We start from the raw sequence: 115,343 nt of genomic DNA on the forward strand, positions 1-115,343 counted from the left end.
ATGAAAAAAATTGCGATTGTTAGTCGAAAAGGGGGCGTCGGCAAGTCCACATTAACGATGAATTTGGCTGTGGTGGCTGGGCCATCAACGATCATTGATACCGACCCCCAGGCGAGTTGTGCCGATTGGGGCGATCGCCGCGCCGATGATCCGCCGTTAGTTCATACCGTCCCCGCAGGTCGCGTCCAAGTTTCCCTCAAGCGTTGTCAGACCGATTGGCTGTTTGTGGATACCCAACCCAGTGCCGAAGCAAGTTTAATTGAAATTGCCCAAATTGCCGATCTCTGTGTGGTGGTGTTACGACCTGGCCAACTCGAACTCGATGCCCTAGGAGCGACCCTCGCGGCAATCCGGGCGGCCCAAGCCCAAGCCGTTTTTTGCATTAACCAAGCCCATCCCCAGGCCAATTTGACGGAATTGATCGAGGGACTCGCCGTCTACTACCCTGTCGGGCCATTGATTCGCAGTCGTGCCGATTTTCCTGCTTCTGTTGCCGAGGGGCGTGCTGTTACAGAATGGAATCCGGATGGCAAAGCAGCAACGGAAATTAAAAATTATTGGTTGTGGCTCCAGGAGTATTTAAACTAATGGCCCGTAAAAAAGCGACCCTGAATCTTGATCGACTCAACCAACGGGCGACGGCAGAATTCACCGCCGAAAAAGCCTATGAAAATGAAGTTAACCAAAATCTAAAGCTCCTGTTGTTTGAGGATATTTTGGATCGTCCGGGGGGAGATGCCCGTCCCCTCAATGATAAACACGTCCAAGAATTGGTCGATTCGATTCTGGTGCTGGGTTTAATTACTCCTTTGACGGTGGATCGCCATGGTCATCTGCTAGCTGGGGGACATCGCCGGGAGGCCCTCTATCAGATTAAGCTGGCCCACCCCGATCAATATGCGAGTGTATTTCCCGAAGGAATCCCGGTGCGGGTGGTGGATATTGACGCGGCGGCGGATGCTGTGGATGCTCTGCAAATTGAAATCGAAGAAAATACCCAACGGAAAAATTTTACGGTGACAGAAATTCGGGCGGCGGCAAAAAAGCTAGAAACTGCTGGCTATAAACGCTTACGGGGCCGACCCAAGACGGGAGAAAAATCCTTGAAACGGGAACTGGCTAAGGTTTTTCGGCTTTCTGAGGATCGGATTCAGCGCATTTTAAATGATTCTGCCCCAAAAGGTAGGCGTACACCTACCTTTTCGCCGGAGTCGGCGATCGCCACCGTCGAGAAATGGTCAAAACAACTGGCAGACAGTGAGGATCCGACCTTGGGGCCAGTCCAAGGGCAATTGGAAAAACTCCTCGGAGAACTGCGCAAACTACCACCGTCGAATCCTTAAAAAAGGTATGTTTTAAAAGGTAGGTGCGCACCTACCTTTTTTCCTAACTTTCCGAAGACCCAATGAAATTAACCCAAGACATGGAGTAAAAAACCCAATGTATTATCAACCGCTAGAAATTTGTTTTCGTTTACCCCAATGGCTGCAGGAATATAGCGCTCAATATCAACCGACTCCAGGCGATCGCCAAAAAATGCGCTTTGTGGTGGAGGCTGCCCGGGAAAATATTATTCAAAAAACAGGTGGGCCTTTTGGGGCCGGGATTTTTAACATCGAAACCGGGGAGCTGATCGCCCTGGGAGTGAACCTGGTGACCAGCGAAAATTTGTTCTTTCTCCACGCAGAGATGGTGGCGATCGCGATCGCCCAACACAAATTTAACCAAGACAATCTCAGCACTGCCAATTTGCCTGCCTTGGAACTGATCGCTAGTACTGAACCCTGTGGAATGTGTTTGGGGGGAATCCATTGGTCAAACTTAAAGCGGGTGGTCAGTGGGGCTAGGGGCGCTGATGCGGAGGCCATTGGTTTCGACGAAGGGCCAAAACCCTCAAATTGGCAAATAGCCCTCGAACAGCGCGGCATCATCGTGAAAACAGAAGTGGAGCTGGCTTTTGCCCAAGAGGTCTTACAATTTTATCAAGCGCAACAGGGGCCAATTTATAATACCTAGGCCAGGGTATGAAACGGAAAATTTGCCCGGACTTGCCAATGGCGGCCATTGTGTTGCAGCAAACTCAAACCCCCAGCGGTAAAACAATGGTGTAGAGGACGCTCCCGAAAAAAGGCCCAGGCCCGGTCAAAATTAGCGCGGCTTAAATCTTTAAAAGCGATGGTTACATGGGGACAAAAAGGGCGATCGCCATCGCGTTGCGCCTGAATATTTAACCATGTCCTCAAGGCCGTTGTTAACTGAGCTTGGCATTCCCGGAGTGGGGGAGTCAGTTGGACATCGATATAGATCACGCGCGGCGCAAAGCAATTAAAACCCGTCAACTGTACCGGGAAACTCATTTGGTTCTGGGCAAAGATTTGGAGAACGTTTTCGAGGTGATCAATGTCTTCGACTGGAAATTTAAAGGGCGGTTGCAGGGTGATGTGGGGCGGCGAATTGAGAGCCTTTTTAGTTTGGAATCGCTCAACACAATAGTATTGCCAGCCAGAGGCGATCGCTCCGAGATCCGGCGGTAACGACAACGCTACAAAAAATAACTGTCGATTGGCAGTGCCGATAATCTTACCTAGGATTAACCATCAAAAAAAACAAATCCCAAAACCTGCGTCAAGAGTACTAGACCTTTACAGAAATCTTGAACCCTACTGATTAGCCAAGCGGAATAGCAAAATACACAATCAAGTTTCTTGCACTACTCTTGTTCGAGTAAATAATAAAACAAATCATCCACCACAGCATTCGCGGCGATCAAACTAGGGACATTCCAATAGGCATCAATCTCATAAACCTTATTGTTCTGCACAGCCTGGAGTTGTAACCATAAAGGATCTTGCTTAAACGTTTCTAAAGCCGCTTGGGCCGAACGACTAATTTCTGGCGTTGCGCCAAACGTCCAAACAAACAATACATCCCCATCGGCCCGTTGCAACTCTTCTTTACTGATCACCTCTTGAAAGGGATGTTCACCAAAAACACCTCGATCTTGATAGTCAGGACGTGCTAAACCTGCATCTTGTAAAATTGTGCCCGCAAAGGAATTTTTGAGATAAACACTAATCCGATCAGGATAAATACGAACCAACGAGACTTCCAGATTCGTCAGTCGTTCTCCCATTTTCTCCCGGAAAAGATCAAGGCGCCGTTGATATTCTGCCAAGAGAGCTTGGGCGCGATCTTGTTTCCCCAAAGCCTCAGCATTCAATAACAAAATATCTTGCCATTCGCCATTGGTTTCTGCTCCCTCCAAAACCGTAGGGGCAATTTGGGACAATTGTTCATAAATTGCCCCATCACTGTATGCGGCTCCTAAAATTAAATCTGGCTGCAACGACAATATTTTTTCAAGATTTGCAGATCCCTCCATACCCACAATTTCAGCCCCCTGTACCCTTTGTCGTAAAAGCTCAGGGGTATTACTAATCGTCCCAACAGGTTGCATCTCCAAAACAAGAACACTGTCTAGAGCCGCATTGCTCAAAGTAATAATTCTTTCAGGTGCCAGGGGGACGCAGGTTTCTCCCAGAGCATGTTCAATAGGACGACATTCCTGGGTCTCTCCAACCCTAGTGACCCCGTCAGAATAACAGCCTATAACTAAGCTACAACTCAAAAATAAGAGTAAAGAAAAGCGCCAGTAATAGGACTTTGATTGGTGCTTGAAGGCTCTATACAGAAATTCCATAGTTTCTAAAACGTTAAAGAGTAACGAAGACTGAGGGTCCGACCACTGCCAGCGCTGTTAAAGGTGTCAGAAAAACCAGCACTACGTTGGGCATAGGCCGGAAAATACAAAGTATCAAACAGATTTTTAACACCAATCTGGAGAGTACCTTGACCGAGCTTGACACTACTGAGCCAATCCACCAGAAAATAACTATCAATCTCTCGAGGATCAATATCTTCTTGGAAAGCACGGTCTCGACTGCCGACATATAGCGCTTGTAGACGATTCGTCCAACCCGGCAGTGTTTCATTTTCTACATAAGCCGTCAGCTTTAAGGGTTGGATTCTTGCGCTACTCAAGGGAAGATAAGTGCCATTGTCTTCGAGATCTGCTTCGCCTTCTGACCAACTGATCGTTCCCCCTAGGTTCCAAGTGTCATTGAGCTGAGCATCGACCGTTGCTTCAATGCCATAAACACGTTCAGGAGCCCGTAAGATATCAAAAAATCCAGTGCTCGGATTAAATTCAAAGGTAGAGCCTAGATCTGATTGATTATAAAAACCAGCAATAGAGGCTTGAATATTACGCCAATTACCCCGAATACCAAGTTCAAACTCGTCAACTTTTTGCGGTTGGTTAACTGTCACATCTGATGCCACAGAAAATCCAGGGTCTGGAAAGCCTAAAACCAAGCCAAAATCAGGTACAGAAAAACCCTGGGCAAAATTCGCAAACAAATTGATATGATCACTGGCATCATAAACAAGACCTGCGTTGAAAAGTACAGTGTCAAAGTCCTTACGCCCTCCTTCGATAAAGTCTCCGAAGAACGTTGTGTAATCTCCAACCGCAAGATCGATCTTTTCGTAGCGGATGCCTCCCACCAGTTGTAAACGTTCTGTTGCCTCCCATTGCACCTGGGTAAATAAGCCAAGGCTATTGAGATCAAAGGGAGGCACTAAAGCGCGTTGTTCAGTGAGTACATTAACTTGGCCATTGCTAGCATCAAATGCATTGGGGTCAAAAAGATTAAATGTATTTGAGGTGGTTTCTTGATCGTAGTCTGCCCCCCAGAGTAGGCTCAATTTGGGTGTCAGCGGAGTTTGTACGCCAAGACGTCCGCCCCAATTTTCAGAATTGAGCTCCCCTTGAAAAATGCCAAAAGGACGAGGGCGACGGTCACGGGGATCAGTGCGGCTCAGGTTGTCTCGATAATAGACTTGGGCAGAAACGTTGCTACCCCATAGATCTGCGTGATTGTAGCTCACATTAAAAACTGTGTTGCGATCCGTTTGGGGGCCTCCTCCTGCGGGGAATTGGAGTTCTCCGACTTCTAGGGCTTGGGCTTTTTGGACACCGGGTATCGCATCTACGATGGGATCAGAAATGACATCTGTGGTTCGTTTACTGTTGTAGTGATTAGCCGAAAACTGGAGCCGTTGTTGTTCTCCGAGGGCAATCCCCACTTTGCCTAAGATATTGAATGTCTCACTCTCATCGTTCCCTTGGATGACGGGGATGCGATCGCCTTCCGCATCAAAAATGGCTCCACTACTGGTGCGGGATAAATCGACTAAATAATCAACATTGTTTTCCTGGCCAGATAAGCCATAACGAAGAAAATTACCAAAGCTTTCCCCCTCAAAATTCCCTAGAGCAGCATCAACACCCAATTCAACCTGCGTGACCAGTCTCTCTTCCCCTGCCCTGCGGGTAATAATATTGATAATGCCCCCAGTCGCCTCACCGCCATAGAGAGCAGAAGGGCCTCGTACCACTTCAATCCGCTCAATAGCATTTGGGGCAATCGTTTTTAATTCCCGGTCAAAATCACGGTTATTCACATTGAGAGGAACGCCATCTACCAAGATTGAAGCTGTACGACCCCGCAAAGATGCAGCCGTAAACGCCCGGTCTGAGGTGGGGCCAAAACCCGGTACTAGCTGCCCTAAAATATCACCTAAATTTTGATTGAGGGCAGCTTGGGTGGCAATTTGGTCACGTGTAATAATTGTGACAGAGCGGGAAATATCCTCTGGATCTTCTGGTGTACGAGTTGCCGTAACCACCAACTCAAGGGTTTCCGTTCCATCGTCCGTTACCCAATTAGACTCAGAGCCTTGTGCCCGGAGAAACAAACCGTCTATCGTTAAATCTGTGCTGATTTCCGGCAATGCATCCATGCCTGTGATCTGAATTTGGACGCTATTTTCTGTGGCCTGAAGGACTTCTACACTTTCGATTGTGTTGCTAAAGCTAGTGGATTGCAGAGGCTGCCCTTCTGGCAAACGCAATTGGGCATTGGTAACCTCAGTGATCAGGGTATTGTCTGATTGAGTTGTCGATATCTCCAATAATTGAGCCGTCGTCGTCTGTAAAAATACTTCAGCCCCTGTCAATGTTTCAATAATTTCAATGCCTGTAATGGCTGATGTTTGTGCCTGGGCGGGCTGGGTGGCAATTAATACTGGCATCATACTTCCCACCGCCAGGGCAAAAGAATCGCGTGCTTGTTGCTTCATGTCTCACACCATCTACTTTACTAAAAATAATTCTCAAATACCTGGGTATAGGCTTTGGATAGTAAAGGATTTAGCAGATTCTTTTTTGCCCGAAACGGAGTTTATTTTGCCCCGGAGGGATCCGTTTTATATCCATGGAGTTGTTTTTGATAGGCTCTGGGCGTCATGCCAAATTGCCGTTTAAAAGCATCACAAAATCGACTGGGGCTGTTGTAACCGATGGATTGGGCTACCCCTGCTAGAGTCAAATGTGATTCGGCAATTAATTGTTTTGCTTGTTCCATGCGATAGGTACGCAAATATCCAAATACAGTTGTCCCAAAACAGTGACGAAAGCCTCGCTTTAGTTTGTGATCGTTTAAACCCACCTGTCGAGCCAGATCTAGTAGAGAAGGCGGATTATCAAAATTATTGATTAAAATTTCTTTGGCATGGTGAATACGATCAATATCTGCCCTGGGTAAAGGGGGGCAGTTAGCCGTAGATTTAGTTGTGAACTGCTCCAATTGAAGGACAAATAATTCTAAGACTTTACTCTCTAAGTACATCTGGGCCATCAATCCTTGGTAAGGACAACTCAAGATCTGTTTGAGGATGACTTGCATATTAGAAGTTGTAATGCCTGTGGTAAGAAATGGCGCTACTGTTTTTTGATCGATCCATCTTTGAAGCGGCGAAGGTAATTGGTATGTTGGCTGATTGCTAAAACTCTGAAGGAAGCAGGGCTCAATTTGCAATTTGATCGAAATAATTTGTTCCTGGCCTGGGATTTCATCAATTTCTTTGGTATCTGCCATCAAAAACATTTGATTTGACTTAATATTCAAATGACGATGATTGCTCATACCCGGCACAATTGATTGATAATTACCTGCTAAGTAAAAGCTAGAGACAAAGTGCGGTGACGCTTCAGTTTGTCCATATTCAATGATTGAGTCATGGCAAGTGTAGTCTTGAATCAATAAATTAATACCCGAACGTAACTGAATATCACGCCAATAGCCTTTTCCTAATTGTTTCGGAAATTCAGTGAAGGTAGCTAGTGCATCGGAATATTGAACAATTGTCCCTGTTTCTAAGCTATCATTCCAAATTTGATACAGATCATTTGTGGACAGCGTAATAGTCATCGTCGGTGTAGAAGCTAATTAGTAGGGGAGTAAATGAGAATTATTAGCATCATACTGTAATTGACGAACTTAATGTTCATTGTTATGGTATTTTTCATTGAAACAAACGCTTTAATGTGGGGAAATCTTAGCGTCCATGGGTCATTTTGAAACTATTGCCATTATGGAAAATTGATCCCAACAAAATAATTTTGTTGGTTTTAAGTTGTTTGCAAATAGGTTCTCAACGGAAAATTTTATAATTTTACGGACGGTAGATATTTTTTGCAAAAAGATGTTTGCCCATAAAGTGATTGATCGATTAGAAAATTATCTACTGTGTTTCAAAATCACCCCTTGAGGTGAAGGCGATCGCCGGGATAAATTTAAAAAGACGACCAAGCCCGTTGAAAGACTTCGTAAGGCAAAGTTTTTGACCAGTCCCAGAGCAATTTATAACAGTAGCGCCGATTGGGAGAATGGGGGGTGACCGTCTGATAAATGTGTTTCACCTGGGGCAAAACTAGGGGTAATTGTTTCGTCTCAATTAATTGACCGAGGGTGTCAACGGCCAACTTGAGGGTACTTTTTCGGCGAGCCTGACGGAGAGCTGTGAGTAGATTGGGAATAATCTCTGGATGGTCAGGCAGATAACTACTGAGACGGGCAACTAGCCTTGTGCGTTGATCGAGGTTGCTTTCTAGGCTTAATTTTTTTAAAAGACTTTGGCTAGCTAGGGCCTGTTCACGGGGCGATCTCTCCGAGATCCGCTTTGCGGTGCGCCGTCGGGTGGGCCGAGTTTGACTAACAGTATCTGTTTGCACCAAAGGATGATCCGGACAAATTTCCTGGAGGGTGGCGATCGCCTGGGGAGACGTTGCCGCAAGCTCTAACAAAGTGGCGATCGCCTGGGGATGATGGGGCTGGAGTTTACCGAGACGCAGGGCGGCTTTACGACGGATAGTTGCTTTTTGATCCGCTGCCAACAGGCGGGTAAGACTGGCAATGACGAGGGCATTATCGGGAGCGATGGCCCCTAAACTGCGGCAGAGATTAAGTTGAAAATTCGGATCTGCGGTTTCTGTCAGCAGATCTTCGAGGTTGGCGATCGCCGTTGGATTGCCGAAATCATGGTTTTTGCCGAGGCTATGGGCCGCTAACCAACGGTCAAAGGCATCGGGATGGGTCGCTAAAAATTGCTCGAGGGTAGTCACCACCCGCTGGCGATCGCTTCTGGAGAGCGCAATGCCTGCCTCTTCAACTAGGGGCGATGGTAACTTGGGTTGTCTCTGGGCGGTGACAAAGCGCCATTGCACCAGTTGATCGATCACTGCTTGCCCTTGGGAAAATTCCGGGAATTCGGCTAAAGCTTTGCCAACAAAACAGGTGGCGCGTACTTCGTAGAAACCACCACAATGGTCTTGCCAGTGTAAAAGCGCTTGCAGAAAATTTTCTTTTTCGCCTGCGGCAATTTCTTCGCGTCCCAGCCATAGCAAAATCGTTTCCTGCCAACCCAACGAAAATATCGGATATTCGCCGCCTTCGTCGATAAAAATCTCCCAGTGGGCGATCGCCGTTGCCGCAAAGTATTCTTGAAACGTTAAATGATGGAAAGCGTAGACATTTTCCCCCGTTGTTGCAGAGCGACTGACCCGCTTTAACCATCCCAATTGGAGCGCGAGGGTAAAAAAATCAGGATCAACGGCATCGAAAAACGGTTGAATTTCAGCCTGACGAAACCGGGCTTTTGCGGGATTTTTTTGGAGCACCTTGAGAGCGCACTGCCCCAAAATTTGATTCAGTTGCTGGCGTTGGGTTTGGGTCGTGGGAAAAGTATCTTGTTTCCAGTCATAGAAAGCTTCCACAAACTGGCGATACAAAATGGCTTTTGTCCCCGGTAATTTGCCTTGGGTGAGCTGCCAGGTGCGACACAGTAACGTCAAATACAGCGGCTGGCGCGCAACCCCACGGATGCGACTGTGGATACTGCGGTTTAGTTCACCATAGAGGCGATCGCCGAGTTGAGGTTGTCCTTGAAACCATTTTTGGATAAAGCATTGCACTTGTTTACGCTGGGCATCATCACTAAAGCCTTGGCAACGGTGGATCACAAAATCAGTGAGGGCATTTTTCCCTGTGTCCCACACCGCACTGCGACAACTCAAAACGACGGAAGCATTGCCTAACCAGCCCTGGAGTTCCCGGTCGAGTTTGAATGACGCTTGGCTGAGATTATCTCCCATTTCATCAAGGGCATCTAAAAATAACCAGACCCGTTTGTTTTGAATCAGTTCAGCAAATTCAGTCTGGATTTTTGGCGCGATGGTAAATTGCTTAAAAAGCTGCTTTAGCCAAACTTCAAGCAAATAATTTTCTAGCGATCGCCCCCCCACATCGGCCAGGGGGATCCAAACAGGAAGATCTTCGGTTGCCGACAAAGCCAGGGCCAACTGTTGCAAAAAAGTCGTTTTTCCGGCCCCTGGCTCCCCAATGATCGCCAGTCGATTATGGGAGAGATGGCGATATTGCGCCAAAAAATCCTGGGGATCATCGCTGGGAGAATCTTCCTCTGCATGGGTGGCAGTCACCCCCAAGGGCACGTACAAATCCGCTAATTCAAAGGCCATGCCATCCCCCGCCGTTAGGGGATTACTGGTTAAGTGGGTATCCAGCGCTTGCCGACACAGGCTTTGCCAGTCCGGGTGAGTTGGGTCATGATCCGTTTGAGAATTCTCCTGAAAATTATTTTGCTTCTTCTCGGATATCCCCAAGCGACGCGCGGCCCAAGTGTGATTAAACTGTTGTATATTTTCTGCCCGTGCCCAGCGATCGCCCCAGAAATTTAAGGAAAAATGCCAAGTATCAGACCCCCGGATCGTGGTGCGGTGATCCTCTAAAATCCCCAAAAAACTTTCTAAATCCCTAAGGGCCGTTTTCAGTTGAGGTACGGTTAGGGGAGCATCAATGAGTTCTGTTAAAGCTTGCAAATGGCGTAATTTTGTCTGCACCACCAGTCGCCTGGGGGCCTGCCAATGGACTTTTACCGTTGTCCGTAGTCGGTCTAGTTGGAGTTCATCTGCATCGAGGGCATCATTCGCAAAATCAAGCAAGCCAAACAGTAGCGTTTGCGATCGCCCCTGGGGAATTTTTCCGTAACTTTGCTTTGGCATACCCTCTAGTGTCCCATAAGGATCACCTACCAAAACAACCACAACCCATTGGCGATCGCCTTAACCCTTCAAATCCTAAGATTCGACTTTAACGCCGCGCCAAAACGCCACATAACCTTTAATATTCGCGGCTTTTTCCTTGGGTTCTGGGTAATACCAAGCCGCATCTTTATTTTCTTCCCCGGCTACGGACAGGGTGTAATAGCTGGCCTGACCCTTCCACGAACAGGTAGTGTGGGTTTTACTCGGCTTAAAATATTCCGTTTTAATGGCATCGGGGGGGAAATAATAATTTCCTTCTACCACTTCACAGCGATCGCTTTCTGCCACCACTGCACCATTCCAAATTGCCTGGGCCATCGATATAATCTCCTAATTTTTGCCGTAAAATTATTACGTTTAGAGTTTAACGCACCTGCCTATCTGCTGTGGTGAAAACCGGAGTCAATTAAGCTTCACAAATTGCTTTGAATTGTGGGCCTGATCTCCAAGCTTTAATCAGGATTAATTCTGTCAGAAATTATTCTAGGGATAGTCAGCTTAGTGACGAATTCAAAAAATTAAATGAACAGTCACAATATTATTGGAATTTATAAAATCAAACACTATATTTTAGGTTGCTACAGTGCAAAGAACCCACGTAATAAAATAGATGAACTGCTATTATTTGCCTTTGGATTCTGCCTTAAGCGCAAAAAAAATTCGCCCCAATTGCCTAGATCGGGACGAATATAGCTTGATGGAGGAAACTTGTAAAAAACTATGGACGACACCCGGTTGTCATGGGTCAGGTAACTGTGGCGAGCATCGGGGGCGTAGTTGGGCATTCAGTCAAGGGTCGCAATAAGCAAAAAATCAGAATGTTTGTATTGGTACATAGTTTCTTTTTGTAATGCTGTAATTGACTGAGATGTTAGAGGACAAGGGAATTTTGAGGTAAAAGGCAAAACCCCATAGAACTTTGCCTTTAGGGTTGGTGATATAAGTTTGACAATAGTATTTAAACTATGAACTTAAGATTTAGTATAGCTATTATTCAATGAAATGTAAACAGGTTCAGCCTTAGTATTCCGAGGAAAAATATAAGCTAAACTTATGATAATGCTGTTTTTTAGGGTGGCGATCGCCTTCAAAGTAGCTACAGTGATGCTGAAATGCCCCAAGCTACCGGAGATTGAGGGGAGTTTTGGTTTAAATTTCTAGAAAATTTTTTCCAATGTTTAGAACAAGGAGGTTTTTTGAAGTGAGAGAAAAGAATTAATTATTCAAGAGTTGTATAGATAAGAGAAAAACTTCTACACGTAAAACCCTCTCCAGGAATAGCCTCAATGGACAAACGGCGAGAATCAACTGAGTAAAGCATTGTCGGGTTTTGCAATTCAGCGAGAATTCCATCCATTGCATTGGGAGATTGGGCTTCAATAATTGCCCTTTCTTCTGCATTTAAAAACGCAATAATTTCTGATGTTTCATTAATACTCTCTGAACAACGTAGTAAGACTGCATCAGCGGGTATCTCTACGGCATCTAAGATGCGATTGTAAGCTCTGCCATCGTCAAAATTAGAGATTGAATCAAAGAATAAAAAATATTGCTGCTCAAATTGAAAAATATTGACACCCAAAGAACTAGGCGCAAACACATCATTACTCGGAATATCCAACAACCAACCCCCTTGATTGCTCCCTTGCTGAGGCAGACCGATGAAAATACCAGGGCGATTAATGGGCATTCCCCTCGTATTTGGGTCTTGGTAATAAACCAAACCCTGGAAATCTTCGGCTTGTAATAAGGGAGTAGCACTAATTTGGGAACTTGCCCCAGGAATAACGGCTATGGAACCTAAAAGTACAAACGCGATCGCCGCACTATTTTTGATTAAAGTTTTGAACATGATTTATGAAGGTAAAAAATATTAAAGGGTAATATATTCACCACCCCCGACAACGGAAATACTTTATCAATACTATCAGCCGCAACAAAAACACTCATAAGTTTCTACTAAGTAAAATGGTGATCAGTTAGTTCTAGAAGGTATAAGTCGTACGCAACGCAAAAACGCTGGTTGTTTCATTTTGGGCATCTCCTTCTGGATTGAAAATCACAAATGCCCCCGGCGTAATGCTGATGTGATCATTGATTTGATGGCGATAAAAGGCTTCCAGTTGGTAGGGGGTTTGGCGATCGCCAATGTTTGCTGGACTTAAACTCGCCCCATTACCCGCATCTACCCGATAAAGTGGTTGACCAAACAAAATCCCTGCCGCATTGCCCTTCGCGAATGCATCTGGAAAATACAGACCCGCCATCCAACTGCTTAGATTTGTATAGGCAGAGCCACTATTCGCTTGATCTGTCATGATGTATGCCCCATAACCTGTCAGGTTAACTTTTGGACTGACGCGCCAGTTTACTGTTGCCCCAAAGGAGTTAAATCGTACTGGGGTGGTCAGTGGTAGATCGCCAAGAATACGCGTCTCAGCTCCTGTTAAACCCGTACCCGCAATATTGATCTGGTGGTAGCTGTAGGCATAGTTCAGACCTAGATCAAGCTTGTCATTAGGATGAAGCGTCAATTGTGTTGCGGCGATAAAACTGCCATTGAACAAGCCAGCCCCCAACGGCGTCCCCGGAAAACCTTCATTACCAGGGATTGCCGCATTCACTGACCCATAGAGTGCCCGCCAATCGATGACATCATTGGGTTTATAGATAAAGCCAGCTGCGGAAGCGAGTCCTGTACCACTGGTTCCCCCAGACATCCGCAATACTGGATTCAAAGTTGCAAAGCGAGAAAGTGCTCCCTGGCCTTCACTAGCAAAGGGAAGAATCGCCGGAAAGGCATCGGTAACTTCCGCCTTCGGGCCAATAAATGCCGTTAATTTATCTGTGATCGGTCTAACATAGAGCAACTTGTACAGACAAAGGCTATTGTTACCGCAACTAGGTTGTAGATTTTGTGGATTCAAACCAGCAAATTGTGGTTCCCAGGCGAGGTTAGTCATGCTATCCCCAAGGATAGAGGCATCATTGGGAAAGAGAGTTTCGGCAACGTTACCTGTACCTGTAATAGATTTACCCGCCGAAAAATTGTAGGCTTGTAAGCCAGTAATCAGGGCATCTTTTCCGGTAAAACTGGTGGTCAAATTCAGCCGCAGACGATTATTGAAGGTAATCTGAGCATCGTTGCCCTCTGGTTCACCACCCGTTGCCCCACTGATAGAGAAAATAGCTTCTCCATTCAGTTTTGTGGTCGTTGAAAATTGTTGGTTTTCGAGTTCACTGGTGCGGGCTTCGAGATCATCAACCCTTGTGCCGAGGGTGGCTAATTCCGCCTGAAACTCGTTGGTCAATCGCCGGAGGGTTGCAAGATCGCTGGAGGATACATCGGCATTATTGCCTTGGATCTGCCGTTCTAGGGCATTGAGGCAAGCATTTAGTCCGGCGGCAAATTCATAACGGCTCAGGGGGCGATCGCCGCGGAATGTTTGATCTGGATAACCAACAATGCAACCATACCGTTCCACCAGACTTTGTAGTGCTTCATAAGCCCAATCCGTCGGCTTCACGTCCCGTAATCTAGATACTGAGGCCATTTGTCCCATGGAGGCCGAGGCTAGATAGCGAGAATCCTGTAGTGTTGGTGAACTCAGCGATGTTGTCAAATTAATTTCCTGGGCCTGTAGTGGCGTAGCAGCCTGAAAAATATTGCCCCCAACGATCAAAGTAGTCAGCCAAAAAAGTTGCTGTTGTCTCATAACAGTAGATTCCTCCTCGATAAATATAAAATTGTTTAAAATGCCCAAGAAAGTTCCAATTGTTTCTGTGCTAAAACTCTAATTACTACAAAGAAAATATGGATAAGCTGCCCGCTGCCACGCCAGTGGTGATCAAAAATTTACGATGACTGTATTGATTCATATATTTGTGTTTGCTTTAACTAGGTGCTGTACTCAATTGATCGAAGAATCAATGATGAAAAACTGAGAGAAAGGGCAGAATCCTCAAGGACATTGCCCTTAAACTTGGCCTGTTGATAGTCTTTCGACTATGGATGTGAGATTTAATATAGTCCTAAGGCCATGACATGTAAATAAGCTGGACTTAAGTCTTTTTGGATAAAAAAATAACTAAAACTTATCTAAAATTGGTTTAAAAAAAGGCTTTCGGGTACTGGATCGTGAATTTTTTCTGGGATTGTGGCTATGGCAACTGCAATCTTAATGCTGCGATGTGAGCAAGTCGCGCCGATGGATGATGATGTAAAGAATCGTTGATGCTTACGGAGGAAGATGTTTGTTTTAGCATGGGTTGTGACAGCATCAAATTAATTGTGTTTTCTGGTGGGTCGCAGTAATGGAATCAAGCCATATTTGGACGTTTGCTCCGGAAGATGTTTATGCTGTCCTGGAATCTCAACCTGACGGCTTATCGGCCCAGGCAGCGCAGCAACGTTTAGAAAAATTTGGGCCAAATGCGCTACCGGAACCGCCCCAACGGCCCCTATGGTTGCGTTTTTTAGATCAAGTCACTCACTTTATGGCCCTGTTACTCTGGGTGGCGGGAATTTTGGCATTTGTATCGGGGACGCCGGAACTGGGTTGGGCGATTTGGGCTGTGATCTGGGTGAATGGCATTTTTAGCTTTTGGCAGGAATTCCAGGCAGAAAAATCCCTAGCAGCTTTGAAAAAGGTGTTGCCCGCACAGGTGAAAGTGTACCGAGATGGTGCGCTCCAATCGATTCCGGCGGTGGAACTGGTACCGGGGGATGTGATGCAACTGGAAGAAGGCGATCGCCTCTCTGCGGATGCGCGGTTGGTCGCTTCAGAAAGTTTATATCTTGATCTTTCGGTGATGACGGGGGAATCTTTGCCTGTGGCGCGGAATGCCTATCCGGTACGGGTGCGAGAAACGGCGTCCGTGCGTGATGGCCAGCCCCTCCGCCGGGGAGAACAACCCACCCGAGAAAAAACAAATCCTGCAGAAATTGCCAATTTACTCTTGGCGGGGGCGACAGTTTCGTCGGGGCGGGGGGTGGCGGTGGTCTATGGCACTGGTGCCCAAACGGAATTTGGTCATGTGGCTCATCTAACAACCAATGTGAAACGGGAACCCAGTAGCCTCGAAATTCAGGTGGGTAAGATTGTCCGCGTTATTACGGCGATCGCCTTGACGATGGGCGTGATTGTTTTTCTGTTGACGGAATTTTTAGTGGGGATGGAACTGCGGGAAAGTTTCGTCTTTGCCATTGGCATTATCGTTGCCCTGGTGCCAGAAGGATTGCTGCCGACTGTTACCCTCGCCCTTGCCATGGGTGTCCGGCGGATGGTGCGCAAAAATGCCCTTGTTCGCCGTCTTTCTGCGGTGGAAACCCTCAGCGCCACCACGGTGATCTGCACGGATAAAACGGGCACCCTCACGAAAAATGAAATGACCGTCCATTACCTCTGGTTGCCCTGGTTAACCGAAGCAGAATTGCCTGTTCAACCGCCTTTACAAACCCCTAATCACGGCCAACCCGGAGAAATTCAACCCTTTTTAATTGAAGTCACTGGTGCCGGTTATGACCCTGGATCGGGCACCGTGAATTTAGCCGGAGACTTCACCGCCCGCTGGAAAATTGACCTGCTATTGACGGGGGCTGCCCTTTGTTCTAATGCCCAGCTCGTCCACCTCGACACACCGAGCCGCTGGCAGGAAATTGGCGATCCCACCGAAGCTGCGCTGATTGTTGTCGCGGTTAAGGCCGGCTTAAATATTGAACACTTACAACAACAATATCCCCGGTTACGGGAGATTCCCTTTGATTCTCGCCGGCGACTGATGACTGTGGTCTTAGATTGGCAGGAGTCAGATATTTGGCAGAGCGAACTGCCCTGTATGGCCTTTACAAAAGGGGCACCGCTGGAGGTGTTGCGCCATTGTCAGGCGGTGTTGCGCAATGGGGCGATCCAAACTTTGGGCCATGAACAGTGGGAAGAAGTGGTACAAGCCAATGATCGCCTTGCAGCCCAGGGGTTTCGGGTGTTGGGGGTGGCGGCGCGACGAGGGCAACGGGATTTGGTTAATCTGCGCGCCCAGGATCTTGAGCGGGATTTGATTTTTATTGGTTTAATTGCGATGTTTGATCCGCCCCGGCCGGAGGTGAAGCAGGCGATCGCCCAATGTCATACCGCTGGCATTAAGGTGACGATGGTGACGGGGGACTATGGCCTCACGGCCCAGGCGATCGCCCAACAAATTGGCATTGTCAATCAGCAAGTCCGGGTTGCCACCGGAGAAGGCATGGGCCATCTGTCTGATGCTCAACTGCGGCAAATCCTGAAATATCGTTCGGGCCTCGTGTTTGCGCGGATGTCTCCCGAACAAAAATTACGTCTCGTGCAAGCCTACAAAGATATTGGGGAAGTGGTGGCAGTGACGGGGGATGGGGTGAATGATGCTCCGGCTTTACGGGCGGCCCACATTGGTATTGCCATGGGCTTAAATGGCACCGATGTCGCCAGGGAAGCGGCGGATATTGTCCTCACCGATGACAACTTTGCGACGATCATTAGCGCTGTAGAACAGGGGCGCGCCGTTTACCAAAATATCCGCAAATTTATCACCTATATCTTGGCTTCTAATGTGGCGGAGGTGGTGCCCTTTCTGTTGATGGTTGCCCTCAAAATTCCCCCAGCTTTGGTCATTATGCAAATTTTAGCGGTGGATTTGGGCACGGATATGATCCCGGCTTTGGCATTGGGCACCGAAGCAGCAGAAGTGGGCATTATGACCCAACCCCCCCGTAAGAAATCCCAAAATCTCCTGGGGCGATCGCTCTTTTTTCGTGCCTACTGTTTTTTGGGCCTCATTGAAGCTGCTTTAGGTATGATTGGCTTTTTCATTGTCTGGTGGAGCTATGGCTATAGTCTGGCTGATCTCCAGGCCATTACCCCTAACCTTTTGCAGCACAGCGCTGATGCGGCTACCACTGCCATCTATGCCCAAGCCACCACTATGACCCTTGCCGTGATTGTCGCCTGCCAAGATGGTAATGTCTTTGCCTGTCGTTCTGAAAATATCTCGATTTTTCGCCTGGGATTTTTTTCCAATCCATTAATTTGGGTAGGTATTGCTACTGAGTGGATGTTGGTGATTATGATTACCAAAAGTGCGTTTTTTCAGAATATTTTCCAGACCGCGCCTCTGGCCCCTTGGCAGTGGCTTTTGTTAATTATTTGCCCGCCGCTAATCTTGGGTATCGATGAGCTACGCAAAGTATTTTTTACCCCACGTTGATGCTGATGCCGGGTGCAATTTTATCGAAAAATGACTTGAAAAAGATTGCTCCCCGTCCACAGCAGGCCAATGATCACCCCAAGAAAAACCAAGGCGATCGCCATGCCGAGCAAGCTTAAAACCCCATCATCTTCCTGGAGGCCGAGGGCCGCAAAAAAAATGGCGATCGCCGGCACCGTATTCGCCCCAGGAATCGGTAAAACCACCAATAAGGCCATGGCCGACAAAATAATTCCCAAAATAATTCGTCCCGGCAGACTGTGACAAATGGGTGTCAGACGGGGTTTCGTGATTTTCTCGACCCTTTTTAACCAGGGAATCAGATAACCCATAAACCGCTGAATTTGCGGTAGGGAAAAAGACGTTTGGAGAACTTTGCGGGGCACCCAAGGTTTAGACTGCCCCAGACATAGTTGCAGGGTGATCGACAGCATCGCCATGCCAAAAATAAAGGAAGTGCCGGGGATCGCAAAAATACTCAAAAAAGCAATGAGCGCCAGGGGAAAACCAAATAATCTTTCCTCGGTGAGGGCAAAAACATTGGCCAGGCTCACCTTTTCCGGACGTTCCTCCTCAAAAAAATAGTGGTGTAGTTTTTCAGAAAGTTTTTTCATGCTGACTGGGCGAGCCAAAAAACGGCTTATTTACTGATAGCGTTCGAGAAAATCCAGGGCCTCATTGCGCAAATCATAGTATTTTTGGGTTTCCCGTAGTTCGTGGATATGTCGGGGTCGAGGGAGATCCACCGTTAAAACTTGCCCAATTGTAGCCTGGGGGCCATTGGTCAACATCACGATTTTGTCAGACATAAACAGGGCTTCGTCAACGTCATGGGTAATCATCATCACGGCTTGACGGTGGTTTTCCCAAATATCGAGGACTTGGGTTTGCAGTTTCGGTCGGGTCAGGGCATCGAGGGCACCAAAGGGTTCATCGAGGAGGAGCATTTTTGGCCGAGTCGCCAAGGCTCTCGCAACCCCTACCCGCTGTTTCATGCCACCGGAAAGTTCGTGGGGATATTTGTCGGCGGCGGCGGTGAGATTGACCATGTGGATATGTTCGTTAACAAGGTGGCGGCGATCGCCTTTAGAAAGATGCTTGTGAACTTCATCCACGGCTAGGCGGATATTGTCCCGAACCGTTAACCAGGGTAAGAGCGCGTAGCCTTGGAAAACCATCATCCGGTCAGCACCGGGGCGGCGAATCAGTTTCCCCTCTAGGGTGACATGGCCGGCGCTGGGTTTTTCTAAACCCGCAACGATCCGCAGCAGGGTCGATTTACCGCAACCAGAATGGCCAATCACAGACACATATTCCTGGGCGCCAATGGTGAGATTGATATCTTCGAGGACAACAAACTGGCTTCCATCGGCCTTGGGATATTGTTTGTGAATATGCTCAATGGCTAAAAAAGTATCGTTGGGAGATTCCATGGCGGCAGGGGAGGGGAAAGATTGGGGTCTAGTCATAGATTTGGGATGCTAATTTTGTTTAGCTAACGGGATAAATTTGGGGACGTTTGGCCCGCAGTTCAAAACTATTGAGGTAACCGACTGGATCGCTTGGATCAAAGGCTTTTTGGTCGATAAAGGCAGTGGCTGGTTCTACCTTGTAATCTTCGCTGGGACTGGTAATCCCCATTTCGGCGGCAATGTCCCGGTAAAGATCGGTGCGCCAGGCTCGCTTGGCGATCGCCTCTAGATCGGTTGGTAATGTTTCAATTTGGCCCCAGCGGGCTGCTTGGGTCATTAACCAAATCCCCTGGGACTGCCAGAGAAACGTGGAGTGATCATGGGGCACCGTCGAAGTTTCGGGGTGCAATTCAAAAAAGGTCGTCGTATCTAAACTGCTCTCTAGCCGTTGCTGGGCATCAAAACCACCGTAGTCGTAATCCCCGACAATGGCCGGACGAGTGTAGTTTATATTGGCCCCTGTAAAGGCCCGTTCGGCGATAATGCTTGCCACTTCTTGCCGATGATTGGGGTCGCCACAATACTGACAAGCTTCGATCAAGGCTTTGACGAGGGAGCGGTAGGTTTTGGGGTATTGTTCAATGAAAGATTCCGCCACCGCCAGCACCCGATCCGGATGGCCCCGCCACACATCTCGCCCTTGGATGAACGTAAACCCAATGCCTTCATTTTTGGCGATCGCCCTAGTATTCCAAGGTTCTGCCACCATGTAGGCTTGCATCGCCCCGATCCGCATATTGCTCACCATCTGGGGCGGCGGCGTAATCACCAATCGCAACTCTCGCATCGGATCAAGGCCAATGGCGGCGACTAAATAACGGGCAAAATATTCATAAATTGAAGAACTTAAGGGAATTCCCCAAGCGCGGTCATCAAGGGGAGATTTTTGCCAAAAACTGCGGAGATCTCGGCCAAATTTAGCTAAATCACCTTGGTAATCTGGCCACGGTTTTATGCCAGCCTCCCAAAGCTGTCGGTTCATGGTCAAGGCATTGCCATGGCGGTGGAGGGTCATTGCTGCCACCAACGGAAAAGCCCTAGCTCCTTCGGCACCAATTCGCGCATTGGTTACGGCCCCAGAAACCACCGGCGACGCATCCAATCGACCGAAGATCAACCCATCACGGGCATTGGCCCAACTGGCTTCGCGACTGAGTTGGACATTCAAACCGTATTTCTGGAACAAACCTTTTCTGTAGGCGATCGCCAGGGGCGCACAATCATTCACCGGCACGAAGCCTACCGTTAAATTCGGTTTTTCCAAACTTTCTGGCCGTACCAAGGGCTCAACCGCTAAAGCATGGGGCAAACGACCCTGAATCTTTTTACCCGTTGGGGCAGTACAAGCACCATAAACTAATGCCGAAGCCGTTGCCCCCATCCCAAATACAAAGGAGCGTCTACTTATTTTATTCATTGCAGTGATGCTCCTAATGCTGGGCCGGACGATGGGTAATCGCCGTTTGCAGATAAGCGAGGGCCGAATCTAGGATCAAGCCTGTGATGCCGATGACAAAGACCGCCAAAAATACCGAACTCACATTGAGGCGGTTCCATTCGTCCCACACAAAAAAACCAATGCCAATGCCCCCGGTGAGCATTTCCACCGCGACAATGACGAGCCAAGCGACCCCCATGCTGATCCGCAATCCCGTAAAAATGTAGGGTAAACTCGCTGGCAAAATAACCCGCCATAGTTGTTTCCAGCGGGGCATTTCTAACATTCGCGCCACTTCGAGATAATCCCTCGGTACTTGGGCCACACCTTCTGCGGTGTTGATAATCGTTGACCAGAGGGAGGTGATAAAAATGACAAAAATCGCCGAGGGTTCTGCTCCATTAAAAATCGACAAGGCGATCGGTAGCCAAACTAAGGGCGATACAGGTTTGAGAATTTGAATAATCGGGTTAATCGCGAGCCAGGCATTACGGGAGAGGCCAATCCAGATTCCCACTGGGATCGCCACCAAAGCCCCCAAAATAAAACCAATAATTACCCGGCGCAAACTGGCCAGAAGCAACCAACCTAAACCCAAATCTCCAGGGCCACGCCGATAAAAGGGATGCAGAATAAAATCCAGGTTATTGACCAATGCTTCTAGGGGCGTCGGCATCATTTCGCCCCGCACTAAGGCGATCGCCCACCAGAGCAGTAACAATCCCCCAAAACCATAGAGGGGTAGCCAAATTTCTTTGCGGAGACGATTTTGCCAAAAAGACGGTACCAAAAACCTTCTGGCCCCACGGGCCAAACTCGATAATAAAACCATGCAAAATTACCTACCCTTTTTCAGTAAATAGAGGGAAGTGATTGGTAACTGACAGTCGTTGTCTGGGAATTCTGATTTACGGTGCGATCGCCGTGCTTCAGTCTTCTTCCGATGCTGACGAGGTTAGCTGACGGGCTAGGACTGGAAGATGTCCCTTTTCTGCATATCTCAGAAAATAAGCCCCGGTGTCTTCCCGGTTGGGTTGACGGGTGGTTCCCCCGCTTCAAGGCTTTGTAACCTTGAACTAAGCTGACTTACTCAGTTGGCCTATAAGCTAGCATTTCTCCAAGGACTTTGTAAATTACCGTAGGGATCAAAAAATCAAAAATCCAATCAAGCCCAGGGGACTGAACTCCCTTTGCCTCTGCCAGGAGATATCCCATTGGGGGGCGATCGCCGGGAGATTTTCGGCCCAGCGCTTCAGATCCGCCGTCCACACAATTCCATCAAGCACAGGCTTCCCAGTGAGCAGATCCCACCGGGCGTTTCCTGGGCTTGCTTCAAAACTCCCAAAATCCCTATTTTTGAATCATGGGTTGACCCTATTGCCGCAACAGTCACCACAAGATTTATCTTTGAGATTTCCTTAAAATTAGCAACTCTTTTTGGCACTTTTAATTTTCACTAATTCTCAGCATAAATTTATGATTCGCCTGAAAAATATTCGCCTCTAGCACTAAGAATATGAATTCAATGATGTTATAGAATCTACTCCCAGTTCTATTGGGGATCAGCCACTGGAGGAAACGGGGAAAGAGCAGTGAAAATTTGCCGCTGTCCCGCAGTTGTAAGTCAGTTGATACTAGGGCGTGTCATTAATTAAGGCCATAAAATTGCTTTTTTAAACTATCTGCAATTTCGTGGCAAGCTATTTTCGCTGCTTGCACCACATGAATTGAGCGAATAAAACTATGGATTAGGGTCGGGTATCGAAGAATTTTGACCGGAACTCCAAATGACCGGAGGCGATCGCCATACATTAACCCATCATCCAGGAGGGGATCCTGTTCCGCAACTGCAATAATTGCGGGTGGTAGTTGACTGGCATCCTGAACCCTCAGTGGGGACACTTGCCATGTTTCCGCTTGGGAAAAGTCTTCTAAATACTGTTGCCAGAACCAAGCCATTGTTTCTTTTGATAACCCAAGCTGATGACCTGCTTGATAGGAGTTTGTCTCAAAGCCGTACTGGGTAACGGGAGTAATCAGTAATTGGGCAATGGGCGAAATTTTCCTCTCATTGCGTAACTGGATTGCTGCCACCGCCGCTAAATTACCCCCTGCACTTTCTCCACCAAGGGCTAATCGTTGGCGATCGCCTCCCAAACTAGCTGCTTGTTGATCCGCCCAATAAATCGCATCAAGGGCATCATGGACGGCTGCGGGATACTTATGTTCTGGAGAGCGTCGATAATCTACAGAGATCACAATACATTGCCCATATTTAGCTAAAAAAGAACAAGTATCGTCTGCACTATCCAAGGAACCAAAAACCCAACCACCCCCCTGAAAATAGACAAGTATTGGTAAAGATAAGTCAATACCTTTATCACAAATAGGACGATAGATTCTAATTGGAATTGCTGGTGAATGAGGACGTTTAATTAATTGATTCTCAAATTTTACGCCAGCTTCTAACCTGAGATCGTAGAGTTTAATGGCTTCTTGAAAAAAAAATCGCCCCTGCTCTGCTGTTAGTTGCGTGATCGGAGGATGTCCTAGTATTGTCATTCGCTTTTTGATTTTTTCAATGATTTTAAGAACCTCTAGATCGATTTTACTTTGAGTGATCATATTTATTTCTACGAGTAAAAGCTATCAATTATTTTTGTTTAAGAAATATATTAATCCCCTAAAAAATATAGGGAATTAATTGAATTTTTCAGAATTAAAATACATTAATGCCGGACAAACTTATGGCTTGTTTGAATTTTGGAAAACTCTGAAAAAAAGGTGTGTTTTTCTAAAATCATCAAAGTTGCTTTTTTGTGGGGTAGCTTAACTGTGTCATGGATTTTAAAACCCATATTAGTTAAAAGAGGGATTAAAATTCGATTTTTGGCGTCAGGTTCAATAATAATTCGCTCCGTATCATAGGCTTTAAAAGCAAACTGAAACGATGCCCGAAAGATCGGTATAAGATATTCAGGGGTCAAATGACGTCTCTCACCTATGGCAATGTGTCCACCAATATCAGATTTTTGATAGGGATAAAAATGGCGAATGTTATCTGCTGCAACCTGATAAAAAATACCATAACAAGCAGGTTCTCCTTCCAAAGAGGCAATTACCAAATCCTTTTGGATTGCTGTAAGAGATTTTCTCAGGAACTTCTGAAATTCTGTAAATGAAAGATTAAGCTTCCAAAAAGGAACCAAATGTCTTTGGTGCATCCAGTTAAAAATACGTTCTAAATCTTGCCCATAATCAACAGTACGGATAGAGGCTGTCTTGTTATATTGCGCATCATAGTAATCAAAAGGAGTTGTTAAGGCCGCTTGAAACTTTTTTTTTCGAGCAATTAACTGATCATAATCTGCATCGTGCAATACGGTATGCAAAGCGTTATTGACCTTTCCATAGGCAGCAGCGTGGGGGCGATCGCTGTCGTCGTTATAGCCGTAGGTAATTAAACGATTACGGTTTAAACAGAGCTTTGTAAATTTTGGAGCCAAAAGATTAAACAACTCAAAACGATCTTGAAGCTGTGGAAATTTCTCTTGGTAATTCAGAATGGCTTGTCGTACTTGCCGCCAGAATTTTACTTCGGGATAGCAAATATGTTGATCTAAAAGGTCAGAAAGATAACGATGGTGACAAATAAATAAGCCTGCAAAAATAAACTGACATAAGCCTTCGGGGGGTTCAGTAAGCAAGACTTCTTTAAGATCTGCAGAAAGATTGAGTAGTTCCGGTAGCGGCTGATCACTGATATTAACATCATCCACAAAATCCTTCATCGCAAGGCGACTGGGAATATTATTTTTGAGGACAAGAATTGTATTTTCACCGTGGGGTGAGAACACCGTGCCATATTGATAGAGGTAGTGAAGTAACGGTGGTAAAACAGTATTGAAAAGACGATCTAACCAATCTTCAAGGGTTAAACCGGACACCTCAACTAACTTAAAAATCAGGGGATAACCATCAGCATCGAGGTGCACTAAAGACGCGAGGGTAACGGGTCTTTCGTCGGGGTCGGTATAGCTCAGAACACTTTCTCGCCAGAGACAACCCAACATTTCTTTGTATTGGTAAGGGGCACTGGAAAGTTGCTTGTAGTAATTGTGATTGTAATTTAGACTTGCCACTTCACCGGGCAGAATCATCCGGCATTCTTCACTCAAAAAAGGATCGTTGGCATGGATAGATTTGATGTACTCGGTAACCTTCGGGGCAATTTGGGTACGCTCATTGGGCAAACCACGATAAACCAACGTATTCAGAATGCTGAGAGGCAACTTCACATGGCGTTTCTGGCTGTGGCTGGTATTCACAAATGTCCGGATGGATTGCTGCGGTAGATAGAGATCTTCGCTCTTACCGAGGTAAACAATCAACTGCAATGCCACCGCTTCACCAAAGATCGGCACAACGATGTTTTTCCACTGCCAATCATGGACGGGCATGAAGTAATACTTAGCTGGCTCTAAACCACGCTCCTGCAACAGACCACTGAATCTGGCAACCGCTTCAGGAGATAATTCTTCTTCGATTAAACGCTCATACTCAAGATCGGTAACGCCGTTGTAGCTAGACTGCTCGCGGGCGATCGCCAACCAAGTCATCTGGATAGGTTGCTTGCTTTCGGGGGCATGTTCTAAATAATCGTCATAACCAAAACCAATGCGACCCTTATTAAAAGTAATCCAAGGGTGACCTTCCATTTCCCCTTCCAGCTCGGCATAGTTGAGGTTGAGGAGATCAACATTTTTGCTTTGTTTGCGCTGATAAATGTGGGCATCGGCAATCAAAGTATTGGTGAGTTCTTTCAACAAATGGGCGGTTGTTTCACCGGTCATCCCCACTGTTTCATGGATATCTAATGCAAACTGAAAGGGGTTAGTTGCAGGTGTCCATTCATCATTTTCGCCGCGATAAATCGACTTTGGATCAACGCGATAACTATCAAACACTCGCAGCTTGGCAGTAAAGCGATAACCTAATCCATCAGGCAAGTTCAGTTGATAGGTAACAATGTCTTCTTTGTCATCAATAACATCTGGTTTAATGATCTCCTCATACATAAACTCCGAGAGCATTTTTGTTAGGAGATTGAGACTAACGGTTTTCCAGATTTCAGGAGTTAAGGCGGCATTCAAAGCTTGAATATTATTCATGATCATTAGGTAAATAAGTTAATTAATAGAAGAAAAAATCTGCTTTTTCAAGCATCATGTTGATGTCGAGTTATCGTTTTTGCTAACACTGGATGTAATCCGAGTGACCAAGTATAGGCTAATGTAAATACTGACAAAATACCGGCTAGAATTAAAGGAAAAGCAAAATTATATTGCTCGACGGCATAAGAGGCTGTTAAGGGAGATAAAACCATACCAATATTAGCAAAAGCAAACATTAAAGTGTAATTAAGAGGAATTTTTTTCGGGTCACTATTATTAAATAAATAGAGTTCTAAAGCCGCTTGGGTAACAGCAAGAAAGAAACCATAAACTACTCTCGAAAATACAAATAGCGATAAAGAATTTGTTGACCCTTGGATTAATAATGTCACTGCCAACAGCAAAGATCCCATGGTATAAAGCAATAGAATGCGATGAGGTTTAGCGTAACTGCGGATAAAAGGCAATGCGGCGATCGCCATTAAACTGGGAATGGCAAATAGAATACCGCCAGTCGTTAAAGTTGTGCCAAAATAATCCGCCCCAGTGACATAGCTAACAAAATAGGGCCGCACGAGATTGTGAATAAATTGAAACAATAAACAAATCACGCCAATAGCTGGGATAAATGTCCAATGGGTTTGCAGAATATCTATCGGTGAATTATCTGATTTGACTTTTTTAATTGACTGTTTATTTTCAGGTAATGCTTCTAAGAAAAACCAACATAGAGCGAATTGCAATATATCTAATAAAGCCACAATAAAAAATGCATTAAGGGGATTTTGAAGCTGAATAATCCAGACTCCAGCGATACTAGAAACAACAATTCCTGTGTGAAAAACAGCCTGGTAAGTTCCGGCCATCATCTCCCGTCTTTCTTCACCACCTAACTGAATAATTAGGGGATAAAGAATCACAAAGCTGCTTCGAAACATTAACAAAATTACTGTGGCGATCGTAAACTGCGTCACATTTTGACTCAAGGTTATGGCTATGCAAACTAACGCAGAACAAATTTGCCCAAAATAAAGTAAAATTTTGATATTTAATCTATTCGAAAAAAATCCCCAAAACGGTGCAGTCAACACTACTGTCACCCGACAAATAAAAATATAGAAGCCAGTGTAGCTTAAATCTTCAACACCGAATACTTTTTCAAAGAAAACAGGATAAAAAGGTGCGAGTAATACTTCTGAAAAAATATAAGTAAAGGCACAAACAAATAAGACTGAAATTGAACGATTTAAAGTGTGATTCATATCAGCTTACACCGAAGTTTTGGAAGACATTTTTCTGGTCTATCGGATAAACTTCTTGACCAAGTAGGGTATTAATAATTACCGAGCTGCGATGGGCACCTAAACCAAGATCTGGGGCACCAATGCCGTGGGTGTGAAGTTCGCCATTCTGTACAAAAATTGAATTAGGAATAGATTTTTTGAGAGTAATGCGATAGTTAAAGTCGATGCAGAAGCGGTCTTTATAATCCCACTCGATTAGATCGTGGATGGGTTCGATAAATTCTGGGACTCGATGCTCATAGCCTGTGGCAAGGACAATGCAATCGGTGTTGTGTTCAAAATAATGATTTTGCTGTACCTGGCGATAACCGAGACGATAGCCGTTCTCTGTAACTTCTGCCTCCTTTACCTCCAGAGAGGAGCATAGTTTCACATCTAACTCAGTGCCACCAATAGTTAATTCGTAGAAGCGATTGTAAATTTGGGCAATTAATTCTGCAGCCATGCCTTTGTACAAAAGATTTTGACCGGAACGAATTTCATCACGTTTTTCGATAGGTAAATTGTAAAAATATTCGATGTAATCAGGGGAAAAATATTCGAGACCTAGTTTAGAGTATTCCATGGGAAAAAACCCTGATGAACGAGTATGCCATTCGAGGTGATAACCGCATTCTGCTTGAGTATTTAACAGCTCATAAAATGTTTCACCAGCGCTTTGTCCAGAGCCAATTACAGTCACAGACTTTGCATTTTGCCATTGTTCTTTGCGGTGGAGAAATTCACTAGAATGGAAGATATTATCTTGCTTCCCAAGTTTCTTTAGGCAATCGGGAATACCTGCGGTACTACCGACCCCAATCGCTAAATGTTTCGCGTGATAGGCGACGGTCTTATTAGTAAGATTATCGTGAGCTGTCACGGTGAAGTAACCTGCTTCGTTCCAGGCGATCGCCTCGACGTTTTTCCCGAACTGACAGGTATCGCCCAACTGCTCGGAAACCCATTGACAATAGTGGTTATATTCTCGGCGATAAATCTTAAATTCCTCAAGGAAATAGAAATTATAAAGACGAGAATGTTCGCGGAGATAATTTAAAAAGGTAAAGCGACTACGGGGATCTGCCATCGTGACCAAATCCGCCATAAAAGGCACTTGAATAGTTGCGGTTTCGAGCAACAGACCAGAATGCCAATCAAATTGAAGCTTTCGTTCGAGAAAGACTGCATTAACTTCAGAAATTGGATCTAGTAAGGCTGCCAAACTTAAATTAAATGGCCCGATACCAATTCCGAGTAAATCGTAAACTTGATTATTCATTGCTACACTCACTGATTTTTATTGGTATAGGTCAGTCGGCGACCACATATTTTTAAACTTTTGGCGATCGCAGAACATTAAAGCGCCTGTTTTACCGGGAAGATCAACATTCTTTTGGAACTCAAAACCACACTTTTTAAAAATGTGGATCATCTTGGCATTACGGGCATCTGGTTCTGTCACCGTTTTTGTGGTCGGAGTATGTTGAAACTGAAACATTGTCATTGCTCGTAGGAAGGGTAAGGCTAAACCTTTACCAAGAAAATATGGCTCACCAATTAATAAATGAATACCTTGATCTGCTCTCTCTGCTGGATAATATTTACCAAGGATGTCATCAATTACCCAGTAACATTCCCAATAACTCATTGGTTCATTATCTATACAACCAATGTAAGCAGTTTGATGAGAATCTGCTAGAACTTTCTTTAGGTAAGCTTCAATTTTTTCAATAGGCCAGGCCATTTGCCAAAAGGGAATAACATGCTGGTGATTCATCCAGCGGTGGATACGCTCTAAGTCCTTTTCTAACGTCATCGGATGAAAAGAAAGGTATGCTGAAATAGTTTTGTCATAGACTTTATAAACAGGCTGAATTTGAGTCTCTAAACTAGGCATAGACTTTCTCCTTTACACTTGCTTTCAAGAGATACAAAGGATTTTGGATGTTGATGTAAACTGATTGAGTTGCTACAGAACCAACTAGTTCATCCATGTTGTTAAAGCGCGTTAAAAGATTGGCTTTAGTACGGAAGGTTTTTCCTTGCAAATTATTAAGAAGCTGAGAACCTGCTAAATCAAAATCAGCAAATTCAACGATGACATTATTCAGTTCTTGAAGGAGAAGATTTTCGTCAACGAGTTCAGCAACACCTAAAGCATTAACGATGCCAAAGACATTGTTAATAAAGACGTAATAAACAAGTCGTTCATCAATTACATCATCAGGGCAAAAAGTTTCACTTTTTTGACTAATTCCTTCAAGGATACCATCTAATTTATCTGTAAAAGATTCGCGGTAATAGTAACCTTGGTTGTCGCGGTAATAAAAATACTTGGGATAGCCATTCTTAAGCTCTAAAACACTGTTTTGTTGGTGCGCTTCTAGGGCAATGCCATAGGTGAAGTACATCCACAATATTGGTCTCACTGAGAGAGCGAGATACTGCTTAAACCAATCAATGCTGACTGCTTCCGTAGAGCGATTTTCCTGGTTAGCTAAGGTACGAATAATATTTGCAAGGCGAGAACTGCTGCCATCAATCGCATCCTGACAAAGACCAATTAAGCAACTGGCATCGGTGTTAGCATCAGTGGAATAATTATCTACTTGTTTCGCTTTGGTTTGAAAGGGATTAGCCCGTAAAATTGTGGCAAAACCTGATTCTTTGCCATCCAGAGGAATCGTGATATAAGCCGGATCACGAATCACTTCAAAATGAGGGAAATGGGCGCGTAAATCTTCACCGATGGTGCTAGAAAAGATTTTATTCACTTCTAAGCCTCGCTCTAATTCTTTAAAGAGGTTTGCCCGCACTGAATTAGTGATTTTAATATTAAGAGAAAGTTTCACCATAAAGCGAGCATCTTCGTTGTAGACAGTCCGCACGGAGGATGTAGGTTTAAATTTACGACCCTGCTGTCCCAAATCTTCCAGCAAACCCTGACTAATGAAATCCTGAACTTTCTCAGAGCGCAGTAACCAGCGACCTTGCCAAGGATGAACAGGCACTAACGCATATTCGTCGTCGCCACAGTAAGCGGCTTTAAAGTCTTCGGGAACAGTCTCATCATTGCGTAATTCTGTTTTGATTAGCTCGGTGGCGCTGGCTTCTAAGGTAGAGCCTTCAACGACGATGGATTTGTGGGCGCGGAAATAATGGAGGGCAAATTTCCCTTCTGTTTCTGGAGAATAATCATTCATCTCCTCAGGTAAAAACCCTTGTCTACTTTTTGGTGTGGGATGCAAGTGATGTCCTAGGATTAAGGATTGCTCTGTTTCACCGAAGTTGCGTTTGAAGTTGTATAGTTCAGAGACATTGGGCTGTCTGGCTTCGACAAATTGCTGAATGTTGTTGCAGCTTTGGATCATCCTTTCAATTAGCTCGTCATAGGGTTCTGTTGATCCCGTGTTGAGGCTAAGTTCCTTGAGGAGTAGGGTACTCAGGGTTAAATAATCTAGTTCGAGCAGCTGGTCGCGGGCGGCGCATTTATAGAAGAGCGGAAAGGTAAAGAGGTGGCGATCGCTGGGAGACCAGTATTTTACACCCACCAGAATCTCGATATTTTGCTGAGGGAGGGGACAAATAATCGCGGATTTTGCGTCAGTGCGCTCTTTCACTTGGAAGGTGAGGGGATCATCGGTGGCGAGGGAGTTAAAATTCCCTGTTTCACGTAAATAACAGTTTAAAAAGCTCTGAATTGTTGCTGCTTCGGCAATTTGTCTACTATTCATTTTTTTTGATAGTCTTGCTCTAATTTTTGACCTAATACTTTGATTTCTGCCAGTAGGGACTGGAGATGTTCAACTTGAGTTAGGGGATTTAGGAGGGTGAATTTTAACTGGGTTTTTTGGTGGACTTGGGTTTGGGCAATGACGGCTTTTCCCATCAGCATGAGCTGCTTTGGAATTTGCTGATTAATTGCTTCTAAGTTCACTGCGTTTGGGCGATCGCCAACATACCGGAACACCACGGCATTAATGGCAGGATTTTTGGTAACCAACTCAAAATGGCGATCGCCGTCAATCAATTTCGCGGTAGACTGGGCGAGGTCGATGGTGGTATTAACCATTGCGTCAAAGGCCTCGACCCCAAGTACTTGTAGAGATAGCCATAATTTCAACGCATCAAATCGCCGCGTCGTTTGAATCGATTTCGTCACCAGATCGGGAATGCCTTGCGCTTCATTAATTTCCGGATTGAGATAATCTGCATTGAGCCGAATTAAGCTGAAATTCGCCCGATTTTTCAGCAAAAACGCACCGCAACTAATGGGCTGATAAAACAGTTTATGGAAATCAACGGTGATCGAATCCGCTTGCTCGATGCCCGATAATTTGTGGGCGTGCTGCGTACTCAGTTGTAAAGCGCCGCCAAATGCCGCATCAACATGGAACCAAATGCCTTGTGATTGAGCAATTTGGGCAACTTCTGCGAGGGGGTCAATACTGCCAAAATCAGTAGTACCAGCCGTGCCGACAATCAAGATTGGCAGTAAATCTTGGTCTTGCAACTCCGCCAACTTTGCCTCTAGAGCCGCCGTTTTCATGCAGAAGTTGGCATCGGCTGGAATTGTGACAACCGCATTTTCCCCCAAACCCAGAATTGCCGCCCCCTGACGCACCGTGAAATGCGCCACTTCTGAACATAGAATTCGAAACTTGGCAGCCTCTGGTGGCAAACCTTGTTTTTGGATCTGCCAATTTAAATGGGTTTTCGCATAATTATCCCGGGCCAATAGCAGGCCCATCAAATTAGACTGTGTTCCACCACTGGTAAAAATCCCGTCTGCGTTACTGCCATAACCGAAGGTTTGACAGAGCCAATTTGTCAGGTTCTGCTCAAGAATTGTGGCACAGGGACTTTGATCCCATGAATCCATCGACTGATTCGTCGCGCCAATGATCAATTCAGCGGCGATCGCCGGAATGAGAGGTGGACAATGGAGGTGGGCAATGCAAGTAGGATTTGTTACCGAAATCGTATGGGCCAGCACTTGTGCGAGCTGAGTTTGCAGCTGGGAGTAATGTTTTGGTGTGAAATCGAGGTAATTATTTTTGTGAAAATTCTCTAACAATTTTTGGGGTGATGCCCCTGAATAGGGTTGTTTACTTTGAGAAATATTCTGAATAAGCAGCTCTTGTGTAAAAGCAATTATCTCAGAATAGTAGTCAATACTTTCTGATTGATGGGTCAGAAAATATTGTTCAAGACGATGGGTCGCTTGGGAAAGTGCCATATCAAGTTTGCAAAATAACCGGACTGTAAGAACACTGGCAAAAAACTAGCCTAGTTTTTGCATCGCAGCTTGGACAGATTGTGCAAAAATGTCGCTAATTGCATCAATTTGAGCTGTTGTAATAATTAAAGGTGGTAAAAAGCGCACCACAGTACCAAAACGTCCACCTAGCTCTAAAATTAGACCCCGTTGCAAACATTCCGCCTGGATCTGTTTGGCCAGTTCAGGGTAGGCCGTTGTGCCAGCATGGGGATTAATAATCTCGACGCCGATCATCAAACCACGACCGCGTACGTCTCCAAGGCAAGGAGATTTCTGCTGAATTTGGCGCAGTTGTCCCAACAGGCGCGCCCCTAAAATTCGTGCTTGATCGGCCAGCTCGTTCTCTATAATGAATCTGAGCGTGGCGGTACCTGCTGCCATTGCTAACTGATTACCCCGGAACGTGCCTGCATGGGCTCCTGGTTTCCATAAATCGAGGGCTTCATTGTATAAAACCACTGACAAAGGCAAAGAACCACCAATCGCCTTTGAAAGTAGCACGACATCCGGGGTTATACCTGCATGGTCAAAAGCGTAAAGCTTCCCGGTGCGGCCCCAACCTGTTTGAATTTCATCCACAATTAAAGGAATGCCCCGCTCACTGGTAATCCGTGCCATCTCCCGTAGCCAAGGATCCGGCGCTGGAATCACGCCCCCTTCTCCCTGAACAACTTCGAGAATCATCCCAGCTGGCGGCACAATGCCACTTTCTGGATCATCTAAAAGATGTTCGATGTATTTGGCACTCATGCGCTGGCTGTCTTCTCCTCCTAGGCCAAAAGGACAACGGTAGGCGTAGGGATAGGGCAAGAAATGGACGTCTGCCATCAGTCCGGCGATCGCCTGCTTTGGAGCAAGATTACCCGTGAGGCTCAAAGCCCCATGACTCATACCGTGGTAACCTCCCGAAAAAGACAAAATACTACGGCGTCCGGTGGCTGTTTTGACCAACTTCAACGCCGCTTCGACTGCATCCGCCCCCGTCGGGCCACAAAATTGAATCTTGGCACGCTTCGCAAAATTTGGCGGTAAACTTGCAAATAATTCCTCTACAAACTGATCCTTGATCGGTGTGGTGAGATCCAGAGTATGCAGGGGATAGCGACCTGTCAACGTTTGTTGCATCGCTTCCAGCACAACTGGATGATTGTGCCCAAGGGCCAAAGTTCCTGCTCCTGCCAGGCAATCAAAATATTCATTGCCATCGACATCTTTGAGGAAAATGCCCTGGGCTTCTTGGATTGCTAACTGAATGCGCCGAGGATAGCTACGGGCATTGGATTCTTTTGCCCCCTGGCGTTCTAAGAAAGCTTGGGATACAGGCCCCGGTAGCGATCGCCATTGACCGGAGCCAGCAGATCCAGACCCTGGCCTCGGCTTTATTTCATTTCGATAGAGCTGCTGCATAATGACACCCTTTTGAGCAAATTGATTTTATTGAGAAAGACTCTCTAAAGTAGAAGTGGTAACACCATATTCTTTTTAGGAAAGTTTGTCAATAAATTTGACTATGTCACTGCCGGGCGTCACTACTAAATTCTCTCCTAGGCATCTTGCAATTTAAGCAATTTTATTTACCTAAGATTCTGGGCTTTTATCTAAAGTTGACCGATCAAAACATGGTGTTCTGGGAAATGCGAGTTAGTTAACCTATCTCAGAAATAATCAACTCAGTGTAAAAAATGTTTACGATCAGGGTGAAGTTAGATTATTGAGACCGACGATTATAGACTCCATGTTAAATTTCGACCGTGATACCCGCCGCCAGTCCCTAAATCTTGTGGCGATCGCCGCGGCCTTTGTGACTAATATCTTGGCAAATATTAAGCCCCTAGACGGTTTAACCATTGCTGAGATTTCTGATCAATACTTTGCCGCAGTACCCATTGTGCCCGCCGGTTATGCCTTTTCTATTTGGGGCTTGATCTATCTCGGTTTGATTGCCCTGGCCATTTACCAAGCTTTACCTAGCCAGAAACAAAAACCCCACGCTCGTAAATTGGGTTATGCCCTCGCTTGGAGTAGTGTGGCGCAAATTTTGTGGGTTATTGCCTTTCAATACCAGCGCTTTGTCTTGTCTTTGGGGTTAATTGCTCTCGTGTTGTTGCCTTTGGTCTTGCTCTATCAACGGTTCGCGAGTGGGCCAAAGCCATTGCCCAAAAAAGTGAAGTGGTTTATGCAAATGCCGGTCTCGCTTTATTGTGCTTGGATTACGGTGGCGACGATCGTGAACGGGGCCTGCGTTTTGGATTACCTGGGCTGGCAGGGATGGGGCTTAGGGGTAGCCTTCTGGACAGTTAGTTTGTTGATTGTGGGGATTCTCTTGGCGATCGCCGTGACAATGAAACATCGAGATGTCGTCTATGGTGGTGTATTTGTCTGGGCTTGGGTGGCGATCGCTGTCAAAAATTGGAGCCAGGGAATTATTCCCCTAGTGGCGATCGCTGCTGCCCTCGGTTTAGCAGGTTTATGTGGTGTGATTCTTTGGTTTCCCCAGCGCCTCTCGATTTATCCTACGTCGCAAAAATGAAAGTAACTAATTTTCAGGTTTTCTAATCTCCCGTAAGCATCAATGGCGTTGGCGATCACCTGGGGGAATTAAGGTCACGGGTGTTTATCAAAGAGTATATAACATACTCTTTGTCATTGAAGCTTAATTAAGCGTTTGTGACTCAATATTGCTCCTTTATTATTTGGTTTGTTGTTAATGGTTAGTTTGAGTCTTGAATGAGCGTTGTTAAGGCTTCTTTGGCGATAGTTTCTGCTCTCTGGGATGTCACCTTTTGGTAGCGTAAGGTTGTCTGGATATTTTCATGGCCCATGAGGGCTCTCAGGGTTTCGATGCCCATCAACCCGACCCGCTCGGTGGCAAAGGTATGGCGTAGATCATGGAACCGGAGGCCCTGGAGTTGGGGTTCTCGTTGGGTCATGGTGCGCCAATCACTGTAGGCGGTGCGATAACTGAGGCGACTAACGGCTTTTGTTAAGGGTTGTTGGGCAGTAAATAGGGCTGGATGCTCTGGGTGGCGGTAGTACTTTAAATAAATCCCCAGGCTTTCATCGACATCTGGGCTGTAGAAACACCAGCGCTGTTTGTTTCCTTTACCAACCACCTGGAAGCGACGTTCCTGTAAATCCACTTGGTCATAGTCCAGGGACAATAATTCGGCAATGCGGGCCCCGGTGCGGTGGAGTAAGCGCACGAGGCAATGGAGACGGGGTTGTTGGGCGGTGGCTTGGTAGAGGACTTGGAGTTGGTCTGGGGTTAGGTAACGGATCGTCTGGTCACTGTGGTGTTCACCTTTGTTTGGATTAGGTTTGCGTTGGGGCAGGCGGGCCAGGGGATTGGTGACTAAATACTGCTGTTCAACGGCAAAGTTCAGTAGGGATTGGAGAATTGCTTGGTGGCGACGGTGGGTGGTGTAGCTGAGGTGTTCTAACTGTTGGAGGTAATCCTGTAGGGTTTTGCGGTCGAGGTGGGTAATGGGCCAAGCACCATAGTTTGCTAGCAGGGGAAGCAGGGCCGTTGTGTAGGAACGCACTGTACTAGGGGCAAGACCTGGTCGTTCTAAAAACTCTGTAGCGACGGTGGCAAGGGTAGGCATTATCTCTGGTCTTAAAGCTAAACTCTATAGTAGAAAAATAAAGTAGGTTAAAAGTAGCATAGTAAAGATATTTAGATAAATGCTAGCTGATATAAAAAAGTAAAGGATTATGGATAAATTAGAAGCCCTAATAACACCGCAATCTAACGAGTCTTTGGGAGACTATGTTCAGCGTCAACGGCGACGGTTAGGACTCACCCAACGGGAAGTGGCTTTAAAGGCGGAGATCCATCCCCAGAGCTATGGGAAGGTGGAACGGGGTCAGACGACGCAACTCAATCAGCGCACGCAGCGGGGGTTGGCCTATGCGCTCCAGGTGCCAGAGGAATACTTAGGAGCCTTAAGTCGTGGCATTGCGGTGGCGGTGGAGAAGCAACGGGCGTTGCGGTTTTGTCCCCAATGTTGGACGCCAGGGTCAGCGCCGGATCCATTATGGTTGGTCTTACGGGCGCAATATTGTTTTGCTTGTGGGACGAAGTTGCAGAGTCGTTGTCGGGGTTGCCAACAGCCAATCACTTCTTTAAAACATCGTTTTTGTCCCTATTGTGGTAGACCTTATAAAAGTTCAGTCAATCACCCTGCTTCCCAGACGTGATTGTCGTCTTTAAATAATTTAGGTAAAGGCTAGGATTAGATTTTACGGTAGTTAGCTCGATGGGTAGACGATGACTCGACCAATCAAACATTGCTACTGGGTTCTACCTGGTAAGCTGCTGGCAGGAGAGTATCCGAGAAATAAAGATGAACAATCTTCACAAGAGAAGCTTCACGCTTTACTCAATGCTGGGGTAACAGCTTTCATCGATCTGACAGAAGCAGATGAGGGTCTACAACCCTATTCAACCTTAATCAGTGCTGAGGCTTCTCACCATCGGTTTCCGATTGTGGATGTTTCAATTCCTGCATCTTCTGATTTAGTGATCACAATTCTGGATACGATTAATCACTATATTGAACGGAACCAACTTGTCTATGTCCATTGTTGGGGTGGCGTTGGGCGGACAGGGGTAATCATCGGGTGTTGGTTAGCACGACATGGTCATGGCGGCGAGGTTGCACTCGATCATCTGCGTGAACTGTGGCAAGCATGTCCGAAATCTCGTTATCGGCGATCGCCAGAAACGAGGGAACAGGAACAATATATTTTGAACTGGGAAGTTGGCCGATGATGTTCTGTTAACAATGGGTAAATGTCTTTCATGGACTCCATTGCAGGGAAGACCTAGCCTTTGTGATTGGCTATGCTTCGTCGCGATAGTAGGCAAGTTTTTGTTCTAGGCGGGCGATCGCCTCGGTGAGGGAAGCATAAACTTCACATTCATCGGTATTGTCGTCCTGGAACATGACCTCGCCAGCAAAACGGTCTGGATGTTTGAAATAGGCAATCACCTTGAGTTGGTAGTTGAGGTTCCACCAAATGAACACCGGCAGCAATTCTTCATCGGGAACATAGAAGCCAAAAGTATCCATCGCTTCATCGGCAACTTCTTCCCCAACGATGTCCGCACCGGCAAAGGCGATATTGGTTTCGGACAATTGGCGGGATAGGGCAAATAACTGATCTAGGGCCTGCCAATCCGCCTCACTCGCTTCTTGGGTCAACTCATGCCATTGGGTCTCGTCTGGGTCTAGGAGGGGCAAAAACAGAGGTAGAACGCGATGGCTGGAAAAATTCTTCCCAGATTCAGTTTGGGTGATAATCATCTCGAAGTACCAGCCCCGCCGCTGCTCCCGGAAGAGAATCTTAATTTCAAGCTTGTCTTCACTTTGTTCGGTATCCCAGTCGATGATCTCAACGGGTTCACCGTAAACGGTCTGGCAAACTTCAGCAAGTGAGAGGGTTTCAGTCATGGATTATGAAAATTGAATTGGATGTTATTTTTAAGTTTTTTTGACATCTGAGAAGATACCTACAAAATGCTACTGTGCCATAGGTTAAGATTAACCCCCCTTTTTCAATTTTCTGCCAGTTACCACGTATATCGGATTGGGTTACCTGAACCAAAGCTAAATTCCTTAGGGATACGACGACCAACATAAAGTTTTTGAATTTCTTCAGATGCTTCATGGCCAATAAAGCCTAACCTCTTAGGTGCATCAGAATAACCTGGAAAATTTTCCGACGTTGCTTGTAGCCATTGTCCAGGAATGAAAGCTCCCTTAATTAGGCCCTTCACCACAGCTAAAACTACTTCTGCTTGTTCTACTTTTTTTAGGTTTAGTTTCCAGGAATGTCTAACTGCTTCATAAAGTGGCCGTTCTGAAGAAGTGGTATTGACACTGATTAATAATGCACGATGTTTAAAAACTGCTTCTTCAGCAGTGTATTTCTGGACAACTTCATCTGCATGCATTACTCCTTTTTCGCCACTTCCTTCACCACCCATTTCATTTGTAAGACCAGGGTATGCATCAATTAAGGCTGCTTCAACTTCTTTAGCCACCTCCTCTTTCATGCCATGTCGATGCACAACATGAGCAACTTTGAAGCCAGCAAGCCGTATTTCACGAATTTTTTTCAATTTGTCGCTGAGTTCATCTGAATCTTCCTTAGTTAGCATGTCGTTTACCTAAGTACAGGACAAAAGTTGTATGGGGTGAAACTCTGACCCAAGTAGAGATTGGGGAGAAGCGGTAAAAAAGCGACGCAATAAGTCAAAGTCATAGCGAAACAAACTCCGAGCTCGACGGCCATGGGCCTTGATGATACGAATCGGTTTTTGAGTATGTCGCCATAAACCCGCTTTCATCGCCCAGACAAAGCCAATGGCCAACAGAGCCAGCAGCTTCGACAAACGCACCTTATCGGTAAAATGGGTCGATTCCAAGCAAAAGCCACGGGTCTTAAGAGCCCCAAACAGGGTTTCAATTCCCCAGCGACGACGGTAATCTGCTAGAGCATTTTGAGGGTCATGGGTGGTGATGATAATCAGAAACTCATCCTCATTTTTGTGAGCTCTTCGTTTCGGGTCGAGACGAGTGCCCATGACGTAGACCTGACGACCCCAGACCCACCGTTTTCCTGACAGTATTCTTGTTTCGCCAATGGCTAAGGAGCGAAACAGATGTGACCCCGCGATGGCGGGTTGACCTTTGCCTTTACTTATTTTGTCGGTCTGACGTAGGCGCAGACGAAAGGGAATAGGCTTATCGAGCATCAGATACGATAACCAGGGCTTGCCGATAAACTCTCGGTCTCCCGTGAGATAGGCAATCTCGATATTGGGAAATAAGGTTTCAAAGCGTTCGAGCAAATCCATGCGCTCTGTACTATTGCTGTTGCCCCTCTTCTTTTTGAGCATCGTCCACATCAATGGATAGCCGATACCTTCATGGACGACGCACAGCATTAGGATGTTGAAGTCAGTTGTCCCCAATGACCAGTTGGTGCGGTCGATGCTTAAGACCCAAGGTTGCGGGATAGCCGCGATATTCATTACCATCCTGGCGATTTTGTCCATGTTGACGTCAAAGGACTGAAAGAATCGCTGCATGCGTTTGTAATTAGACTCTTCTGCTGCATTGCCTCCCCAGACGGTGGCGAGTTCGGCGAGATTGACGGTTTTTGCTCGGAACAGTGCCACCAGGAAGAGGGCGATAAATGACAGTCTGGCTCCATGCCATCCGAGATGAGGTCGCAATTGGCGGCGAATTTCGCTAATCTGATTCATGAGGGCTTGATTGATTTGTGCTTATTTCCATCAAACCCTCTCCCTCTATCCTTTTCAAGCTTTTTGTCCTGTACTGAGACAATCGATTACCAACACCACGACCGACATAAAAAGTTTCACCATTACGTGGATCAATTAGTCGATAAACATAATTGTTTAATTGATCAATGACTTCGGATGAAAATTTTTTGAGGAGGTTCTTTTCGTCAAGCTTCTGATTATTGTCACTAGCGGTCATATGAAATTATTCCTAATATTTTAGTTTTTAAGTTTTAAAATACTTTAACTTAGGAGTATAAACAGCAGATTTATTGTTTATACCCGCTAATCTTATCTAGTTTGGTCGTTTTTTACCATATTGGGCCGATCGACTACGGTTCAGGTGATACTTTTCCGCCATCGCGCGTTTACGAGATATTTGGCGATCGCCTACCCCCAATTTCAGCATCTACTAAAGGTTTTAACTGCTGAAGTAGTTCAGGAATCCTTTGTTCAACGACATCCCAAACAATATCAAGATCAATCTGATCATATTCGTGAACCAGTACATCGCGCATACCTGCTAAGTTACGCCACGGAATTTCTGGATGGCGTTCTCGGAAGTCCTTGGACAATCGCTTAGTTGCTTCTCCAATAATCGTAATTTGATACAGTAAAGCCGAAATTTCTTTTTCATTATTCAATAATGCTTCTCGACTCAACCCTTGGGTAAAGCGGATAATCCTTTGGGCAGCTTGCTGAATATCAATCAAACTTTCAAGATCCCTTGGCATAAATCACCTCAGCAGATTCAAGAATATTTCGACGACGTAGCCAATTGCTACTCCGGGCGATCGCCCCTTTGATCAGCAGATCGACTTTACGACCCATAAGAGCTTCTAACTCTTGCTTGATCTGAATGGTTTCATTAAACCCCCGCTGGAAGTCGGGAGCAAAGGTGACCAGAACATCAATATCACTGTCTGAGCGAAAGTCATCCCGCAACACGGAACCAAAGAGGGCAAATTCTATAATCTGCCAGCGTTCACAGAATTGTTCGATGGCCTCAAGGGGTTGGGGTAGGTTTTTTAGGGTTGTTTGCATCGCTCAGACAATACTTGGTGGGATAGGCTGCATGGTTTGGGCATTGTGCCATTATTCTTTCGGTCGTTTTTTACCATATTGGGCCGACCGACTACGATTTAAATGATACTTTTCCGCCATCGCGCGTTTACGAGACATTTGGCGATCGCCCGTCTCAAAATCCTCAGCTAAATCTTTTAGATTAGACAATTCTTCCATCAAGGGAGCCGAAGCAGGCATGGCTTCTAATGTCCTAGCTGAATCGTTTAAAAATTGCACTGCCCCGGTCACATCACCTTGATCTAAACGGTCGATGGCCTCCTGGCGCGCCCGGGCTGCCATTAACAACGCTACCTGTTCTTGTACTTCTGGGTTGGCCGGAAAATCACTCAGTTGTTCTGGGTTTACCACCTGTAACTGTAAAGTGGCTGTCTGGGCCAAGGTTTCGCCATGTTCAGTATCCTCCCACTGTAAGGCGACCTCAAGGACATCCGTTGCCCCATCACAGGCAGGTACACGTAACCGCACCACCACCTTTAGGGGATTAGCGACGGTTAGATTCGGTAACTTAATCGCACCAGATTCCTCCCGCTCCAAATCATTCAACACTTCTTTAACCGTTGTTCCTGCTTGGGGGTCAAGTTTTAAGGTGACAGAACGCCCAATGGTGGTGGCTAAACCCTGCAATTCCGTCTCAAAGATTTGCGGTAAATCTTCTGGTGAGGCGATGTGGAAGAAGTTACCATCGCCACTGCGGGCGATCGCCTCTAGAAGATCCTCGTCATAATCCCGTCCAACCCCTAGGGCAGAGGTGCTAATGCCGGTCTTCATCAGTCCGTGGACATCACTGGCAATTACATCGGGGTTTGTTTCTCCCACATTGGCTAAGCCATCGGACAGGAGGATCACCCGGTTCAAATGGTCGTTGTTTAGATATTGACCCACTTGGATGCCCCCCTGTACCCAACCATCATGAAGCGCCGTCGAGCTGCCCGAACGAATCAGTTTAATCGTCTCTAACAGTCGCTGTTTGTCAGTGGCAAGGGTGCTGGGAATCTTCGTCTCCACCTGGGTATCAAATAGGGTCAAACTCAGGCGATCGCTCGGTAGCAGTTGCTCGATGGCATAGGCGATCGCCTGTTTGGCATAATCCAGCTTATTGCCGTGCATCGACCCGGACTTATCCAGCACAAACCCCAGATTCAGCGGCGGCCGGGCGTTGTTATCCAGCTCCACCAGAGGTGGCTCGATTTTAATCAGCACATCTAAGGTGACAGAGCGACCCTGGGCGATCGCCCCGTGCATTGGAATTAGAGAAATCATGGGCATTTTCATTTCAATACCTGCCTAAATTGGAAAATAGCTTGAAGTTTGCGTGAAATTAATTGAGATAAATTGGCTAGTTCCTGGGGCGTCACCGGTGGCATAAAATCTTCGCGGATATTCAGTTCCAAACCCGGCAGAATTTCCACCCGCCGCCAGTGGGAAACCGTCACCCGGTCTGTTTGCCCCTCCGCCTGGGAGAGCTCTTTGGACTGGCCATATTCAGATGCATAATGCAAATCCTGAGGCTTTGTTTTGGGAAAACTCATCTTGTTCCCCTGGCGAGCCTTTACTTGACTTAAAAAGGCGATCGCTGGATTGCGCATCTCTGCTTTGATCTGAACACCCCCCTGTAGTAATCCCTCTAATTCGGCATTACGCTTGTTGCCCATAATCGGCTGCATCGAGGCGATACTATAGCCTTCACTCAACAAACGACGAATTAACAACAATTGCAGTAGATGGCGATAGAGATAACGGGCTTCTCGACCATCCTTTTCTGGTTTATCCAAAACGCCCTTTGTTGTATAGAACCGCACTAAACGCGGATTTACATCACTTTCAGAACGCTCATTGACCGGATTCTCCGCCAGATATTGAGGTAATAGTTCATTCGTGACCTGCACGAAGGTATCAATATCCCAAGAAGGGTTTATCTGAGAGAGTTCAACTAGGGTGTCCATAATTCAACAATAATTATTGCAGTTAAAAATGTCAATATTTTTCTTTCGATTCAAGGAACGGGCTTTATTACTTGTGTCTCTTCATCATTCAGAACAGCTGTAAATGCTGAATATCAGAAGCTTTGCCGGAAACTACCAAAAGTCCTCCCAACAAAGCTTCTGCCACCAATGTCGCAATATTGCAAAAGAAACTGTTGACATTGCCTGGAATTTCCCTTACTATGTGTTTCATCAACAGTCTGCTTTTTCTTCGCTACATCGTTCATCCTAACTTTTCAAAATTTATTACCTATGGCCCTCGAACTCCACAATTTCATCTGGTCCGAAGTACGTCTTATCCAAGTCGAAACTCAACCCCACCACATCGCTGGTGTCCTCGCTGAGGTTAATCGCGTCACCCGAGAAAATGACCTCAATTGGGAGGATGTTTACTCTGCTTACTACGAATGTGAGGCCGATGGCACTATCACGTTCTACGAGGCAGAAAGCGCCAAAGCGGGTAATCCTGGCATCTGGACTTACGTGGTCTACGACTGTGAAGAAGGCGAAGAAGAGGTGAGCACCAAAGCTGATCTCGATACCTTCAGACCGGCCCTGCAATTGCAACAATCCTTAAGGGTTACCTCTGTATAGAGGTCAATATTCAACAACTTTCTTTTTCTGTCCAATACAAATATGGGGTTTCTCAAAATGGATCTATCTCAACTAAAGTGGCTTAAAAATGTCAATCCAGGCAGTGGTTGGGCCTATGCTGATCCTGCTGAAATGCCACTCCCAGAGGAGAGTGATTAAAAACGGGGGAAAGTATACTCAGAGTGGATCACAGGGATCTAAATTCTCATCAACTTTTTACCGTTTCCGCTTCCTTCAAATAGCGATAGATAGTTGCCTTAGAAAGGCCGTAATCTTCCATCAACGTTTTGATTAATACCCCTTGTGAGCGTCTTTTACGTAGTTCTTGGCATTGACTTGGCGTGAGCTGCTTTTTACGGCCAAACTGAACCCCACGAGCTTTCGCATTTTGGATGCCATCCATTTGACGTTCCGCACGTATTTCCGTCTCAAATTGGGAGATCGCCCCCAACATATTGAATAAAAGCCGTCCGGTCGCATCTCCAGTATCAATACTCTGTTCAAGCACTTGAAGATTCACCTGCTTAGATTCCAATTGTTTCGCAATTTCGCACAGGTGCAGGGTTGAGCGAGCCAGGCGATCTAAACGAGTCACAACTAATGTGTCGCCTTCTCTGACATATTCAAGACAGGCTTTAAGCCTAGGGCGTTTGTACGAGACACCACTGCACTTTTCTTTGAAAATCTTGTCGCAATGCTTGAGCTTCTCGATTTGAACTTCCAGACTCTGCCCAACAGAACTGACTCGCGCGTAGCCAACCATCGCCATGATGACTCACCGTAATGTTTTATAACGTCTTAGACACGATGATAAAGCCATAATGAGACATTAAATAAAACACTGTTTTGCACATTCTTGCAAAGTACACTTTATAAGACTATTGAGTCTATTCGTTGATGTAGTGGTATGGATAGTGGCTCAGGCTCACATGCATTTCAGATCAAAGCTGTTATTGCCGGTGTCAGCCCAATGATCTGGCGTCGGTTCCTAGTGAGAGGCGACACAACGATTGCTCAACTACATTTTATTCTACAGATCGCTTTTGGCTGGAGCGACACATATTTACATCGCTTCGTCATCCACGGCAACTCCTACGGCATCCATCATATTGGTGGGGAATGCTTCAGCGATGATCCCCATTCTGTAACTCTCTTAAGTCTGGGTTTGCGGGTGCGAGAACGGTTTCGCTACGAGTACAACTATTACGATAACTGGCAGGTACAACTGCGAGTTGAAAAGATAACTGAACTTGAGCCCGAAAAAACTTACCCGATTTGTATTGAAGGTAAACGGAATGGCCCCATTGAAGATTGTGGAGGGGCTTGGGCTTTCCAGGAACTTAGACAGGGATTCTCTACAGGAATGGTACTCCACCGCATGGCTGAAATTCTTTTCCAAGGAGATGATGAGCTTAAGCCACATCTGAGTGAACTTCGGCAACTGAGTTATTGGCTGTTACTAGACAACCTTGAGTTACCAAAACTCAATCATCGCTTACAGCAAAATCCCTTGAGTGACGACCCAGCTTTTCGAGAGGACATTATTTTCTAGGCTTATGAATATCAAAATCAGCTTAAGGATTGAAGCCGATGATGGCAGCATAAAAATCATTGAGGATGTCGCTCAATTGGAGCGAGGCCCATTGACTCCTACTAATCTAGGCTTGACTTTGGCCGAATCAAAACAGATTTTGCAAGGGATCCAACAAGAAATGGTTTCGTCACAGGTCAGTCAATATGTAGAGCAACAGGCGTTTTGTCCAGACTGTGGTCAACCGCGTAAATGTAAAGGGAAACATAAGCTAATTTATCGTTCTGTATTTGGGAAGCTGACATTAACTAGTCCTCGATTCTTTCATTGTCCCTGCCAGTCCCAAGCAACAAAAAGCTTTAGCCCATTAGCCTTACTCCTCACTGAACGGCAGTCTCCTGAATACCTTTACCTGCAGACAAAATTTGCCTCCCTGGTTTCCTATGGTCTGAGTGTCCAGTTACTTGATGAGGTGTTGCCATTGAACGGCACCCTTAATCCTTCAACCGTGAGATATCACCTGCATCAAATGGGGCAAAAGCTCGATGATGAATTGGGAGAAGAACAAATTATGTATGTAGAAGGTAGCCCTCGCCAATGGGAGCAACTCCCTCGACCTGAGCTTCCCCTCAATGTAGGAATTGATGGTGCCTATATCCATGCTCACTGTTCTAAAGGGAGTAAACAACAGCGCCATTTTGAACTGATTGTGGGCAAGAGTATTCCAGATGAAGGACCCAGCAAAAGCTTTGGTTTTGTCCAGACCTATGACACCAAACCAAAGCGACGGTTATTTGAACTCCTAAAATCCCAAGGAATGCAAATGAATCAGCAGGTTACCTTCTTTTCTGATGGAGGCGATACAGTCCGAGACTTGCAGCGATTTCTCAATCCTCAAGCGGAATATCTTCTGGACTGGTTTCATGTCACCATGCGGATCACTCAGCTCAGTCAATATCTCAGGGGGTTGAAGCACTATGATTTAGACAATGGAAAGTCTATGGTAGAGAGGCTAAAGAGTGTCAAATGGTATCTCTGGCATGGGAATGTCTTCAGGGCATTACAAGAGCTGGAATGGCTGGAGGAGGATGCTGACTTTCTCGAAAGTAATTATCCGAAACTCAAAAAAATGCGGCGGGCTATTGCTGAGTTCCACACGTATATTCAGAACAATGGCCATTTTATTCCCAACTATGGAGAACGTTACCGCTGTGGGGAGCGCATCTCAACGGGATTTGTGGAATCTACAGTCAATCAAGTCGTGGCTAAACGAATGGAGAAGAAGCAGCAAATGCGATGGACTCCGAAGGGTGCTCATCTATTACTACAGGTGAGAACTAAAGTCCTAAATCAAGACTGGAAAGAAGTGGTTGACCGATGGTATTCTCCGCCACTGAAGGAGACTGGAGTGCCTAATGCTGCTTGATTCCCCCGTTTTTAATCACTCTCAACCAAGACCAGCCCAAGACAATCACAGCTTCTACAGACGAACCATTATGAAGTTGCGTAACAAATAAATCACTTCTATCCGTGCTGTTCAGGGCAATTCCTCTTCATCAGTAGGAGGAATAAATTATGTCTAAACTCAAAATCGTGATTGACCCCGGTAGTAGTGCAACGAAGGTGGCCTATTGCCTAGAGAATGCTTCTACCCAATGTTTTGTGATGTCCCCCTACTGCGCGGCGGTTCCCTCAGACTACCCACAATCCTCTGGGTGGGGCATGGGCTATACCCACGTTGAAAATGCTTGGGTGTCCCATGGTGATACTTGTTATCTTCTGGGTGCTGGTGCCAAGAAATTTCAGGGTTCTGCGGTGCGCAACAATGACCTGAAATACATCAAGGCTCTGTACAAAATTCTGGGAGTCCTATCCCATATCCAGAGCCAGCTTTAGGAATCACCAACCATAGATCTAGGGATTCTGCTGCCCTTGGACGAATATGTCACAAAAGACCACCTAGAGGAGAGTCTCGTTGCTGCCCAAGAGCAGTTTGAATACTGTGGGAGATCGCTCTCATTAGACATCAATGAAATCACCATCTGTCCAGAGGGAGCAGGACTCTTTCTCCAGGGATTACCAGCCAAAATTAATCCCCAGTCAGCGCGGGTGGCGGTGTTGGTAATTGGTCATCGCAATACCTCATGGCTAGTGACCGACAAGGGTTCCCCTTCAGTGGCGGAATCAGTGACCAATAACCTCGGTTTTCGGTGGCTGGTGCAAGAAGTGCAGAAGCGTACAGGCCATAAGGATGAAATAGCCCTCGCAGAGATGATTTTCACCGGGAAAAATCTCCGCCCAGAACTCCAACAGGAGATAAAAAAATGTCTCCCTCTGTATTGGCAACAAATCCGGCTATTTCTCACTGAACAAAACCCCGTGGACTATGTGGTGTGCGGTGGTGGCGCAGCAATGCTCCTGGAACAAGAAATCATGGGCCATTTATCAGGGAAAGTGAGCTGGGCGAATCATCTGGCCCGGGGGGTCGTGAAATCAGGCATTAAGGATCGGGTGATGGCCCGCCGCCTGGTGGACAGCTACGGACTTTTACACAGCCTATAAAAAATAGAAGCAATGAAAAAATGAGTAAACAACACTTTTTCCGCAGTGAAGCAAATAGTCCCCTGCGGCAGATCCTGGAAGACCTCAAACAGAGTGAGGGTAGAAGTCTACAGAAAGAACTAGAAGACGCCCTCTTGATCCTGCACTATCCTCGCATTCTGCAAAAACGAGGCGTTACACCAGAGCAGATTCAGCACCAAGCTGAATTATCAATCCGGCGGCTATCCCAAGAAATCAACCAACTGACCGCCCTGATTAACAGTCTTTCTCCTTCATCCTTGGAAGATTCACAAGCACTGTCACGCTTGGAAAAATTCAGCAGAGACAGAGAAGAGATTGAGGCTGAGGGGGCACCCTGTTTTAGCCCCAGATTATTTGCGAAGGACACCTTTTGAGGCATTGACCCATGAATAAACAAGACATCATCAGCCAGTACAAAACCTCAATGACCAAACTTAACCAAGTCTTGGGGGCTTTGGCCATTGATCTCAACACCGAGGAATTCACCCCAGCCCAGACAGCTTTACTGGAGCAGGTCTGGTATTTCGTGCGCCAGGAAAATAAAACCTACAAACAGGCGATCGCCCTGGTCACCCATCAACCAACACAAACAGTAGTGACACCAGAACTCAGCCATTTCCTGGCACGAGAATCAATGACCTTTGCCAACCAGGTCATTGAAGAGACCCCAGGCATCATTAAGGAACAACAGGCTGTAGCCCGTCAAATCATTGTTAACTCCTTCTGGAAACGGATGAATGAGATTGGGTGTTCCGAGGCATTTCAGCGGAGATTTGATGACGCCCTGTATGGAGACGAAACCTTAGATGTTTCCGATATCCGCGCACTGCCAGAAGAATCAAGCTCCGATGCCGAATAGCCATCCGTTCAATTCCTAGCATGGCTCATTTGTTGATGGCCCCCGCAATGGGGGTCTTTTTTTAAGCGGCGGACGAATGAAGCCTTAGTCAGTACAATTGTTTGTAATTAGTCTTGATGGTGGAATGCTGGTTATCTGGTGGGGATTAAGTGGTGTTTTACTAAAGCCTGAACAACTCAAGAAAGATTATATTCGCAATAACTGCCGCACCATCCCGGTTTATTGAGAATATCCAGCAAACAGGGGGCAAAACACCAGCAAAAAGCCGACAGAGTATCACCAAATCCCCAGCGTACAGCTAGAAATAACCGAGCAGTTATTATCAATCACCTTCTGGTAATGAAGAGAAAATTTCCCCACACATTACGCACCTCTGGAGGTTTTTTTCTGACGGAGGCAAAATCGCCGCTATCGGAGACTGATTTCCTTAGGTCGGAAAATTGAGAGGATTTTTGAATGTGTTGAAACTTTTGAGGGTAAGTTCAGCCAAAGCGGGCGGCGACCATAAGAAAAATTATTACGCCGAGGAGCCTTCTTTATAAATCGCTCTCAGGCGTGAATCGGATTCGTAAAAAAAGGCTTGTAGTTGACCATAGATGATTAAGCCAGGGCCGCTACTTTTTTGGTTTTTTTAGACTGGCAATTCGAGTTGAATGTCATCACGTAAGCCGCGACTTCTATTAGTTCAGGTTCAATTTTTAACCCTTTAGCATCTCGTAACCAGATCAGAACTTCTGCAAGATGCCACAGGTCGCGTTTACCTTGGTATACAGGAATAGGGCCGTTTTCATCAGCCATTGTCAGGTGCTGTCTAATATTCTGGCGACTACATCCGAGAATAGCAGCAATATCTGAAGCCCCGACTAAATCTGGCCCAGCCTCAATCAGTACAGCTCCGGGAATAGCGCTCTCGATATCTTTAATTGCGGACTCGACAGCTAACTCTAAAGATTCAGATTCCCGACTAAAGTCAGCTCCTATAAACCCATTACGGCCCATACCGATCATTGCATCATCGCAGCCTGCCTCAAATAGTGCGTCTAAGTATTGCTCAGGGTTTGTATTGACACCAGGGAGCCTGAAAGATAGCTCAAAGTTATAGTATTTCATGGTTTTAGTCCTTTATTCATTCCCTATTCCCATCACAACCATCAACCCATTTACGAATATTTCTGGCATGACCTTGAGGATTTTTCGGCGTAGACCAAATCGAATTAGCGCAAGCAAAATAGACGATTGCGACAGCCCTTGTTTTCGGGGCATAGGAGTCTCCCCCAACAATGCCCGCCGCCTATTTCCACTCTCCAGCCGTTAGCTTCTGCGTACTCCAGCGTCGCTTCGATTGCTTTATTGGGATGTCGATTTCGATTCATGTCTTGATTCCAAGATAGGTGCTATTTTTTTACTTGTCAATCGACAAGTGAGCGGTTTTATCGAGCCACGCTATTTTCAGAGGTTACAGAAAAATTAGCTCAAGCCTATCAATGACTGAACTTAAGCAAACGCCTATTACTTCAACCCCTTTACCTCCATTTCGGACAGCAGAGTCAAAATGAAACAGCCTCTAACCCGGTCATTTAGCTTCTAGCAAGAGGCGATCGCCGCCGGGACATCATCGATAATTTCCTCTAAATCCTGCATCGCCCTGATGACTGTGATGAGGTTGCCCACCGATGCCTTTTCCCACTGGTTTAAAAGGAAACGGCGGGATAGAGCCGCTTCGACTGCATCCTGCCTGAATAAAAGGAGATTCACCCAGCTCTTTGAACTACAATCCCAACGAAAAATCTGGGGTTTTATGGGGTCATTTCGTCAAAAGAAAAGCGACCATAGCATTAAATCTGGTTTTATGGTTTGCCAAACTTCTGGTTAAGAGCATCAACGATTACTTCTGTCATGGTGATGCCGTTTCGTTTAGCCTCTGCCGCCCAATGCTGCCTGAGAGACTTGGGAACCTTCACACAAAGATTCACCATTTTTTCGGTCTCGGTGGACTGATCAGATTGCTGATTATTTTGTTGGTTAGGTATCTGGTTATCTGGTTTACTGGTTTGTTTTGCTCTGCCGATGATGTCTCCAAATTTGCCGCTCATTGTCTTAATACCTCTATCATTTCTTTACCCAGTGCCTCAAAGTCATTCCAAGGAATTCTATCTCTACCAGACATCTGGTTTACTGGTTTACCAGCTAAAGCCGCTTTTTGAAAAGCAGCACTACGGCGGATCATGCTCTGAAAAGTAGGGACACCGTTTGCAATTAACTCATTACGCATGGTTTCTCCCTCTTTGCTGGGGTAGGGTGGCACAATCGTTAGTAACGCTCGGTATCTTGCGTCTTCCACATCATTGGCGATCGCCAACATGGGTTCAAGACTCACCACATCCGGGGTTGTTGGCAGGATAAGTAAATCACAGCCCTTCGCTAATTCTTGTAGATCGTCACTGTTGGGGCGTGCTGGGGTATCAATCACGACAAAGTCATGGCCCGTAATTAAACGCATCGCCTGTCTTTCATCAGCAACTGTAAAAGGCATCTCCCCCCGTTGACTCCAATTCAAAGCCGTTCGGTTCGGGTCACCATCAATCAATATGGTTTTCTGGTTTCGGGCGAGATAGGCAGCAATATGAATTGCGCTCGTTGACTTACCTACTCCGCCTTTATACCCAGTGACAGTAATAATCTGCATTTCTGGCTATCTGGTTGTCTGGTTTTAAAGATAATTCGATTGTACGTGATTTGTAAAAGAATAAACGAGAATCATTAATCTGGTATTCTGTAAATCTGGTTTTCTGGTATTTTGTAAGCATTAGATCAAAAGCAAAATGTAATGTCATCTTGAAGCTACAGACAATACACTGCAAAGGATCTAACCTTTTGAGCACTGCGTCTTTAGTGCTGTGAGCTGACTGTCGAAAAATGTCTCAAATCTTAGATATCTCAATCAGAGGTGCATTTCTTTTTAGCGGGATTTACTTCAGCATTATATTTGCTGCATACTGGCACGATGCTTTCACTCGCTACCTCAGCCCACAACGGACAATTGCTAGACCATCACCAGAGACCATTATCCCTAAGCTAGAGGAACCAGAAATCGTTAGAGAGATCCGAAAATATATTCACTCACCTTCTCTACACAAAACAGTACAGAAATATTTAGGCAAAGAAGTAAGCGAAGCAACACAAGCAGAACTAATTGCGGTATGGACAAAAATTGAGGACAGGTGGGGCGATGAATTTTTTGCTCAAGTTCAACAAGATATGGATCGATATCACAACGACTGATTTCAAATCTTAAACAAGACGAAAAACGCCTGAAAGTAACAAAACGAAAATTTAGTTACATCCAAAACCATGAAGGAAAGCAGCATGAACATCATCACCATCACCGAACCGATCACTCAAGGGAGATTGACTACTGCTACCACTGACAATGAGATCCTGAAACGATGGGCTAGCCAAAAGTCATCTGCCACCCAAAAGACTTATTTCTATATCGTCCGTAACTTCATGGCGGCGATCGCCAAACCATTGAACCAAATCACCCTTGATGATCTGTTGGACTGGCTCGATTCCCTCCAATGGCAATCCCAGAACACGAGGCGAAATAAAATTGCGGTCATTCGCTCCCTGTTTGGGTTTTGCCATGCCACGGGATATATCACCCTGAATCCTGCTAAGCTCCTCCAGCAACCAAAAGAGAATGATTGCCGCATCGAGAGAATCATCACTAAGCCCAAGGTTCAGGCCATGGCCATGAATGCTGATACGCTACGAAACGAGCTGATTATCAAGACTCTGTACCTGTTAGGGGTTCGGGTAAGTGAACTGATTAATATCCGCTGGGATGACTTTATTCAGACTGATGATAATGGTCTAAAACTTAAGGTAATGGGGAAAGGGGATAAGGTTCGGTTTATCGTGGTTCCCACTGGCCTATGGGATGAATTGGAAGCCTTACGGAATGATTCTGCTTATGTTTTCAGCAGTCGCAAGGGAAATAATGGCAGCAAGCTCTCACGGATTCAGGTTTACCGGGTCGTCAAGGCGAATGGCGATCGCGTTGGTGTTCAAGTTTCTCCCCACTTCCTACGCCACTCCCACGCGACACACTCCCTTAAGAACGGCTGCGACTTGCATTTGCTCAGTGAGTCCCTAGGCCATGGCAACATCGCGATCACAAGCCGCTACCTCCATGCCAGTGGGGATGATGGCAGCGCTAATTATTTGAGCTTGTAAGGTGATCGCCTTTGTCGGTTTAAAATTTGTCTAAAAGTATGACAAAAAAAGTAAGGGGGTATGGCGAAACGGACAAAACAAGCGAGAAATTATAACCATTTGGAGGATCACCCCTCCCGGAAGTGTTAGGAATTTTACAACAGTCGCCAGTCCTGAGAATTTCCGGGAACCGCCCCATAAACCTTGGCCAAATCCCAGAGTATTACCACCAAAGCAATGGTCAAAGCCAGTGAACTCGATGAAAACAGCGAAGAAACCCTACCTAAAACCCGTCGCCTTTATCTTCGGTTCCGAGAGTGGCACAATCCCAGAGGCAACCGTTTACCGAGCCACCCAAGAAGCCTATGCAAAAAACTATACCTACCATTCGTGATTGGCTTTGGCACTACCGCTAATGCCCGTCAATTCGTTGAAAACTGCCAAGACATCACGGGGATTCCCGCCACCTATATCCAAGCCACACCGGATTTATGGAAGACTGAATCTATTTAATGGAGAGTATTTAGCCATGAACCCTTCAATTCTTGAAAAATATAATGCCTTACCTACAGGAATCAAAAAGCAAGTCGAAGACTTTATCGAGTTCCTTGCCCAAAAGTATCTCAAAAATTCTCAGCCACCAGTTCTCCCAACAGAGAAAAAGTACGGTTATGGCAGTTTAGCCGGAAAATTAGTGGTTCCCGACGATTTTGACGAACCCCTAGAAGAATTGGCGGAGTATATGTAAATGTACTTGCTTGATACCCATATTTTGCTCTGGTATTTAGCCGCCGATAAAAGGCTAAGTCCTGAGATTAAAGCAATTCTCGATCAGAGAGAAAATCTGAATTTAAGTATCGCTAGTCTCTGGGAAATAGCGATTAAGTTCAATATTGGTAAACTGCCAGCAGACTCCAATTATCACGACATTTTAGAGCAAATAGATTTTCTGAGGGTCAATACTTTAAATCTGAGTCGAGATGATCTAATTCAATATCGGAACCTCCCCCTAAACCGTGACCACCGCGATCCCTTTGATCGAATTCTCATTGCCCAAGCAATTAATCATTCCCTAACTTTGGTAACTGCTGACTCCAAATTTAGAACCTATGATCTCGAAGATTTAAAGCTCTATTCCGGATGAAACTCCCTCAATCAGGGTATCGGCTCTACTGGTCTATTTCTATTTTTTTGTGCCTTACGATCTCGTTACTGATTTATTGATTTTGACCGCTTGCACAAAATAATTTACATACCTGTACTTTCGCGCTGCCCTAATTCCTACATTCCGCAGGTTAAAAAAATTGGAGAACGGATCCTGGAGGCAAGGTCATGGTTATTGATCTTCTTCATTTTTTTGAGCATCAAAATCATTAGAAGCAGTAGAGGTTATGCGATCGCCCCCGTTCGTCCCCGGAATTCAAATTTATCTTGTCCTTTATCTTGGACTCTCATAAAAACATAAAAAAACGCCGTCTTTGGGGGGAGATGCTTGAATTTTCGAGCAATCTTTACGGCTTTGCTTTCATCAGGATATCTTCTGAATAGAGGATTGAGACGATACTTTTTATAATCGATGCTTGCTGTTTAAGTGCGTTCTCTTGTCCAGTTAGTTGAATTTTAATTATTGGCAATGATATGTATATCAACTTGGGGTAATGCTCTCATTAGCTGCTGTACAATAGAGCCTTTGAATAATAATTGAAATCGGGAGCGACGAGTTTCCCCTAAAACAATTTGAGTAATACGTTCTTGGGTTGCGATTTTGACGATTGTGGTAACAATATTCGGTGATTCTATCCTTAAGAATTCCCCTGTAAATTCTTGACATAATCGTTTGCATGTCTCGATATGTAATGCTTCTGATTTTGATAAAAATTTACCCGCAGGTGCTACAAATAACACAAACAATTGTCCATTCATATGATTGGCAATTCGAGCGCCCCGGCGTAAAAGCTGAATAGAATTTGGGTAAGTTGAAATACATACTAAAACCCGTTCTCGAATATTGTAATGGAGATTTTTAGTTTCAGAAATGGATTCTTCTTCAATGTTATCGGCAATTTCACGTAGCGCTAATTCTCTTAAAGCAATTAAATTACTACGACGAAAAAAATTTTGTAGAGCTTGATCAATTTTTTCAGGCGCATAAATTTTTCCTTCCTGAAGTCGTTCTTGTAATGTTTCTGGGGTTACATCAACTACAACAATTTCATCAGCATCATCAATGATTCGGTCGGGAATGCGTTCTCTTACTACAACCCCAGAAATGCGATATACGAGATCATTTAAGCTTTCTAGATGCTGAATATTAACCGTTGAATAGACATCGATTCCGGCATTTAGAATTTTTTCAACATCTTGATAACGTTTTTCTTGTTTAGAGCCGGGTATATTCGTGTGAGCTAGTTCATCTATCAGGACTAACTGGGGCGATCGCCTTAAGATTTCCTCGGTATCCATTTCTTGCAATAAAACATTTCGACAATAAACTTGTTTACGAGGAATTAGCTCTAAGCCTTCAGCTTTCAGGGTTGTTTCCTCCCGCCCATGGGCTTCTAATAAGCCAATAGCCACATCAACACCATCTTGCTTAAGGGCATGTCCTTCTTCGAGCATTCGGTATGTTTTACCAACTCCAGGGGCCATGCCAATAAAAATTTTGTGTTTGCCTCGACGGGGGAGTATTTGGTAGTTAGTAGCGGCGATCGCAGTAGGGTTGTACATCTAAAAGAGCAAGAGGATAGTCAGAGAATATGCAGGCTAGAAAGTTCCTGTTTTCAAAGCTTTAGAGCTGATCAAGGGCCAAATTAAGGGTGACTGTGTTGACAGCAGGTTCACCAAAAATTCCTAAGAATCGTCCTTCGGTATTCTGTTCAATTAATATTTTTAAGTCATCAGGGGAAAGATTACGAGCGGCGGCAATCCGGTCGATTTGAGCGATCGCACTAGTAGGAGAAATGTGGGGGTCGAGGCCAGAGCCAGAACTGTAGAGCAGGTCAGCAGTCGGCTCAAGATCGGCAGCCCGCAGGATTTCGGCTCTTTCCTTAACCAATGCAAACAGGTCAGGATTACTGGGAGCTAGGTTCGTCGCTCCGGATAGTCCGGTAGGGGCGGCATCTTCGCTGATACTGTAATTGACTGCGCTAGGGCGACCCCAGAAATAGTCTTCGCTACTAAAGGCTTGACCGATGAGGCTAGAGCCAATGACTTGCCCTTGGTTATTCACAATTAGACTGCCGTTGGCTTGGATTGGAAAAAGGCCCTGACCGATCATGAAAATCAGCAAAGGGTAAATCAAAGCAGTAAGTAACCAAAGAAAGACTGTAGTACGAATGCTAGTGGCAATCTCTTGAATCATGATTTTTAAGGGGATTGAGGTTGATAAAGAAAGGGTTGGAAAGTTAATCAGCAGAATTTTTGTTTTTTTCGGGATGTCGGCGACGGTGGCGATCGCGAATTCTGTCTAGTTCTGCTTGGCGGATTTGGCGATTCATTCGAGCGAGTCGAATCTGTTCGCGGATCTGATTAATGAGTCTTTTTAGCATGATCAAAATTTCTCCGGTTTCAGAATAACGGTAGTGAGATAGGCGGCAAGACCAATGACCACCAGACCGAGAAGACCGAGGGCGTAGGCATTCCCCCGACTGAGGCTACCAGTTGCGGCATAGAGGGCAGGGGCGATCGCCAAGTTTAAGCACAGAGCCATAAACAGCCCCAAAGCAAACCGGGTGCGGCGTTGTAGTAGGCGCTCTAGCCAGTCGTTACAAATTTCAAAGGGGCGTAGGGTAAATCTATTCATCAACAGATCTCCAAGTGTATTTTTAGGAAGTGGTGGAACGGTTATCGCTAAAGGACATCGTCAAAACGAGGACGAGCCTTCAAATTAGTGGTGGCGCGCTCTAGGTTCATGTCAGCAGGTTGATAGGTCGGATCGAGTCCCAAGGCAGCTCGGTAAAGTTTGAGGGCTTCTAGGCGATTGCCCAAATATTCAGTAATCAAACCCAATAAAGTAAGAGACTCTGGCCGTTCCGGAGCCTGCTTCATCGCTTCACCAATAAGCTTGCGGGCTTGGTCAAAGTTTTTTTGTCGAGCACACTGGCGGGCTAGTTCGATCAGCTCATTAAAGTCATCTGTGAGTACTCCAGCAGCAGGAGAACGATTCAAGGCTTCAGCAACGACGGTGCGAATATGATCAGGCTCAAAGGGACGTTGGAAATAACCATGGGGTTCATGAATGAAATCCACCGCCCCCTGTTTCATAGCATCAACAGCCTCTTCCAAGCTGCAATGGTCACAAATCATCACCACGCGGATGCTGGGATAAAGCGAGAGTAGTTTTCCTAAGTACCCGCCTTCAACTTGTTGAGCAATGGCGAAATCTAAAATTACTAGATCAATAGTCTGATGTTGTAACTGCTCAAAAGCAGCTTCCCAATTCGCTGCCCCACAAATGCGGTAGCCTTCCGGTTGCAGAAAATTCGTCAATATTAGTCGGGTTGCTTTCTCGTGGTAAACGATCAAAATAGTCGCCGAGGTCATAGCACTTTCCATCGGGGTAAGCTCCGCTGAAGATATTTCAGATTTACTAGACGCTTGAACATTCGAAGATTCGGACATTAACGGTATATGAAGAAAAAAGACCATGATGTAGAGCCCTTTAGGCCAAACCAACTCTGCCAACAACAACATCGATAAGCTTGATGGCGATAAAGGGCGCGATGACTCCACCCAGACCAAAAATCAGCATGTTGCGCTGCAGTAGTTGGTTAGCTGTCAAAGGACGAAACTTCACTCCTTTTAAAGCCAAAGGAATCAGAGCTGGAATAATTAGAGCGTTGTAGATGAGAGCAGACAGAACAGCCGATTGAGGGCTATTCAGCCCCATAATGTTGAGGGCGCCGATGCCCGCCGCTGCAAACATCGCTGGGATAATGGCAAAGTATTTAGCAATATCATTGGCAATGGAAAAAGTGGTCAACGCGCCGCGCGTAATCAGCAATTGCTTACCAATCGTGACTAGGTCAATTAGCTTGGTGGGGTCAGAGTCAAGATCGACCATGTTTGCGGCTTCTTTAGCAGCTTGGGTGCCGGAATTCATTGCCAAACCAACGTTTGCTTGGGCTAAAGCTGGGGCATCGTTGGTGCCATCCCCTGTCATGGCTACCAGTTTGCTTTGTGCCTGTTCCGCCTGAATGACCTGAATTTTATCCTCAGGGGTAGCCTCAGCAACAAAGTCATCGACACCAGCTTCACGGGCAATCACTTCAGCGGTAATACGGTTATCCCCTGTCAACATGACGGTACGAACTCCCATCCGTCGCAGTTGGTCAAACCGTTCATGAATGCCGGATTTGATGATGTCTTTTAGGTAAATTACCCCATAAATTTCATCATCTTGACAGAGGGCAAGGGGTGTACCACCTAAGCGAGAAACCCGCTCAAAAGCTTGATCTAGAGTTTCAGGGACTGTACCACCACGGGATCTTACAAAGCCGCGAATTGCATCCACCGCTCCTTTGCGAATTTCGCCACCATCGGTTAAATTTATGCCGCTCATGCGGGTACGGGCAGAGAAGTCTACTGCTTCCGCCGCATCTTTGTCGAAGGCGATCGCGGCTCCTTGCTGCTGCGCTAATCGCACAATGGACTTTCCTTCAGGGGTGGTGTCAAAGATACTGGCAGCCAGCGCCACCGCTGCGACTTTCTCTAAACTATGACCATTCAAAGGAATAAATTCCTCGGCCAGACGATTACCTAGGGTAATGGTGCCAGTTTTATCTAACACCAGAGTATTGATGTCGCCGCAGGCTTCCACCGCTCGACCAGAAGTCGCCACGACATTAAACTGTGCGACGCGGTCCATCCCGGCAATGCCGATCGCGCTCAGTAGTCCACCAATCGTAGTGGGAATCAACGCCACCAGCAGCGCGATCAAAATGGCTACGCTGACGGGACTGCCAATATAGGCGGCTGGAGTCGGTAGAGTGGCGACGACAATTAAAAATACCAGGGTCAGCACCGCTAGTAGTACCGTCAGGGCAATTTCGTTTGGGGTTTTACTGCGTTCGGCTCCTTCGACTAAGGCAATCATGCGATCAATGAAGCCTTTACCTGGGTCGGCGGTTACTTGAATGATCAGCTCATCGGAAATAATTTTGGTGCCACCCGTGACGGAACTGGCTACATCTGAACCTGCTTCTTTTAACACTGGAGCAGATTCCCCAGTAATTGCTGATTCATCCACGGAGGCAACGCCGTCGAGCACTTCGCCATCGGCGGGGATAATATCGCCTGCGATGACTTTGATGCGATCGCCCCGGCTCAAACTGGTGGAATAAACCTCCTCAATGGAGCCATTAGCTAAAATTTTGCGAGCGGTTGTCTCTGACTTCGTAGAGCGCAGCGCATCCGCCTGAGCCTTACCCCGACCTTCGGCTACTGCTTCAGCGAAGTTAGCAAAAACAACCGTAAAGAACAGGATGATGGCAATTAAACCATTAAACAAAACTGAGTTGTCCGGCACAGAGCCAAAGAGATTTGGGTTGAAAGTCAGCAAAATCGTGATGATCGTGCCCACCCACACCACAAACATGACGGGGTTTTTGATCATCACCCGTGGATCAAGTTTGTAAAACGCTTCTTTAAATGCCCGCTGGTAAAGACCTGACATATCGACTTTTGGGGTGTGTCGTCGCCCCTCGCGGGGTCCACCGGGTTGATGGCGGGGTTGTATGGAACTGGTCATGGCTAGTAATGGGTTAAGAAACTAAAGATTAACGGTGTTCAGCGAAGCAATTACTCATCAAGGGTTAGAGCCCAGCCGTAACTTCAGCGGCGGCTTTGGCGATCGCAAACCCTTCCGCAATCGGTCCCAATGCCAGCACCGGCAAGAAAGTTAATGCTCCAAGAATGAGGATGGTGCCTGCGGTTACACCTGTGAATAAAAAGCTGTCAGTGTAAAGAGTGCCAGCTGTTTCTGGGACTGATTGTTTCTGGGCCATGCTGTCGGCCAGATAAATCAGGGCAATGATGGGCACATAACGACCAACGATTAACGAAAAGCTCGTGCTCAGATTCCACCAGAGAGTGTTATCTCCCAAGCCTTCAAAGCCGGAACCATTATTCGCAGCAGCAGAAGCATACTCATAAATCACTTGGGAAACGCCATGAAAGCCAGGGTTACTGATGCCTGCCAAAGCTTCAGGAAGAGCCAGGGTAACCGCGCCGGGAATCAGAATGGCGATCGGGTGAGCCAGTAAGATGATGCTAGAAAGGACAATTTCCCGTTTCTCGATTTTGCGGCTGAGAAATTCTGGGGTGCGTCCAACCATTAACCCGGTCAGGAAAACAGTCAAAATCAAGAAAACGAATAGGTAGGCGGTACCTGTACCCTGTCCCCCCCAAATAATTTGCAGAAATATATCCGAGAGGGTGGCAAACCCACCAGGGGGCATCAAAGAGTCATGCATCCCGTTGACCGCCCCACACATAGTTCCGGTCGTAGACACTGCCCAGAGTGCAGTAAGTGCCCAGCCAAAGCGTACTTCTTTACCTTCTAAGTTGGGAACTTGTTCACCCAGAATGTTGTTCACCAGCGGATTACCGACATACTCACCGTAAGCAGTGATGCCCACCATAAGAACATAAAAGATAAAGACCATGCCAAAAATCAGCCAGCCCTGACGGGGTTTACGCGCCATAATGCCGTAGGTCAAAATCAGTCCTGCTGGAATGATCAGCATGATAATGTTAGTAAATAGATTTACAAAGTTATTGGGATTTTCGTAGGGGTGGGCCGAGTTGATCCCAAAAAAGCCGCCGCCATTTTCACCTAATTCTTTAATGATTTCAAAGTGGGCGACGGGGCCCCGGGCGATGTATTGAGTTGCACCTTCTAAGGTTTGGGCAACGGCTGGCCCGGCGAATGTCTCCGGTACACCAGCAATCACTAGGACGATCGCCCCCACAATCGAAATCGGCAGTAAAATCCGTGTGATTGATAAAGTCAAATCAACATAAAAATTACCGAGGGCATTTCCCGTCAAACCCCGAATAAAGGCGATCGCCACTGCAATCCCCGTTGCTGCTGAGGTAAACATTAAAAAACCCAGTGCCCCTACCTGGGAAAAGTAGCTGTAGGTGGTTTCACCGGAGTAATGTTGCTGATTTGTATTGGTGACAAACGAAATAGCAGTGTGCAGGGCCAAATGCCAACTGGGGGCCGTCAAATTAGTCGGATTTAGTGGCAATGCTCTTTGCAATAGGAAGATGAAGAAAACCAGAATCCCCATCACCAAGTTGCTTACCAGTACCGCACTGACATATTTTCTACCCGTCATCGAAGACTGATTAGCAAAGCCTCCAATGGTAAATAGCAATCGCTCTAACGGGATAGCAATAGGGTCGAGCAGGGTTTTCTGTCCCATAAAAACCCGTGCCATATACCTGCCTAAAAAAGGCGCAACTGACAGTAAAATTGCCAAGGCGATCGCGAGTTGAAAAAATCCCTGTGTCATGGGAAGAAACTCCTAACTAATAAGGGAAATAAAACGTTTGAATTTTGGAGTGTTTAAATCCCGTATTCATCAGTCTTAAGAATGGTTGATAACAACAACACTATTTCGCTTTTTTAATGGCTTTGACAAGGTATAGAGTCGAGTTTATGTGGGATTTATATCGCCAGGATTAGGCAGAAAAATTGGATTTGTTTAGAAGCGTTTAGACAAAGCCTATAAGTATTTATATCAAATGATATAAATTCAGCCTGTTTATCCAGTTCAACTCTTAAAATAAATAGATTGATAAATAATTTAAGTTGCCCAGTATCTTTTAATTCTTAAAGTAGGCCCAATTTCTCCTATGACCCGGTCTAAATCTGCCTCCTATTTTGATCAGTTAATTCAGGCCCGTCATCGCATTCATTGGCTGATTGGGGTCATCTTTATTTTGGTTATCCTGCTGGAGTACAGCACACCCCCGCCCTACATTTTTGGATATTTGTACGTCGGGGCAGTGCTTATCGCTAGCACCCGGCTCAGCCGTCGAGACACCATTTGGGTAACTGCTGTGGCGATCGCCTTTACGCTGTTAAATTTATTGATTCCGGGAATCGGCATGGTGACGCCTGCAACTGTCGCAAATCGTATGATTACGGTACTCGCGTTAGGGATTACGGGTTATTTAGGCGATCGCCTGCAAACCTATGAACAGGCCATTACGCGGCAACGATTACAGATCCAAGCCCAGGAGCAACTCGCCCGCATGCGGGAGGATTTTGTTTCGACCCTTACCCATGATCTGAAAACGCCACTATTGGGGGCTCTGGAGACATTAAAGGCGTTGCGTAGCGAAAACTTTGGCCCGGTTTCCCTGGCTCAACACCACGTCTTTGACGTTATGACCCACAGCCATCAAAAGACGTTGCAACTGGTGGAAACGTTGATGGATGTTTACCGCAACGATGCTGAAGGGTTACGGCTACATTGCCAACAAGTTGATTTACTCACTCTGGTTGAAGAAGCCGTGACGGATGTTGTTCCCCTCGCCACCTCGCGCCAAATTCATCTACGGGTGAGGGATGAAAATTCTGATTTTCGGCGGTCTTACTGCGTCAATGGGGATGCCTTACAGCTCTCACGGGTATTAGTCAATTTATTGTCAAATGCTGTCAACCATTCCCGACGCGGCAGTTCAGTACAGGTGGTCATGGGATCTACCAATGGTCACTGCCAAGTACAAATCATAGATGAGGGACAGGGTATTCTCGCTAATGAGTTGCCACATTTGTTTGATCGCTTCTACCAGGGTCAAGGCGATCGCCAAGCCAAAGGTACAGGATTAGGACTTTATCTTAGTCGCCAAATTATAGAAGCTCATGGCGGTACAATTTGGGCAGAATCCGATACTCAAGGCGCAATCTTTGCTTTTCGTTTACCTGCTTATATCAACCAGTTACCTATTTCTGTCACCAGCAAAACGACAGTATGACCTCACCTCTTAAAGTCTTATTAATTGAAGACGATGAGCTATTCCGGCTAGGACTAGCCACACGCCTCCAGCAAGAAGCACTGCTAGAAATCACCGCAGAAGCTGAAGATGGTGAAACAGCCCTTGATTTAATAACCAAGCAAGAATTTGACATTATCATTTTAGACGTAGGGTTACCAGGCATCGGTGGCGTTGAAACCTGTCGTCAAATCAAGCAGCAGCAGCCCCAATTACCCATCCTCGTGTTGACCTCCCATTCTCAACCCACCTTGATTAATCGCCTTATCGAAGCCCAAGCCCAAGGCTATTGCCTCAAAGGCGTGGACGCCGAGTCATTAATTTTGGCCATTCAGTCCATCGCAGCAGGAGCTTCTTGGTGGGATGCCCAGGCTACTCAACAAATTCGCGCCCAGTTTCAGCAGCCCATGGCTGAAATGCCTCGATCCGTCCCGGCGCAAGATAATCCCCTAACCCAGCGAGAAGGGGAGATTTTAGCGCTGATTGCCAACGGTAAAAGTAATTCTGAAATTGCTGAAACCCTTTACATTGCCGCAAGTACCGTGCGCGTTCATGTCCATGCTATTTTACAAAAGCTAGAGGCCCGCGATCGCACCCAGGCAGTTGTCATCGCACTGCGACATGGCTTAATTAAGACTGATAATCTGTCTAAAAATCCAGCGATCGATAGCTAAAACTTAATTTTTTCTTTTCTGTTACTTAAAATCACATTCCGTTGGAGCCTCTGGAAGTTTGAGGGTATTTAGCTGGTTATCGCACCAGACGAGGATATAACCTGCCGCAGAGGGTAACCAAAACGGTTGCACCGCCAAGGAGCACCGCAAAATCTGTGAGTAAGCCATAGCTTTCTACAGAGCCAACTAACATTAGGTTGCGCAGGGCATCAACAAGATAGGTGAGTGGGTTCAGTCGCGAGAGGAGTTGTAGCCATGGCGGCATGATGGAAATTGGATAAATGGCATTACTGGCAAAGAACAGAGGCATCATCATCAACTGGCCAACCCCCATAACCCGCTCATGGGTTTGTGCCCAACAAGCCACCGATAGGGACAGAGCCGAAAAAAGAATGGCCCCCAGCATAACGGCGATCGCCACCCCTAATATGGCTAGCGGGTGCCAATCCAGATTGACCCCCAAGAAAATGGCTACCAAATAGACAATAACAAGCTGTGATAGGCATCGTACCCCGGCACCAATGGCCTTTCCCAGCACCAGAGCTGAGCGGGGAGCCGGACTCACCATTAGCTTGTGCAAGATACCTAAATCTTTCTCCCAGATAACAAGCAACCCAGTAAAAATTGACATAAACAAGACACTCTGGGCCAAAATTCCTGGTGTCATAAAGTCAATATAAGTCAGATTGCCCGTGGGAATGCCCCGCACCTGGGTGAACACCTGCCCAAAAATGGTCAGCCATAACACTGGCTGCACCGCTCGGGTAAAGAGTTGCACTGGGTCATGCCGTAGCTTGCGGATTTCTAATTCGGCGGTAACGAGGGTTTTGTGAAGAAATTCGGTCGTGGCAAACTGAAGGTTAGTGGGTTTAGCCCAGCCGTTTTGCAGTCCGTCGTGTGGTTGAAGTGTCATGATAGCCTCCGTCTTCTTGGGTGGTGAAATAGTCACCGGTGTAGTGGATAAATACGTCGTCTAGCGTGGCATCTGTCTGGGGAATGCCTGTTTTTAGGGTGCTGGGTGTGCCGATCGCCACCTGTTGTCCCTGGTAGAGAATGGCAAGGCGATCGCACAACACATCCGCTTCATCCATAAAGTGAGTCGTCAGAAATATGGTGGTATTGTGATCCTGCCGCAGTTGCAAAATCAGATCCCACATCGCTTTACGAGCAACCGGATCCAGCCCGACTGTGGGTTCATCTAAAAACAGCACTGGCGGTCGATGCAAGGTCGCCTGGGCAATTTCGAGACGACGGATCATGCCACCCGAATAGGTATTGACCAAGCGGTGGGCCACGGTGTCTAAGCCCACATAATGGAGCGCTGTTCGGATTCGTTCTAGGCGCTGGCGACGACGAACCCCATAGAGTTTGGCTAAAATCAGCATATTTTCATAGCCCGTTAGGGTGCCATCCACCGAAAGCGCCTGGGGCACATAGCCGATCCGTCGTTGGACTTCCATCGGCTGACGCTGAACATTGTATCCGGCGACCATCGCCTGTCCTGAACTAGAGGGTAGTAGCGTTGTCAGCATTTTAATCAGGGTGCTTTTGCCAGCCCCATTAGGCCCAAGGAGACCAAAGACTTCCCCTGGCTCAACGGACAAACTAAAAGTATCCACAGCAGCTCTGAGGCCGAAGCGTTTAGTTAAATTGTGGGTGGTGATGACGGACATGGAAGGAATAAGGAAGTTAATAGGTGTAGGGTCTGGGAATTGGGGAGCTTGTGGTATGAGATTTCTCTTCAGTCAATACCAGGCAGAAAAAGCGAGTCTTGTCGCTGTTTATTGATTGATAAAGCTACTTTTCAGCAAAAATCCCCTCTAAGATGGTGAAACCTTGCATCATTTGAGCCGTTTGCTCTGCTGATAACCCTTCTAGGCGTTGGGTGACACTGGCTAGGGTGGCCCCATAGACGCGATCCAATTCAGCGGTGCCGTGGTCGGTCAGGCTCAGGGCAATGCGCCGCCGTTCGTGTGGATCTTGTTGGCGTTGGACTAAATTACGCTGGACTAACCGCTCAACCATGGCCGACATCGTCGGACGGGTCACATCTAGATAGTCAGCAACCTCTGATAGGGAGGCTTGGGGTTGCCGATTGAGAAAATACAGCACTCGGAGTTGAGATAGGGAAAAATGAGGCTGCCCATGGGTGCGGAGTTCGGCTCGTAAAAAGCGGGTGACCACCGGAATAACGGTCATGAGACTAGCGGCACAAAGAGATGAAGAAGAGCCTTGAGTATTCATTGTGAGGATAGATTGCCACCCAAATAGTTAGGTTAACTAACAATTAGTTTAGCGCAATTATTACGAATCGCCCTCTACGGTTACAAATCGCGCATGGCGCACGATATTTCAAGAACTAGGGTGAAAATGAAAAATCCTTGGGCTGTTGGATACCCAAGGAAGTCTGTCAGTGTTTGTGTTCTATATTTTGTGCGCCCAAGAAAATCAGGCCAATGCCGATTAGGATCGAGATGGCTCCTTTGATGGAGTATTTGATGATGGTTTGGATTAAGGCGATCGCCTAAGTTAATGCCTTAGTTAAATCTCAATTTCCTCAGTGTCAGACTGCGGTTGTTTTTTGTGAGTCCACTGTACATAAACCAAGAGAATCGTTAATAACAAGTAGCCTGCTGCCCAAGTCGCGCCTGCTCCCCAGCCAATGCGTAAAATCGTGTCGCCAGGTGTCCATTGGTAAGCATGGATTAGCCCTAACCAAGACAACACTGCCGCTCCCAAAGTCCACAGCGCCGCTTTGCCAAATTCCTGTTCGATAATATGCACAGTCATCGCCGCGAGGATCATGGCCGATAAGATCAAACCTTGTTCCAGTGCAAAAGCGCCAGTAATAAAAGTATCGCTAGCCTCAAAGCCTGATATTAGCGCCTCGCTGAAAGGAGCATCCGGATTACCCAGACCTGCTACTCGTAGGGTATTTTTGGCAATGAGTGCTCCCCAAGCGGCAATCCCTGGCAAAAGACCCATTACCACCGCCGGGGCGTGATGTAAGGGAGTCGCCGTAAAGCTCTGGGTAACAATAACGATACCAATCCACAGGACAATTGCCATGCTGCTATCGACTGGAATGAAATAATTCAATAAACTGATGGTGCCGGTGAGACACAAAATTCCCATAACTAAACCATTTAGCCAAGAATAGCCAATGCGTGCTCCCATATCTTTCCAGCCAGGATGACCAATATAAATTGTGGTCGGAAAGCAGGAGCCAAAAAGCGCGGCCACCAGGGTGCCAATCCCATCAACCGCGAGGGCTGGGGTCGCTGGAAACTTATCTCCCGCTGCCTCTGCACTTTCAAGGTTTTGCAGACTACCAATCAAGCTAAAAAGTCCCATGGGTAAAATGATGCTGAAATAGGAAATTAGCTCAGTGCGAGCTTCCCAGAGATTACCGAGCCACAATTGAGGTAGATAAAATTGAATGGGGGTAATCACTGTAGAAAATTGACCGCCATCCCAACTCAGGAGGCCAGTTGCCCAAGCTAGGGCCGTGCCAAAGATGATCGCCAGTAATCCCCCTGGCAATGGAAAATTTACTTTGCCGTAGTAGGTAAGCAAGATGATACCCAACGGCAAAAAAGCAACCACAGGATGGGCATAAGTGCGCAGCATAAACCCAAGAGAAATAAAGGTGAGGGCAATGCCTGCCAAGGTCGAAAGGAGGGCTGCTCGGGGAGCAAAGCGCCTTAAGTAGTCGGCAATCCAAGCGCCCCCTAGTTCAATAATGCCGGACCCAAGACAGGCAATAATACCTGCTTGCCAAGCTAATTCTGCTGCTTGTTCGGAACTGGCGCCATTGGCGATCGCCTGGAGACGGACAGGCAACATCACGAGAAAAATATAAGCAAATAAACTGATGGTATTGATGCCATAGGGAAGGGCAGTAATATCGTCCCGCTGTTCTGCGCAACCCTGCTTATAGGCGAGCCAACTGTAATAAGCATTTCCGACGATTAAGCTAAGGGCACTACCTGGCAAAATGCGGCCATAAAGCAGTTCGGCCGGAAATTGCAGCACCCCTTGAGTCAGACTAACAATAACTAGGATTTGGACAAAATTATTCAGTGCGAGGCCAAAAAAACCATCGAGATCACGACGGACAAACCAGTGGGGTTTGATAGTTCCCCCAGGAACGGTAATCATAGAGTAATCTTTGAAAAGTTGGACACTCTCCACTGTAAAACCATTTCTGAGAAATACAGTCTATTTTGTTGATCGTCATGCTTCGGGAAAAATTTAGCTTTTGAAGGCGATCGCACAAGTTTAAATTGCTTCCATCGAGACTGAACAAACTTTTGTTTGGAGTCAACAGAATAGACTCTTGGCAATATCCCTAAATTAGCTATAAATCATACAAACCCCAAATTGCACCCTAATCACCATAAAAATGCTGTGGGATTGAAAAATTAAAAGTAAAACTTTATTTAAGGTAATACTAAAGGGAGGGAGTGATAATGAATTATGGTAATGGATAAAATTCCACAGTAATCTAATGTGATTGACTACACATTTAGAGAAAACTAAATTATTTTTCACAAACCAAAATATACTTTGCCATCCAGTAAAATTGTAACCTATTGTGTTCTCGTCATACTTTTGCTTGATCTTACTAAATATAGAAGCAAGACATCCTGTCTCTTTATCTTTACCTTATAAGCAGTCGCTGAGAAAACCTAAGTATTTTCCTGGGATTTCCGCGTATTTTCTCCAAGACTTAAGGCAGGCTTTACTGTTTCTTTAGGAAACTAGGAGATTATTTTGTTGGATAAGTTTTTAAAGTGTATGACAACTCAACCTAACTCAGCTCAAAATCTGTAGCTTTCTTTAAGGCAAAATTTTAATTTAGGTGTCAATTTGAACAATGTTGATGGTACGAAAGATAGCGTCACTATTTCGAACCGCTTCTATTGGAGGCATTTTTTGAGAGCTCGATGTTATTAGTTTCATCAGCATAGATCATATTGACCCCAAATATAATCGTCGAATTTAGGATACCTAAAACTACCTCCTAACTTCGATGAACATTTTGGCAGATGAGTAATTAGAAGAATCGGCATGCAACTTTGAAGTCCTTGTATTGTGAGGCGATTCCCTCAGACTTGCAAATTAACAAATGCAATGATGCATGAAGATTTTTCATTGATCATGGCTTTTCTCAAATTAACAAAACGTTTCCGATTTACCCGATTTAACTTAATTCAAATTCAAAGGGAGAATTTTACGTGACGGCTACAATTTTGTCCGCAGGTGATATTGCTATCATCGGTTTTAATTTTGATAACCCTGACGAATTTGCTTTTGTCCCTTTAATTGATCTGGGAGCTGGCACAGAGATTAACTTTACTGATAACGGCTGGCAAGCGGCTGGTACATTCAGATCCAATGAAGGTACGTTTACCTGGACTGCACTCACAGATGTTGATGCTGGGACAATTATTAATCCTGTTGTTAGTGGTATTTCGTTCTCAGCTTCTGGTGACCAAATTATTGCTTACCAAGGAGATGCAAGCAGCCCTACGTTTATTTACGCTCTCAACAGCGAAGGTAATCCTGGTGTTTGGCAATCTGATTCTACTAACTCCAATACGTCTGCTCTACCTACAGGATTGGTCAATGGCGAAACTGCAGTTGCTTTAGACGAAATTGATAACGCCATTTACACAGGAATCACGACTGGAACCAAAGCAGAATTACTTGCAGCCATTAGCAATAAATCTAACTGGTCTGGAAATGACAGCACGAGACAAATACTGCCTGCAAATGCTTTTAGTGTAAGTAGTATTAGCGATGATGATCTTCCTCCCTTGACCCTGATCAGCACGATTCAAGGAAATGGTGACGTGAGTCCCCTGGAAGGCGAACTGGTCACCATTGAAGCCGTAGTGGTCGGCGATTTTCAAGATGGCGATGCGGGTACAAACGGTGATTTCAATGGCTTCTTTGTACAAGAAGAAGATGCTGACGCTGACGGGGATGCGGCTACTTCGGAAGGACTGTTTATCTTTGACGGCAACAGTCCGATTGTAGATGTGAACGTTGGTGATATTGTTCGCGTGACGGGTACAGTGAATGAGTTCTTCGGAGAAACTCAACTTTCAGGAGTGACAGTCGAAGTCATCAATGACAGTGACAATAGCAACCAGGTGACTCCAGCCACGTTGACATTTCCGGTCGCGGAGACAGTGACCAACAGTGACGGTGCCCTGATTGCGGATCTGGAAGCCTATGAAGGTATGTTGGTCACCATTCCTCAGGAATTGACCGTGTCCGACCTCTTTACACTGGGCCGTTTCGGCGATGTCGGCCTCTACGCCGATGGCCGATTAGAAACCTATACCCAGACTAATATGCCCAGCGTTGACGGTTTCCAAGCTTACCAAGACCTGGGTGTACGCAACACGGTGATTTTGGATGATGGCAGTACTGCTCAAAATCCGGCAGTGATTCCGTTCGAGATTCCCTCTGAACCAGGAGATGCGGCAGGACAACTGGATGCGAATGACGATTTGAATGTGGGCGACACAGTGACTGGTCTCACTGGGGTAGTGCGGTTTAGTCGCGGTTCCGGAGGCTCTGGTGACGAAATCTATCGCATCAATCCCGTTGATACCGTGGAGTTTGTTAACACTAACCCTCGTCCGACCGAAGCTCCAGATGTTGGCGGTAGCCTTAAGGTCGCATCCTTTAATGTCTTGAACTTCTTTACCTCACTGGGCGATGAAAACTTGACGTCTGGACCCGACGGCCTCGATCCCCGGGGTGCTGATAACCAGGAAGAGTTTGATCGTCAGGTGGCCAAGTTAGTCTCAGCGCTAGCGGAGATTGAAGCAGATGTCTTTGGTCTAGTCGAACTCGAAAACGAGTTTGGCGATGTCAATGGTGACGGTGAGTTTGCGATTGGCTTTCTAGCTGATGCCCTGAATGCAGTGATTCCGGGGGCGAACTATCAGTATGTGGATCCCGGTACGGACTATGTAGGAACAGATGCGATCGCGGTGGGTTTCATTTACAACGCAAATACGGTCGGCATTGCTGAAGGTACGACAGTCGCAGTTCTTTCTGATAGTGATCTCGCAGGGCTCGGTGTTGACCCAGGTAACCCCGTATTTGATGGCTCTGGCACTAGCCGGAATCCTATCGCTGTCACTTTTGAAGAGTTAGCGACCGGGGAAACCTTCACGGCAGTCAACAACCACTTTAAGTCCAAAGGCTCAGTAAGTCCCTTTGGGAATAATGCCGGGACGGGTGACGGCACTGGCAACAATAATGAGGCCCGTCTGCAAGCAGCGATCGCAGTAAATGCTTGGTTAGATACTGATCCCACCGGTTCCGGTGACAGCGACTTCCTGATTCTGGGTGACCTCAACGCCTATGGAATGGAAGATCCCATCCAATATCTGCTAGATGAAGGTTATGTGGATACGATTGAAAAATTCCTTCCTGACGGTGAAAGCATCTACTCCTTTGGTTTCCCACTAGATTTGGAAACGAGTCCCCAAGTTCAAGCGTTTGGTGCCTTGGATTATGCATTGGCGAATGAATCTCTTGCATCTCAGGTCGTGGATGCCGCCGAATGGCACATCAACGCCGATGAAGCTTCTGCATTTGATTACAACACCAACTTCAAGCCTCAGGCGCAAATTGATGGGCTGTTTGGAGCAAATCCATTTCGCTCTTCTGACCACGATCCATTAATCATCGGCCTGGATCTGTCATCAGAGCCTGAAGTTTTCACCCTAGAGTTGCTCCATGCGGCTGATCAGGAGGCTGGCGCCGCTGCAGTTCAGGATATTCCCAACTTCTCCGCCGTCTTGAATGCGCTCCGTGCTCAAGACCTGGGTAATGACGGCATTGTCGATAACACCTTAACGTTGTCCTCCGGTGATGCATTCATTCCTGGCTTGTTCTTTGATGCTTCTGCAGCTGCTTTTGGTTCTGGGGGTATTGCTGATATCCAAATCCAAAATGAATTGGGTTTCCAGGCGATCGCCCTCGGTAACCATGAATTCGACTTCGGTACCGAAACCCTAGCTAGCTTAATTGACGGCTCTGCTCCGGGAAGCATCTTGGGTGAAGATTTCACTGGGGCTAACTTCCCCTATCTATCCGCTAACTTAGACTTCTCCACCGATGCAAATTTGGCTCCTTTAGCTGTTGTAGGTGGTCAGGCTCCTCAAGCCAACGTTGTTACTTCTTCCACAGTGATTGATGTCAATGGTGAGGATATTGGTGTCGTGGGTGCGACCACACCAACCCTGGACAGAATCTCGAACTCTGGTGATGTGGGCATTTTCCCATCTGATTTTGACTTAAATCCTACTCCAGCACAGTTGGATGCTTTGGCCGCAGAAATTCAGGCTGAGGTTGATGCTTTGTTGGCTGCAAATCCCGACATGAACAAGGTTGTACTGTTGTCTCATATGCAACAGCTCAACATTGAGCGTGCTTTGGCAGAGCGGTTGGTTAACGTTGATATCATCGTTGGCGGCGGTTCCAATACTCGCCTGTTTGATGAGAACGATCGTCCTCGTGCAGGGGATAGTAATCAAGGTGACTATCCTGAGTTTATCGACAACGCAGGTGGAACCAAGACTGCACTGGTCAACACAGATGGTAGTTACAAATATGTGGGCCGCTTGGTGATTGACTTTGATGCTGACGGTAACATTATTCCTGAAAGCTACGACCCAACAGTATCTGGGGCTTATGCGACCGATGCTCAAGGTGTAGCCGACCTCAACGCTGAGAATCTGGTTGACCCTGAGATTCAAGAAATTGTGAACGCGATCGAAGCTCAAATTCTTGCTACTGAAAGCAATGTTTTCGGTATCTCTGATGTCTTCCTCAACGGCAATCGCTCTGGTCTTGACACGCCTGAAGAAACGGACGGGGTGCGGACACAGGAAACCAACCTGGGTAACTTGACTGCTGATGCAAACTTGGCGATCGCCAAAGAATTCGATTCCGAAGTAGTTGTATCCATCAAAAATGGTGGCGGTATCCGCGCTTCCATTGGGCAAGTTGTTGTCCCTGCTGGCGGTACTGAAGCCGTTCGTTTGCCTAACGAAGCAGTGTTTGACAGTGACGGTAACGTTGTTAAGCCTGAAGGTGGCATTAGCCAGAACGACATCCAAGCGGCTCTGGCCTTTAACAATGGCTTGACCTTGCTAACCCTGACAAAAGCTGAATTAGTGGCGGTGCTTGAGCATGGTGTAAGTCTCATTCCTGGTGTTGCTGGTCAATTCCCTCAAATCTCTGGCGTTAAGTTTTCCTATGACCCAGACCTGGCTGAAGGCGATCGCATCATTAGTGCTGGCATCTTTGATGAAAACGATGACCTTATCGCTGAACTGGTGCGCGATGGCGAAATTGTAGGCGATGCTAATCAGACCTTCCGTATTGTCACCCTCAACTTTTTAGCAAGTGGTGGTGATGGCTATCCATTTCCCACAGGTGACTCAGTCAACCGAGTTGATCTCACTGACCTTGATGGCGATGGTCAAGACGACAATCAGCTAACCGGGGATGCCACCTTCGCAGCAGATGGAACTGAACAGGATGCTCTAGCTGAGTATTTACTAGATAACTTCAGTACTCCAGAAACAGCATTTGCTCAAGAGGATGTAGGCCGTACTCTGGATGAACGTATCCAAAACCTCAACTTCCGTGATGATAGTGTACTTGGTGAATCTACTAATGGCCAGGTTATCTTTAGAGCGATAAATTTAATTTCCTCTATTTTTCAAAGAGTTTTGGGGCCATTTAGCAACAATGTGAATCTGGGTAACATCCTCTTCAGTGATGAAGAAGGTGTTGAAGATAGCTTTGATATCTTCAACACAAATTTACGGCAGCGTATCCTGGGGAATCGCAACAACACCACTTCCTTAAATAACCTGGATAACCAGATGTGGGGCCGCAATAACTCGGATGATGTGATGAACGCCTTGGGCGGTGACGATTCCGGGTACGGCCAGAGTGATGATGACATCCTGCGCGGCGATCGCGGCAACGGCATCCTGAATGGTGGCATAGGTGATGACATTCTCACGGGTGGCAAGGGTCTAGGAACCTTTGTCCTCAACTCCGGCGGGGCAGGCGTTAATACCATCACTGACTTTGAACTCGGCATTGACCGTATTGTCTTAGGCAACTTAAGCGTTAACGAGGTTCAGTTGGCTGACACATCTATTAACACTATGATGTCGGCTAGTCCCAGTGATCTACTAGGCATCTTTACCGGTGTACAGCTCAGTGGTTTTGAAAGCGAGGTTTTTGCATAAGTTAACCCTGAACTAAAGTTCCAGGGATGAACAGTATCTGTCCTCCCTGGAATTTACTTATTAGTCAGGCACTGTTTACCCAAATGCAATAACGGAGTCAACGCATTTTTGATTCACTCTCGAACCTTCTTGAAAGTTTTAAAGCGTGATTGCTAACACAAATCCTGCCCAAGTCTCTTAAGTTTTGTACAAAATCTCTGGAGAGATTCTCTATTCTTAAATAGGTCTTATAAAAACCGATAAAACACCTGAAAATCTACTGTTTTTGGCCTTAATAGATAAAGTTATTTCATCCTTATTCACCCCCCTTACTTGTATCTAGAGGAAAAAATTTAAAGAAAAATACACACTCCATTATTCAGCATAAAAACTACATATTGCACCTTCAAAGACTTCTGATTAAATAGACTGGGCTAGCCCATAATTTTTTTTAATTTAGCATAAATCTTTTTAGACTAAAAGCTTGGTGTTATTGGGAAAAACTTTAAAAATAATAGACAAATTAAATTAATAAAATGCTTCAATTATTTTGACTGATTTTCACTACAGATACTATTTCGTCAAGGAAACTCGTTCATGAGAATTCGAATTAGAGAGCAAAACCTGGAACAAGATGATTTAATTAGGTTACTTGTCCAATATCAATTATTGCCCCAGTTAGCTAGAGAAATCATTCTTGATCAAGAAATTACTAGCTTAGAGGAAATAGAATATAACCCCGAAGATATCCAGATTGCAATCCAACAGTTTGTAAAAAAATTACAACTAAAGTCAGAAAGTCAATTACAAATTTGGTTGCAGAATAATGATCTACAGCCAGAACAGTTATCGGCGATCGCAACTCGCCCCCTAAAAATTGAAAAGCTTAAACAAGTTAGGTGGGGAAATAATATAGAAGCTTATTTTATGGAACGAAAAGATCAGTTAGATCGAATGATTTATTCATTAATTCGCACCCAGGATGCTGGGATTGCCCAAGAACTGTACTTTCGAATTCTGGATGATGCGACAGCATTTGCTCCCCTTGCCGGACAATATTCCCAGGGAGCAGAGGCGCAAACAGGGGGATTGGTTGGTCCTGTGGAAATGAGTACGCCCCACCCCCAAATTACCGCAGTTTTGAAAAATGCCCAGCCTGGAGCGTTAAAAGCACCGATGAAGATTGGTGAGTGGTATGTGGTACTGCGCCTAGAAGAGTTTCTGCCAGCTCAATTAGATGAGTTAATGCGGCAACGACTCATAAATGAACAATTTGAAAAATGGTTAAAGGAATCCGTTAAAAATCAACTGACCATTCAATATTTAGAATAGCAATACATTAATTTAAATGTCTTTTTTCTTATTCTAAAACTTAATTATTTTTCCCTATTTTGTCTCGCATGAAACTGCTTTATCTAGAATTTTTAAGTCAAACCTCACCTTTTAATCAGTTATCGTCGGAATTGCTGACACAGCTAAATGGAAAATTAACTCCGTTTCGCTATCGTATGGGACAACCGATTTTACAGCGGGGTAAATTGTTGCATCAGGTGTCGATTGTTTATCAGGGTCAAGTACGTTTACTGGGATATGATCCACGCAATCAAGCACCGATGACCCTGGGTTTGTTGCAGAAAGGGGGCGTAATTGGGTGGGTGAATGCGGCGCGGGGGGTTGCCTGTGAAACGGCGATCGCCTCCACGGAAGTGATTTGTTTGACTTTGACAAGCCAGGAATTTTTAGCGTTGCTTAATCAATCGCCGGAACTCCATCAAGCATTGAGCGAACACTGCTCGATGGTAGAAGCTTTTGATTTGCTCAGTGATTATTATGCGCGACAGGCCAAGGTCAATGGCAACCTCAAAGAGATTATCCATGGGGCATCGGCCCAAGCGGAAGTGTATCAGTTAGCAGCGGGCTCCTATGATCCGACCAGTCCGGAGGTGAGCTCTCTAGAATTAGGCAAGATATGGTTCTTTAGTGGTGGTGGGACTTTGCTTGGTTATGGGCCCGGCGATCGCCTCCGGTTAGAAAAGCTGAAAACTATTGAAGTGAAAGGGATTCAGCCCGCCCGTTTGGTGGGATTTCCCGAATCGGCATGGACACATTTACTCGAAGATTTACAGCCAGAGCCGGAACCGCCGCCGCCAGTGGAATTGTTGCCTGATCCCTTTGACAATGGACAAGAGCCAGAGGAAGAGATCCCCTACGCCCCCGTGGAGATTGTGGGCTTGGCACCGGAGACTCCGGACGAAACAAACCCCAAAACCTATCCATTCATCAAAGCAAAAACAGAAAAAGAAGGGGCGATCGCCTGCTTTCAGATGTTGGCGCAATACTACAAAATGCGCTTTAAGGGCGACATTATCCGCCGCGTTGTGGACGAACAATTCAAACGCTATGATGTTTTGTCGTTGCCCAACTGTGGGGCGATCGCCGAGCTGATGGGACTCAATGCCCAACTGGTGAAAATCCCGACCAAAACCGTTACCCGTCTCACTGTGCCCCTGATGGTGAAATGGCGCGACAGTTTAGTCGTGGTCTATGAAGTGGGCGATCGCCAAATTACCGTGGCAATGCCCAATATGGGCTTAGTCAAACGCAACCCCCAAGACTTTATAGAAGGATGGGGCGATGAAAATGGTTTAGTCGAAGTTGTATTACTGCAAAAAGGCAAATATACCCCCGAAGAACGATTTGGTCTTAGTTGGTTTATTCCCGCCATTAAAAAATATAAATGGATTTTAATTGAAGTTTTAGTGGCTTCTTTTTTAGTACAACTTTTTGCCCTAGCGAACCCCCTGATTATTCAGCAAATCATTGATAAAGTCATCGTTCAACAAAGTGGTGATACCCTACAAGTATATGGCGCATTGTTGTTGATTTTAGCTGTCTTTGAAGCAGTTCTAAGTAGTTTAAGAACCTATCTTTTTGTCGATACCACCAACCGTATTGATATGAGTTTAGGTTCCGAAATTATCGATCATCTGTTCCGTTTACCGCTGCAATACTTTGAAAAACGACCTGTCGGGGAAATTTCCACTAGAGTTGGGGAATTAGAGCAAATTAGACAATTTTTAACAGGCACAGCCTTAACAGTTGTTCTCGATGCTATTTTTTCCGTGGTCTATATTGTCGTGATGTTTTACTACCACGGCAAATTAGCGGCGGTTGCCCTCAGCGTGATCCCTATTTTTATTGTGGCGACCTTAATTTTTTCCCCGATCATTCGGCGGCAACTGCGGGAAAAAGCCGAGAAAAATGCCCGGAGTCAATCCTATTTAGTGGAGGTAATGACTGGGGTGCAGACGGTAAAAGCTCAAAACATCGAACTGCGATCGCGCTGGAAATGGCAAGAAAAATACGCCCGTTATGTGTCAGCAGGTTTTAACACGGTGATTACTTCAACGGCATCCAGTTCCGTGAGTAATTTTTTGAATAAATTGTCGGGGTTGTTGGTGCTGTGGTATGGGACATCGCTGGTATTAGAAGGGCCGGATGTGTTGACCCTCGGACAATTGATCGCCTTTCGGATTATTGCCGGATATGTGACTTCGCCGATTTTACGACTCACCCAACTTTGGCAGAATTTCCAAGAAACCTCCATCTCCCTTGAACGGTTAGCCGATATTGTCGATCATCCCCAAGAGGGCGAGGAAGACCGCGAGAATATTCCGATGCCGCTGATTAAAGGGGCAGTGACCTATGAAAATGTCAGTTTCCGCTTTAAAAAGCATGGGGCGTTAAACCTGAATAATGTGAATCTGTATTTTCCGGCGGGAACCTTTGTGGCGGTGGTGGGGCAGAGTGGTGCGGGAAAAAGTACCTTAACAAAATTGCTTTCGCGACTTTATGAACCGGAAGCGGGGCGAATTTTAATTGATGGCTACGATGTGAATAAGGTGGAGTTGTACTCGTTGCGGCGGCAGGTGGGGGTTGTGCCCCAAGAAACGCTGTTGTTTGAGGGAACCATTCAGGAAAATATTGCCCTGACAAATCCGGAGGCGGAACCAGCGGAAATTGAATACGCGGCACGGGTGGCAGCCGCCCACGATTTCATTATGGAAGCTCTGCCCAATGGCTATAACACGCAGGTGGGGGAACGGGGGGCGGCACTTTCTGGGGGACAGAAACAACGGATTGCGATCGCCCGCTCGGTGTTACAGCGTCCCCAAATTTTGGTGTTAGACGAAGCCACTAGCGCCCTCGATTATTTAACGGAGCGGGAGGTGTGCAATAACCTCAAGAGAACATTTCACGATACGACGGTATTTTTTATCACTCACCGCCTCGACACGATTAAGGATGCTGATGTGATTGTGTTGATGCACGAGGGCTGTGTGGCGGAACAGGGAACCCATGACGAGTTAATGGCAATGCGAGGGCGATATTACAGCCTTTATCAGCAGCAGTCCCGCAGTGAGGCTTAATTTGCCTGATTTCTCTGATTTATTTTGATTCTTTATTGTTGATCTTTTGCAAAGGCGATCGCTAAACCCATGACCCAAACTACTTCTAACTCCAATTTTTCTGAAGATGCTATCCGCAAGGCAACCGAGCAACCTGACTTCGATCAGCCTGTGGTGTTGCGCCAATCTCCAACCCTCTCCCGCACTATTATCTGGGTGATCCTTGGGGTCACTGTTTCCACTGTCGCTTGGGCGGCGATCGCTAAAATTGAGCAAGTTGTCACTGCAACCGGTCAGCTGCAGCCCCAAAAAACCGTTCAGGAGATTCAATCGCCCATCAATGGTGTTGTTAAAGAAGTTTTTGTAGAAGATGGTGATCAGGTCGAAGCAGGCGAGTTGTTATTAACCTTTGATTCTGACGCCGCCGCCGCTAGTCAAAAATCTCTCTCAGCGATCAAGCAATCTTTACTCCAAGAAAATCAACTTTACCGTGCCATCCTCAGTAATACTGCCAATATCCAGGCTTTACAACAGCAGCTCACCCGCATAAATCTACCATCAGAGGTGAGGGCTTTGGCACTCAATCGTCTTAGTTTAATCAGTGAAACCCAAGTACTCCGGGCTCAGATTGGTGAAAATAACAGTCCTCTCAGTGCTAGCCAAGCGGCCCGGGTATCGGCGGCTCAACGGGAGACCCAATCACGTGTGATGGCATCCCAACTCGAATTAGAGCAATTACAGCAACGGTTAGCCCAAACGAGATCACAACTGGCTAATGCTCGAACACAACTCACCATCGATCAACAGATGCTTGCGGATATTCGCGATCGCAACCAACAGACCTTAACCCAAGCAAAAGAAAGCCTAGACATTGAAACTAAAATTTTAAATCGCGTGCAGAACCCTGAACTGGCCGGAGCTATCCCAGCTCTACAAATTGAGCGCCAAAGACAGCAAGTCGGCGATCGGCAAGCCCAACTGATTGAACAGCGTTCTAGTGGTGAAATTGAGCGTAAACAACAACAGCAGCAAATCGATAATCGCCGTGCCGAAATCGATCAACTCCTCAGGGAAGAACAACGGCTACAACTCGATATTCGTCAAGCCAATGCAGAGCTCACTAATGCCGAATCGTCTGTTGAGCGCTCCCAACGGGAGCAAGTGGATGGGGCTCAACAACGCCTAGCCGCCATTGATAGTGAACTCAACAAAATGATTGTTGAAAACAGCAAGCGTCTATCAGAAGTTGAGAGTCAACTGGCCCAAGTCAACGAAACCCTCAAATATCAAGGGGTGACAGCTCCCATTGCAGGAACTGTCTTTGATCTCCAGGCTGGCCCTCGTTTTGTTCCCCGTGCTGGTCAGGCTGAGCCACTGCTCAAAATTGTCCCCGATGATGCTCTGGTGGCTGAAGTATTTGTCACAAACCGTGATATCGGTTTTGTCCTGGAGCGTTTCCAAGCAAAACAAAAAACTACCCGGCCAGTTAGTGCTGATATTCGAATTGATTCATTTCCGTTCAGCAAATTTGGTGACATTGAAGGGGAGGTCATCAGTGTTGGTTCCGATGCCTTACCGCCTGATGAGATTTATCCTTACTACCGTTTCCCCGTGGGTATCTCTTTAGAGGAGCAAAGCCTGGATGGGCTGCCCTTACAATCCGGCATGTCTGTGAGCGTCAATATCAAAATTCAAGAAAAGCGCTCGGTATTGAGTTTGCTGACAAATCTATTTAACAAGCGCGTTGATGATTTCAAACAGCTACGGTAACTGAGCTAAAAAAAAACTTTAGTTACAATTGTCTTTATTTTTAAGTCTACCTAGGGTCGCACCATAGAACAGAAAAAACCAATCATACGCTAAGGATTATGTAAATATCTGAAAACTTTGTTACATAGGAAATCCAGTGATTGACTATAAGCTCATGAAAAGAAAAAAATCGTATGTTAAGAGTTAAGAACTCGCAACCCATTATCTCTGAGTACACTTTTAGGTGAAACATAGCGATAGAGAGTTGTTCGAGCGATACTCAACTCCTGACATAAAGCCGCAACGATCGTATCTCGCTGTGCCATAGCCCCTTGAGCCAAACGTACCTGAGCCTTGGAAAGTTCAAACTTGCGTCCGCCTTTGCGTCCTCGAGCGCGAGCTGCCGCCAAATCCGCAATGGTACCTTCTCGAATCAAATCCCGCTCAAACTCAGCCAACGATGCAAAGATGCCAAAGATGCCAAAGACCAATTTTCCCGCAGGAGTTGTCGTACCAATAGTCGCCATAAACCCTCCTTCATGGCCCAGACAAAGCCAATGGCCAAAACGCACCTTATCGGTAAAATGAGTCGATTCCAAGCAAAAGCCACGGGCCTTAAGAGCCCCAAACAGGGTTTCAATTCCCCAGCGACGACGGTAATCTGTTAAAGCATTTTGAGGGTCATGGGTGGTGATGATAATCAGAAACTCATCCTCATTGTTACTAGCTCTTCGTTTCGAGTCAAGACGAGTGCCCATGACATAGACTTGACGACTCCACCTCCACCGTTTTCCTGGCAGCATTCTTGTCGCACCTGTTTCGCTCCTTATCTTTTCTATCTGACGTATGCGCAGACGAAAGGGGAATTGGTTTATCCAGCATCAGATACGACAGCCAGGGTTTGCCAATAAATTCCCGGTCTCTCGTGAGATAGGCAATCTCAATATCGAGAAATAGGGTTTCAAAGCGTTCAAGCAAATCCATACTGTTACTGTTTCCCTTCTTTTTCTCCAACATTTTTCACATCAGCGGATAGCCAATACCTTCATGGATAAAACAAAATATCAAGATATTGAAATCCGTTGCCCCAAAGGATCAGTTAGTGCGGTTGATGCTTAAAACTCAAGATTGCAGGATAGCTGCAATGTTCATCACCATCTTGGCGATCTGGTTCATGTTGACGTCAAGTCAAAGAACTGAAAGAATCCCTGCATGCGTTTGTAGTTAAATTCTTCTGCTGCATTGCCTCCCCAAACGGTGGCAAGTTCAGCGAGATTGACGATTTTGGCCCGGAACAGTGCTATCAGGAAGAGGGCGATAAATGACAGTCTGGCTCCATGCCATCCGAGATGAGGTCGCAATTGGCGGCGAATTTCGCTAATCTGATTCATGAAGGGTTGATTGATTTGTGCTTATTTCTATCAAACCCTCTCTCTTTCTATTCTTTTCAAGCTTTTTGTCCCGTACTGAGATATCGATATTTATAATCGGTAGTTTATGTAGTAATCAACAGGGTGACAATTGTGGGAAAAAAGGCAAATAAAATTACATCTTGGATCTTTAGTCTAGGTTTGGGATTGATTCCCATGATGGCTTTGGGCGCGTCATCACAGGCCGCTGAAAAGATTTATTTTATCTACAGCCCACTGATGGAATCTTTAAAGATTGACTCCCTGAAAAGTTTTGCTGCAACGGGGAATGTTCCCCTCGACCTGAAATTTTACTTGGATATTGTGGGGGCAGATGCAGAAGAACGTCAATTACTGCAAACGGCTCTCACCCGAAAAATTGACATTGATCCGGTGCTATTGGCTCGCAGTTTAAAAACCGACGAAGGGGAAAGGTTATTAGAATCTTTTGGTCAAGTGGTTAATATTCGTGGAGGACGCAATGGCAAGTACGCGCTGCGGGGGGCAATTATTAAATCTGCCTTTGAGGAAAATGGCCTGACGTTATTAAATGTTCTGGATAATTTGGGGGTTGATGTTCAGGTTGATTTAGAACAATTATTTGGTTTTGCGGAAAATGTCTCCACGATTTTAGCGGGAACAGAACGATTTATTGAGGAAGTTGAACAATTGGCTAAGCAGGAGGCAAAATTTGCGGCTGTGGCTGATTATGGGCAACGCCCTGATTTGAGAAAGATGGGAATGTTCGCTGTGGAGATGGAGACGTGGCAGTTGGCTGATCAAAAACGCGATCGCCAATTTTATGCCCAGATCTATCGTCCTCAAAAACCTTTGGGGGAGAAAGTGCCTGTTATTTTGATTTCCCATGGATTAGCCTCTGCCCCCGAAAAGCATCGTAATTTGGCGCAACACTTGGCCAGTTATGGGTTTGTGGTGGTGGTACCGCAACATCCGGGGAGCGATTTGGCCTATCTGGAGGAATTTGCGGTGGGTTACCAGCGCCAGGTGTCTGATTTGCAGGAATTTGTGAATCGCCCCCTCGATATTAGTTTTACGTTGGACGAGTTGGAACGGCGCAATGACACTGAGTTTGGGGGACGGTTGGATTTAGAAAATGTGGGTATTTACGGTCACTCCTACGGCGGTTATACAGCTTTGGCCGTGGCCGGGGCTTTTCCGACGCCAAATTTTGAGCAGTTGAATGAGGATTGTGCGGCGGAATGGGGCATTTTTAATAATGCGTTGTTGTTGCAATGTCGGGCGTTGCAGCTTTCTCCGGAGAGTTATAATTTTCGGGATCAACGGATCCAGGCGGTGATTGCAGCAAATCCGGTTAATGCCAGTATTTTTGGGGAAGCGGCGTTGGGTCAAATTGAGATTCCCATTGCGGTGGTAGCGGGAAGCTATGATCCGGCGACACCCTTTATTTTTGAGCAGGTGCGTTCGTTTCCGTGGATTCGCAGTGAGCAAAAATATCTAATCCTGGAGGAGGGTCAGGCCCATGTGGATATTTCTCGGCTTGATCTGGGGATTACGGGTTTGCTTGATCGCATTCCCCGTTTGAATTTACCGAGCCCCCAACTGTTGAATGATTATAGTGAGGCGATCGCCCTCGCCTTTTTCCAGGTCTACACGGCAAAGGATGACCAGTACCGCACCTATTTAGATCCGGCCTATGGGCAGTACCTCAGTCAAAATGAAGAATTTAAAACGTTCATGATTACCCAAGATTCGTTGCCGGAGTTAGAAACGGCGATCGCCGAATTCAAACAAGAAAATCAGATCGATATTAATTAGGCTTCAATAATCACCACAGGTAAAGGGCTTTTTTCTAAAATGGCCTGGGATACCGAACCGATCAGCAAATTATTAGGCGGGTGATGGTTGCGTTTACCCATAATGATTTCGCTCACTTGATGGGTATGGGCAATGTCCATAATCGTTGCGGGGACTGGCCCAGGGGTTGCGATAAACTGATAGCGGATGTCTGCAAGGTTACGGCGGGTCTGTTGTCGCAGCCGTTGCAACTCAGCCGGGTTATCGGTGCGAATCACATGGAGAACAATCACCTCCGCATCACTACGACGGGCCAATTCAGCGGTTTTGATTAAAACTTGCTGGGCCAGGGGCGATGTATCTACGGCAGCCAGGAGGACAGTGCGGCGATTTACAGAAACTTTGGTGGGGTCAATGTCGCCCCGTTCGAGGAGTTTGGGGGCAAAGGTGGGAATTGCCCAGGCACCGAGGGGAGCTGTCACCAAAATAGAGAGGGCCGATAAAGCGAGGATAATTTCACCCCCAGCAACGCCCTGGCTCAGGGGAATCGCTCCAATGGCCGCTTGCACCGTCGCTTTGGCAGAGTTACCAGGCAGCAAAAAAAGTCGCTCTCGCCCAGTCCAGTTACTCCCCAGGGTCGAGAGATACCAGCCGAGCGATCGCCCCCCCAAAGTACCGACTCCCAACACCAAGAGACCCGGCCAGAACGTATTACCGAGGACATCCAATTGGATACTGGCCCCTAGCAAAACAAAGAGAATAATCTGGGCGATCGCCCACAGACTATCAAAACTTCCCCGCAGGCGACGGGCCAGGGGCGCATCCAACTCAATTAAGAAAAAACCCGTCCCCATCACCGCCAGATAACCGGAGAAAATCGGTAAATATTCCGCCCCAATGACCAACAGTAGCGCCACACCAGCGGCGATCAACCCATCTTGTACCGCATTATCTGTCCAATTTTGTCGCGCTAACAGAGAAACCAACAGGCGTGCCGTCACCCAACCGAGGACAACGCCGAGGCTAATTTGAGTCACAATTTGCAGTGGCAGCAATTGCCAGGGACTGAGACTGAGACCGCCGATTAATGTCGCCCCTGTCGCCGTGGTTTGGGTGAGAAAGGCCAGCAGCAGACTAAACACTAATAGCAACAGCACATCAGACAGGGCACTTCCCGTTAAAATTGCGTCGGGAATCCCTTTTTTGACGCCCCAACCGAGACTCTTTAGCCGCAGCATTCCTGGGACGATCACCGCCGGTGATTCGGCCCCCAGCACACATCCCAACAACAGCCCCGTCGCCCAATCAAATTGGAAAAGTTGCACCGCAATCAGCATAATGGCGATCGCCTCACAGGTCGCAGGTAAAAAACCGAGGCGGAGGGCCACACTACCCTGTTGGGCTAATTTCTCCCGGTCGAGGCCCAGACCTGCTTTCATCAAGATCACCATCACCGCCATTGTCCGCAGATCAGCGGCGATCGCTAAAACTTCTGGGGCGATCGCATTCCCCACCTGGGGGCCGAGGACAATACCAACAAGCACCATTCCTACCAGGGCCGGAATCCTGAGCCGTTGGGCAATTTGCCCCCCAAAAAAACCGAGCAAAAGAATCCAAATAATACTTTCTAACATGGGATCACGTTGTCGTTAGGGTGGTTAATCAACGTGACTTGTAGCGAAAAAGATTAGTGCAGCCTAGATCAAAATAGCCCTACTGCTTCACCACAAGTCGGAAGCGTAGGAGCCATTAGCCGAGGTGCAATTAAGAAAAATCCTGGGCGGTTTCGGTGAGCTCCATCACCATCGCTAAATTTATATCACAAAAACTGACTGATTGACCCTAAGGAAGTCTGCTGCACCAAAATCCTCGAAAAACTTAGAGATTAATCTTGTTGGAGTGGGTTACGGCACTGGTGAGATTAATTTTTAGGCGAACAAGATCCGCACCGTCCGTCCCGTCGTTTTTGTCTGTCCATTACTGTTTAACAAACTTAGAATTCCATTAACCAGACAGCGAGAGAGCCTACAATGTAAGTGGTAAGTAGCCCATTCTATACACACTGAATTTATTGGCTTGGCCCTGGGTATTGCCCCCCGCAAATTAAGCTTGGACAAACACCTAGTTTCTACCTGATTTGTCCTCGCCAAACTCACTGCATCCTCCTAAATTGCATGGCTCATATTGTTGTAATCGGTGCTGGTATTGGTGGTCTGCCGACGGCCTATGAACTGAGGCACCTGTTGACTACCGACCACACTGTTACCCTCATTGCTGATACACCCCACTTTACGTTTATCCCTTCTTTGCCCTGGGTGGCCCTTGGTCTGAAAAGATTGGATCAGGTGCAATTACCCTTGCCAACGTTGGCCCGTCGCCATGGTCTGCATTGGGTACAGGGGGCTGTGCAGCAGATTAATCCCCAGGAAAGGCATGTTTTGGTTGGGTCAGACGCAAAACGAATTGACTATGACTATGTGGTGATCGCACCGGGCGCAGCTTTAAATCTCGATGCTTTACCGGGTCTCGGTCCAGAGACAGGCTTTACCCAGTCAGTTTGTAATCCCCACCATGCACTGCTTGCCCATGAAGCTTGGGAAAAATTTATCCAGAATCCAGGCCCGTTGGTCGTGGGGGCGGCACCGGGGGCGAGTTGTTTTGGCCCGGCCTATGAGTTTGCGTTGTTGGCAGATTGGCAACTGCGACGGTTGGGTTTGCGGGAGCAGGTACCGATCACATTGGTCACCCCAGAACCCTATTTGGGTCATTTGGGGATTGGGGGCATGGCCCACTCGCAGGAATTGGTTGAGCAGGTTCTCCAGCAACAGGATATTGCGACCCGTGCCAATGCTGAGATTACCGCCATTAAACCGGATATGATTGGTTTGGCGGATGGGGAACAGCTACCCTTTGCCTACAGTATGGTTTTGCCGTCGTTCCAGGGGCCTGCTTTTTTGCGTGACTGTCCGGCGATCTCCAATTCCCAGGGGTTTATTCCCGTCTTGCCCACCTATCAACATCCAGCGTTCGATTCCGTGTATGCGGCGGGGGTGATTGTTGAACTAACGCCCCATGAAGCCACACCAATCCCCACGGGTCTACCGAAAACAGGACAAATGACGGAGGCGATGGGGATGGCCGCCGCCCACAATATTGCCCGACAGCTTAACTCCAATCTGGGTGCTCCGGTCACGGCGACCCTCGCCGCAATTTGTATGAGTGATTTTGGCGATCGCGGCATTATCTTCATCGCCGATCCGGTACAGCGGGAGCCAGGCATGGTCAAACGTCGCCGCTGTGTCGCCCTCGAAGGACGGTGGGTGAGTTGGAGCAAAACCCTTTTTGAACTGTTTTTCCTGACGAAAATGCGTTGGGGTCTAACGATACCTTGGTTTGAGAAACTGGGCTTAAAGACATTGGGATTGCAGCTTGTGCGTCCCCTTCCTCCAGACTAAGTGCAGTGAAAATTTTGTCTTTTCAATACTGGGAAAATCGAGATCTAGGATAATATTCCCAGGGGCTAAAATTTTTATTAATAGAGCCTTTAAAAAAGAAAAAGTTAGTGTTTTAAATTCGGTTTCAATAATGCAGTTAGTGGATTACATTTACTTAATAAATGTGTTTTTAAATTCTCACTTGATTGCTTCATCAGAATTATTTTGAGAAATAAAAAGAGCACAGTTTTAGTTGAGATGCAAAATTCAACTTTTTGAGCATCTTTTAACTGTGCTGAATTGCACGCAGGAAAGTTTTTAAAAACCGAAAGTCATTAGACCCACCAGGGTTTTTTGCCAGTACGTGGATCAAGTTCTACCCAAGGGGCAATGCGGACATAATCTCCCTCTAAATCTACTGTGTACACACAAGTAGGGTGAACTAAAATGGAGGAGTCGAGAGGCAGGAAATTCCAATGGATAATCCAATCCTGATTCACGCTACACAAATGAGCGGCAGCTCCTTTGGCGACCCTCGCCTAGAAAAAAGGGGGCGGCATTGTATGAAGCGATGCAAGACCATCAATCAGTAAATATCCGCGCCCTGAGCCGAAATCGAGCAGAACAAGTGGGGTACTATCGTTTCCTTGACAACGACAATGTCAGCCTATGTGAGTTGATACAGAGCGTGTCTGACGCCTGCCAACAACAAGTGGGAGGACTCCACGTCCTGGCCATTAGTGATAGCAGTGAGGTTAACCTACAAGCCCATGTAGGACGAATCAACCCAGAAGGATTAGGAGTGGTAGGCAATAACCAAGATGTCGGCTTTTTTATTCACCCGACTTTAATCGTGAACGCCGAAACAGGGTTTCCCCTAGGTCTCAGTAATATCCAAATATGGAGCCGAAAAGCAGTTCGTCCCAATAAGCATCAACGACGTTACCTAAAGCTACCGATTGAAGAGAAAGAATCCTACAAATGGCTACTGTCTGCCGAAGCATCTGAGCCCTGTCTGAAAAACGGGGGAGTGAAACAAGTAACCCATGTGGGCGACCGCGAAAATGACATATATCAAGAATGGGTGCGAGTTCCCAATGACCAAACCCATGTTTTAGTGAGAGCTTGTCGGGACCGTCGCCTCTGGGATGAGCAGCAATCCCTGTATGAATACTTAAGCGCACAGCACTGCGAAGGGACTTATTCGGTGCAGGTAGTGGCAGATTCTCGATTGGGACGTACTGCCCGCGAAGCTTGGTTAGCGGTACGGATGACTCCAGTTCAGATTCAACGGCCAGATACAGTGGAAGCTCAGGATTATCCCGAGAAGGTACAGCTGTATGCCGTAGAAGCAAAGGAAGTCAATCCTCCCGTAGGACAAGACCCCATTCATTGGCGATTGCTTACAACTCATCGGGTCGTCAGTCTAGAGCAAGCTTTACAAGTGATTGAATGGTATCGTTGGCGCTGGCGAATTGAGCAACTTTTTGGCACTTTGAAGCGGTCTGGATTGGATTTAGAATCCACGCAGTTAGAGTCGGTTAGTGCCATTGAACGACTGACAGTTTTAGCTTTGTCCGTGGCCCTAAGGGTGTTGCAGCTTCTAGAGGGTCGAGATGATTCCAGCCTTGTTGCTCAGGTGGTATTTAGTCCTGAAGAGCAGGAATGTCTCAGGCAACTAGCTCCGACATTGCAGGGGAAAACTCAAAAGCAGCAAAATCCTCATGCTTCAGCTTCGTTGTCTTGGGCAACTTGGCTAATTGGCCGTTTAGGAGGATGGTCTGGGTATCGCTCCCAGTCTCCTCCTGGCATCCGAACTTTGTGGAGGGGGCTATACCAGTTTGAATCTATCTTCCATGGATGGAAGCTCGCTCAATCCACACTTGTGTGTACACAGTAGCCCTCTAAATAGATGTGAACAAGCCGTAGGGGAAGCGGTGCTGGGCCGCGAACCACACGACCTTCGGCATCATAGCGGGAACCATGGCAGGGACATTGAAACTGGTCGTTATTTTCATTCCACGGAAAGGTACAACCCAGATGAGTGCAGTTGTCGACAATACCCCAGGGATGAAGGGTACTGTCCTCTTGGATCGTGAGATAAGTGGGTTCCCCGGCTAACCCGGCGACTAGGGCTCTTGTGCCTGGTGCTTCGGCCAATAACTGGCTTGCTGGAATTAAATTGCCATTAATATCTTTGGCAAGAATTGATCCATCTGCTCCCACTTCTTTAGGGGGACTAAAAAATTTTGCGACGGGATAAAGGGCGGGGCCAATGGTACTGACAACCACTGCACCTGTGAGAAAGTTTAATAATTGCCGCCGGGAAAGGGAAGGGCTATCGATGGGCAAACTATTTTCCATGAATAATGCTCCTTTCTTCAATAAAATTTGCTGAATTGCTAAACAAAATAGGTGTTACTGACGGGTATTAATTTTGAGTAAACCGTAGAGCATACAGGAGCCCAGGACTGCACTTAAGGTAAGAACAGCGGCAACGGCCACCAAAGCGGTACCGAGGACAGAGCCACTGTAGATAAACAAGCCCAAGTAAGCCAGGACGCTTGCGAATAAAAGGCGAATGAGGCGATCGCCAGTGCCAACATTGTTAAACATTTTGTTGATCTCCGACCGAAAGGTTGAGCAGTAGAGCCGATGTCGCCAAATCTCTTGCGAACCTATTGAGATTGTTTTTGGCTGACATCTGACTTATTTATCAATATAAAGCTAATTAGTTATGTAGTCAACATCTTTGGCTTGCTTTGGTTTGTCCACTTGCCCAAGCAGAATTCAGCGCAAAACGCCTTAAATCTTGTTCTGACCTGACTTGGGTAGCTAGCGATGTCGATCCAGCTTTAATTGAAAAAGATTTCTAGTAGTTTGCTTGACAGGACAAGAATGATCCACTAAAGTCTCTAAGTTAATGCCAATTAATTGCAACTTCAGGGAGATGTCATCAACCCCATGACATTAGTCAATCGCGGTTAATGGGCCATGGGGTTTTTATTTCAGTTAAGTCATCGACGGTTATTTTTCTAAGGTTTTAAAACGTCCTAGGCCCAGTCAATATTTCTGGGCTGTTTATCAGTGGACTTTAATTTTTGCTATTAAATTTCAACTATTTAGATCGATGCTTAGGTGTTTTCAGTTTTTAATTCAGGATTATTCTCAACAGCGGATTGCGTGGACATCTGTGCTACTTGCTGTCTTAGTGGTAATTACGAGTATTGTTGCCCTATGTCAGGGGGCCATCTCCATGGGGCCAGATCAAGTTTGGCAAGCGTTGCGACATCAGGGAGACCCGATGTTTCAAACGATTATTTGGGACTTGCGCTTACCTCGTATTGTGGTGGCCTTGGTAGTGGGGGCTGCTTTGGGGTTATCCGGTGCGCTTCTCCAAGGGTTACTCCGCAATAGTCTCGCCGATCCGTTTATCCTCGGTATTTCGGCGGGGGCTGGTTTAGTGGCGATCGCCTTTATTACCCTCAATGTCCTGGCGATTTGGATTCCCCTGGGGGCTTGGCTGGGGGCTTTGGTCACCGCGGCGGTGGTCTATGGCCTCGGCTATGTGGGCGGCGGTCTGTCGGTAGAACGTCTGGTACTGGCGGGGGTGGCGGTAAGTTCTCTATTTGGGGCTGTGCAAACCACCCTCATTCTTTTGGCGGATGATAGTCGCATCCAGGCGGCCCTCAATTGGCTAATCGGTAGCCTCAATGGTCGTGGTTGGCAGGATTTGAGCCTAGTTGCGCCCTATCTGAGCGTGGCTTTGATTGTCGGCTGTCTATTGGGACGGTCTTTAAATTTGCTGAACCTCGGTGATGATGCGGCGGTGGGTCTGGGGGTTTCCCTGGTGCGATCGCGGTTACTGATTGGCGGCATTGCCAGCTTATTGGCGGCCAGTGCAGTGAGTATTTCTGGCCTTATTGGTTTTGTGGGTTTGGTGGTGCCCCATGGGGTACGGCTCTTAGTCGGGGCTGACTACCGCTGGATTTTGCCCCTCTCTGCCTTGGCTGGGGCATGGGTCTTAACCTTGGCGGATCTGCTGTCTCGCTCTGGGGCGGTGGAATTACCCGTGGGAGCCGTCACAGCCCTATTGGGATCACCCTTATTTATTGCGTTGCTTTATCGGCGGGGTCGGGAGGCTCAGGCATGACATTATCACAGGCATTACAGGTACAACCGCCAGAATCTTCATGGTCATCTTTGCTTGAAGGGGAGCATCTGTTTGGGGGCTATACCAAAAGGTCGGTTGTTCAGGATGTCAACTTAACGGTTCATCCAGGGGAATGGCTGACTATTGTGGGGGGCAATGGGTCGGGAAAATCTACCCTACTCCGACTTCTCAGTCGCATTCTCAAACCCCAACGGGGGGTAGTGCGCTTGGATGGCAAAGCAATTCAGCGGCGATCGCCCCAGGAAATTGCCCGGAGTCTGGCGGTTTTACCCCAACAATCCCGGATTCCGATGGGCTTAACGGTGCGGCAATTAGTCGGTTTAGGGAGAGCACCCCACCAGCGCTGGTGGCAGTGGGAATATAGCGAGGCGGATCAGGCCCAAATTCATCAAGCCTTGGCCCAAACTCAACTGTTACCTTTTGCGGATCGCCCTGTGGCGCAACTGTCTGGCGGGGAACGTCAACGGGCTTTTTTGGCTCTAGCCCTCGCCCAAAAGCCAAAGATTCTCATCTTGGATGAGCCCACAACGTTTCTGGATATTCACTATCAACTGGAATTGTTGGATCTGCTTAAGCAGTTAAACCGCCAGCAAAATTTGACCATTGTCACCGTTCTCCATGAGCTCAATTTGGCGACCCGTTACAGCGATCGCCTGGCCATGATTAAGGACGGCAAACTCTTTGCCCTAGGGACACCCGCTGCAGTGATCACCCCAGAAAATCTGCGGTTTGGCTTTGGGGTAGAAGCGGTGACAATGCCGACCCCCGTAGGGTTACAAGTCTGCGTTTTGGGGCCAGCCTCGGTTTAATTACAGACACCACTACTCTCTCTCTAGTTTGGTCTTTCTCTACATCAGATCGTGCTCTATTTGTTCTAATTGCATCTATTTATACTCATTAATTTATTTATTCATGGAACCTTCTTCTCTGCGTTATAGCTTGGCGTTGTGTGGCTTGGTGCCGTTGATGTTTTGGATGTCCCCGGACAAGGCGATCGCCCAAACAAATCCGGAAACGAACCAGTTGGCCCAAGCCCAACCAGCTACCATCACTGGAATTCGCCTCGACACCCGACCCAATCGTGTCAATATCATTCTCGAAACGGCGGCGGGGCAGCCCTTAACCTTGCCTGGTCAGCCCTTTATTCAGCGGGGGACAGATCTGGTCGCAACTATCGAACCCGCCATCCTCACTTTACCTGATGGTCAAACTTGGCAATTTACCGCACCAACCGCCGATATTGCCGCCATTACAGTCGAACAACAGGGAGGCGATCGCCTAGAAATTATTGTCCAGGGTCAAGGGGAATTACCCACAACCGCTGTCTCCCTCGAAACCATGGCTACCATTGCGACCAAGGACGATATGGCAGATTTGACGGAAATGCCCCTGGATCTAGATGCGATGCCCGTCGAAGAACTCGAAATTACGGTATTGGGCACGCGATCGCCGCGCCTGGTGAGTCGTACCCCCGGCTCGATCAGTGTTATTGATGCCGAAGAAATTGACGATAATCTCGTGCAAGATTTGCGGGATCTGGTGCGCTACGAACCCAACGTTTCTGTGGGAAATGACCGACGCTATGGCCTGCAAGATGTCAACATTCGCGGTCTAGGCGGCAATCGGGTGCTGATTCTCAATGACGGTATTCGCATCCCAACTCAATTTACCTTTGGCACTCCGGCCCTGGGACGAGATTATGTGGATCTCGATAGCTTGCAACGGGTCGAAATCATTCGCGGCCCGGCCTCTGCTCTCTATGGCAGCGATGCCCTCGGTGGGGTAGTTAGTTTCCAAACCATTGATCCCAGCGATCTCCTCGCTTTAACCGATAAAAATAACTTTACGCGCATCTCCACCGGCTTTGAAACCACCGACAAAAGCCTCAATTATGGCGCAGTGACCGCCTTCCGAGCCGATTCCCTCGAAGCATTAATTGGCTATACCGGACGCAGTGGATTTGAGGCCCGCCTCCCCGAAGGAAATGAATTTGTCGATGACCGCTATGGCGATCGCGATAATTTCCTTGGGAAGTTAAATTTCAAGCTCAGTGAAAATTCTACCCTGGGCTTCACTACAGAAATTTTCCGCAGCACCAATGAATTCCAAGTCGCCCCGATTACTGCGGCCCTGCTCCAAGGCCCCCGGGGGTTTCAAGGTCAAAACGAAACCCTAGAAGCCGATTCCTACCGGGAACGCTACAGTCTCGCTTACCTCTATGACAACCCCGACGGAGAGGGTTTTATTGATAATGCTAAGTTACAGGTTTACTACCAAAATGCTGGTGTTGATGAATTGCGCACCCAGGACTTTTTAAATTTTGCCGGGACAGAACGACGTTTCCGTAATCTTAGCAATACCTTTACCGATGAACTGTTTGGCGGTGAAGTACAGCTCCAAAGTAATTTCCGTTGGGGCAAGATTGATAACCGTTTGACCTATGGCTTCGATTTATCCAAAACAAATAACGAGCGCACTAGAGACGGCCTAGAAACTCGCTTTGATAGCACTGGCAATGTCACCTCCACGACCAACCAAGTAGGTAGCGATAATTTCCCGGTAAAAGATTTCCCCGATTCGGAAACGACTCGCTTTGGCGTCTATCTGCAAAATGAAATGGCCCTTTCGGATACCTTTACTCTCTTGCCTGGTCTGCGCTATGACACCTATCGCCTCGATACTACTATTGACGAGCTTTACCAACGCAACAGTCCCGATGCCGAAGCTGCTGACTTTAGTGATTCTGCCCTTTCCCCTAACCTAGGGTTTGTTTGGCAAACTTCCCCAGAAATTGCCCTAGTTGGTCGTTACGCCCGGGGCTTCCGATCACCTTTGTACAGTGAAATCAATGCGGGCTTTACAAATTTAACCAGTCCTTTCTTCCGCTATAAAACCCTATCAAATCCGAATCTCAAACCGGAAACCAGCGACACTTTTGAATTAGGAATTCGTGGTGATTTTCCCCGGGGGAATTTTAGTGTAACGGGTTTCTATAGCTATTACGAAAATTTTATTGAAACCTTTGCCAATGCAGGTACAACACTCATCAACGGCAATTTGGTGAATTTGTTCCAATCCCAAAATGTCGGTGCTGCCCGCACCTACGGTGTCGAACTGGCCGGGGAATATCGCTTTAGCGAGCAACCCCATGGGTTTAGTCTGATCGGTAGTTTGGGCCTCACGGTGGGGGATGACCTAGAAGATGATGAACCCCTTGAAAGCGTAGAACCCCTCAAAGCGGTATTGGGACTACGTTATCGAGCAAAGGAAGATCGTTGGGGTACAGATCTCATTGCCACTTTGGTCGGTGAGCCTCGACTCCGGGGCGATCGCCCGGCGGGTTCCTACAGTCCAGAGGGGTATGCGGTGGTGGATCTGTTGGGCTATTACAACATCAATCCCAATCTCAAGTTGAATGCGGGGATTTTTAATCTATTTAACAACCAATATTTCCTCTATTCCGACGTCCGGCCCCTCTTGAATTCGCCAGAACCCGTTGATATTGCCCGCTATGCCCAACCGGGAATTAGTCTGCGGGCTGGGTTGACGTGGCAATTCTAAGCTTGGTTTTACCCTAATTTTCCAGGGATCAATCGCTATGTTTTTGCTGTATCGTTCGCTCTTTGTTTCGTTGTTTTTACTCAATTTTGTTGTTTACCTATTGGAGACAATCCATGTCTGAAATGATTACTGCTCAATTTCGCCACGTCATGTTGATGGTTGAAGATGTGGCCGCTGCTATTGACTTTTTCCATCGGGGGTTAGGGCTACCGATCAAGGCCCAAAGTCCCACCTGGGGGGAAGTAGAAGCCAATGGCACCACCATCGCTTTTCACAGTGTGGCGGAACCGCCAAACACAGGCGACACTCCCATTCTCAGTTTTTGTGTAGAGGATGTGTACGGGGCGATCGCCCAACTCGAAGCCCTCGGTGGCAGCCTCGAAGGTCGTGTACGGGAACCCTCCTTTGGCAAAGTGGCCGCAGTGCGGAGTCCCCAGGGGCAGTTAATTAGTCTCCTGCAACCAGTTGCTATCTCTACCGTTTCAAAATAACTCCTTTCTTTCGCCGCCTCACACCCCATGTTTTTTTAGTTCTCCTAATTAAATTACGATGCAAATGCCCTATTTTAAACGTTGCCTAAGCCTGTCCTTGTTGCTGTTAATGGTCGGTTGCAGCCAAAGTTCATCGAATGTTGCGGATATCGCCCCAACTGCCCCAGAGATTAGCAATGCAGCAACCACCGAACCGGAAACGATCACCAAAATTGTCGCCCTCACTTCCCTGTCAGCGGATATTATTGCCCGTCTCGATGCAGAAAAATTAGTGGGAATTCCGGGAAGCCGTTTATTGGCAAACAACCCCACCTTTGCGGGACTGCCCACGGTCAGCGAAGGGCAAACGCCCCCCAGTCTCGAAAAAATTGTTGCCCTCAAACCAGATTTAGTCGTTGGTGCAACGGGGTTCCATGATCAAGTATTGGCAAGATTGGAGGAATTGGGCATTCAAACCCTCGCCACTGCTGTCCCCGATTGGCGATCGCTTGAAGCATTAACCCAGACCCTCGCCGAAAAAACCCAAACCGACCCAACGCCCCTACTCCAAAGCTACGCTCAATGCGTGCCCCAAGGTGCTTCTCCAGACGATCCGACTCTGGTTTTAGTCAGTAATCAGCCGATGCTTGCTCCTAATAAGGAGAGTTGGGCCGGGGATCTTTTGCAACGGTTCCAGTTAAATAATCTCGTCGCCGATCTCCAGGGCGATAGTCCCCAACAGGGTTACGTCACCCTTTCCCCTGAAAAAGTCTTGGCCGCTAACCCTGAAATGTTAATCATGGTGGATGTGGGGGACGATTCGATCAATCAGCTCAAATCGGCTCCTTTTTGGCAGGACTTAGCCGCCGTGAAAAATGATCGCATTTATACTTTTGATTATTATGGCTTGGTAAATCCGGGGGGCCTTGAGGCAATTCAAAGCACCTGCGAAAAGCTCCAAAGCATCACCTAGACACTGCCCCCACTCGGCCTTGTTCGTCTTGTAAAAATTCCACGATTTTGGACAAATTTATCCCATGACTGCTTTAAACGTCACAGATCTCAACGCCCTTTCTTTCCCGGAGGCGATCGCCTTTACCCAAACCTGGCTCGAACAGGTTGAATCCCAAAAATTAACGGATGCGAAAATTCTGGCGCAGATGCAGGCGTTGTTGAGTCACCGGGATGGGGTGCGGGGCTTTTTTGTGAGTTATTTAACGGGCAATAGCCCCCTTGCGGATCAACCGCCAGCGATTTTTCTGGACGGATTTACCCAGGTGGCGGAACACATTCACGAGATTTTGATCAAAAATGTGGCGATGTCTACCGCCATGGCGATCGCCCACCGACGCAATGGTGATTACAACCAGCAGCAGGGTTCGGAACGGGTAAAGACACGTTCTCTAAATCTACTCAAACAACTGGAACAGCGCGGTTTAGTTGTTTTTACAAATGAACGATTGCGCCTGCTGCAAACCCTTGAAGCTGGCTCAGGGGATTACCAAGATTTTTTACAACGTTGGCAGTATGACCCAGAGCAATGTGAAGCAATTCGGCGATCGCTGCAACTCATTTAGGGGATTACAGTTAGCGAGGTCAGGTCAATTTTAATCAAAGACTTTTGTAGAACAGGCAAGACCTAAATCAAAAGAGGCTCTAACCTCGCGAGTACTTCATTAAGAGTGTCAAGGGGAAGTTGTTCCACAATTTTTGCTTTCCTGGCTCGACAGTCCACCGCCCGGATTTGATCGACCAGGATGACGCCTTGGGTTTTGAGATTAGGCGGAAGTTTCACCTCAAACACCCAGCCTTTTTCTTTATTCGTGATTGGACAGATTAGGGTCAGATTAGAAATACGGTTATATTCCTCAGGAGAAATCACGATCGCCGGACGATAACCTGATTGTTCACTACCTGTGCGGGGATTCAGTTCGAGAAAAATAATATCCCCCCGCTTAGGAACCATGCCGTTAATTTTTACCAAGACTCTTCTCCTTGGGCTTCCCCCCAATCCACTTCAGAATGCTGTGCTTCAGGTTTTGCATCCTTGAGTAATTCCGCAAGGCTATATTTTGGTCGAGCAAGGCTCAAAATAATTTGGTTGTTTTCCATTGATATCGTCACTTGTTCCCCTTCCTGCCAACCGCATTGCTGGAGCATGGATTGAGGCAAGCGAATACCAAAAGAGTTGCCCCATTTCGTGATTTTTTGGGTGATCATGTGGGGGAATCTCCAAATACAGTGTTTATACATTGAGTATACAACACGATCATTATCAAAGTCGTTAGTGCTAAAGCTGACCTGTTTTCTATGGAGGCGATCGCCTAATATTTCTGATGATCTTTGACGAGTTGGCGATCGCCTTGGGAAATGGGAATACACATCGGCGTGTGGGTGATCGGGTCGGGGATAATTTCCGCCTGCAACCGAAACACATCCGCCACCATGGTTTGAGTCATCACCTCGCTGGGGTGGCCTTGGCTATAGAGTTTGCCGTTTTTAATCGTGACGAGGTGATCCGCATAGCGACAGGCTAAATTCAACTCATGGAGCACCATCACAATGGTTTTACCCTCCGTGCGGTTGAGGTGAAACAGCAGATCTAAAACTTCAATTTGGTGCGCCAAATCCAAAAACGTGGTCGGTTCATCCAGTAATAAAATGTCAGTGTTTTGCGCCAAGGCGATCGCAATCCAAGCTCGCTGCCGTTGACCACCCGACAGAGTATCCAGATCCCGCTCCGCAAATTCTTGCATCCCCGTAATTTGCAACGCTTTTTCGACGTAATATTCATCTTCCTTTGACCACTGCTGCCACCAAGTCTGGTGAGGATAGCGGCCCTGGGCAACGAGATCCCGCACCGTTAACCCTTCTGGGGCCGTGGGATTTTGGGGGAGAATGCCCAGCCGTTTGGCGATCGCCTGATTGGAATACTTTTGAATTGCCTTACCATCGAGGTAAATATTGCCCTGCTTCGGGGGGAGCAGTCGCGCTAAACCCCGCAACAGCGTTGATTTTCCTGAGCCATTCGCCCCTACTAAAATCGTAATTTTTTCAGCAGGAATCGCCAGATTAAACTGCTCGACAATTGTCTTCTTGCCGTAATTTAAGGTGAGTTGCTTCGCGCTCAGTTGACTCATGGTTTAACGTTGTTTGATCAATAAATAGAGAAAATAGGGGGCACCAAGGATCGCGGTAATAATGCCACAGGGCAATTCCAAGGGCGCAAATAAAACGCGACCAATCAAGTCCGCCACCACCACCAAGCAGCCGCCCATCAAAGCCGCAGTCGGCAATAATCCTTGGTGAACATTGCCGACCCACTGGCGCGCAATGTGGGGCGCAACTAAACCGACAAACCCAATGGCCCCCGCCGTTGCCACCGATGCCCCAGCCAAGGCCGTACTGACCAAGATTAATAATCCCCGTCGCACCTCGATGGAAACCCCTAAACCTTGGGCGAGGTCATCACCGAGATGAAAGCCGTTTAATTCTTTACTCATGAGCCAAGCCACACTACTGCCAATCACGATCCACGGCACGAGGGCGATCGCCTGCTCCCAACTGCGCCCATAGACACTGCCCGCCAGCCACACCAACGCCTGGGAAACTTGATTGATGTTGCCGAAGGTGACGAGTAAATTGGTCAGGGCCGCCGCAATCAAATTGAAACCAATGCCCACCAAAATGAGTCGCAAGGGTGAACTGCCTCCCTGCCAAGCGATCAGATAAATCAACACCGTCACCGCCAGGGCACCACCAAAGGCCGCGAGGGGTAATACCGCCACAGACACGCCCGGAAAGATCACAATTAAACTCACCGCTGCCAAGGCTGCACCGCTATTGATGCCGATAATGCCCGGTTCCGCTAAGGGATTGCGGGTTAAGCTCTGGATAATTGTCCCGGCGATCGCCAAGCCCACTCCCACCAGCCAGGCCACTAAAATTCGGGGCAAACGCAGGGTCAACAAGACAAAGCTGGCATCACTATCGCCGTTAAAACCCAGTAATGTTTGGAGAATTTCAAGGGGCGGAATAAAAAATTCCCCCACGCCCAAGCTGATGATCATCGCCGCGAGGGTACTTATGAATAAAAAGGCGATCGCCAAGGGCACCCGTCGGTCTAACTGCAACGAAAAGGGTAAGAAATTAGGCCGAAAAGTTAGGGGGGTTTTGCTCATCGTTTCACCTTGGCGCGAATCAGATAAATAAAGAATGGCGCACCAATGAGAGGCATCACCAAACCAACGGGTAACTCCTGGGGCTGAATGAGCAACCGCGCCAGAATATCCGCCCACAGCAGCAAAATTCCGCCCATTGCCGCTGCGTAGGGCAAGATCCAGCGGTATTCCGTCCCCACCAAAAATCGGGTCATGTGCGGCACAATCAGTCCCACAAAGCCAATCGGCCCGGCGATCGCCACACTCCCCCCAGCCAACAGCAGCACACAAACCGCCGCCAAGATCTTAATAATGAGGGTATTTTGTCCCAATCCCTGGGCCATATCCTGCCCCAAACTGAGCAGGGTAATTTGTTTACCAAGGCTCAAAGAAAGCAATAAACCAATAATTAAATAGGGCAAAACTTGGAGGAGTAAATCAAGATCACGACCCGCCACCGAACCAGCCAACCAAAAGCGAATTTGATCCAAAGTTTGTTGACTGACGATTAAAATGCCGCTGGTCATGGACGCGAGAAAAGCGGTAAAAGAGGCTCCCACCAAGGTCAAATTGAGCGGCGAAGCCCCACCCCGACCCAGGGACGCAAAGCCATAGACTAAAACCGCCGTTAAACCCGCACCTAATAAAGCAAAACCCGCATAAAGATTCAGAGAATTGCCGCCACCAATTAATGTCGCTAACACCACCGCAAAGGCCGCCCCCGCATTTACCCCCAAAATCGCCGGCGAAGCTAAAGGATTTCCGGTAATCCCCTGCATCAGACTCCCTGCAACGGCCAAAGCTGAACCGACCACCAAGGCAATGAGCGATCGCGGTAAACGAACTGTCCGAATTACAAGCTGTTCCGTAGACCCATCAAATTGAAAAATTGACCCATAAATTTCTGCCACAGAAATATCAGCCGCCCCAAAATTCAGACTAGCCAAAAAACTCACCAGAAGTAAGGCAAAGCTGATCAATAAACCTCCCATGAGACGTATCGACCGGGGTAAAAATAAAGCGGAAAAAAAATTGGTTTGGGTCACAACACTTGAAAAATCAACCGAAACGGCATAGGACAAGACTTAGAAAAAATCAGAAATAGGAATATTATTCAACTAATTCCCCTTCATCCCAGGTGCCTTCAATGCGCGTGCCATCGCTGAAGATGTAAACACCGGCCCCTTGGTAAAGATCATTTTGAAAATTGCCTTCGTAGCGATCGCCATCGGCATATTCACAGACCCCTTGGCCGTTGAGCAGATTATCGGCAAACTCCCCTTCGCAGCGATCGCCATTTTGGTAAGTAAAAGTGCCTTGGCCCACAAAGTTACCACCCACAAATTCGCCAGCATATTCATTGCCATTGGCGAGGGTATAAACCCCTTGGCCGGTAATTGCGCCGAGGGCCACTGCTCCGGTGTACTGGCTGCCATCACTAAAGGTAAATGTTCCTTCCCCATCTGGGAGATCGTTTTTTAGCTCGCCTTCATAGCGATCGCCATTGCTATATTCACAGGAACCAGGCCCCGTGAGATTTCCCTCTACAACTGTACCCGTACAGCGATCGCCATTTTGGTAGGTGAAAGTCCCCTCACCGCTGGGTACCCCGGCAACAAATTCGCCAGTATAGCTGCCGCCATCGGTAGTGGTAAAAGTGCCTTGGCCGTGGGGTTGTCCTGCTTCAAATTCGCCTTCGTAGCGATCGCCGTTGCCATATTCACAAGTGACCTGGCCCTGAAGTTGACCTTCCACCAGTTCCCCCTCGCATTGGCCCCCATTCGGTAAAGAGATAGTCACTGCACTGGCGATCGCCCCTGTAAAGAGAGTGCCTAAAGCTGCTAAACCCAAAGAAAAAAATGTCTTGTAAATGACCATAATCTAATTGCAATCTTCAAATATTCAAATAAAGTAATGACTCAAAACATACGAACCAATCAGACCTAACCACCCGTTTCCGATGTGGGTACCGCCTGTTGCTGTTGTTGCTGTTGTTGCTGTTGACGCTGCCGTTCTAGTTCGACTTGGCGTTGACGTTCAGCTTCCGCCTGTCTCTGACGCTCAAGCTCAGCCTGGCGTTGTCTTTCCTGTTCAGCTTGTCTTTGACGCTCCAATTCTGCCTGACGTTGGCGCTCAGCTTCCGCCTGTCTCTGCCTTTCCGCTTCTGCTTGTTGCTGTCGTTCGGCCTCGGCCTGTCTTTGTTGCTCGGCTTCCGCCTGGCGTTGTTGTTCTTGGGCTGCTTGATTCTGTTCTTGACGTTGTTGTTCAGCTTCGGCCTGTTGTTCTTGAGCGGCTTGCTGTTCTTGGGCTTGATTTTCCTGTTGTTCTTGTTGTTGGCGCGCTAATTCCGCCTGGCGTTGACGTTCGGCCTCGGCTTGTCGCTGCCGTTCCAGTTCAGCTTGGCGTTGCTCCTCTGCTTCCGTTTGGCGCTGTTTAGCCTCCCGTTCAAAGTCAGTGCCCGGTTGCGCAAAGTTAATCGCTAAACGTACCCGCCGCTGTTCACCACTGGGACAACGAATGCCCCGGGCAGCGGAGAGGGCCGCCTGATCAAGGGCTGAGTAATTACTAGAGCGCAGGATTCTTGCTTGGGCCACACTGCCATTTGTACTTGTAATCACCTCAACCACAGGTCTTGCCTCAATTCCCCTAGAGGCAAGGGAAGCAGGAAACTGCGGTTGGCTGGGGGCAGAACAACCGGCTCCAGATGCGACAGGGGCCGCAGGAGGATTATTGCTTGGGCGAGTTGGAGCAGACCGTTGAGCTGCTGTTTGATTGCCGGGCCTACCGCTACTGTTTGTGTTGGGATTACCTTGGCGATTTTCGTTCTGCAGGCTGCCACGGAGACCTGCATTATTGGCTGCACTAAGGGGGGCGGAGGAAACACCAGGACTTGTTGGCTTAGAACGGTTCGCTCCGGTTGCCGTGCTCCCAGGCTTTGTGGTGGCATTGCGCTCGGCTCCTGATGCGGCGGCCTGTAGTTGACCCCGCAATGGGTTTGAATTTTCAGGCGATAGGGGAGCAGGGGCATTCTCGGACACCTGAGATTCCGGTTCGGACGCAGATTCCTGGGGTTCTGGCTCAGAGGTCGTTTCCTGAACTTGGGGTTCTGGCGGTGCTTCCTGGGGGCGAACTGTAGGAGCCGCAGCCGTTACCGTTGGCTGGGGGATTGGCACAGGGCTATTGGTCACTGCACTTGGAGCAGGCACACTCGGAGTTGCCGCAGATGTTGGCAGAGTGTCCAGGGGTTCTGGAGGTGTTTCTTCCGTGACTTCCGGCTCTTCAACAGGCGGCGTTTCAGTGACGATAAATTCTAAGGGCGGTTGTTCCGTAGAGACCGTTTCTACCGGGGGTAACCAGCGCAACCCTAACAAAGCCCCTGCGTGGAGGACAACAGAGCCTGTCAACCCGCAGGCCAACCATTTTTTCAGGACTTCTTGTTCATTTTGCCGCTCTTGCTGACAAAGGTCAGACATACTCATGGGGCTTTCCTTACCATCAGTTGCAAAGTTACTGTAAAGCAATCTACAGCTTATCAGTAATAAGAATTTATTTCAATAAAAATTCTTCAACAAAATAAAGTTATTCAAGGATGCTTTAGAAAAATAAAGCGAAAATCAATTGTTAATGGGTTTATTGGTAAATTTCTGGCAAAAATACGGCAATTCTTACAAATTATGTCTTACGTACTAGATTTTTGGATAACTTTAAGTGATTCCATACCTGGAGACTTTCCAAAAAGTTTCCTAACCTGCTACAACTGCAAGACATTACCAGACAAAATAATGCCTCCCTTTCTCAAAGAGAAACATTCTAGAGAGCAAAAGCATAATTTCTGATACTGCTTAAGTCTCCTTCCGTGGGTCAAGGTTTGGTACGAGTTAGTTTTCAAGAAATTCCAAAGATAATAAGTCATCAATGACTGCCTGGGCAGCAAGGGGGCCACTAACAAGCCAATGACCGCCTACCAGATAGACTTGATCTTGTTTGACTGCTCCTAAACGAGACCAGAGTGGAGTATCTGCTAATTTTTTGAGCTGCGCTTGGGACTCTTTTTCAATGCGAGGCTGGTAATCATAAACTACGACAAAAATAATATCCCCATCGGCATCTTGTAAGCGTTCTTGACTAAGAGACATCTGAATTGGGTTTCCTACGATGGCTAAGGCTTGGTTTTGATCTAAATTTTGGGCTGCAGGTCGCCCCAAACCAATATCTGCCAAAATTTGGCCAATAAACGAATCTTTGAGATAAACGCTAATTTTGTCTGGATAGAGACGGATTACTGATACTTCTATTTCTGAACGTTGCTTACCTAGTTGTTGTTTTAGATTGGTAATCTGCCCTTGATAATCTGTGATGACCCGGTTCGCCATTTCGGGTTCCTGGAAGACCTCACCCAATAAACCGAACAATTTCTTGCCAATGGCCACTATTTTGATTGTTGGCGAGAACCGTGGGGGCAATTTGGCTCAGTAAGTCATAGGTCGTTTGTTCTTGGCCATCGGCCAACCCGATAATCAGATCAGGCTTCAGGGCGACAATCTTTTCTAAGTTGAGGGGCCAACCGAGAATTTCGATGTCTGCTAGCTGTGTTTCTAGGTGTAGTAGGACATCCGTTTGGGCAGCTAGGGGCTGGATGTCCATGGCCAAGGCAGATTCTAGGGTTGTTCCTCCTAAGGTTACAATCCGCTGAGGCTCTAGGGGAACGCAGGTTTCTCCCAGGGCGTGTTGCATCAGATGACAGTCTGGGCGCAGATTGGTCTCAACTGAGCGATCGCCAGTGCAACTAGTAATGAACCAGAAGGTTAAAAGTGTGAAAATAATGAATCGCCTTGGTTTGAACATGCAGCCTTATCCACCAAAATTAGAACATTTTCTTTGTTCTACCCATTACCAACTCAGGCGATAACTTGCCGTGAGAGTTCTCCCGGATTCAGCTAAGTTAGATGCTCTTAGAGCCTGTGAGTAGACAGAAGAATATTGATGATCAAATAGATTTTGGACACCGATTTGTAGGGTGCCGCCGCCGAGACTCACACTGCTGATATAGTCCACGACAACATAACCTTCAATTGCCTTAGGATCGACCGGTCTACCACGATCATCAAGGGTTTCAGAGGCGCGATCGCGATCACCGACATATAACAGTTGCAGACGATTATTCCAGCCTGGCAAAGTTTCATGTTGCACATAGGCGGTTAGTTTGAGTGGTTGAATGCTGAAACTATTGAGAGCTTGGAAATCACCATCGTCATTGGGGTCAGATTCCCCCTCGTTCCAACCAACGACGGCCCCAAGTTGCCAGCGATCGCTCGGTTGCCAGTCTACACTCGCTTCTACTCCGTAGATTCTCTCTGGAGCCCGTTGTAGCGTGAGAATACCTCGGTCGTTTTCCACTAATCTGGCACCCAAATCCGAAGTATTGTAAAAACCAGCGAGAGAAAACTGCACCGTATCCCAACGACCACGAAAGCCCAGTTCATACTGATTAACTTTCTGGGGTTGTAGATCATCGATAGAGCCATCAATAGTAAAAGTAGAAGGCGTAGGCGGAAAGCCCAAAAAACTTAAAAAGCGAGGCACAGAAAAACCTTGGGAAAAGTTGGCAAAGGCACTCAACTCAGGCGTCATTTGATATACAGTCCCAACATTGAAAACCGTTGAATCAAAGGTGCGCTCTCCTCCCTCGATAGTCGCTTCAGCCTCATCAAAGCCCGGATCAAAAAAGCGATTAAAATCATCATCATAGAAGGTTACATAGTCATCAACGCTGAACCCAAAACGGTCATAGCGTATCCCACCACTCAACAAAAATTTATCGGTGACATCCCATTGCAACTGTCCAAACAGACCTAAGTTATCAAGATCGTAGGCCGGAGCGAGGTTGTCATATTCATTAATTAATCGTGCGAAAAATGCCGTCTTGATCAAATGCAACAGGATCTGCTTCTTCCGTAACGCTAGCGCCGTTTTTCTGAAATTCAAAATCAGCTCCCCACAATAAATTGGCATTCTCTGCTAGAGGAGTATCAATTTGCAGTTGTCCACCAAATGCCTCTTCCTCGGCCCGAGTTAAAACAATGGCATCAAAGAAGAAATCATTTCTTGCGTCACTGGGAATGCCACTCTGGAAGCTATTACGATAATAGGCCTGAACATCAACTTGGCTATCTAAAAAAAGATTGTCGTGGGTGTAGGTGAGATAGGTGCTTAAACTCCGAATTTCAGGATCCGTAGCACCTGAAAAACCAATAGTGCGGCGGGTTGCGAGGGTTTTGCCATTGGGGTCACTGTTGGGAACAGGGAGAATTTCAATGTCGCGATCATCGGAATTATAGGTAAAGTTAAATTCCAACCGTTGCGCTTCATCAATATCTATCCCCAACTTCGCCAAAAGACCAAGACTCTCTGTGTTATCCAGAGTACGGTTATCCGTCGGAATTAAATCTCCTTCTGCATCGTAAAAATCTCCCGTTGTTGTCCGACTTAGGGAGAGCCGATAGTCAACATTGCCTTCCTTGCCGGAAATGCCATAGCGTAAATCTGTACCAACACTTTCTTCTTCGCCAAAGGCAAGATTATTAAATCCAACTTCAGCTGTAGAAAGAAACTGTTCTTCTTGGGGCCGACGGGTAATGATATTAATCACCCCCCTAGGGCTTCTGCACCATAAATGGCTGTGGGGCCACTGACCACCTCAATGCGTTCGATCTGATCGGGGTCAATATACTCCAATTGAATATTCGGGCTACGATTGGAGCGTTGGGGAATGCCGTCAATTAAAACAGAAAAATCCCGGCCTCGTAGGGTTTGTGCGTTGGCACGATTTGATAGGTTAGGAGCGCCCAGGCCAGGCACGAAGCGAGAGATAATATCAGCAGTGTTGTTACTCACAGCACTTTGTGCTTCGATCTGTTGGCGATTAATAACCGTAATTGAGCGGGGAATATCAAGGGGGTCTTCCTCTGTCCGGGTGGCAGTGACCACTAACTCAATGACCTCTAAGTCTTCAGTTTCTGCCATGGCAGTCACCACATTGAGGCTTAACCCTTGGGGACTTTGGACAATCTCGGCTTGAGGCGCGTTTGTGTCTCCGGTAATCGTTACTTGAAGGGTGTTGGGATCGAGATTGAGAGCTGTTATTTCCGTTATTCCCAGAATAGGATCAACTTCACGAAATGTACTTCTCGATAATTGAGCATTGGGAATAGTCGCAATAATACTATTGCCTTCTTTTACAATGGCAGCTTCTAAGGGGACATTATCTGAAGTATCTAAAATAACTTCTAGTCCGAAATCCGTTGTCAAAACTCGAATATCAATGACGGTGTTCACCTGGGCAAAAACAGGTGCAGTGGCAACGACTGGAGCGATTCCAGCCACAAGCATATGGCTCAGTAAAGTTCTTTTCATGTCTGTCCTCACACAAAACTAAATTGCCCAATCGTGATCTTGGGAAATATCCCCAAGCAACTGTTGCTAAAGAGATTCAATAAGCCTACAGGGTGAAAAGGTAATTTTGGAGGGGTTGACCTCTTTGAAACGGACCCTTAACCTCTTTGAGGCGGACTAAATTTGTTTTTGGGTGCAGTATAAGCTTGGTGCAATTCCAAATTTTTTGCGGAAAGCGGTATTAAAGGAAGTAGGACTGGCATAACCCACGGTCTTTGCGGCGTCTTTAACTTGCATTTGTCCGCTCAAAAGTAATTCTTGTGCTTGCTCAAGACGGCGATCGCGCAAATATCCAAATACTGTAGTGCCAAAGACTTCGCGAAAGCCTTGCTTCAGTTTGCGGTCATTGATGCCGACTAATTTTGCGAGCTCTGTCAGGGAAGGGGGCGTCGATAATCGTTGCAGGAGAATTTCACTCGCTTCATAAATACAGTCAATGTCCTTATTGGGTAACTTGGGAGAAGATTTTCTATGGGTTTGATCAAGTTGATCAATTTGCAGCGAAATTAATTCTAAAATTTTCCCTTCTAAATAGAGTTGTTTTGTTACGCCTTGATATTGACAGTTAAGAATTTGCTGAAGCACCAGTTGAATGATTGGATTAATAGGCAAAGATTTTCGGTAAACCCAATCTTCTGTGGGTGAGCTTAGTCGGTATGCAATTGAATTTTTGGTTGACAAAAAAGGAGAGATTAATCGATTAAAATAATCCACGCCCATATGAATGCTAATGATTAATCGTTTCTCCCGTTCTGGATGTTGCAGGCAGTCTTGGGGAGCAATTCCACCGCTAAAGACAAAACTTTCTCCTGCCTTGATTTCGCCTAATGATGAAATTTGACAACTACCTTGCAGATAAAAACAAAATTCTAAACAATGCTTTCGTTCTGGCAATTTGAGTACCAGAGCATTTTTGGAACGGTAGTTCGTAATTGAGAGGGAAATGTGGGGATTAATCCAAATTTCTTTCTCGATGCCATGACCCAATTGAAAACTATATTGCCAGCTTTTTTCAAAGTTACTATTAATTGAATGCTGCAGGACTGCTGCTTCTTGCATTAATTCCCAATATTGATCTAGTGAAATAACAATAGCCATTAATCAGCAATAGCTCGCGTAAATAGTAACTCTTGCCCAAGATTATACAGGAGATGAATATTTATTGCTATATACTTGCAATAAATTGCGTAAATCATGGTCCCTAAGTTTCTAATTAACGATCTGGTCTATTGGCAAGTAGCGATCGCCGGAAGAAAAAGACCAATAATCAAAACAACTACTGAGCCAACAAAAATTGACGTAACTCTTCTAGGATCAGTTCTGTGCCGAGGGGTCCATTGAGACCATTCCACATCCAGTAAGTTGCGAAATAAACTTGATCTGCTTGGCTGGCAGGTAGGGCTTGGGCGATCGCATTCTCTGCCCAATCTTTCTCAATGCCTGCCGTCTGTGCCGCCAATAATTCATCGGTATTGGCTGTTGAGATATCTTGGTTATTGCCCACATCATAGCCCAAAACAAAAATACGGTCTGCTTCATCCATTGTCGGTAACACTTCCAGGGAAAGAGGTGCATAGTTCAGGGTCGTAGGCGGCGCAATCACTTGAAAGCCCAAACTTTCCATCAATTCACCAAGGTAGCTTTTTGGAGTAATCGCAATAATTTCACCACTGTTAAGACGACTAGCACCCAGGAGCAGGGCTTTGGGTGCGGCTTCGATGGCGACACTTAGATCACTACGGGCTTCGGCAACGAGGTCATCATAACGGGCGATCGCCGCTGTCTCTTTTTCTGGACTGCCAAGGGCTAAGGCCAAGGCTTGGATATTTTTTTGCCACTGTCCTTCCTTGGTGCGAATATCCCAGAGCAACGTCGGCGCAATTTGGGAAAGCAGTTTATAGTTGTCCTGATTACGCCCCCCTTCGCCAACGATGAGATCCGGTTTTAACCGGGTCAAGACTTCTAGGGAGGGTTGACTAGAATCACCAACATTAACGGGCTGAGTCGTTACAAATTGGCCAAGGTAGGGGATCTGGGCCTCAGGGTTATCAAAGGTTTCTAGGTGAGCAAAGGCATTGACACTCCCAAGTCCCGCTGGTTGACGTCCCAGGGAAAGCAACAAATCGAGCGAATGGTCCCCCAGTACCACTACTTTTTGCGGTGTACCACAGACCGTTGTGGAGCCCATCAGATGGGGTACTTCCCGACAATCGGTAGCAACGGGAGTCTCCGGCATTTCGCCAGCACAAGCCCCCAGCAAAATCACAATTAAGAAGCCGCACACACTCAGCAGCCAATAGGGTAATTGAAAAAATCGCAGCATAAATCGATTGTTGCGCCCCCAGCGCGAATAAAATCTACCAAAAATGTTTTTAGAACTCAACCGCGAGGGTACCCAGAACCGTAAAGCCTTCGCCAGGATACACTTCAAAGCGATTATTGCGGGTGCCTGTGATGTGCTCGACATCAAAGAGATTGCGGAAATTTAAAGCCGCCCGCCAGTTGTCCTGTCGGTAGGCGATCGCCGCATTAGTGAGGAAATAATCCCCTAGGCTAAAGCTGTTGTTGAGATCCCCGAAGCGATCGCCCACATAGTTCACGCCGACTCCAAAACTCAGCCCCTTAAGCGACCCCGTTTGCAACTCGTAGGTCGTCCAAAGATTAGCGCTATGGTAAGGGGAATTGATCAGACGATTTCCCGCTTGACCATCATTGTTCGCCGTCACCCGGGCGTCGGTATAAGCATAGTTCGCCACGATTTTCCAGCCGGGGAGAATTTCCCCCATCACATCCAGTTCAATCCCTTGGCTACGTTGCTGACCTGCGTTGATCGAAAAACCAATATTGTCCGGATCCGAGGTGGCAACATTATTTTTACGGATATCAAAATAGGCCAAATTAGCAACTAAGGCTCCTTCTAGTGCCTCGGCCCGCACCCCAACTTCAAACTGCTCTCCCACTTCGGGCGGTAATGTATCCCCATCGACATTTGTGCCACTGTTAGGCGCAAAAGACTGACTATAACTGGTATAGAGAGAAATCGGTTCAATAGGACGGTAAACCACTCCTAGGCGAGGCACAAAAGCATCATCATTCTGAGTTGTTTCAGTGAGTGAGGTAGGATTCACAACACGTTGGGAAACGGTGTCATAGCGTAGCCCTGCCAAAATATGGAGGCGATCGCCAATATCCATCTGATCCTGAAGATAAATACCAACCGCATTAATATAAGTATCTCCAAAACGAATAATGGGTTGGGTCTCAAAATCTGGCTGTGGCACTACGCCATAAACTGGATTAAAAATATTTTGAGTAAAGTATGAATCTGGCCCAAAACCACGCAGTTTGTTCCCTAACTGATTTCGATGAATATAATCCACGCCCATCAGTACCGTATGGTCAACTGCTCCTGTGGAAAATTCCCCAACGACATTCGTTTGCACAGCGTAGGTACTACTGGGTTGATCCAGTTGAATATAGCTCCGGTCTAGATCGCCAGTGGTGGGATCAAAGCCTAACGTAAATGAAGACTCAAAAATGGTGTTGTAGGCAATGTAGTTAAACCCATTCCGCACTTTCCAGTTGTCACTAAAGCGGTGCTCAAACTCATACCCTGTGCGCCAGTAGGTCGCTTCGTTAATATCATCAAGCTGACTCAAGTTTCGATCAAAGGGGATGTCTGCCACGCTATCCCCAATTGCCACCAGGCCTGTATCATAGGGCCGCTGGTCAGCGGAATATTCCACAAACAGATCTAAATCCGTGCGATCGCCAATCTGCCAAGTCAGTGTTGGGGCGATAAAAGTCCGTTCTAGATCAACATTAAAATTTCGATAGTAATCGCTGTTCCGGTAGAGGGCATTTAGGCGGTAGAGCAAGTTACCATCCTCATTTAAGGGGCCTGACAGATCCACCCCCACCGCAACCTGATTTCGATTACCCAGCTCCAGAGTTGCCTCATAGACCGGTTCAGACAGAGGTTTTTCACTGACTAGGTTAATGACCCCACCCGGCTCCGAGACCCCATAGAGAATTGCGGCTGGCCCCTTCAATACCTCAACTTGTTCGATATTTGCCAGCTCAGGATAACCAATGTTGCCACTGAAGCCGAAGGTCGGCCGAAAACCATCCCATAATACCGAAGCACTATCAAAACCTCGCACCACGAACCGTTGTCCCCGCGCATCCGCCGAATTTTGTAGAACACCACTGGCATTGCGCAAGGCATCATCGAGGCTACTTACCCCTTGATCTGCCAAAATAGCTTTGGGAATCACCTGAATTGATTGGGGAATTTCTGCGAGGGGAGTATCAGTACGGGTTGCTGTTGTCGCTTCACTGACAGTGTAGCTATTCGCCGTCCTATCTGCCGTGACCACAAGCTCTAAATTTTCCGCAATTGATTCATCCGGCGTAACCTCAAGAATAAGTTGTTTGCCCTCTAATCGTGGTGCTACCATCGGCGGCGCTGTTAGACCCGTAATGATAAGTTGTCCACCACCATTTTCTCCTGGAGATATCTGCACAGATTCAATCTCTGCCGTTGGTTGAAGCACCTCAACGATATTTTCTCCTGGCAAACTCAGGATCACATCAGGAATCTCGATAATTAGGCGATCGCCGACCGTTGTCGTTGTTACGGCTGGTAATGCTTCTGCCGTCGTCTCAAACGTGATCACCAGTCCGCTTTCTGTAGCCTGAACTTGCACATCGGTAAGCACATCAGCATTTTCTGAGCTTATTTCGATAGTGGGTGGCAGCACCTCAAAATCCTGGGTCTCGGCTATGACAGGCGCGGCGTTCAGGATTGCAATTCCTGTTACTCCTAGAATGGTTAACGCACTCCAATGACATAGATGATTATTCATTTGATTCCTCACGACCTTCGATTACAGGCTTTCCCTGCAACTCCTTTATTGACTACGCGGATTCGTAAATTACGACAGCCCATTGATTGAGCTTGGAACAAAATATTCTCAATAAAGATAGAAGAAGGACTAATCCTTGCCTAGATATTTTTCGCCCTAAACGCATTTTTTTTTGGCATGTATGTCAGGATTAGCTTGCTAATTGCCAAGCTTGCAACTGAAAGGCTTTGGGGTTGAGGCCAAATTGCTGGCGAAAGGCTGTGGTAAAACGACTGGGACTGCCATAGCCGACCTGACAGGCGACATCACTAACCGATAGTTCCGTGGTCATCAGCAATTTACGGGCCTGCCTCACCCGACAATCCCGTAGGTAGCGAAAGGGGGTAGTGCCATACATTTGATGGAACCCTTGGTTCAGTTTGAGGCGATTTGTCCCTACCTGGCGAGCAAGGGCTTCAATAGAAGGAGGATTTGACAGTTCTTTCCTGAGAATGGCAGCAGATTCATGGATATAGTCAAATTGCTTTTCGAGGCGGGCATAGGCGGCGATCGCCTGGAGATAGAGAGAGACCAAGGTGAAGGCCTGTTCTTGTAGATAACGACGGCGATTTGCACCGTGGTAAGGACAACTTAGAATATATCCAAGGGTCTCCTGCATTGCTGCTGTAATTGGTGCCTGGGCAGCATAATCTAAGACCATTGCATCGGTATATAAACTATCTTGCAAAACTTCTTCTAGCCGCACTGGCAAGCAGCGATCGCCCTGTGTTGCCCTGGGGTACAGATGTCGTTTATGGCCAACGGTTGAGACATTGGTTTGTAATTGATAAATAGCTTGGAGTAATTGCTCTGCAACCTTTTGACTCCGGCTAGATAAATGGTCTAAACAGGCTTGAAAGTAAGCGTTGAGGGTTGGTTGCCGAAAAAACAGTTCTACTTTAAAAAACCGTTGACCAGCGGGCTTGATGTAGAGACTGTTAAACCCAAAATAAGGTAGAAAAAAACTATAGCCTGCTTGGGAACCGCTCAACTGAAATTCAAATTCTAAACAATCTCGATCTTCTATCCCATCGATAATGACATCTTGCTCAAGGGTATAGTCTAGTACCCAAAGACTCAGATCTTCCTGTAGCGGAATCTCTTGCCTATATCCCCGTCCTAAAGCCGAGGGACAAACCCAAACTCGATCTGAAGGATCCCCATGGAGCAGAGCTGGATTATCTGGGCTACCCGGCACAAACCAGTTTGTTTCTTCGTTTAATGACAGCCGGATAGCCATAGTTAAGTCTTTGATGTTGTTTGTTGCTTAAGCTTCGATTTTAGTTAATGAAAAAGTCTAGCATGTATTTTGCACATTTATATTAATAAGAAATACACCACTCCCTAATTCTCGCTTGATAGGTTTAGGCGAATGGTCGTTGACTTTGAACACCAGATTAATTCTCAAGGTAAATTTCGAGGCAAGGGTAGCAATTTCTCCTGATAAGGCCTAAGTTTGGGTGATTATTTTTTCCAGCCGTCCTGCCTGAAGATAAAGGATTTGATCAGCCTGGGCGAGGATCTGGGGTCGATGGGAAACAATCAGATACGTTTGAGAAGATTTAGCCTCTTGGGAATGGCCTTTGGTGCTGAGAAGACGCCGCCAAAGCCGTTGTTCTGTTTCGATATCCAAGGCGCTAGAAAGGTCGTCACAGATCAGAAGTTGGGGTTGACGGAGGAGCATCCGGGCGATCGCCACCCGTTGTTTTTGCCCTCCGGAGAGGCGTAACCCCCTGGTGCCGATGGGGGTTGCTAAACCTTCTGGGAAAGTTTTGAGATCAGTGTCTAAGCTAGCAGTGGCGATCGCCCACTCCAATTCGGCGGCAGTGCTGGGCCAATTAAGGCAAATATTTTCCCCCAGGGAGGAGCTAAACAATTGGGGGATTTGTGGCAAATAGGCCACCTGGGGCGGAATCAGCCAATGCTGGGGATTGGCGATCGCCTGTCCATTCCAAAACCAGGCCCCCCGCTCACAGGGCAATAGCCCCAAAAAGACTTGCAATAAGGTTGTTTTACCCGCACCAATTGGCCCCGTAATCACCGTTAAACTGCCCTGGCAGAGAGTAAAACTGATATCCTCAATGCCCCGCCGTTGATCTGGGTAATAGTAGGTCAAACCTTCGATCCGTAGCGTTTTGAGGGGAGAAATCTGGGAACAATGCTGGGCAGGTGGTAGCGGGGGAGCTGCCTTTAGGGGAGAAGGAAGATAAAGGGGGGCGGCAAGAGTCAGGGGGTGAATATCGGGGGGAGCCGGGGGCGCATCGAGGATCTCGCCCATCCGCTGGCAGGATACGTCGCTTTGTTTCGCGGAAGCAAGGAAACTCCCTAGAAAACTAAAGAAATGGGTAATCAGGTTTAAGTAATACACAAACAGGGCAAAATCACCCACCGTTAAACCTTGGCTTAATTTGGGTGCAGTTAGGAGGAGAACTAAACCCGTGCCAAAATTAGTCATTTGTGCAAAGCCTGCTTCCAGTAAGGCGGTAAAAACGCGATCTTGAACCATCAATTTTTGGCGGCGATCGCCCCGGCTGCGGAGTTCTGCTAAAACATAAGTTTCTGAGCCCGTCACCTTGACCGCTTGCACGGCAGTAAACAGTTCGTTAATTAAAGCGGTAACCCGTTGGGTGGCCTGGCGACTGGCCTGACGATAGCGTTTGAGACGGCGTTCTGACCATTGCACCAGGGCAATAATGATGGCGAGGGGCAAAAAGAGAAATAAGGTAATCGATACATTGACCGTGAGTAACAAACCCAAGGCGGCGATCGCCGTAATCCCAGCGGCCATAATTTCATTTGTACCAACGACGAGATCCTCTAATTGCAAGACATCTTCCCGGAAGTGGTTGACCACGCTGCCGATGGAGTGAGTTTGACCCTGGGCATTGGTTTGGGTAAGGGTGGCCGCCGGACGTTGGAGGAGAGCTTGCAAAAGATTGTGGCGCAGTAGGGTACTAATGAGAAAACGATGTTCGGTTTTGGTCAGTCGTCCGGCAAAAATCGCCACCACCCGCGCTAGGCCCGTCGCTAATACCAAACTAATCCAGAGCCAAGGAGAATAATTAGCAGGCGATCGCCCCGTGAGTTGGTCAAAAAAATTCCGAATAAAAATCCCCGGTAACGCCCCCAAAGCAGCCATCAAAAACCAAAGCGCCGCATCCAGCCAATACAACCGTTGGGCATAGCCAATTAAATGCCAAAGAATGCGCCAGATGGAATTCGCCATGATTTGTCTGATTTGAGGTTAAAAACTTTAGGGAGCCGGAGGAAGGCGGGCGATCCGGTGGGGTCGCAAGGATTTAGGGAGTTGATAGAGAGGCACCATACCATCTTCGCTTTCGACATACAACGCCGCTGCAGTGAGGAGATCTGCCGCTGTGGTTTCTGGATCGAGATCGCCAAAGAGAAAACTGGGTTTCTGTCGCCCCACAAAGGCGATCGCACAGGGGTTATCACAGATACACAGGCAACTGGTGGTTTTGAGACTGAGTTGATCCCGGTAAGGCCACCGTTGATGCAGTGCTTGAAGTGCGGCCAAAAGATCGGCCCCAGTCAAGCAGTTTGCATTTTCGTCTGTGGGGTGATCGATTGCAGCGGTTGGCCAAGTGCAGGCTTCACAGACAATTAATTGATGGAGAGCAGCGGCAGTCATAATTTAGTAGTTTCCGTTGTTGTTTCTGTAAAAAAATCAGTTAAGTGGGTAAATAAATCATCCAAAATTGCCTCTGCAGCCACCGGCCCACTCCCAATCCAATAACTTGGCACTTGATAGACTTGCCCTTTTTGTACCGCTTGCAGTTGGTTCCAGAGGGGATTTTTTTGGAGGTCGGCTAATTTTTCCTGGGCTTCAGCGTTGGCAGTGGCGGTATTTTCCCCTGTCCAAACAAAGATCACATCGCCATCTACCTCGGACAGTAGCTCTTCGCTTAAGACGGCTTGGATTGGGTTACCAAACTGGGCTTGGGCTGTTTCGGCATCGACGGCCTGGGCTGGGGGGCGGCTTAACCCCACATCCTGGAGGATCGTGCCACAAAACGAATCTTGTAAATACATAGTGATGCTGTCGGGATAAAGACGGATCACGGAAATCTGGAGATCCTGGCGGCGATCGCCCAAACGATTTTGTAACTCTTGGACACGCTGGTTGTAAGCAGCGAGTTTTTCGGCGACCACATCGGTTTTTCCCAGAGCTTCTCCAAAATTCTGAAAGATCGGCTTCCAAAGGCCACTATGCTCAAAATTCAATAAAAAAGTCGGCGCAATTTGACTGAGTTGGGGATAGATCGCCCCGTGGAAATCT

The 115,343-nt window shown here is 46.9% G+C and carries 103 protein-coding genes, 1 pseudogene and 2 riboswitches (1 of these 106 running past the window's edge); of the genes and pseudogenes, 34 read left to right on the top strand and 70 right to left on the bottom strand.

Annotated elements, in window-relative coordinates; genetic code table 11:
* The 3 genes from AACQ84_RS15495 to AACQ84_RS15505 form a co-directional block, all read left to right on the top strand.
* The coding region (locus AACQ84_RS15495; RefSeq protein ID WP_012305478.1) for a ParA family protein at positions 1-588 on the top strand (588 nt) is incomplete at its 5' end.
* Entirely contained in the window at positions 588-1,343 is a 756-nt protein-coding gene (locus AACQ84_RS15500) for a ParB/RepB/Spo0J family partition protein (protein ID WP_012305479.1), read from the top strand. The genes AACQ84_RS15495 and AACQ84_RS15500, both read left to right, overlap by 1 nt.
* A gap of 97 nt (positions 1,344-1,440) precedes the next feature.
* Positions 1,441-2,016: a nucleoside deaminase gene (locus AACQ84_RS15505; RefSeq protein ID WP_012305481.1), complete on the top strand. Its 576-nt coding sequence runs from the start codon at positions 1,441-1,443 to the stop codon at positions 2,014-2,016.
* On the opposite strand, the gene AACQ84_RS15510 is transcribed toward AACQ84_RS15505, so the two are convergent.
* From AACQ84_RS15510 to AACQ84_RS15545, 8 genes are all read right to left on the bottom strand, one after another.
* Positions 2,013-2,540 (bottom strand): 2'-5' RNA ligase family protein, encoded by a 528-nt coding sequence (locus AACQ84_RS15510; RefSeq protein WP_012305480.1) that lies wholly within the window; start codon positions 2,538-2,540, stop codon positions 2,013-2,015. The genes AACQ84_RS15505 and AACQ84_RS15510 overlap by 4 nt on opposite strands.
* 170 nt (positions 2,541-2,710) lie before the next feature.
* Positions 2,711-3,457, bottom strand: a complete 747-nt coding sequence (locus tag AACQ84_RS15515; RefSeq protein ID WP_049761789.1) for an iron-siderophore ABC transporter substrate-binding protein — start codon at positions 3,455-3,457, stop codon at positions 2,711-2,713.
* Positions 3,458-3,705: 248 nt separating this feature from the next.
* On the bottom strand, positions 3,706-6,204 hold the full coding sequence (locus AACQ84_RS15520) for a TonB-dependent receptor domain-containing protein (protein WP_012305483.1): 2,499 nt from the start codon (positions 6,202-6,204) through the stop codon (positions 3,706-3,708).
* A gap of 101 nt (positions 6,205-6,305) precedes the next feature.
* On the bottom strand, positions 6,306-7,334 hold the full coding sequence (locus tag AACQ84_RS15525; protein ID WP_012305484.1) for a helix-turn-helix transcriptional regulator: 1,029 nt from the start codon (positions 7,332-7,334) through the stop codon (positions 6,306-6,308).
* A gap of 365 nt (positions 7,335-7,699) precedes the next feature.
* Positions 7,700-10,483 (bottom strand): NACHT domain-containing protein, encoded by a 2,784-nt coding sequence (locus AACQ84_RS15530; protein WP_012305485.1) that lies wholly within the window; start codon positions 10,481-10,483, stop codon positions 7,700-7,702.
* A gap of 75 nt (positions 10,484-10,558) precedes the next feature.
* Positions 10,559-10,843, bottom strand: coding sequence for a DUF427 domain-containing protein (locus AACQ84_RS15535; protein ID WP_012305486.1), 285 nt, complete (start codon positions 10,841-10,843; stop codon positions 10,559-10,561).
* A gap of 901 nt (positions 10,844-11,744) precedes the next feature.
* Entirely contained in the window at positions 11,745-12,377 is a 633-nt protein-coding gene (locus AACQ84_RS15540; RefSeq protein ID WP_012305487.1) for a hypothetical protein, read from the bottom strand.
* 133 nt (positions 12,378-12,510) lie between these two features.
* Positions 12,511-14,241: an iron uptake porin gene (locus AACQ84_RS15545; protein ID WP_012305488.1), complete on the bottom strand. Its 1,731-nt coding sequence runs from the start codon at positions 14,239-14,241 to the stop codon at positions 12,511-12,513.
* 598 nt (positions 14,242-14,839) lie between these two features.
* On the opposite strand from AACQ84_RS15545, the gene AACQ84_RS15550 reads away from it, so the two are divergent.
* Complete coding sequence (locus AACQ84_RS15550) at positions 14,840-17,764, top strand: cation-translocating P-type ATPase (RefSeq protein WP_012305489.1); 2,925 nt, start codon at positions 14,840-14,842, stop codon at positions 17,762-17,764.
* Positions 17,765-17,784: 20 nt separating this feature from the next.
* Here AACQ84_RS15550 and AACQ84_RS15555 read toward each other — a convergent pair whose 3' ends face one another.
* The 13 genes from AACQ84_RS15555 to AACQ84_RS15615 form a co-directional block, all read right to left on the bottom strand.
* The gene (locus AACQ84_RS15555) at positions 17,785-18,378 is read right to left on the bottom strand and encodes an exopolysaccharide biosynthesis protein (protein WP_012305490.1); all 594 of its coding nucleotides are present in this window, start codon (positions 18,376-18,378) and stop codon (positions 17,785-17,787) included.
* A 30-nt stretch (positions 18,379-18,408) separates the two neighbouring features.
* On the bottom strand, positions 18,409-19,233 hold the full coding sequence (locus tag AACQ84_RS15560) for an ABC transporter ATP-binding protein (protein ID WP_012305491.1): 825 nt from the start codon (positions 19,231-19,233) through the stop codon (positions 18,409-18,411).
* 22 nt (positions 19,234-19,255) lie between these two features.
* The gene (locus tag AACQ84_RS15565) at positions 19,256-20,653 is read right to left on the bottom strand and encodes a CmpA/NrtA family ABC transporter substrate-binding protein (protein WP_012305492.1); all 1,398 of its coding nucleotides are present in this window, start codon (positions 20,651-20,653) and stop codon (positions 19,256-19,258) included.
* Positions 20,654-20,666: 13 nt separating this feature from the next.
* Entirely contained in the window at positions 20,667-21,506 is an 840-nt protein-coding gene (ntrB, locus tag AACQ84_RS15570) for a nitrate ABC transporter permease (RefSeq protein ID WP_012305493.1), read from the bottom strand.
* 97 nt (positions 21,507-21,603) lie between these two features.
* Positions 21,604-21,767, bottom strand: a riboswitch (cyclic di-AMP (ydaO/yuaA leader).
* A 52-nt stretch (positions 21,768-21,819) separates the two neighbouring features.
* Complete coding sequence (locus tag AACQ84_RS15575; protein ID WP_012305494.1) at positions 21,820-21,960, bottom strand: hypothetical protein; 141 nt, start codon at positions 21,958-21,960, stop codon at positions 21,820-21,822.
* A gap of 361 nt (positions 21,961-22,321) precedes the next feature.
* Positions 22,322-23,299 (bottom strand): alpha/beta hydrolase, encoded by a 978-nt coding sequence (locus tag AACQ84_RS15580; protein WP_012305495.1) that lies wholly within the window; start codon positions 23,297-23,299, stop codon positions 22,322-22,324.
* A 104-nt stretch (positions 23,300-23,403) separates the two neighbouring features.
* Positions 23,404-25,845, bottom strand: a complete 2,442-nt coding sequence (locus AACQ84_RS15585; RefSeq protein ID WP_012305496.1) for a GNAT family N-acetyltransferase — start codon at positions 25,843-25,845, stop codon at positions 23,404-23,406.
* A 47-nt stretch (positions 25,846-25,892) separates the two neighbouring features.
* A complete protein-coding gene (locus AACQ84_RS15590) occupies positions 25,893-27,110 on the bottom strand; it encodes an MFS transporter (RefSeq protein ID WP_012305497.1) in 1,218 nt (405 codons plus the stop codon).
* A gap of 1 nt (position 27,111) precedes the next feature.
* Positions 27,112-28,413, bottom strand: a complete 1,302-nt coding sequence (locus AACQ84_RS15595; RefSeq protein WP_012305498.1) for a lysine N(6)-hydroxylase/L-ornithine N(5)-oxygenase family protein — start codon at positions 28,411-28,413, stop codon at positions 27,112-27,114.
* A gap of 18 nt (positions 28,414-28,431) precedes the next feature.
* Complete coding sequence (locus tag AACQ84_RS15600) at positions 28,432-29,031, bottom strand: GNAT family N-acetyltransferase (RefSeq protein ID WP_012305499.1); 600 nt, start codon at positions 29,029-29,031, stop codon at positions 28,432-28,434.
* Positions 29,024-30,868, bottom strand: coding sequence for an IucA/IucC family protein (locus AACQ84_RS15605; RefSeq protein WP_012305500.1), 1,845 nt, complete (start codon positions 30,866-30,868; stop codon positions 29,024-29,026). The genes AACQ84_RS15600 and AACQ84_RS15605 overlap by 8 nt, the downstream gene beginning before the upstream one ends.
* A complete protein-coding gene (locus tag AACQ84_RS15610; protein ID WP_041444119.1) occupies positions 30,865-32,373 on the bottom strand; it encodes a pyridoxal phosphate-dependent decarboxylase family protein in 1,509 nt (502 codons plus the stop codon). Before AACQ84_RS15610 ends, AACQ84_RS15605 begins: the two co-directional genes overlap by 4 nt.
* 45 nt (positions 32,374-32,418) lie before the next feature.
* The gene (locus AACQ84_RS15615) at positions 32,419-33,822 is read right to left on the bottom strand and encodes an aspartate aminotransferase family protein (protein ID WP_012305502.1); all 1,404 of its coding nucleotides are present in this window, start codon (positions 33,820-33,822) and stop codon (positions 32,419-32,421) included.
* 328 nt (positions 33,823-34,150) lie between these two features.
* Here AACQ84_RS15615 and AACQ84_RS15620 point away from each other — a divergent pair, with 328 nt between their 5' ends.
* On the top strand, positions 34,151-34,945 hold the full coding sequence (locus AACQ84_RS15620) for a hypothetical protein (protein ID WP_041444121.1): 795 nt from the start codon (positions 34,151-34,153) through the stop codon (positions 34,943-34,945).
* Between the two features lie 181 nt (positions 34,946-35,126).
* Here AACQ84_RS15620 and AACQ84_RS15625 read toward each other — a convergent pair whose 3' ends face one another.
* Positions 35,127-36,020, bottom strand: a complete 894-nt coding sequence (locus AACQ84_RS15625) for a tyrosine-type recombinase/integrase (RefSeq protein WP_012305504.1) — start codon at positions 36,018-36,020, stop codon at positions 35,127-35,129.
* Between the two features lie 109 nt (positions 36,021-36,129).
* On the opposite strand from AACQ84_RS15625, the gene AACQ84_RS15630 reads away from it, so the two are divergent.
* On the top strand, positions 36,130-36,615 hold the full coding sequence (locus AACQ84_RS15630; RefSeq protein WP_012305505.1) for a double zinc ribbon domain-containing protein: 486 nt from the start codon (positions 36,130-36,132) through the stop codon (positions 36,613-36,615).
* Between the two features lie 70 nt (positions 36,616-36,685).
* A complete protein-coding gene (locus AACQ84_RS15635) occupies positions 36,686-37,189 on the top strand; it encodes a protein-tyrosine phosphatase family protein (RefSeq protein ID WP_012305506.1) in 504 nt (167 codons plus the stop codon).
* A gap of 70 nt (positions 37,190-37,259) precedes the next feature.
* Here the strand turns inward: AACQ84_RS15635 and AACQ84_RS15640 are convergent, their stop codons facing one another.
* The 8 genes from AACQ84_RS15640 to AACQ84_RS15675 all read right to left on the bottom strand — a co-directional run bounded on the left by AACQ84_RS15640 (position 37,260) and on the right by AACQ84_RS15675 (position 42,759).
* Entirely contained in the window at positions 37,260-37,871 is a 612-nt protein-coding gene (locus AACQ84_RS15640) for a hypothetical protein (protein ID WP_012305507.1), read from the bottom strand.
* Positions 37,872-37,990: 119 nt separating this feature from the next.
* Positions 37,991-38,581, bottom strand: a complete 591-nt coding sequence (locus AACQ84_RS15645; protein ID WP_012305508.1) for a hypothetical protein — start codon at positions 38,579-38,581, stop codon at positions 37,991-37,993.
* A 9-nt stretch (positions 38,582-38,590) separates the two neighbouring features.
* Complete coding sequence (locus tag AACQ84_RS15650; RefSeq protein ID WP_012305509.1) at positions 38,591-39,691, bottom strand: IS4-like element ISSysp2 family transposase; 1,101 nt, start codon at positions 39,689-39,691, stop codon at positions 38,591-38,593.
* Positions 39,678-39,929 carry a hypothetical protein gene (locus tag AACQ84_RS15655; RefSeq protein WP_041444122.1) on the bottom strand — a complete coding sequence of 84 codons (252 nt, stop codon included), beginning with the start codon at positions 39,927-39,929 and terminating at the stop codon, positions 39,678-39,680. Before AACQ84_RS15655 ends, AACQ84_RS15650 begins: the two co-directional genes overlap by 14 nt.
* A 169-nt stretch (positions 39,930-40,098) precedes the next feature.
* The gene (locus tag AACQ84_RS15660; protein WP_012305510.1) at positions 40,099-40,464 is read right to left on the bottom strand and encodes a HepT-like ribonuclease domain-containing protein; all 366 of its coding nucleotides are present in this window, start codon (positions 40,462-40,464) and stop codon (positions 40,099-40,101) included.
* A complete protein-coding gene (locus AACQ84_RS15665) occupies positions 40,448-40,774 on the bottom strand; it encodes a nucleotidyltransferase family protein (protein ID WP_012305511.1) in 327 nt (108 codons plus the stop codon). The genes AACQ84_RS15660 and AACQ84_RS15665 overlap by 17 nt, the downstream gene beginning before the upstream one ends.
* A 51-nt stretch (positions 40,775-40,825) precedes the next feature.
* Positions 40,826-42,082, bottom strand: coding sequence for a vWA domain-containing protein (locus tag AACQ84_RS15670; protein WP_234991367.1), 1,257 nt, complete (start codon positions 42,080-42,082; stop codon positions 40,826-40,828).
* A gap of 2 nt (positions 42,083-42,084) precedes the next feature.
* Positions 42,085-42,759 carry a MerR family transcriptional regulator gene (locus AACQ84_RS15675; protein WP_012305513.1) on the bottom strand — a complete coding sequence of 225 codons (675 nt, stop codon included), beginning with the start codon at positions 42,757-42,759 and terminating at the stop codon, positions 42,085-42,087.
* Positions 42,760-43,050: 291 nt separating this feature from the next.
* Here AACQ84_RS15675 and AACQ84_RS15680 point away from each other — a divergent pair, with 291 nt between their 5' ends.
* Positions 43,051-43,392 carry a hypothetical protein gene (locus AACQ84_RS15680; RefSeq protein WP_012305514.1) on the top strand — a complete coding sequence of 114 codons (342 nt, stop codon included), beginning with the start codon at positions 43,051-43,053 and terminating at the stop codon, positions 43,390-43,392.
* Positions 43,393-43,600: 208 nt separating this feature from the next.
* On the opposite strand, the gene AACQ84_RS15685 is transcribed toward AACQ84_RS15680, so the two are convergent.
* Entirely contained in the window at positions 43,601-44,161 is a 561-nt protein-coding gene (locus AACQ84_RS15685) for a recombinase family protein (RefSeq protein ID WP_012305516.1), read from the bottom strand.
* Positions 44,162-44,299: 138 nt separating this feature from the next.
* On the opposite strand from AACQ84_RS15685, the gene AACQ84_RS15690 reads away from it, so the two are divergent.
* From AACQ84_RS15690 to AACQ84_RS15715, 6 genes are all read left to right on the top strand, one after another.
* On the top strand, positions 44,300-44,944 hold the full coding sequence (locus tag AACQ84_RS15690; protein ID WP_012305517.1) for a plasmid pRiA4b ORF-3 family protein: 645 nt from the start codon (positions 44,300-44,302) through the stop codon (positions 44,942-44,944).
* 4 nt (positions 44,945-44,948) lie between these two features.
* On the top strand, positions 44,949-46,349 hold the full coding sequence (locus tag AACQ84_RS15695; RefSeq protein WP_012305518.1) for an ISKra4-like element ISSysp7 family transposase: 1,401 nt from the start codon (positions 44,949-44,951) through the stop codon (positions 46,347-46,349).
* Positions 46,350-46,498: 149 nt separating this feature from the next.
* The gene (locus AACQ84_RS15700; RefSeq protein ID WP_012305519.1) at positions 46,499-46,819 is read left to right on the top strand and encodes a hypothetical protein; all 321 of its coding nucleotides are present in this window, start codon (positions 46,499-46,501) and stop codon (positions 46,817-46,819) included.
* Between the two features lie 36 nt (positions 46,820-46,855).
* Positions 46,856-47,485 carry a ParM/StbA family protein gene (locus tag AACQ84_RS15705; RefSeq protein ID WP_041444124.1) on the top strand — a complete coding sequence of 210 codons (630 nt, stop codon included), beginning with the start codon at positions 46,856-46,858 and terminating at the stop codon, positions 47,483-47,485.
* Between the two features lie 20 nt (positions 47,486-47,505).
* Positions 47,506-47,880 carry a hypothetical protein gene (locus tag AACQ84_RS15710; RefSeq protein WP_012305520.1) on the top strand — a complete coding sequence of 125 codons (375 nt, stop codon included), beginning with the start codon at positions 47,506-47,508 and terminating at the stop codon, positions 47,878-47,880.
* An 11-nt stretch (positions 47,881-47,891) separates the two neighbouring features.
* Entirely contained in the window at positions 47,892-48,365 is a 474-nt protein-coding gene (locus AACQ84_RS15715) for a hypothetical protein (protein WP_012305521.1), read from the top strand.
* Between the two features lie 600 nt (positions 48,366-48,965).
* Here the strand turns inward: AACQ84_RS15715 and AACQ84_RS15720 are convergent.
* The 4 genes from AACQ84_RS15720 to AACQ84_RS15735 form a co-directional block, all read right to left on the bottom strand.
* Positions 48,966-49,475: a helix-turn-helix transcriptional regulator gene (locus AACQ84_RS15720; protein ID WP_012305522.1), complete on the bottom strand. Its 510-nt coding sequence runs from the start codon at positions 49,473-49,475 to the stop codon at positions 48,966-48,968.
* 474 nt (positions 49,476-49,949) lie between these two features.
* Positions 49,950-50,120: a hypothetical protein gene (locus tag AACQ84_RS15725; RefSeq protein WP_012305524.1), complete on the bottom strand. Its 171-nt coding sequence runs from the start codon at positions 50,118-50,120 to the stop codon at positions 49,950-49,952.
* A 92-nt stretch (positions 50,121-50,212) separates the two neighbouring features.
* Complete coding sequence (locus AACQ84_RS15730) at positions 50,213-50,458, bottom strand: hypothetical protein (RefSeq protein WP_012305525.1); 246 nt, start codon at positions 50,456-50,458, stop codon at positions 50,213-50,215.
* Positions 50,455-51,051, bottom strand: a complete 597-nt coding sequence (locus AACQ84_RS15735) for a ParA family protein (RefSeq protein WP_012305526.1) — start codon at positions 51,049-51,051, stop codon at positions 50,455-50,457. Before AACQ84_RS15735 ends, AACQ84_RS15730 begins: the two co-directional genes overlap by 4 nt.
* Positions 51,052-51,281: 230 nt before the next feature.
* Here AACQ84_RS15735 and AACQ84_RS15740 point away from each other — a divergent pair, with 230 nt between their 5' ends.
* From AACQ84_RS15740 to AACQ84_RS15760, 5 genes are all read left to right on the top strand, one after another.
* Positions 51,282-51,647, top strand: a complete 366-nt coding sequence (locus AACQ84_RS15740; RefSeq protein WP_041444073.1) for a hypothetical protein — start codon at positions 51,282-51,284, stop codon at positions 51,645-51,647.
* A 69-nt stretch (positions 51,648-51,716) separates the two neighbouring features.
* Positions 51,717-52,601 carry a tyrosine-type recombinase/integrase gene (locus AACQ84_RS15745; RefSeq protein WP_049761764.1) on the top strand — a complete coding sequence of 295 codons (885 nt, stop codon included), beginning with the start codon at positions 51,717-51,719 and terminating at the stop codon, positions 52,599-52,601.
* A gap of 183 nt (positions 52,602-52,784) precedes the next feature.
* On the top strand, positions 52,785-53,093 hold the full coding sequence (locus tag AACQ84_RS15750; RefSeq protein WP_012305529.1) for a hypothetical protein: 309 nt from the start codon (positions 52,785-52,787) through the stop codon (positions 53,091-53,093).
* A gap of 16 nt (positions 53,094-53,109) precedes the next feature.
* Positions 53,110-53,328, top strand: a complete 219-nt coding sequence (gene vapB / locus AACQ84_RS15755) for a type II toxin-antitoxin system VapB family antitoxin (RefSeq protein WP_041444072.1) — start codon at positions 53,110-53,112, stop codon at positions 53,326-53,328.
* A complete protein-coding gene (locus AACQ84_RS15760; protein WP_012305530.1) occupies positions 53,329-53,724 on the top strand; it encodes a type II toxin-antitoxin system VapC family toxin in 396 nt (131 codons plus the stop codon). It abuts the gene before it with no gap.
* 476 nt (positions 53,725-54,200) lie between these two features.
* Here AACQ84_RS15760 and AACQ84_RS15765 read toward each other — a convergent pair whose 3' ends face one another.
* The 7 genes from AACQ84_RS15765 to kdpA all read right to left on the bottom strand — a co-directional run bounded on the left by AACQ84_RS15765 (position 54,201) and on the right by kdpA (position 61,099).
* A complete protein-coding gene (locus tag AACQ84_RS15765; protein ID WP_012305531.1) occupies positions 54,201-55,307 on the bottom strand; it encodes a sensor protein KdpD in 1,107 nt (368 codons plus the stop codon).
* 61 nt (positions 55,308-55,368) lie between these two features.
* On the bottom strand, positions 55,369-55,941 hold the full coding sequence (gene kdpC, locus AACQ84_RS15770) for a K(+)-transporting ATPase subunit C (RefSeq protein WP_012305532.1): 573 nt from the start codon (positions 55,939-55,941) through the stop codon (positions 55,369-55,371).
* 43 nt (positions 55,942-55,984) lie between these two features.
* Positions 55,985-56,128 carry a hypothetical protein gene (locus AACQ84_RS15775; protein WP_156785490.1) on the bottom strand — a complete coding sequence of 48 codons (144 nt, stop codon included), beginning with the start codon at positions 56,126-56,128 and terminating at the stop codon, positions 55,985-55,987.
* Between the two features lie 2 nt (positions 56,129-56,130).
* Positions 56,131-56,382: a potassium-transporting ATPase subunit F gene (locus tag AACQ84_RS15780; protein ID WP_012305534.1), complete on the bottom strand. Its 252-nt coding sequence runs from the start codon at positions 56,380-56,382 to the stop codon at positions 56,131-56,133.
* 47 nt (positions 56,383-56,429) lie between these two features.
* Positions 56,430-57,134, bottom strand: coding sequence for a response regulator (locus tag AACQ84_RS15785; protein ID WP_234991374.1), 705 nt, complete (start codon positions 57,132-57,134; stop codon positions 56,430-56,432).
* A 106-nt stretch (positions 57,135-57,240) separates the two neighbouring features.
* Positions 57,241-59,328, bottom strand: coding sequence for a potassium-transporting ATPase subunit KdpB (kdpB, locus tag AACQ84_RS15790; RefSeq protein WP_012305536.1), 2,088 nt, complete (start codon positions 59,326-59,328; stop codon positions 57,241-57,243).
* Between the two features lie 64 nt (positions 59,329-59,392).
* Positions 59,393-61,099, bottom strand: coding sequence for a potassium-transporting ATPase subunit KdpA (kdpA, locus tag AACQ84_RS15795; protein ID WP_012305537.1), 1,707 nt, complete (start codon positions 61,097-61,099; stop codon positions 59,393-59,395).
* Between the two features lie 343 nt (positions 61,100-61,442).
* Here kdpA and AACQ84_RS15800 point away from each other — a divergent pair, with 343 nt between their 5' ends.
* Positions 61,443-62,570, top strand: coding sequence for a sensor histidine kinase (locus tag AACQ84_RS15800; protein ID WP_012305538.1), 1,128 nt, complete (start codon positions 61,443-61,445; stop codon positions 62,568-62,570).
* Positions 62,567-63,262, top strand: a complete 696-nt coding sequence (locus tag AACQ84_RS15805) for a response regulator transcription factor (RefSeq protein ID WP_012305539.1) — start codon at positions 62,567-62,569, stop codon at positions 63,260-63,262. Before AACQ84_RS15800 ends, AACQ84_RS15805 begins: the two co-directional genes overlap by 4 nt.
* A gap of 76 nt (positions 63,263-63,338) precedes the next feature.
* Here the strand turns inward: AACQ84_RS15805 and AACQ84_RS15810 are convergent, their stop codons facing one another.
* The 4 genes from AACQ84_RS15810 to AACQ84_RS15825 all read right to left on the bottom strand — a co-directional run bounded on the left by AACQ84_RS15810 (position 63,339) and on the right by AACQ84_RS15825 (position 67,423).
* Positions 63,339-64,175 (bottom strand): ABC transporter permease, encoded by an 837-nt coding sequence (locus AACQ84_RS15810; protein WP_012305540.1) that lies wholly within the window; start codon positions 64,173-64,175, stop codon positions 63,339-63,341.
* Entirely contained in the window at positions 64,132-64,935 is an 804-nt protein-coding gene (locus AACQ84_RS15815) for an ABC transporter ATP-binding protein (RefSeq protein ID WP_012305541.1), read from the bottom strand. The genes AACQ84_RS15810 and AACQ84_RS15815 overlap by 44 nt, the downstream gene beginning before the upstream one ends.
* 124 nt (positions 64,936-65,059) lie before the next feature.
* Positions 65,060-65,506 carry a MarR family winged helix-turn-helix transcriptional regulator gene (locus AACQ84_RS15820; RefSeq protein ID WP_012305542.1) on the bottom strand — a complete coding sequence of 149 codons (447 nt, stop codon included), beginning with the start codon at positions 65,504-65,506 and terminating at the stop codon, positions 65,060-65,062.
* Positions 65,507-65,803: 297 nt separating this feature from the next.
* Positions 65,804-67,423: an NCS2 family permease gene (locus AACQ84_RS15825; RefSeq protein ID WP_012305543.1), complete on the bottom strand. Its 1,620-nt coding sequence runs from the start codon at positions 67,421-67,423 to the stop codon at positions 65,804-65,806.
* A 1,079-nt stretch (positions 67,424-68,502) separates the two neighbouring features.
* On the opposite strand from AACQ84_RS15825, the gene AACQ84_RS15830 reads away from it, so the two are divergent.
* The 4 genes from AACQ84_RS15830 (at position 68,503) to AACQ84_RS15845 (ending at position 79,721) form a co-directional block, all read left to right on the top strand.
* Positions 68,503-73,563, top strand: coding sequence for an ExeM/NucH family extracellular endonuclease (locus AACQ84_RS15830; RefSeq protein WP_012305544.1), 5,061 nt, complete (start codon positions 68,503-68,505; stop codon positions 73,561-73,563).
* A gap of 576 nt (positions 73,564-74,139) precedes the next feature.
* Entirely contained in the window at positions 74,140-74,874 is a 735-nt protein-coding gene (locus AACQ84_RS15835; RefSeq protein WP_012305545.1) for a peptidylprolyl isomerase, read from the top strand.
* 68 nt (positions 74,875-74,942) lie between these two features.
* Entirely contained in the window at positions 74,943-77,972 is a 3,030-nt protein-coding gene (locus AACQ84_RS15840; protein ID WP_041444126.1) for a peptidase domain-containing ABC transporter, read from the top strand.
* A gap of 69 nt (positions 77,973-78,041) precedes the next feature.
* A complete protein-coding gene (locus AACQ84_RS15845) occupies positions 78,042-79,721 on the top strand; it encodes an HlyD family efflux transporter periplasmic adaptor subunit (RefSeq protein WP_041444127.1) in 1,680 nt (559 codons plus the stop codon).
* 176 nt (positions 79,722-79,897) lie between these two features.
* On the opposite strand, the gene AACQ84_RS15850 is transcribed toward AACQ84_RS15845, so the two are convergent.
* Together AACQ84_RS15850 and AACQ84_RS15855 are read right to left on the bottom strand one after the other, a co-directional pair.
* The gene (locus tag AACQ84_RS15850; protein WP_012305548.1) at positions 79,898-80,227 is read right to left on the bottom strand and encodes a recombinase family protein; all 330 of its coding nucleotides are present in this window, start codon (positions 80,225-80,227) and stop codon (positions 79,898-79,900) included.
* Positions 80,221-81,091: pseudogene (locus AACQ84_RS15855) on the bottom strand (IS4 family transposase); the annotation flags it as partial. The gene AACQ84_RS15850 and the pseudogene AACQ84_RS15855, both read right to left, overlap by 7 nt.
* A 132-nt stretch (positions 81,092-81,223) precedes the next feature.
* Between AACQ84_RS15855 and AACQ84_RS15860 the strand changes: the two are divergent.
* Positions 81,224-82,906 carry an alpha/beta hydrolase gene (locus AACQ84_RS15860; RefSeq protein WP_445260518.1) on the top strand — a complete coding sequence of 561 codons (1,683 nt, stop codon included), beginning with the start codon at positions 81,224-81,226 and terminating at the stop codon, positions 82,904-82,906.
* Here AACQ84_RS15860 and AACQ84_RS15865 read toward each other — a convergent pair.
* On the bottom strand, positions 82,903-84,519 hold the full coding sequence (locus AACQ84_RS15865) for a cation:proton antiporter (protein WP_012305550.1): 1,617 nt from the start codon (positions 84,517-84,519) through the stop codon (positions 82,903-82,905). The two genes, AACQ84_RS15860 and AACQ84_RS15865, sit on opposite strands and share 4 nt — an antisense overlap.
* A 99-nt stretch (positions 84,520-84,618) precedes the next feature.
* Positions 84,619-84,698: riboswitch (Fluoride riboswitch) on the bottom strand.
* Between the two features lie 361 nt (positions 84,699-85,059).
* On the opposite strand from AACQ84_RS15865, the gene AACQ84_RS15870 reads away from it, so the two are divergent.
* Positions 85,060-86,340, top strand: a complete 1,281-nt coding sequence (locus AACQ84_RS15870) for an NAD(P)/FAD-dependent oxidoreductase (protein WP_012305552.1) — start codon at positions 85,060-85,062, stop codon at positions 86,338-86,340.
* A 550-nt stretch (positions 86,341-86,890) separates the two neighbouring features.
* On the top strand, positions 86,891-88,219 hold the full coding sequence (locus AACQ84_RS15875) for an IS4-like element ISSysp3 family transposase (protein ID WP_012305554.1): 1,329 nt from the start codon (positions 86,891-86,893) through the stop codon (positions 88,217-88,219).
* On the opposite strand, the gene AACQ84_RS15880 is transcribed toward AACQ84_RS15875, so the two are convergent.
* Both AACQ84_RS15880 and AACQ84_RS15885 read right to left on the bottom strand, forming a co-directional pair.
* On the bottom strand, positions 88,192-88,683 hold the full coding sequence (locus AACQ84_RS15880) for a cytochrome b6-f complex iron-sulfur subunit (protein WP_012305553.1): 492 nt from the start codon (positions 88,681-88,683) through the stop codon (positions 88,192-88,194). The genes AACQ84_RS15875 and AACQ84_RS15880 overlap by 28 nt on opposite strands.
* Before the next feature lie 54 nt (positions 88,684-88,737).
* Positions 88,738-88,935 carry a YgaP family membrane protein gene (locus tag AACQ84_RS15885; RefSeq protein ID WP_012305555.1) on the bottom strand — a complete coding sequence of 66 codons (198 nt, stop codon included), beginning with the start codon at positions 88,933-88,935 and terminating at the stop codon, positions 88,738-88,740.
* Positions 88,936-89,512: 577 nt separating this feature from the next.
* Here AACQ84_RS15885 and AACQ84_RS15890 point away from each other — a divergent pair.
* From AACQ84_RS15890 to AACQ84_RS15915, 6 genes are all read left to right on the top strand, one after another.
* Positions 89,513-90,472 (top strand): FecCD family ABC transporter permease, encoded by a 960-nt coding sequence (locus AACQ84_RS15890; protein ID WP_234991373.1) that lies wholly within the window; start codon positions 89,513-89,515, stop codon positions 90,470-90,472.
* Positions 90,469-91,302 (top strand): ABC transporter ATP-binding protein, encoded by an 834-nt coding sequence (locus AACQ84_RS15895; protein WP_012305557.1) that lies wholly within the window; start codon positions 90,469-90,471, stop codon positions 91,300-91,302. Before AACQ84_RS15890 ends, AACQ84_RS15895 begins: the two co-directional genes overlap by 4 nt.
* Positions 91,303-91,405: 103 nt before the next feature.
* Entirely contained in the window at positions 91,406-94,054 is a 2,649-nt protein-coding gene (locus AACQ84_RS15900; RefSeq protein ID WP_041444130.1) for a TonB-dependent hemoglobin/transferrin/lactoferrin family receptor, read from the top strand.
* Positions 94,055-94,167: 113 nt separating this feature from the next.
* Positions 94,168-94,545, top strand: coding sequence for a VOC family protein (locus AACQ84_RS15905; RefSeq protein WP_012305559.1), 378 nt, complete (start codon positions 94,168-94,170; stop codon positions 94,543-94,545).
* A 58-nt stretch (positions 94,546-94,603) separates the two neighbouring features.
* On the top strand, positions 94,604-95,497 hold the full coding sequence (locus AACQ84_RS15910) for an ABC transporter substrate-binding protein (RefSeq protein WP_012305560.1): 894 nt from the start codon (positions 94,604-94,606) through the stop codon (positions 95,495-95,497).
* Between the two features lie 64 nt (positions 95,498-95,561).
* On the top strand, positions 95,562-96,101 hold the full coding sequence (locus AACQ84_RS15915; RefSeq protein ID WP_012305561.1) for a hypothetical protein: 540 nt from the start codon (positions 95,562-95,564) through the stop codon (positions 96,099-96,101).
* 62 nt (positions 96,102-96,163) lie between these two features.
* On the opposite strand, the gene AACQ84_RS15920 is transcribed toward AACQ84_RS15915, so the two are convergent.
* The 19 genes from AACQ84_RS15920 to AACQ84_RS16010 all read right to left on the bottom strand — a co-directional run.
* Positions 96,164-96,490: a type II toxin-antitoxin system PemK/MazF family toxin gene (locus AACQ84_RS15920; protein WP_012305562.1), complete on the bottom strand. Its 327-nt coding sequence runs from the start codon at positions 96,488-96,490 to the stop codon at positions 96,164-96,166.
* Between the two features lie 11 nt (positions 96,491-96,501).
* Positions 96,502-96,744: an AbrB/MazE/SpoVT family DNA-binding domain-containing protein gene (locus AACQ84_RS15925; protein ID WP_030008115.1), complete on the bottom strand. Its 243-nt coding sequence runs from the start codon at positions 96,742-96,744 to the stop codon at positions 96,502-96,504.
* 104 nt (positions 96,745-96,848) lie between these two features.
* Complete coding sequence (locus tag AACQ84_RS15930) at positions 96,849-97,664, bottom strand: ABC transporter ATP-binding protein (RefSeq protein ID WP_012305563.1); 816 nt, start codon at positions 97,662-97,664, stop codon at positions 96,849-96,851.
* A 3-nt stretch (positions 97,665-97,667) separates the two neighbouring features.
* Positions 97,668-98,705, bottom strand: coding sequence for a FecCD family ABC transporter permease (locus AACQ84_RS15935; protein WP_041444133.1), 1,038 nt, complete (start codon positions 98,703-98,705; stop codon positions 97,668-97,670).
* Entirely contained in the window at positions 98,702-99,676 is a 975-nt protein-coding gene (locus AACQ84_RS15940) for a FecCD family ABC transporter permease (RefSeq protein WP_012305565.1), read from the bottom strand. The genes AACQ84_RS15935 and AACQ84_RS15940 overlap by 4 nt, the downstream gene beginning before the upstream one ends.
* Before the next feature lie 118 nt (positions 99,677-99,794).
* Positions 99,795-100,562: an MORN repeat-containing protein gene (locus tag AACQ84_RS15945; RefSeq protein WP_012305566.1), complete on the bottom strand. Its 768-nt coding sequence runs from the start codon at positions 100,560-100,562 to the stop codon at positions 99,795-99,797.
* Between the two features lie 65 nt (positions 100,563-100,627).
* Positions 100,628-102,163 carry an energy transducer TonB gene (locus tag AACQ84_RS15950; RefSeq protein ID WP_143589391.1) on the bottom strand — a complete coding sequence of 512 codons (1,536 nt, stop codon included), beginning with the start codon at positions 102,161-102,163 and terminating at the stop codon, positions 100,628-100,630.
* A 399-nt stretch (positions 102,164-102,562) separates the two neighbouring features.
* The gene (locus AACQ84_RS15955; protein ID WP_143589390.1) at positions 102,563-103,114 is read right to left on the bottom strand and encodes an ABC transporter substrate-binding protein; all 552 of its coding nucleotides are present in this window, start codon (positions 103,112-103,114) and stop codon (positions 102,563-102,565) included.
* Positions 103,077-103,418 carry an ABC transporter substrate-binding protein gene (locus tag AACQ84_RS15960; protein ID WP_049761806.1) on the bottom strand — a complete coding sequence of 114 codons (342 nt, stop codon included), beginning with the start codon at positions 103,416-103,418 and terminating at the stop codon, positions 103,077-103,079. The genes AACQ84_RS15955 and AACQ84_RS15960 overlap by 38 nt, the downstream gene beginning before the upstream one ends.
* 156 nt (positions 103,419-103,574) lie before the next feature.
* Complete coding sequence (locus AACQ84_RS15965; protein WP_049761807.1) at positions 103,575-104,621, bottom strand: TonB-dependent receptor; 1,047 nt, start codon at positions 104,619-104,621, stop codon at positions 103,575-103,577.
* On the bottom strand, positions 104,581-105,333 hold the full coding sequence (locus AACQ84_RS15970) for a hypothetical protein (RefSeq protein WP_012305571.1): 753 nt from the start codon (positions 105,331-105,333) through the stop codon (positions 104,581-104,583). Before AACQ84_RS15970 ends, AACQ84_RS15965 begins: the two co-directional genes overlap by 41 nt.
* The gene (locus tag AACQ84_RS15975; protein WP_143589388.1) at positions 105,330-106,097 is read right to left on the bottom strand and encodes an AMIN domain-containing protein; all 768 of its coding nucleotides are present in this window, start codon (positions 106,095-106,097) and stop codon (positions 105,330-105,332) included. The genes AACQ84_RS15970 and AACQ84_RS15975 overlap by 4 nt, the downstream gene beginning before the upstream one ends.
* Positions 106,098-106,253: 156 nt before the next feature.
* On the bottom strand, positions 106,254-107,234 hold the full coding sequence (locus AACQ84_RS15980; protein WP_012305573.1) for an AraC family transcriptional regulator: 981 nt from the start codon (positions 107,232-107,234) through the stop codon (positions 106,254-106,256).
* Between the two features lie 178 nt (positions 107,235-107,412).
* Entirely contained in the window at positions 107,413-108,459 is a 1,047-nt protein-coding gene (locus AACQ84_RS15985) for an ABC transporter substrate-binding protein (protein WP_012305574.1), read from the bottom strand.
* Between the two features lie 49 nt (positions 108,460-108,508).
* Complete coding sequence (locus AACQ84_RS15990) at positions 108,509-111,004, bottom strand: TonB-dependent receptor (RefSeq protein ID WP_012305575.1); 2,496 nt, start codon at positions 111,002-111,004, stop codon at positions 108,509-108,511.
* A 190-nt stretch (positions 111,005-111,194) separates the two neighbouring features.
* Entirely contained in the window at positions 111,195-112,283 is a 1,089-nt protein-coding gene (locus tag AACQ84_RS15995; protein ID WP_012305576.1) for a helix-turn-helix transcriptional regulator, read from the bottom strand.
* Positions 112,284-112,493: 210 nt separating this feature from the next.
* A complete protein-coding gene (locus tag AACQ84_RS16000; protein WP_012305577.1) occupies positions 112,494-114,269 on the bottom strand; it encodes an ABC transporter ATP-binding protein in 1,776 nt (591 codons plus the stop codon).
* 27 nt (positions 114,270-114,296) lie between these two features.
* On the bottom strand, positions 114,297-114,695 hold the full coding sequence (locus AACQ84_RS16005) for a DUF1636 family protein (protein ID WP_012305578.1): 399 nt from the start codon (positions 114,693-114,695) through the stop codon (positions 114,297-114,299).
* Positions 114,692-115,343: the 3' portion of an ABC transporter substrate-binding protein gene (locus tag AACQ84_RS16010; RefSeq protein WP_012305579.1), read on the bottom strand. It continues 374 nt past the right edge of the window; the window shows 652 of its 1,026 coding nt (coding positions 375-1,026); its start codon lies off the right edge, out of view; the stop codon is at positions 114,692-114,694. Before AACQ84_RS16010 ends, AACQ84_RS16005 begins: the two co-directional genes overlap by 4 nt.

It is taken from the genome of Picosynechococcus sp. PCC 7002 (assembly GCF_963860125.1).
Taxonomy (GTDB): Bacteria; Cyanobacteriota; Cyanobacteriia; order Cyanobacteriales; family MRBY01; genus MRBY01.

What these genes read in the sequence shown, in the direction of transcription:
- AACQ84_RS15810 (WP_012305540.1), bottom strand. Translation starts at nt 64,175, where the DNA reads ATGACACTTCAACCACACGACGGACTGCAAAACGGCTGGGCTAAACCC.
- AACQ84_RS15815 (WP_012305541.1), bottom strand. Translation starts at nt 64,935, where the DNA reads ATGTCCGTCATCACCACCCACAATTTAACTAAACGCTTCGGCCTCAGA.
- AACQ84_RS15640 (WP_012305507.1), bottom strand. Translation starts at nt 37,871, where the DNA reads ATGACTGAAACCCTCTCACTTGCTGAAGTTTGCCAGACCGTTTACGGT.
- AACQ84_RS15530 (WP_012305485.1), bottom strand. Translation starts at nt 10,483, where the DNA reads ATGCCAAAGCAAAGTTACGGAAAAATTCCCCAGGGGCGATCGCAAACG.
- kdpB (WP_012305536.1), bottom strand. Translation starts at nt 59,328, where the DNA reads ATGACCAGTTCCATACAACCCCGCCATCAACCCGGTGGACCCCGCGAG.
- AACQ84_RS16005 (WP_012305578.1), bottom strand. Translation starts at nt 114,695, where the DNA reads ATGACTGCCGCTGCTCTCCATCAATTAATTGTCTGTGAAGCCTGCACT.
- AACQ84_RS15840 (WP_041444126.1), top strand. Translation starts at nt 74,943, where the DNA reads ATGAAACTGCTTTATCTAGAATTTTTAAGTCAAACCTCACCTTTTAAT.
- AACQ84_RS15760 (WP_012305530.1), top strand. Translation starts at nt 53,329, where the DNA reads ATGTACTTGCTTGATACCCATATTTTGCTCTGGTATTTAGCCGCCGAT.
- AACQ84_RS15935 (WP_041444133.1), bottom strand. Translation starts at nt 98,705, where the DNA reads ATGAGCAAAACCCCCCTAACTTTTCGGCCTAATTTCTTACCCTTTTCG.
- AACQ84_RS15990 (WP_012305575.1), bottom strand. Translation starts at nt 111,004, where the DNA reads ATGAATAATCATCTATGTCATTGGAGTGCGTTAACCATTCTAGGAGTA.
- AACQ84_RS15565 (WP_012305492.1), bottom strand. Translation starts at nt 20,653, where the DNA reads ATGAATAAAATAAGTAGACGCTCCTTTGTATTTGGGATGGGGGCAACG.
- AACQ84_RS15540 (WP_012305487.1), bottom strand. Translation starts at nt 12,377, where the DNA reads ATGTTCAAAACTTTAATCAAAAATAGTGCGGCGATCGCGTTTGTACTT.
- ntrB (WP_012305493.1), bottom strand. Translation starts at nt 21,506, where the DNA reads ATGGTTTTATTATCGAGTTTGGCCCGTGGGGCCAGAAGGTTTTTGGTA.
- AACQ84_RS15555 (WP_012305490.1), bottom strand. Translation starts at nt 18,378, where the DNA reads ATGAAAAAACTTTCTGAAAAACTACACCACTATTTTTTTGAGGAGGAA.
- AACQ84_RS15560 (WP_012305491.1), bottom strand. Translation starts at nt 19,233, where the DNA reads ATGACTAGACCCCAATCTTTCCCCTCCCCTGCCGCCATGGAATCTCCC.
- AACQ84_RS15505 (WP_012305481.1), top strand. Translation starts at nt 1,441, where the DNA reads ATGTATTATCAACCGCTAGAAATTTGTTTTCGTTTACCCCAATGGCTG.
- AACQ84_RS15545 (WP_012305488.1), bottom strand. Translation starts at nt 14,241, where the DNA reads ATGAGACAACAGCAACTTTTTTGGCTGACTACTTTGATCGTTGGGGGC.
- AACQ84_RS15850 (WP_012305548.1), bottom strand. Translation starts at nt 80,227, where the DNA reads ATGGCGACTATTGGTACGACAACTCCTGCGGGAAAATTGGTCTTTGGC.
- AACQ84_RS15550 (WP_012305489.1), top strand. Translation starts at nt 14,840, where the DNA reads ATGGAATCAAGCCATATTTGGACGTTTGCTCCGGAAGATGTTTATGCT.
- AACQ84_RS15915 (WP_012305561.1), top strand. Translation starts at nt 95,562, where the DNA reads ATGACTGCTTTAAACGTCACAGATCTCAACGCCCTTTCTTTCCCGGAG.
- AACQ84_RS15500 (WP_012305479.1), top strand. Translation starts at nt 588, where the DNA reads ATGGCCCGTAAAAAAGCGACCCTGAATCTTGATCGACTCAACCAACGG.
- kdpC (WP_012305532.1), bottom strand. Translation starts at nt 55,941, where the DNA reads ATGATTCAAGAGATTGCCACTAGCATTCGTACTACAGTCTTTCTTTGG.
- AACQ84_RS15655 (WP_041444122.1), bottom strand. Translation starts at nt 39,929, where the DNA reads ATGACCGCTAGTGACAATAATCAGAAGCTTGACGAAAAGAACCTCCTC.
- AACQ84_RS15730 (WP_012305525.1), bottom strand. Translation starts at nt 50,458, where the DNA reads ATGAGCGGCAAATTTGGAGACATCATCGGCAGAGCAAAACAAACCAGT.
- AACQ84_RS15745 (WP_049761764.1), top strand. Translation starts at nt 51,717, where the DNA reads ATGAAGGAAAGCAGCATGAACATCATCACCATCACCGAACCGATCACT.
- AACQ84_RS15845 (WP_041444127.1), top strand. Translation starts at nt 78,042, where the DNA reads ATGACCCAAACTACTTCTAACTCCAATTTTTCTGAAGATGCTATCCGC.
- AACQ84_RS15800 (WP_012305538.1), top strand. Translation starts at nt 61,443, where the DNA reads ATGACCCGGTCTAAATCTGCCTCCTATTTTGATCAGTTAATTCAGGCC.
- AACQ84_RS15515 (WP_049761789.1), bottom strand. Translation starts at nt 3,457, where the DNA reads ATGCAACCTGTTGGGACGATTAGTAATACCCCTGAGCTTTTACGACAA.
- AACQ84_RS15700 (WP_012305519.1), top strand. Translation starts at nt 46,499, where the DNA reads ATGTCTAAACTCAAAATCGTGATTGACCCCGGTAGTAGTGCAACGAAG.
- vapB (WP_041444072.1), top strand. Translation starts at nt 53,110, where the DNA reads ATGAACCCTTCAATTCTTGAAAAATATAATGCCTTACCTACAGGAATC.
- AACQ84_RS15835 (WP_012305545.1), top strand. Translation starts at nt 74,140, where the DNA reads ATGAGAATTCGAATTAGAGAGCAAAACCTGGAACAAGATGATTTAATT.
- AACQ84_RS15720 (WP_012305522.1), bottom strand. Translation starts at nt 49,475, where the DNA reads ATGAAATACTATAACTTTGAGCTATCTTTCAGGCTCCCTGGTGTCAAT.
- AACQ84_RS15775 (WP_156785490.1), bottom strand. Translation starts at nt 56,128, where the DNA reads ATGCTAAAAAGACTCATTAATCAGATCCGCGAACAGATTCGACTCGCT.
- AACQ84_RS15940 (WP_012305565.1), bottom strand. Translation starts at nt 99,676, where the DNA reads ATGGGAGGTTTATTGATCAGCTTTGCCTTACTTCTGGTGAGTTTTTTG.
- AACQ84_RS15875 (WP_012305554.1), top strand. Translation starts at nt 86,891, where the DNA reads ATGCAAGACCATCAATCAGTAAATATCCGCGCCCTGAGCCGAAATCGA.
- AACQ84_RS15595 (WP_012305498.1), bottom strand. Translation starts at nt 28,413, where the DNA reads ATGAATAATCAAGTTTACGATTTACTCGGAATTGGTATCGGGCCATTT.
- AACQ84_RS15605 (WP_012305500.1), bottom strand. Translation starts at nt 30,868, where the DNA reads ATGAATAGTAGACAAATTGCCGAAGCAGCAACAATTCAGAGCTTTTTA.
- AACQ84_RS15650 (WP_012305509.1), bottom strand. Translation starts at nt 39,691, where the DNA reads ATGAATCAGATTAGCGAAATTCGCCGCCAATTGCGACCTCATCTCGGA.
- AACQ84_RS15910 (WP_012305560.1), top strand. Translation starts at nt 94,604, where the DNA reads ATGCAAATGCCCTATTTTAAACGTTGCCTAAGCCTGTCCTTGTTGCTG.
- AACQ84_RS15660 (WP_012305510.1), bottom strand. Translation starts at nt 40,464, where the DNA reads ATGCCAAGGGATCTTGAAAGTTTGATTGATATTCAGCAAGCTGCCCAA.
- AACQ84_RS15735 (WP_012305526.1), bottom strand. Translation starts at nt 51,051, where the DNA reads ATGCAGATTATTACTGTCACTGGGTATAAAGGCGGAGTAGGTAAGTCA.
- AACQ84_RS15600 (WP_012305499.1), bottom strand. Translation starts at nt 29,031, where the DNA reads ATGCCTAGTTTAGAGACTCAAATTCAGCCTGTTTATAAAGTCTATGAC.
- AACQ84_RS15590 (WP_012305497.1), bottom strand. Translation starts at nt 27,110, where the DNA reads ATGAATCACACTTTAAATCGTTCAATTTCAGTCTTATTTGTTTGTGCC.
- AACQ84_RS15930 (WP_012305563.1), bottom strand. Translation starts at nt 97,664, where the DNA reads ATGAGTCAACTGAGCGCGAAGCAACTCACCTTAAATTACGGCAAGAAG.
- AACQ84_RS15690 (WP_012305517.1), top strand. Translation starts at nt 44,300, where the DNA reads ATGGATAGTGGCTCAGGCTCACATGCATTTCAGATCAAAGCTGTTATT.
- AACQ84_RS15805 (WP_012305539.1), top strand. Translation starts at nt 62,567, where the DNA reads ATGACCTCACCTCTTAAAGTCTTATTAATTGAAGACGATGAGCTATTC.
- kdpA (WP_012305537.1), bottom strand. Translation starts at nt 61,099, where the DNA reads ATGACACAGGGATTTTTTCAACTCGCGATCGCCTTGGCAATTTTACTG.
- AACQ84_RS15620 (WP_041444121.1), top strand. Translation starts at nt 34,151, where the DNA reads ATGTTAAATTTCGACCGTGATACCCGCCGCCAGTCCCTAAATCTTGTG.
- AACQ84_RS15670 (WP_234991367.1), bottom strand. Translation starts at nt 42,082, where the DNA reads ATGCCCATGATTTCTCTAATTCCAATGCACGGGGCGATCGCCCAGGGT.
- AACQ84_RS15980 (WP_012305573.1), bottom strand. Translation starts at nt 107,234, where the DNA reads ATGGCTATTGTTATTTCACTAGATCAATATTGGGAATTAATGCAAGAA.
- AACQ84_RS15710 (WP_012305520.1), top strand. Translation starts at nt 47,506, where the DNA reads ATGAGTAAACAACACTTTTTCCGCAGTGAAGCAAATAGTCCCCTGCGG.
- AACQ84_RS15520 (WP_012305483.1), bottom strand. Translation starts at nt 6,204, where the DNA reads ATGAAGCAACAAGCACGCGATTCTTTTGCCCTGGCGGTGGGAAGTATG.
- AACQ84_RS15695 (WP_012305518.1), top strand. Translation starts at nt 44,949, where the DNA reads ATGAATATCAAAATCAGCTTAAGGATTGAAGCCGATGATGGCAGCATA.
- AACQ84_RS15825 (WP_012305543.1), bottom strand. Translation starts at nt 67,423, where the DNA reads ATGATTACCGTTCCTGGGGGAACTATCAAACCCCACTGGTTTGTCCGT.
- AACQ84_RS15995 (WP_012305576.1), bottom strand. Translation starts at nt 112,283, where the DNA reads ATGGCTATCCGGCTGTCATTAAACGAAGAAACAAACTGGTTTGTGCCG.
- AACQ84_RS15905 (WP_012305559.1), top strand. Translation starts at nt 94,168, where the DNA reads ATGTCTGAAATGATTACTGCTCAATTTCGCCACGTCATGTTGATGGTT.
- AACQ84_RS15870 (WP_012305552.1), top strand. Translation starts at nt 85,060, where the DNA reads ATGGCTCATATTGTTGTAATCGGTGCTGGTATTGGTGGTCTGCCGACG.
- AACQ84_RS15685 (WP_012305516.1), bottom strand. Translation starts at nt 44,161, where the DNA reads ATGGCGATGGTTGGCTACGCGCGAGTCAGTTCTGTTGGGCAGAGTCTG.
- AACQ84_RS15615 (WP_012305502.1), bottom strand. Translation starts at nt 33,822, where the DNA reads ATGCAGCAGCTCTATCGAAATGAAATAAAGCCGAGGCCAGGGTCTGGA.
- AACQ84_RS15880 (WP_012305553.1), bottom strand. Translation starts at nt 88,683, where the DNA reads ATGGAAAATAGTTTGCCCATCGATAGCCCTTCCCTTTCCCGGCGGCAA.
- AACQ84_RS15535 (WP_012305486.1), bottom strand. Translation starts at nt 10,843, where the DNA reads ATGGCCCAGGCAATTTGGAATGGTGCAGTGGTGGCAGAAAGCGATCGC.
- AACQ84_RS15665 (WP_012305511.1), bottom strand. Translation starts at nt 40,774, where the DNA reads ATGCAAACAACCCTAAAAAACCTACCCCAACCCCTTGAGGCCATCGAA.
- AACQ84_RS15950 (WP_143589391.1), bottom strand. Translation starts at nt 102,163, where the DNA reads ATGAGTATGTCTGACCTTTGTCAGCAAGAGCGGCAAAATGAACAAGAA.
- AACQ84_RS15580 (WP_012305495.1), bottom strand. Translation starts at nt 23,299, where the DNA reads ATGATCACTCAAAGTAAAATCGATCTAGAGGTTCTTAAAATCATTGAA.
- AACQ84_RS15740 (WP_041444073.1), top strand. Translation starts at nt 51,282, where the DNA reads ATGTCTCAAATCTTAGATATCTCAATCAGAGGTGCATTTCTTTTTAGC.
- AACQ84_RS15960 (WP_049761806.1), bottom strand. Translation starts at nt 103,418, where the DNA reads ATGCAACACGCCCTGGGAGAAACCTGCGTTCCCCTAGAGCCTCAGCGG.
- AACQ84_RS15885 (WP_012305555.1), bottom strand. Translation starts at nt 88,935, where the DNA reads ATGTTTAACAATGTTGGCACTGGCGATCGCCTCATTCGCCTTTTATTC.
- AACQ84_RS15945 (WP_012305566.1), bottom strand. Translation starts at nt 100,562, where the DNA reads ATGGTCATTTACAAGACATTTTTTTCTTTGGGTTTAGCAGCTTTAGGC.
- AACQ84_RS15820 (WP_012305542.1), bottom strand. Translation starts at nt 65,506, where the DNA reads ATGAATACTCAAGGCTCTTCTTCATCTCTTTGTGCCGCTAGTCTCATG.
- AACQ84_RS15715 (WP_012305521.1), top strand. Translation starts at nt 47,892, where the DNA reads ATGAATAAACAAGACATCATCAGCCAGTACAAAACCTCAATGACCAAA.
- AACQ84_RS15585 (WP_012305496.1), bottom strand. Translation starts at nt 25,845, where the DNA reads ATGAATAATATTCAAGCTTTGAATGCCGCCTTAACTCCTGAAATCTGG.
- AACQ84_RS15780 (WP_012305534.1), bottom strand. Translation starts at nt 56,382, where the DNA reads ATGAATAGATTTACCCTACGCCCCTTTGAAATTTGTAACGACTGGCTA.
- AACQ84_RS15920 (WP_012305562.1), bottom strand. Translation starts at nt 96,490, where the DNA reads ATGGTTCCTAAGCGGGGGGATATTATTTTTCTCGAACTGAATCCCCGC.
- AACQ84_RS15525 (WP_012305484.1), bottom strand. Translation starts at nt 7,334, where the DNA reads ATGACTATTACGCTGTCCACAAATGATCTGTATCAAATTTGGAATGAT.
- AACQ84_RS15895 (WP_012305557.1), top strand. Translation starts at nt 90,469, where the DNA reads ATGACATTATCACAGGCATTACAGGTACAACCGCCAGAATCTTCATGG.
- AACQ84_RS15985 (WP_012305574.1), bottom strand. Translation starts at nt 108,459, where the DNA reads ATGCTGCGATTTTTTCAATTACCCTATTGGCTGCTGAGTGTGTGCGGC.
- AACQ84_RS15610 (WP_041444119.1), bottom strand. Translation starts at nt 32,373, where the DNA reads ATGGCACTTTCCCAAGCGACCCATCGTCTTGAACAATATTTTCTGACC.
- AACQ84_RS15925 (WP_030008115.1), bottom strand. Translation starts at nt 96,744, where the DNA reads ATGATCACCCAAAAAATCACGAAATGGGGCAACTCTTTTGGTATTCGC.
- AACQ84_RS15675 (WP_012305513.1), bottom strand. Translation starts at nt 42,759, where the DNA reads ATGGACACCCTAGTTGAACTCTCTCAGATAAACCCTTCTTGGGATATT.
- AACQ84_RS15785 (WP_234991374.1), bottom strand. Translation starts at nt 57,134, where the DNA reads ATGGAAAGTGCTATGACCTCGGCGACTATTTTGATCGTTTACCACGAG.
- AACQ84_RS15680 (WP_012305514.1), top strand. Translation starts at nt 43,051, where the DNA reads ATGGCCCTCGAACTCCACAATTTCATCTGGTCCGAAGTACGTCTTATC.
- AACQ84_RS15975 (WP_143589388.1), bottom strand. Translation starts at nt 106,097, where the DNA reads ATGAAAAGAACTTTACTGAGCCATATGCTTGTGGCTGGAATCGCTCCA.
- AACQ84_RS15625 (WP_012305504.1), bottom strand. Translation starts at nt 36,020, where the DNA reads ATGCCTACCCTTGCCACCGTCGCTACAGAGTTTTTAGAACGACCAGGT.
- AACQ84_RS15630 (WP_012305505.1), top strand. Translation starts at nt 36,130, where the DNA reads ATGGATAAATTAGAAGCCCTAATAACACCGCAATCTAACGAGTCTTTG.
- AACQ84_RS15645 (WP_012305508.1), bottom strand. Translation starts at nt 38,581, where the DNA reads ATGCTAACTAAGGAAGATTCAGATGAACTCAGCGACAAATTGAAAAAA.
- AACQ84_RS16000 (WP_012305577.1), bottom strand. Translation starts at nt 114,269, where the DNA reads ATGGCGAATTCCATCTGGCGCATTCTTTGGCATTTAATTGGCTATGCC.
- AACQ84_RS15900 (WP_041444130.1), top strand. Translation starts at nt 91,406, where the DNA reads ATGGAACCTTCTTCTCTGCGTTATAGCTTGGCGTTGTGTGGCTTGGTG.
- AACQ84_RS15765 (WP_012305531.1), bottom strand. Translation starts at nt 55,307, where the DNA reads ATGTACAACCCTACTGCGATCGCCGCTACTAACTACCAAATACTCCCC.
- AACQ84_RS15865 (WP_012305550.1), bottom strand. Translation starts at nt 84,519, where the DNA reads ATGTTAGAAAGTATTATTTGGATTCTTTTGCTCGGTTTTTTTGGGGGG.
- AACQ84_RS15635 (WP_012305506.1), top strand. Translation starts at nt 36,686, where the DNA reads ATGACTCGACCAATCAAACATTGCTACTGGGTTCTACCTGGTAAGCTG.